General features: G+C 74.1%; 113 protein-coding genes, 3 tRNA genes and 2 pseudogenes (2 of these 118 running past the window's edge). 66 read left to right on the top strand and 52 right to left on the bottom strand.

All coding sequences use genetic code 11. The features are described from left to right. Together CRP39_RS13665 and CRP39_RS13670 are read right to left on the bottom strand one after the other, a co-directional pair. On the bottom strand, window positions 1-460 hold the 5' portion of the coding sequence (locus CRP39_RS13665) for a DUF2771 family protein (RefSeq protein ID WP_097206909.1). It extends 17 nt beyond the left edge of the window; 460 of the gene's 477 nt are visible here — the first part of the coding sequence; it begins with the start codon at window positions 458-460; the stop codon falls past the left edge of the window. Next, a complete protein-coding gene (locus CRP39_RS13670) occupies window positions 457-2,025 on the bottom strand; it encodes an MFS transporter (RefSeq protein ID WP_245853845.1) in 1,569 nt (522 codons plus the stop codon). The genes CRP39_RS13665 and CRP39_RS13670 overlap by 4 nt, the downstream gene beginning before the upstream one ends. Window positions 2,026-2,115: 90 nt before the next feature. Between CRP39_RS13670 and CRP39_RS13675 the strand changes: the two genes are divergently transcribed. Then, window positions 2,116-2,928 (top strand): DUF3027 domain-containing protein, encoded by an 813-nt coding sequence (locus tag CRP39_RS13675; RefSeq protein ID WP_097206911.1) that lies wholly within the window; start codon window positions 2,116-2,118, stop codon window positions 2,926-2,928. Window positions 2,929-3,339: 411 nt separating this feature from the next. On the opposite strand, the gene CRP39_RS13680 is transcribed toward CRP39_RS13675, so the two are convergent. Beyond that, window positions 3,340-3,561: a DUF2530 domain-containing protein gene (locus CRP39_RS13680; RefSeq protein ID WP_097206912.1), complete on the bottom strand. Its 222-nt coding sequence runs from the start codon at window positions 3,559-3,561 to the stop codon at window positions 3,340-3,342. Window positions 3,562-3,709: 148 nt separating this feature from the next. On the opposite strand from CRP39_RS13680, the gene CRP39_RS13685 reads away from it, so the two are divergent. The 5 genes from CRP39_RS13685 (at window position 3,710) to thpR (ending at window position 8,096) form a co-directional block, all read left to right on the top strand. Then, on the top strand, window positions 3,710-5,218 hold the full coding sequence (locus CRP39_RS13685) for an NCS2 family permease (RefSeq protein ID WP_097206913.1): 1,509 nt from the start codon (window positions 3,710-3,712) through the stop codon (window positions 5,216-5,218). Between the two features lie 43 nt (window positions 5,219-5,261). Continuing rightward, a complete protein-coding gene (locus CRP39_RS13690; protein WP_097206914.1) occupies window positions 5,262-5,696 on the top strand; it encodes a MarR family winged helix-turn-helix transcriptional regulator in 435 nt (144 codons plus the stop codon). Continuing rightward, the gene (locus CRP39_RS13695; protein ID WP_245853846.1) at window positions 5,693-7,057 is read left to right on the top strand and encodes an MFS transporter; all 1,365 of its coding nucleotides are present in this window, start codon (window positions 5,693-5,695) and stop codon (window positions 7,055-7,057) included. The genes CRP39_RS13690 and CRP39_RS13695 overlap by 4 nt, the downstream gene beginning before the upstream one ends. A 74-nt stretch (window positions 7,058-7,131) precedes the next feature. Continuing rightward, window positions 7,132-7,530, top strand: coding sequence for a hypothetical protein (locus CRP39_RS13700; RefSeq protein WP_097206915.1), 399 nt, complete (start codon window positions 7,132-7,134; stop codon window positions 7,528-7,530). Between the two features lie 20 nt (window positions 7,531-7,550). Beyond that, window positions 7,551-8,096, top strand: coding sequence for an RNA 2',3'-cyclic phosphodiesterase (gene thpR, locus CRP39_RS13705; RefSeq protein ID WP_097206916.1), 546 nt, complete (start codon window positions 7,551-7,553; stop codon window positions 8,094-8,096). A gap of 6 nt (window positions 8,097-8,102) precedes the next feature. Here the strand turns inward: thpR and CRP39_RS13710 are convergent, their stop codons facing one another. Beyond that, window positions 8,103-9,899 (bottom strand): peroxidase family protein, encoded by a 1,797-nt coding sequence (locus CRP39_RS13710; protein ID WP_097206917.1) that lies wholly within the window; start codon window positions 9,897-9,899, stop codon window positions 8,103-8,105. Window positions 9,900-10,094: 195 nt separating this feature from the next. Further along, window positions 10,095-11,057 (bottom strand): aldo/keto reductase, encoded by a 963-nt coding sequence (locus tag CRP39_RS13715; RefSeq protein WP_097206918.1) that lies wholly within the window; start codon window positions 11,055-11,057, stop codon window positions 10,095-10,097. Window positions 11,058-11,085: 28 nt separating this feature from the next. Between CRP39_RS13715 and CRP39_RS13720 the strand changes: the two genes are divergently transcribed. Both CRP39_RS13720 and CRP39_RS13725 read left to right on the top strand, forming a co-directional pair. Next, window positions 11,086-11,910, top strand: coding sequence for a thioesterase family protein (locus CRP39_RS13720; RefSeq protein WP_097206919.1), 825 nt, complete (start codon window positions 11,086-11,088; stop codon window positions 11,908-11,910). 33 nt (window positions 11,911-11,943) lie between these two features. Beyond that, entirely contained in the window at window positions 11,944-12,753 is an 810-nt protein-coding gene (locus CRP39_RS13725) for a TrmH family RNA methyltransferase (RefSeq protein ID WP_097206920.1), read from the top strand. Window positions 12,754-12,778: 25 nt separating this feature from the next. Here the strand turns inward: CRP39_RS13725 and CRP39_RS13730 are convergent, their stop codons facing one another. The 4 genes from CRP39_RS13730 to CRP39_RS13745 all read right to left on the bottom strand — a co-directional run bounded on the left by CRP39_RS13730 (window position 12,779) and on the right by CRP39_RS13745 (window position 16,818). Beyond that, window positions 12,779-13,252, bottom strand: coding sequence for a YflT domain-containing protein (locus CRP39_RS13730; RefSeq protein ID WP_097206921.1), 474 nt, complete (start codon window positions 13,250-13,252; stop codon window positions 12,779-12,781). Between the two features lie 68 nt (window positions 13,253-13,320). Further along, window positions 13,321-14,265, bottom strand: coding sequence for a septation protein SepH (gene sepH, locus CRP39_RS13735; protein ID WP_097206922.1), 945 nt, complete (start codon window positions 14,263-14,265; stop codon window positions 13,321-13,323). A gap of 213 nt (window positions 14,266-14,478) precedes the next feature. Next, a complete protein-coding gene (serC, locus tag CRP39_RS13740; protein ID WP_097206923.1) occupies window positions 14,479-15,591 on the bottom strand; it encodes a phosphoserine transaminase in 1,113 nt (370 codons plus the stop codon). Between the two features lie 96 nt (window positions 15,592-15,687). Then, window positions 15,688-16,818, bottom strand: a complete 1,131-nt coding sequence (locus CRP39_RS13745) for a citrate synthase 2 (protein WP_097206924.1) — start codon at window positions 16,816-16,818, stop codon at window positions 15,688-15,690. A 146-nt stretch (window positions 16,819-16,964) separates the two neighbouring features. On the opposite strand from CRP39_RS13745, the gene pdxH reads away from it, so the two are divergent. Both pdxH and CRP39_RS13755 read left to right on the top strand, forming a co-directional pair. Continuing rightward, window positions 16,965-17,621, top strand: coding sequence for a pyridoxamine 5'-phosphate oxidase (pdxH, locus tag CRP39_RS13750; RefSeq protein WP_097206925.1), 657 nt, complete (start codon window positions 16,965-16,967; stop codon window positions 17,619-17,621). A 230-nt stretch (window positions 17,622-17,851) separates the two neighbouring features. Continuing rightward, the gene (locus CRP39_RS13755; protein ID WP_245853848.1) at window positions 17,852-19,255 is read left to right on the top strand and encodes an MFS transporter; all 1,404 of its coding nucleotides are present in this window, start codon (window positions 17,852-17,854) and stop codon (window positions 19,253-19,255) included. A gap of 51 nt (window positions 19,256-19,306) precedes the next feature. Here the strand turns inward: CRP39_RS13755 and CRP39_RS13760 are convergent, their stop codons facing one another. Next, a complete protein-coding gene (locus CRP39_RS13760) occupies window positions 19,307-19,978 on the bottom strand; it encodes a UdgX family uracil-DNA binding protein (protein WP_097206926.1) in 672 nt (223 codons plus the stop codon). 77 nt (window positions 19,979-20,055) lie between these two features. Here CRP39_RS13760 and CRP39_RS13765 point away from each other — a divergent pair, with 77 nt between their 5' ends. The 5 genes from CRP39_RS13765 to CRP39_RS13785 all read left to right on the top strand — a co-directional run bounded on the left by CRP39_RS13765 (window position 20,056) and on the right by CRP39_RS13785 (window position 24,975). After that, window positions 20,056-20,772, top strand: coding sequence for a type 1 glutamine amidotransferase family protein (locus CRP39_RS13765; RefSeq protein WP_097206927.1), 717 nt, complete (start codon window positions 20,056-20,058; stop codon window positions 20,770-20,772). A gap of 70 nt (window positions 20,773-20,842) precedes the next feature. Then, a complete protein-coding gene (locus CRP39_RS13770; protein ID WP_097206928.1) occupies window positions 20,843-21,757 on the top strand; it encodes an ABC transporter ATP-binding protein in 915 nt (304 codons plus the stop codon). Continuing rightward, the gene (locus CRP39_RS13775; RefSeq protein WP_245853849.1) at window positions 21,754-22,944 is read left to right on the top strand and encodes an ABC transporter permease; all 1,191 of its coding nucleotides are present in this window, start codon (window positions 21,754-21,756) and stop codon (window positions 22,942-22,944) included. Before CRP39_RS13770 ends, CRP39_RS13775 begins: the two co-directional genes overlap by 4 nt. Window positions 22,945-23,061: 117 nt before the next feature. Further along, window positions 23,062-24,039 carry a TIGR03557 family F420-dependent LLM class oxidoreductase gene (locus CRP39_RS13780; protein ID WP_097206929.1) on the top strand — a complete coding sequence of 326 codons (978 nt, stop codon included), beginning with the start codon at window positions 23,062-23,064 and terminating at the stop codon, window positions 24,037-24,039. Between the two features lie 78 nt (window positions 24,040-24,117). Then, a complete protein-coding gene (locus tag CRP39_RS13785) occupies window positions 24,118-24,975 on the top strand; it encodes a tetratricopeptide repeat protein (RefSeq protein ID WP_097206930.1) in 858 nt (285 codons plus the stop codon). Window positions 24,976-25,068: 93 nt separating this feature from the next. Here CRP39_RS13785 and CRP39_RS13790 read toward each other — a convergent pair whose 3' ends face one another. Then, window positions 25,069-25,995, bottom strand: coding sequence for an SMP-30/gluconolactonase/LRE family protein (locus CRP39_RS13790; protein WP_097206931.1), 927 nt, complete (start codon window positions 25,993-25,995; stop codon window positions 25,069-25,071). 128 nt (window positions 25,996-26,123) lie between these two features. Between CRP39_RS13790 and ppc the strand changes: the two genes are divergently transcribed. Together ppc and CRP39_RS13800 are read left to right on the top strand one after the other, a co-directional pair. Beyond that, a complete protein-coding gene (ppc, locus tag CRP39_RS13795; protein ID WP_097206932.1) occupies window positions 26,124-28,928 on the top strand; it encodes a phosphoenolpyruvate carboxylase in 2,805 nt (934 codons plus the stop codon). Then, on the top strand, window positions 28,921-30,024 hold the full coding sequence (locus CRP39_RS13800; protein ID WP_245853850.1) for an inositol monophosphatase family protein: 1,104 nt from the start codon (window positions 28,921-28,923) through the stop codon (window positions 30,022-30,024). The genes ppc and CRP39_RS13800 overlap by 8 nt, the downstream gene beginning before the upstream one ends. Before the next feature lie 23 nt (window positions 30,025-30,047). On the opposite strand, the gene CRP39_RS13805 is transcribed toward CRP39_RS13800, so the two are convergent. Further along, window positions 30,048-31,457 (bottom strand): FAD-dependent oxidoreductase, encoded by a 1,410-nt coding sequence (locus CRP39_RS13805; RefSeq protein ID WP_245853851.1) that lies wholly within the window; start codon window positions 31,455-31,457, stop codon window positions 30,048-30,050. A 70-nt stretch (window positions 31,458-31,527) separates the two neighbouring features. Here CRP39_RS13805 and CRP39_RS13810 point away from each other — a divergent pair, with 70 nt between their 5' ends. After that, the gene (locus CRP39_RS13810) at window positions 31,528-31,839 is read left to right on the top strand and encodes a putative quinol monooxygenase (RefSeq protein ID WP_216359731.1); all 312 of its coding nucleotides are present in this window, start codon (window positions 31,528-31,530) and stop codon (window positions 31,837-31,839) included. Here CRP39_RS13810 and CRP39_RS13815 read toward each other — a convergent pair. The 3 genes from CRP39_RS13815 to CRP39_RS27595 form a co-directional block, all read right to left on the bottom strand. Next, window positions 31,836-32,660 (bottom strand): glycoside hydrolase family 25 domain-containing protein, encoded by an 825-nt coding sequence (locus CRP39_RS13815; protein WP_097206935.1) that lies wholly within the window; start codon window positions 32,658-32,660, stop codon window positions 31,836-31,838. The two genes, CRP39_RS13810 and CRP39_RS13815, sit on opposite strands and share 4 nt — an antisense overlap. A gap of 62 nt (window positions 32,661-32,722) precedes the next feature. Beyond that, on the bottom strand, window positions 32,723-33,196 hold the full coding sequence (locus CRP39_RS27590) for a zinc finger domain-containing protein (RefSeq protein WP_245853852.1): 474 nt from the start codon (window positions 33,194-33,196) through the stop codon (window positions 32,723-32,725). Beyond that, window positions 33,190-33,531: a DNA-formamidopyrimidine glycosylase family protein gene (locus tag CRP39_RS27595; RefSeq protein WP_245853853.1), complete on the bottom strand. Its 342-nt coding sequence runs from the start codon at window positions 33,529-33,531 to the stop codon at window positions 33,190-33,192. Before CRP39_RS27595 ends, CRP39_RS27590 begins: the two co-directional genes overlap by 7 nt. Window positions 33,532-33,832: 301 nt before the next feature. Here CRP39_RS27595 and arr point away from each other — a divergent pair, with 301 nt between their 5' ends. Continuing rightward, a complete protein-coding gene (arr, locus tag CRP39_RS13825) occupies window positions 33,833-34,294 on the top strand; it encodes an NAD(+)--rifampin ADP-ribosyltransferase (protein ID WP_097206936.1) in 462 nt (153 codons plus the stop codon). Here arr and CRP39_RS13830 read toward each other — a convergent pair. From CRP39_RS13830 to CRP39_RS13840, 3 genes are read right to left on the bottom strand one after another with little or no spacing between them, the layout of a single operon-like run. After that, window positions 34,291-35,658 (bottom strand): cryptochrome/photolyase family protein, encoded by a 1,368-nt coding sequence (locus CRP39_RS13830; RefSeq protein WP_097206937.1) that lies wholly within the window; start codon window positions 35,656-35,658, stop codon window positions 34,291-34,293. The genes arr and CRP39_RS13830 overlap by 4 nt on opposite strands. Before the next feature lie 37 nt (window positions 35,659-35,695). After that, complete coding sequence (locus CRP39_RS13835; RefSeq protein WP_342744235.1) at window positions 35,696-36,151, bottom strand: GNAT family N-acetyltransferase; 456 nt, start codon at window positions 36,149-36,151, stop codon at window positions 35,696-35,698. A 13-nt stretch (window positions 36,152-36,164) separates the two neighbouring features. Beyond that, entirely contained in the window at window positions 36,165-36,461 is a 297-nt protein-coding gene (locus tag CRP39_RS13840; RefSeq protein WP_097206939.1) for a hypothetical protein, read from the bottom strand. A 315-nt stretch (window positions 36,462-36,776) separates the two neighbouring features. Here CRP39_RS13840 and CRP39_RS13845 point away from each other — a divergent pair, with 315 nt between their 5' ends. Both CRP39_RS13845 and CRP39_RS13850 read left to right on the top strand, forming a co-directional pair. Further along, window positions 36,777-37,103: a TraR/DksA family transcriptional regulator gene (locus CRP39_RS13845; RefSeq protein WP_097206940.1), complete on the top strand. Its 327-nt coding sequence runs from the start codon at window positions 36,777-36,779 to the stop codon at window positions 37,101-37,103. A 72-nt stretch (window positions 37,104-37,175) separates the two neighbouring features. Beyond that, window positions 37,176-38,522 carry a DUF2254 domain-containing protein gene (locus CRP39_RS13850; RefSeq protein ID WP_216359732.1) on the top strand — a complete coding sequence of 449 codons (1,347 nt, stop codon included), beginning with the start codon at window positions 37,176-37,178 and terminating at the stop codon, window positions 38,520-38,522. A gap of 42 nt (window positions 38,523-38,564) precedes the next feature. Here CRP39_RS13850 and CRP39_RS13855 read toward each other — a convergent pair whose 3' ends face one another. Beyond that, the gene (locus CRP39_RS13855) at window positions 38,565-38,876 is read right to left on the bottom strand and encodes a hypothetical protein (protein WP_097206941.1); all 312 of its coding nucleotides are present in this window, start codon (window positions 38,874-38,876) and stop codon (window positions 38,565-38,567) included. Window positions 38,877-39,105: 229 nt separating this feature from the next. Here CRP39_RS13855 and CRP39_RS13860 point away from each other — a divergent pair, with 229 nt between their 5' ends. Continuing rightward, the gene (locus CRP39_RS13860) at window positions 39,106-40,329 is read left to right on the top strand and encodes a PucR family transcriptional regulator (RefSeq protein ID WP_097206942.1); all 1,224 of its coding nucleotides are present in this window, start codon (window positions 39,106-39,108) and stop codon (window positions 40,327-40,329) included. Window positions 40,330-40,536: 207 nt separating this feature from the next. Here CRP39_RS13860 and CRP39_RS13865 read toward each other — a convergent pair whose 3' ends face one another. Both CRP39_RS13865 and CRP39_RS13870 read right to left on the bottom strand, forming a co-directional pair. After that, window positions 40,537-40,977, bottom strand: coding sequence for a heavy metal-responsive transcriptional regulator (locus tag CRP39_RS13865; protein WP_097206943.1), 441 nt, complete (start codon window positions 40,975-40,977; stop codon window positions 40,537-40,539). Window positions 40,978-41,374: 397 nt separating this feature from the next. Then, window positions 41,375-41,950, bottom strand: coding sequence for a TetR/AcrR family transcriptional regulator (locus CRP39_RS13870; protein WP_097206944.1), 576 nt, complete (start codon window positions 41,948-41,950; stop codon window positions 41,375-41,377). A gap of 106 nt (window positions 41,951-42,056) precedes the next feature. On the opposite strand from CRP39_RS13870, the gene CRP39_RS13875 reads away from it, so the two are divergent. After that, window positions 42,057-42,566, top strand: a complete 510-nt coding sequence (locus CRP39_RS13875; RefSeq protein WP_097206945.1) for a DoxX family protein — start codon at window positions 42,057-42,059, stop codon at window positions 42,564-42,566. 12 nt (window positions 42,567-42,578) lie between these two features. Then, window positions 42,579-43,325 (top strand): DUF1707 SHOCT-like domain-containing protein, encoded by a 747-nt coding sequence (locus tag CRP39_RS27600; RefSeq protein WP_245853854.1) that lies wholly within the window; start codon window positions 42,579-42,581, stop codon window positions 43,323-43,325. Window positions 43,326-43,717: 392 nt separating this feature from the next. Here CRP39_RS27600 and CRP39_RS28350 read toward each other — a convergent pair whose 3' ends face one another. Both CRP39_RS28350 and CRP39_RS13895 read right to left on the bottom strand, forming a co-directional pair. Next, entirely contained in the window at window positions 43,718-44,128 is a 411-nt protein-coding gene (locus tag CRP39_RS28350) for a DDE-type integrase/transposase/recombinase (protein ID WP_425432562.1), read from the bottom strand. 679 nt (window positions 44,129-44,807) lie between these two features. Continuing rightward, entirely contained in the window at window positions 44,808-45,965 is a 1,158-nt protein-coding gene (locus tag CRP39_RS13895; protein ID WP_097206947.1) for a helix-turn-helix transcriptional regulator, read from the bottom strand. A 219-nt stretch (window positions 45,966-46,184) separates the two neighbouring features. Between CRP39_RS13895 and CRP39_RS13900 the strand changes: the two genes are divergently transcribed. The 3 genes from CRP39_RS13900 to CRP39_RS26840 all read left to right on the top strand — a co-directional run bounded on the left by CRP39_RS13900 (window position 46,185) and on the right by CRP39_RS26840 (window position 47,616). Next, complete coding sequence (locus tag CRP39_RS13900) at window positions 46,185-47,090, top strand: GNAT family N-acetyltransferase (RefSeq protein WP_216359733.1); 906 nt, start codon at window positions 46,185-46,187, stop codon at window positions 47,088-47,090. Between the two features lie 34 nt (window positions 47,091-47,124). Next, window positions 47,125-47,262 carry a VOC family protein gene (locus tag CRP39_RS28355; RefSeq protein WP_143426637.1) on the top strand — a complete coding sequence of 46 codons (138 nt, stop codon included), beginning with the start codon at window positions 47,125-47,127 and terminating at the stop codon, window positions 47,260-47,262. Window positions 47,263-47,469: 207 nt separating this feature from the next. Further along, a complete protein-coding gene (locus CRP39_RS26840) occupies window positions 47,470-47,616 on the top strand; it encodes a hypothetical protein (RefSeq protein WP_172442432.1) in 147 nt (48 codons plus the stop codon). Between the two features lie 12 nt (window positions 47,617-47,628). Here the strand turns inward: CRP39_RS26840 and CRP39_RS27605 are convergent. The 3 genes and pseudogenes from CRP39_RS27605 to CRP39_RS13920 all read right to left on the bottom strand — a co-directional run. Next, window positions 47,629-47,934, bottom strand: a pseudogene (locus CRP39_RS27605) (integrase core domain-containing protein); the annotation flags it as partial. Between the two features lie 768 nt (window positions 47,935-48,702). After that, window positions 48,703-49,455, bottom strand: a complete 753-nt coding sequence (locus CRP39_RS13915; RefSeq protein WP_097206949.1) for a GAF and ANTAR domain-containing protein — start codon at window positions 49,453-49,455, stop codon at window positions 48,703-48,705. 311 nt (window positions 49,456-49,766) lie between these two features. Next, window positions 49,767-50,495, bottom strand: a complete 729-nt coding sequence (locus CRP39_RS13920) for a GAF and ANTAR domain-containing protein (RefSeq protein ID WP_097206950.1) — start codon at window positions 50,493-50,495, stop codon at window positions 49,767-49,769. Window positions 50,496-50,883: 388 nt separating this feature from the next. Between CRP39_RS13920 and CRP39_RS13925 the strand changes: the two genes are divergently transcribed. Then, the gene (locus CRP39_RS13925; protein WP_097206951.1) at window positions 50,884-51,390 is read left to right on the top strand and encodes a hypothetical protein; all 507 of its coding nucleotides are present in this window, start codon (window positions 50,884-50,886) and stop codon (window positions 51,388-51,390) included. 222 nt (window positions 51,391-51,612) lie between these two features. Here the strand turns inward: CRP39_RS13925 and CRP39_RS26400 are convergent, their stop codons facing one another. Next, on the bottom strand, window positions 51,613-52,161 hold the full coding sequence (locus tag CRP39_RS26400; RefSeq protein WP_143426638.1) for an HMG-box domain-containing protein: 549 nt from the start codon (window positions 52,159-52,161) through the stop codon (window positions 51,613-51,615). A gap of 262 nt (window positions 52,162-52,423) precedes the next feature. Here CRP39_RS26400 and CRP39_RS13930 point away from each other — a divergent pair, with 262 nt between their 5' ends. Together CRP39_RS13930 and CRP39_RS13935 are read left to right on the top strand one after the other, a co-directional pair. Further along, window positions 52,424-52,639 (top strand): hypothetical protein, encoded by a 216-nt coding sequence (locus tag CRP39_RS13930; RefSeq protein WP_143426639.1) that lies wholly within the window; start codon window positions 52,424-52,426, stop codon window positions 52,637-52,639. Between the two features lie 116 nt (window positions 52,640-52,755). Next, window positions 52,756-53,064 (top strand): annotated as a pseudogene (locus tag CRP39_RS13935) (tyrosine-type recombinase/integrase); the annotation flags it as partial. A 31-nt stretch (window positions 53,065-53,095) separates the two neighbouring features. Here CRP39_RS13935 and CRP39_RS13940 read toward each other — a convergent pair. After that, window positions 53,096-53,168: transfer RNA gene (locus tag CRP39_RS13940), tRNA-Arg, on the bottom strand. A 92-nt stretch (window positions 53,169-53,260) separates the two neighbouring features. On the opposite strand from CRP39_RS13940, the gene CRP39_RS13945 reads away from it, so the two are divergent. After that, window positions 53,261-53,644: an RING finger protein gene (locus tag CRP39_RS13945; protein ID WP_097206953.1), complete on the top strand. Its 384-nt coding sequence runs from the start codon at window positions 53,261-53,263 to the stop codon at window positions 53,642-53,644. Window positions 53,645-53,663: 19 nt separating this feature from the next. Here the strand turns inward: CRP39_RS13945 and CRP39_RS13950 are convergent, their stop codons facing one another. From CRP39_RS13950 to CRP39_RS13960, 3 genes are read right to left on the bottom strand one after another with little or no spacing between them, the layout of a single operon-like run. After that, entirely contained in the window at window positions 53,664-54,476 is an 813-nt protein-coding gene (locus CRP39_RS13950; protein WP_216359734.1) for an alpha/beta fold hydrolase, read from the bottom strand. Between the two features lie 59 nt (window positions 54,477-54,535). Next, on the bottom strand, window positions 54,536-55,849 hold the full coding sequence (codB, locus tag CRP39_RS13955; protein ID WP_097206954.1) for a cytosine permease: 1,314 nt from the start codon (window positions 55,847-55,849) through the stop codon (window positions 54,536-54,538). Then, entirely contained in the window at window positions 55,846-56,343 is a 498-nt protein-coding gene (locus tag CRP39_RS13960; protein WP_097206955.1) for a nucleoside deaminase, read from the bottom strand. Before CRP39_RS13960 ends, codB begins: the two co-directional genes overlap by 4 nt. A gap of 228 nt (window positions 56,344-56,571) precedes the next feature. Between CRP39_RS13960 and CRP39_RS13965 the strand changes: the two genes are divergently transcribed. The 4 genes from CRP39_RS13965 (at window position 56,572) to proS (ending at window position 60,468) form a co-directional block, all read left to right on the top strand. Beyond that, window positions 56,572-57,018, top strand: coding sequence for an SRPBCC family protein (locus tag CRP39_RS13965; protein ID WP_097206956.1), 447 nt, complete (start codon window positions 56,572-56,574; stop codon window positions 57,016-57,018). A gap of 56 nt (window positions 57,019-57,074) precedes the next feature. After that, window positions 57,075-57,926: an NAD-dependent protein deacetylase gene (locus tag CRP39_RS13970; RefSeq protein WP_097206957.1), complete on the top strand. Its 852-nt coding sequence runs from the start codon at window positions 57,075-57,077 to the stop codon at window positions 57,924-57,926. Between the two features lie 171 nt (window positions 57,927-58,097). Continuing rightward, complete coding sequence (locus CRP39_RS13975; protein ID WP_097206958.1) at window positions 58,098-59,018, top strand: MSMEG_6728 family protein; 921 nt, start codon at window positions 58,098-58,100, stop codon at window positions 59,016-59,018. A 37-nt stretch (window positions 59,019-59,055) separates the two neighbouring features. Beyond that, the gene (gene proS / locus CRP39_RS13980) at window positions 59,056-60,468 is read left to right on the top strand and encodes a proline--tRNA ligase (protein ID WP_097206959.1); all 1,413 of its coding nucleotides are present in this window, start codon (window positions 59,056-59,058) and stop codon (window positions 60,466-60,468) included. On the opposite strand, the gene CRP39_RS13985 is transcribed toward proS, so the two are convergent. Both CRP39_RS13985 and CRP39_RS13990 read right to left on the bottom strand, forming a co-directional pair. After that, window positions 60,462-60,899, bottom strand: a complete 438-nt coding sequence (locus CRP39_RS13985; protein WP_245853855.1) for a PaaI family thioesterase — start codon at window positions 60,897-60,899, stop codon at window positions 60,462-60,464. The two genes, proS and CRP39_RS13985, sit on opposite strands and share 7 nt — an antisense overlap. Then, entirely contained in the window at window positions 60,896-61,255 is a 360-nt protein-coding gene (locus tag CRP39_RS13990) for a VOC family protein (RefSeq protein ID WP_097207048.1), read from the bottom strand. Before CRP39_RS13990 ends, CRP39_RS13985 begins: the two co-directional genes overlap by 4 nt. Before the next feature lie 89 nt (window positions 61,256-61,344). On the opposite strand from CRP39_RS13990, the gene CRP39_RS13995 reads away from it, so the two are divergent. Beyond that, window positions 61,345-62,046 carry a YbaK/EbsC family protein gene (locus CRP39_RS13995; protein ID WP_172442433.1) on the top strand — a complete coding sequence of 234 codons (702 nt, stop codon included), beginning with the start codon at window positions 61,345-61,347 and terminating at the stop codon, window positions 62,044-62,046. A gap of 25 nt (window positions 62,047-62,071) precedes the next feature. Here the strand turns inward: CRP39_RS13995 and mscL are convergent, their stop codons facing one another. The 3 genes from mscL to CRP39_RS14010 all read right to left on the bottom strand — a co-directional run bounded on the left by mscL (window position 62,072) and on the right by CRP39_RS14010 (window position 63,586). Next, complete coding sequence (gene mscL, locus CRP39_RS14000; RefSeq protein WP_097206960.1) at window positions 62,072-62,488, bottom strand: large conductance mechanosensitive channel protein MscL; 417 nt, start codon at window positions 62,486-62,488, stop codon at window positions 62,072-62,074. A gap of 52 nt (window positions 62,489-62,540) precedes the next feature. Continuing rightward, window positions 62,541-63,158, bottom strand: a complete 618-nt coding sequence (cpaB, locus tag CRP39_RS14005; RefSeq protein WP_097206961.1) for a Flp pilus assembly protein CpaB — start codon at window positions 63,156-63,158, stop codon at window positions 62,541-62,543. Window positions 63,159-63,247: 89 nt separating this feature from the next. Continuing rightward, window positions 63,248-63,586 carry an FmdB family zinc ribbon protein gene (locus CRP39_RS14010; RefSeq protein WP_097206962.1) on the bottom strand — a complete coding sequence of 113 codons (339 nt, stop codon included), beginning with the start codon at window positions 63,584-63,586 and terminating at the stop codon, window positions 63,248-63,250. Window positions 63,587-63,908: 322 nt separating this feature from the next. Here CRP39_RS14010 and CRP39_RS14015 point away from each other — a divergent pair, with 322 nt between their 5' ends. Then, window positions 63,909-64,550, top strand: a complete 642-nt coding sequence (locus tag CRP39_RS14015) for a LuxR C-terminal-related transcriptional regulator (protein WP_097206963.1) — start codon at window positions 63,909-63,911, stop codon at window positions 64,548-64,550. A gap of 296 nt (window positions 64,551-64,846) precedes the next feature. Beyond that, window positions 64,847-64,939: an LPXTG cell wall anchor domain-containing protein gene (locus CRP39_RS26405; RefSeq protein ID WP_143426640.1), complete on the top strand. Its 93-nt coding sequence runs from the start codon at window positions 64,847-64,849 to the stop codon at window positions 64,937-64,939. 225 nt (window positions 64,940-65,164) lie between these two features. Here the strand turns inward: CRP39_RS26405 and CRP39_RS14020 are convergent, their stop codons facing one another. After that, entirely contained in the window at window positions 65,165-65,722 is a 558-nt protein-coding gene (locus CRP39_RS14020) for a dihydrofolate reductase family protein (protein WP_097206964.1), read from the bottom strand. A 205-nt stretch (window positions 65,723-65,927) separates the two neighbouring features. Between CRP39_RS14020 and CRP39_RS14025 the strand changes: the two genes are divergently transcribed. The 5 genes from CRP39_RS14025 to CRP39_RS14045 all read left to right on the top strand — a co-directional run bounded on the left by CRP39_RS14025 (window position 65,928) and on the right by CRP39_RS14045 (window position 69,888). Further along, the gene (locus CRP39_RS14025; RefSeq protein ID WP_097206965.1) at window positions 65,928-66,194 is read left to right on the top strand and encodes a metal-sensitive transcriptional regulator; all 267 of its coding nucleotides are present in this window, start codon (window positions 65,928-65,930) and stop codon (window positions 66,192-66,194) included. Window positions 66,195-66,330: 136 nt separating this feature from the next. Continuing rightward, complete coding sequence (locus CRP39_RS14030) at window positions 66,331-67,710, top strand: MBL fold metallo-hydrolase (RefSeq protein WP_097206966.1); 1,380 nt, start codon at window positions 66,331-66,333, stop codon at window positions 67,708-67,710. Window positions 67,711-67,817: 107 nt separating this feature from the next. Further along, window positions 67,818-68,420, top strand: a complete 603-nt coding sequence (locus tag CRP39_RS14035) for a rhodanese-like domain-containing protein (RefSeq protein ID WP_143426641.1) — start codon at window positions 67,818-67,820, stop codon at window positions 68,418-68,420. Beyond that, window positions 68,417-69,190, top strand: coding sequence for a sulfite exporter TauE/SafE family protein (locus CRP39_RS14040; protein WP_097206967.1), 774 nt, complete (start codon window positions 68,417-68,419; stop codon window positions 69,188-69,190). Before CRP39_RS14035 ends, CRP39_RS14040 begins: the two co-directional genes overlap by 4 nt. 152 nt (window positions 69,191-69,342) lie before the next feature. After that, complete coding sequence (locus tag CRP39_RS14045) at window positions 69,343-69,888, top strand: DinB family protein (protein WP_216359736.1); 546 nt, start codon at window positions 69,343-69,345, stop codon at window positions 69,886-69,888. A gap of 22 nt (window positions 69,889-69,910) precedes the next feature. Here the strand turns inward: CRP39_RS14045 and CRP39_RS14050 are convergent, their stop codons facing one another. The 3 genes from CRP39_RS14050 to CRP39_RS14060 form a co-directional block, all read right to left on the bottom strand. After that, window positions 69,911-72,322: an ATP-binding cassette domain-containing protein gene (locus tag CRP39_RS14050; RefSeq protein WP_097206968.1), complete on the bottom strand. Its 2,412-nt coding sequence runs from the start codon at window positions 72,320-72,322 to the stop codon at window positions 69,911-69,913. A gap of 194 nt (window positions 72,323-72,516) precedes the next feature. Next, the gene (locus CRP39_RS14055) at window positions 72,517-72,927 is read right to left on the bottom strand and encodes a VOC family protein (protein WP_097207052.1); all 411 of its coding nucleotides are present in this window, start codon (window positions 72,925-72,927) and stop codon (window positions 72,517-72,519) included. Between the two features lie 5 nt (window positions 72,928-72,932). Next, window positions 72,933-73,382, bottom strand: coding sequence for a helix-turn-helix transcriptional regulator (locus CRP39_RS14060; protein ID WP_097206969.1), 450 nt, complete (start codon window positions 73,380-73,382; stop codon window positions 72,933-72,935). A 191-nt stretch (window positions 73,383-73,573) separates the two neighbouring features. Between CRP39_RS14060 and CRP39_RS14065 the strand changes: the two genes are divergently transcribed. Together CRP39_RS14065 and CRP39_RS14070 are read left to right on the top strand one after the other, a co-directional pair. Continuing rightward, window positions 73,574-74,065 (top strand): MarR family winged helix-turn-helix transcriptional regulator, encoded by a 492-nt coding sequence (locus tag CRP39_RS14065; protein ID WP_216359737.1) that lies wholly within the window; start codon window positions 73,574-73,576, stop codon window positions 74,063-74,065. A 129-nt stretch (window positions 74,066-74,194) separates the two neighbouring features. Next, a complete protein-coding gene (locus CRP39_RS14070; protein WP_097206970.1) occupies window positions 74,195-75,211 on the top strand; it encodes an LLM class flavin-dependent oxidoreductase in 1,017 nt (338 codons plus the stop codon). Between the two features lie 3 nt (window positions 75,212-75,214). Here the strand turns inward: CRP39_RS14070 and CRP39_RS26845 are convergent, their stop codons facing one another. From CRP39_RS26845 to CRP39_RS14090, 5 genes are all read right to left on the bottom strand, one after another. After that, complete coding sequence (locus CRP39_RS26845) at window positions 75,215-75,379, bottom strand: hypothetical protein (protein ID WP_172442434.1); 165 nt, start codon at window positions 75,377-75,379, stop codon at window positions 75,215-75,217. A gap of 113 nt (window positions 75,380-75,492) precedes the next feature. Next, window positions 75,493-77,013, bottom strand: coding sequence for a carboxyl transferase domain-containing protein (locus CRP39_RS14075; protein ID WP_097206971.1), 1,521 nt, complete (start codon window positions 77,011-77,013; stop codon window positions 75,493-75,495). A 73-nt stretch (window positions 77,014-77,086) separates the two neighbouring features. Further along, entirely contained in the window at window positions 77,087-78,265 is a 1,179-nt protein-coding gene (locus CRP39_RS14080; RefSeq protein WP_097206972.1) for a CaiB/BaiF CoA transferase family protein, read from the bottom strand. A gap of 20 nt (window positions 78,266-78,285) precedes the next feature. Further along, window positions 78,286-79,626, bottom strand: coding sequence for an SLC13 family permease (locus tag CRP39_RS14085; protein ID WP_097206973.1), 1,341 nt, complete (start codon window positions 79,624-79,626; stop codon window positions 78,286-78,288). 42 nt (window positions 79,627-79,668) lie between these two features. After that, window positions 79,669-80,262 (bottom strand): 5-formyltetrahydrofolate cyclo-ligase, encoded by a 594-nt coding sequence (locus tag CRP39_RS14090; protein ID WP_097206974.1) that lies wholly within the window; start codon window positions 80,260-80,262, stop codon window positions 79,669-79,671. An 80-nt stretch (window positions 80,263-80,342) separates the two neighbouring features. Between CRP39_RS14090 and CRP39_RS14095 the strand changes: the two genes are divergently transcribed. From CRP39_RS14095 to CRP39_RS14120, 6 genes are all read left to right on the top strand, one after another. Beyond that, entirely contained in the window at window positions 80,343-81,260 is a 918-nt protein-coding gene (locus tag CRP39_RS14095; RefSeq protein WP_097206975.1) for a UTP--glucose-1-phosphate uridylyltransferase, read from the top strand. Between the two features lie 65 nt (window positions 81,261-81,325). Continuing rightward, window positions 81,326-82,693 (top strand): molybdotransferase-like divisome protein Glp, encoded by a 1,368-nt coding sequence (gene glp / locus CRP39_RS14100; protein ID WP_245853856.1) that lies wholly within the window; start codon window positions 81,326-81,328, stop codon window positions 82,691-82,693. Window positions 82,694-82,701: 8 nt separating this feature from the next. Beyond that, the gene (locus tag CRP39_RS14105; protein ID WP_097206977.1) at window positions 82,702-83,322 is read left to right on the top strand and encodes a GNAT family N-acetyltransferase; all 621 of its coding nucleotides are present in this window, start codon (window positions 82,702-82,704) and stop codon (window positions 83,320-83,322) included. A 198-nt stretch (window positions 83,323-83,520) separates the two neighbouring features. Next, window positions 83,521-84,219 (top strand): divisome protein SepX/GlpR, encoded by a 699-nt coding sequence (gene sepX, locus CRP39_RS14110; protein WP_245853857.1) that lies wholly within the window; start codon window positions 83,521-83,523, stop codon window positions 84,217-84,219. 99 nt (window positions 84,220-84,318) lie between these two features. Then, window positions 84,319-84,392: transfer RNA gene (locus CRP39_RS14115), tRNA-Ala, on the top strand. Window positions 84,393-84,561: 169 nt separating this feature from the next. Further along, window positions 84,562-86,358, top strand: coding sequence for a PQQ-dependent sugar dehydrogenase (locus CRP39_RS14120; RefSeq protein WP_097206979.1), 1,797 nt, complete (start codon window positions 84,562-84,564; stop codon window positions 86,356-86,358). An 18-nt stretch (window positions 86,359-86,376) separates the two neighbouring features. Here the strand turns inward: CRP39_RS14120 and CRP39_RS14125 are convergent, their stop codons facing one another. The 3 genes from CRP39_RS14125 to CRP39_RS14135 form a co-directional block, all read right to left on the bottom strand. After that, window positions 86,377-87,024, bottom strand: a complete 648-nt coding sequence (locus CRP39_RS14125) for a hypothetical protein (RefSeq protein WP_097206980.1) — start codon at window positions 87,022-87,024, stop codon at window positions 86,377-86,379. Window positions 87,025-87,189: 165 nt separating this feature from the next. After that, window positions 87,190-87,984 (bottom strand): enoyl-CoA hydratase/isomerase family protein, encoded by a 795-nt coding sequence (locus tag CRP39_RS14130; protein ID WP_097206981.1) that lies wholly within the window; start codon window positions 87,982-87,984, stop codon window positions 87,190-87,192. A gap of 259 nt (window positions 87,985-88,243) precedes the next feature. Continuing rightward, window positions 88,244-89,767 carry a dolichyl-phosphate-mannose--protein mannosyltransferase gene (locus tag CRP39_RS14135; protein WP_097206982.1) on the bottom strand — a complete coding sequence of 508 codons (1,524 nt, stop codon included), beginning with the start codon at window positions 89,765-89,767 and terminating at the stop codon, window positions 88,244-88,246. A 105-nt stretch (window positions 89,768-89,872) separates the two neighbouring features. Between CRP39_RS14135 and rsmI the strand changes: the two genes are divergently transcribed. Beyond that, complete coding sequence (gene rsmI, locus CRP39_RS14140; RefSeq protein ID WP_097206983.1) at window positions 89,873-90,712, top strand: 16S rRNA (cytidine(1402)-2'-O)-methyltransferase; 840 nt, start codon at window positions 89,873-89,875, stop codon at window positions 90,710-90,712. A gap of 132 nt (window positions 90,713-90,844) precedes the next feature. Here the strand turns inward: rsmI and corA are convergent, their stop codons facing one another. Continuing rightward, window positions 90,845-91,951 (bottom strand): magnesium/cobalt transporter CorA, encoded by a 1,107-nt coding sequence (gene corA / locus CRP39_RS14145; protein WP_097206984.1) that lies wholly within the window; start codon window positions 91,949-91,951, stop codon window positions 90,845-90,847. 122 nt (window positions 91,952-92,073) lie between these two features. Here corA and CRP39_RS14150 point away from each other — a divergent pair, with 122 nt between their 5' ends. The 8 genes from CRP39_RS14150 to CRP39_RS14185 all read left to right on the top strand — a co-directional run bounded on the left by CRP39_RS14150 (window position 92,074) and on the right by CRP39_RS14185 (window position 101,277). After that, window positions 92,074-93,576: an amino acid permease gene (locus CRP39_RS14150; RefSeq protein ID WP_097206985.1), complete on the top strand. Its 1,503-nt coding sequence runs from the start codon at window positions 92,074-92,076 to the stop codon at window positions 93,574-93,576. 102 nt (window positions 93,577-93,678) lie between these two features. After that, window positions 93,679-94,323, top strand: coding sequence for a hypothetical protein (locus CRP39_RS14155; RefSeq protein ID WP_097206986.1), 645 nt, complete (start codon window positions 93,679-93,681; stop codon window positions 94,321-94,323). A 32-nt stretch (window positions 94,324-94,355) separates the two neighbouring features. Next, window positions 94,356-96,149 (top strand): methionine--tRNA ligase, encoded by a 1,794-nt coding sequence (gene metG, locus CRP39_RS14160; protein WP_097206987.1) that lies wholly within the window; start codon window positions 94,356-94,358, stop codon window positions 96,147-96,149. A gap of 37 nt (window positions 96,150-96,186) precedes the next feature. Beyond that, on the top strand, window positions 96,187-97,074 hold the full coding sequence (locus CRP39_RS14165) for a TatD family hydrolase (RefSeq protein ID WP_097206988.1): 888 nt from the start codon (window positions 96,187-96,189) through the stop codon (window positions 97,072-97,074). Between the two features lie 51 nt (window positions 97,075-97,125). Further along, complete coding sequence (locus CRP39_RS14170; RefSeq protein WP_097206989.1) at window positions 97,126-97,965, top strand: hypothetical protein; 840 nt, start codon at window positions 97,126-97,128, stop codon at window positions 97,963-97,965. 357 nt (window positions 97,966-98,322) lie between these two features. Next, window positions 98,323-99,432, top strand: a complete 1,110-nt coding sequence (locus CRP39_RS28060) for a resuscitation-promoting factor (protein ID WP_097206990.1) — start codon at window positions 98,323-98,325, stop codon at window positions 99,430-99,432. Continuing rightward, window positions 99,389-100,315, top strand: a complete 927-nt coding sequence (rsmA, locus tag CRP39_RS14180) for a 16S rRNA (adenine(1518)-N(6)/adenine(1519)-N(6))-dimethyltransferase RsmA (protein ID WP_245853858.1) — start codon at window positions 99,389-99,391, stop codon at window positions 100,313-100,315. Before CRP39_RS28060 ends, rsmA begins: the two co-directional genes overlap by 44 nt. Then, window positions 100,312-101,277, top strand: coding sequence for a 4-(cytidine 5'-diphospho)-2-C-methyl-D-erythritol kinase (locus tag CRP39_RS14185; protein ID WP_097206991.1), 966 nt, complete (start codon window positions 100,312-100,314; stop codon window positions 101,275-101,277). The genes rsmA and CRP39_RS14185 overlap by 4 nt, the downstream gene beginning before the upstream one ends. Window positions 101,278-101,281: 4 nt before the next feature. Here CRP39_RS14185 and CRP39_RS14190 read toward each other — a convergent pair whose 3' ends face one another. Together CRP39_RS14190 and CRP39_RS14195 are read right to left on the bottom strand one after the other, a co-directional pair. Next, a complete protein-coding gene (locus tag CRP39_RS14190) occupies window positions 101,282-101,932 on the bottom strand; it encodes a TetR/AcrR family transcriptional regulator (RefSeq protein WP_245853859.1) in 651 nt (216 codons plus the stop codon). A gap of 76 nt (window positions 101,933-102,008) precedes the next feature. Further along, window positions 102,009-102,995, bottom strand: a complete 987-nt coding sequence (locus tag CRP39_RS14195) for an acyl-CoA desaturase (protein ID WP_216359738.1) — start codon at window positions 102,993-102,995, stop codon at window positions 102,009-102,011. Between the two features lie 205 nt (window positions 102,996-103,200). Here CRP39_RS14195 and CRP39_RS14200 point away from each other — a divergent pair. From CRP39_RS14200 to CRP39_RS14225, 6 genes are all read left to right on the top strand, one after another. Beyond that, window positions 103,201-103,273 (top strand) — tRNA-Gln (locus tag CRP39_RS14200). A 34-nt stretch (window positions 103,274-103,307) separates the two neighbouring features. After that, on the top strand, window positions 103,308-104,786 hold the full coding sequence (glmU, locus tag CRP39_RS14205; RefSeq protein ID WP_245853860.1) for a bifunctional UDP-N-acetylglucosamine diphosphorylase/glucosamine-1-phosphate N-acetyltransferase GlmU: 1,479 nt from the start codon (window positions 103,308-103,310) through the stop codon (window positions 104,784-104,786). A gap of 52 nt (window positions 104,787-104,838) precedes the next feature. After that, on the top strand, window positions 104,839-105,819 hold the full coding sequence (locus tag CRP39_RS14210; protein WP_097206992.1) for a ribose-phosphate diphosphokinase: 981 nt from the start codon (window positions 104,839-104,841) through the stop codon (window positions 105,817-105,819). 253 nt (window positions 105,820-106,072) lie between these two features. Beyond that, window positions 106,073-106,777: a 50S ribosomal protein L25/general stress protein Ctc gene (locus CRP39_RS14215; RefSeq protein WP_097206993.1), complete on the top strand. Its 705-nt coding sequence runs from the start codon at window positions 106,073-106,075 to the stop codon at window positions 106,775-106,777. Window positions 106,778-106,785: 8 nt separating this feature from the next. Further along, window positions 106,786-107,427: an aminoacyl-tRNA hydrolase gene (gene pth / locus CRP39_RS14220; RefSeq protein ID WP_097206994.1), complete on the top strand. Its 642-nt coding sequence runs from the start codon at window positions 106,786-106,788 to the stop codon at window positions 107,425-107,427. A gap of 210 nt (window positions 107,428-107,637) precedes the next feature. Beyond that, on the top strand, window positions 107,638-109,122 hold the full coding sequence (locus tag CRP39_RS14225; RefSeq protein WP_245853861.1) for a sugar transferase: 1,485 nt from the start codon (window positions 107,638-107,640) through the stop codon (window positions 109,120-109,122). 740 nt (window positions 109,123-109,862) lie between these two features. Here CRP39_RS14225 and CRP39_RS28065 read toward each other — a convergent pair. After that, on the bottom strand, window positions 109,863-112,092 hold the 3' portion of the coding sequence (locus CRP39_RS28065) for a PKD domain-containing protein (RefSeq protein WP_216359739.1). It continues 1,817 nt past the right edge of the window; only the last 2,230 of its 4,047 coding nucleotides appear in the window; its start codon lies off the right edge, out of view — the gene reads right to left on this strand; it ends in the stop codon at window positions 109,863-109,865.

Below are 112,092 nucleotides of genomic sequence, written 5' to 3' on the forward strand. Positions count from 1 at the left end.
CCGTCGCCGTCCCGCCGGTGGAGCCCCCGGCGCGCAGGAAGCCGACCGGCCACGCCCCGCTGAAGCCGTCGCACCGGTCCCCGGCGTCCTCGACGACGACGAGATAGAACGCCGGGGGGACGACGTCGGAGCTGGTGATCTCGTCGAAGACCGTCTGCCCGCGGTCGACGTCGACCTCGCCGAGCTGTTCCTCCAGCTCCTCGTCGAAGACCTGCACGCTCCAGCCGTTGTCGGCCACCGACGCGGGGACGGTGAGCCGGATCGTCGTGCCGGGGGAGACCTCGAGGATCGGCGGGGTGGTCGAGTAGCGCTGCCCCTCGCCGTCCAGGCAGGACTGGGTCGGCGAGACGCTCACCTCCTGCGGCCCCGCCGTCACGACGACCTCCTCGGGGCCGCTGGGCTCCGAGCCGCAGCCGGCGAGCACCAGGAGCCCGGCGGCCAGCCCCGCCGTCCGCCTCACTGCTGCCACCCCGGTGCCGCGTCGGGTGGACCCTGGCGCCACGCCGGGGTTGCCGTGGCGGCCGCGGTGCGGCGGCGTGGGCCCCACAGGACGAGCCCCACGGCGAGCACGAGCAGCGCGGCGGCCACGGTGAAGCCGAGCCAACCGACGGGCGGCAGGGCGATCCCGATCGCCCCGCCGACCACCCAGGACAGCTGCAGCATCGTCTCGGAGCGGGCGAAGGCCGACGCGCGCAGGTTCTCCGGCACCTCCCGCTGGATGATCGCGTCGAGGGCCACCTTGCCCAGCGCGTTCGCGATGGCCGCCACCCCGGCGACGACGGCCGCCATCGGCAGGCTGTAGAAGACCGCGGCCAGAACGGTGATCGCCGCGGCGGTGCCGGCCGACCAGAGCACGATCGGGTCCGGGTCGGCCCGGTGCAGCCGGGAGCCGGCCGCCGTGCCCAGGACGCTGCCCACCCCGGCGGCCCCCGCGACGGCGCCGAGGGTGAGGGTGGCCTGCCACCCGCCGTCGACCGTGGCCTGCACGAGGAACGCCGAGAAGATGGTCAGGAAGCCACCGAGCCCGCGCAGCGCCGCGTTGGCCCGCAGCGCCACGACCACGTGCGGGTTGACCGCGCGCCGCCGCCGGCCGGTGGTGACCGGCTCGTGCGGTGCCGTGCTGAGGACGTCCGCAGGCAACTCCCCCGTCGGGACGTCGACGTGGCGGGGCAGCCGCACCGCGGCCACCGCGCCGGCGACGAAGACCGCCGCGGTGGCGCCCAGCAGCCAGGGGAACCCCAGTGCCCACGCCAGCCCGGCCCCGAGGCCGCCGAACGCCCCGGCGGTGAGCAGCCCGAACACCGACGTCCGGGCGTTGGCGGAGGTCAGCGACATGGCGCCGGGCAGCACCCGCGGGATGACGGCCGCACGCAGCACGTTGTGCGCCTTGGACAGCACCAGCACCCCGAGCGCGGCCGGGTACAGGACGAAGTCGTCGAAGTGGGCGGCCATGACCACCGCCAGCACGGCCCGGCCGAACAGACTCGCCCCCATCGCCCAGCGGCGGCCACGCTGCAGCCTGTCCAGCAGCGGGCCGATCACCGGGGCGACGACCGCGAACGGCGCCATCGTCACCAGCAGGTAGAGCGCCACGTTGCTGCGCTGGGCGTCGGTGGTGGCGGCGAAGAACAGGGTGCCGGCCAGCGAGACGGCGATCATCGCGTCGCCGGCCATGTGCAGCGCGTTCACCCACAGCAGGTGGGTCAGCCCGCTGTCGCCTGCGCCGTCTGCCCGGCTGGCCGCGCGGACCCGGCGCACCGCCGCGCCGGTCAGCTCGCGCGACCGCGCGGCGGCCACGCGGGTGACCGTCAGCTTCCGCGGCGGCAGCGGCGCGGTCGGAGGAGGACCCGGCGGACCGGGCGGCGGCGGGGGCTCCCCGGCTCCGCCGGCCTGCGGCGCCGGCAGCGGGAGGGTGGGTGGCCGGGGGACGTCGATGGGAGCGGTGTCCATCCGCTCCGCGGCCGGCGGCAACGGCCGCCCGCGCGGGTTGCCGCGCCGGGGCGCGGGTGGGCGGGAGCTGGACACCGGTCCATCGTGCCGCACCCACCTGGACACCCGGCCGGCGAACCGCCCCCGCGCCGACGGGGGGCTGGCCACGTCAGGGACAATGGCGACGTGGCCGACTTCTCCGACCCCGCCGCGGCGGGGAGCGACGTGCTGTCCGCGGCGGTCGAGCAGGCCCGGACGGCAGCGGTCGAGACCGCCGGCTCCCCGGACCTGGTCGGCGAGCACCTGGGCGCCGCCCCCGAGGTGCCGGCCCCCGGCGCCGAGGGCGAACTGCCCGATCCCACCGTGCTCGGCGAGGTGGTCACGCACTCCTTCGCCAGCCGGCAGCCCGGATACGTCGGCTGGCACTGGGCCGTGACCCTGGCCCGGGTGCCCGGTGAGGACGCCGCCACCGTCGACGAGGTGGTGCTGCTCCCGGGGGAGCAGGCGCTGCTGGCCCCGGCCTGGGTGCCGTGGCACGAGCGGTTGCGCCCCGGCGACCTGTCCGTCGGCGACGTCCTGCCCGCCACGGAGGACGACCCCCGGCTGGTCCCCGCCTACACGTCCGACGACGACTCCGCCGACGACCCGGAGGGCGCCGTCCTCGCCGCCGAGATCGGTCTCGGCCGCGAGCGCGTGATGTCCCGGGAGGGGCGCGGTGAGGCGGCGGCCCGCTGGAGCGCGGGGGAGTACGGCCCCGGGTCGGCGATGGCCCGGCACGCGCCCGGCCCGTGCGGCACGTGTGGCTTCTTCCTGCCGCTGGCCGGCTCGCTGCGGCACGGCTACGGCGCCTGCGGCAACGTCTACGCCCCGGCCGACGGGCACGTGGTCACCGTCGACTACGGCTGCGGCGCGCACAGCCAGGCCACGCTGGTCGCCGACGACGCGACCGAGGTCGTCACATCGGCCCGCTACGACACCGGCGCCTTCGACGTGCTGTGACATCGCGGTCCTCCGGACCGCACCGCGGCCAGGTGCCGTTCCCCCGCCGAGCTGAGCCGCTGCCCGTGTCCCGGTCGGGAGGTCCTGCGGACCCCCGCGACCGGTCCACCCCCCGGCCAGGTGCCGTTCCCCCGCCGAGCTGAGCCGCTGCCCGTGTCCCGGTCGGGAGGTCCTGCGGACCCCCGCGACCGGTCCACCCCCCGGCCAGGTGCCGTTCCCCCGCCGAGCTGAGCCGCTGCCCGTGTCCCGGTCGGGAGGTCCTGCGGACCCCCGCGACCGGTCCACCCCCCGGCCAGGTGCCGTTCCCCCGCCGAGCTGAGCCCGGATCGCCGGGGTCCCTCGTGTGTTGCGGGCGCTGCAGGACCGGCGACGCGCGAGATCGACCCGCGATGCGGCGGTTGTGGGCGGTGGTCAGTCCCTGCGGCGGAGCTGTCCCTGCCAGCGCATGATGCCGAGGCCGACCGCGGCCAGGGCGATCCCGGCGACACACGTCCAGGTCCACACCCGGTCGACGCGGTCGCCGAGCAGCAGCAGCACGACCAGCGCGACCGCCCACACCGCCGTGCCGGCGAGCACCACGCGGACGGTGTCCACCCGTAGCGGAGGTGGGGCCTGCTTCGTCGGACCGGGCACCCCACGACCCTAGGCGCTGCACCGACCCTGCCTGCACAGGGCCGACATCCCCGTGTGGCACTCTGTCGCCGCTCAGTGCACACCGCACCGGTCGGCCGGCGCGCTTCCCCCGCCGCCCGCCCGCCCGGCCCCCCGACGTGGAGTCGTCATGGCAGAGAAGTCCGGCCCGCCTACGCGCACCGCCCCCGGTGACACGCCGGCCGACGTCGCCGCCGGCGTGCGCACGCCCCGCCGCAGTGACGGCCCGCGAGTGAGGCCGAAGAACGGCCTGGACCGCTACTTCGAGATCAGCGCCCGCCGCTCCACGGTGACCCGCGAGCTGCGCGGTGGCCTGACGACGTTCTTCACGATGGCCTACATCGTGATCCTCAACCCGATCATCCTGTCGGGCACGGACATCACCGGCGGCTCGCTGCCGTTCGCCTCCATCGCCGCGGTGACCGCGCTCATCGCCGGCGTCATGACGATCCTCATGGGCGTCGTCGGCCGGTACCCGTTCGCCGTGGCCGCCGGGCTGGGCATCAACGCGATCGTGGCGGTGTTCGCGGCCACCCAGCTGACCTGGCCGGAGATCATGGGCCTGGTCGTCCTCGAGGGCCTGCTCATCACCGTGCTGGTGCTGACCGGCTTCCGCCGGGCGGTGTTCGAGGCCATCCCGCCGCAGCTGAAGACGGCGATCGCGGTGGGCATCGGCTTCTTCCTCACCATCATCGGCCTCGCCGACGCCGGCGTCATCCGCCCCGGCTCGCCGCTGATCAGCTTCGGCGTCAACGGTCAGCTCGCCGGATGGCCGCTGCTGGTCTTCGTCGTCGGCCTGCTGCTGACCTCGGTCCTCGTCGTCCGCCGAGTCAAGGGCGCGCTGCTCATCGGGATCGTGGCGTCGACCCTGCTGGCGATCGTCGTCGAGGAGATCGCCGACATCGGCGTCCGCGTCGGTGCGGACAACCCGCGCGGCTGGGCGCTGCAGCTGCCACGGTGGCCGGACGAGGTCATCAGCGCGCCGGACCTCTCGCTGGTCGGCAACTTCTCGCTCTTCGGCGGTTTCGAGCGGATCGGTGTCGTCGCCGCCCTGCTCATCGTCTTCTCGATCATGATCGCCGACTTCTTCGACACCGTCGGCACGGTGACCGCCGTCGGCGCCGAGGGGGACCTGCTCGACGAGAAGGGCAACCTGCCCAAGTCGCAGCCGGTGCTGCTGGTCGACTCGCTGGCCGCGGCCGCCGGTGGCGCGGGCAGCGTCTCGTCCAACACCACCTACGTCGAGAGCACCGCGGGCGTGGCCGACGGCGCGCGCACCGGTCTGGCCAGCGTCGCGACCGGTGTGCTGTTCCTCCTCGCGATGTTCTTCACGCCGCTGGTGCAGATCGTGCCGTCGGAGGCCGCCGCGCCGGCGCTGGTCATCGTGGGCGCCCTGATGATCAGCCAGATCCGGAACCTCGAGTGGGACGACATGTCCCTGGTCATCCCGGCGTTCCTCACCATCGCGCTGATGCCGTTCACCTACTCGATCACCAACGGCATCGGCGCCGGCGTCATCAGCTACGTGCTGCTGCGCTCGGTGGTGGGACGGCGGCGCGAGGTGCACCCGCTCATGTGGGTCATCGCGGTGCTCTTCCTCGTCTACTTCGCCCTCGAGCCGCTGCAGCAGCTGTTCTGAGCCAGAGCCACGGTCGGCGAGACCGTTAGCTAGGCTGACGACCGTGAGCCGGACGACGCTGGACACCGCGGCGCTGGCTCACGACCTGCGGCTGGCGGTGATGCGGTTCTCCCGGCGGCTGCGCAACCAGCGGGTCGACCGGTCGGTCACGCTGACCCACCTGGCCGCGCTGTCCACGCTGCAGCAGCACGGCGCGATGAGCCCGGGGGAGCTGGCGGCGCACGAGCGCGTCCAGCCGCCGTCGATGACCCGCGTCGTCGTCGCGCTGGAGGGCATGGGCCTGGTCACCCGCAGCCCGCACCCGACCGACGGCCGGCAGGTGGTCATCGACCTGACCCCGGCTGCCGAGGAGCTGCTCACCGCTGAGGCGCGCGCCCGGGAGGCGTGGCTGTCCGGGCAGCTGCAGCAGCTCACCGTCGAGGAGCGGGCGGTGCTGCGCGAGGCGGCGGCCATCATGGGCAAGCTGGCGAGTGGGTGAGCGGTCGCACCGACGGCACGGGCATGTTCCGGTCACTGCGCGTCCGCAACTACCGGATCTACGCCTCGGCCAACCTGCTCAGCCTGACCGGCACCTGGATGCAGCGGATCGGTCAGGACTGGCTGGTCCTGCAGCTGTCCGGTGACAGCGGCATCGCGCTGGGACTGATCACCGCCCTGCAGTTCGGGCCCACGCTGCTGCTGAGCATGTACGGCGGCGTGCTGGCCGACCGCTACGCCAAGCGCCGCATGCTGGTGGTCACCCAGGCGTTGATGGGGCTGCTCGCCCTCGTGCTGGGGCTGCTGGTCGCCGCCGACGGCATCGCGCTGTGGCACGTGTTCGTCCTCGCCGGTGCCCTTGGGGCGGTCTCGGCCATCGACGCGCCGGTGCGGCAGGCGTTCGTGTCCGAGCTCGTGGGCCCCGAGCTGCTGACGAACGCGGTCAGCCTCAACTCGACGATCTTCAACGGGGCGCGGCTGGTGGGCCCGTCGGTCGCCGGGCTGCTCATCGGCGCCGCCTCGGGGGACACCGCGCCGGCCTTCTTCGTCAACGCCGCCAGCTTCGCCTTCACCATCGCCGCCCTGCTGAGCATGCGGAACAGCGAGCTGCACCCCAGCCCGCCGGTCGCGCGGGCCAAGGGCCAGTTGCGAGAAGGCTTGGCCTACACCTGGGCCCATCCCGACCTGGTGCTGGCCATGGGGCTGGCGTTCGTGCTGGGCACGTTCGCCTTCAACTACCAGGTCACCATCGCGCTCATGGCCCGTGAGGCGTTCGGCCTGGGAGCGCAGGCGTTCGGGTTCCTGTCGACCTGCTTCGCCGTGGGCTCGCTGTCGGGGGCGCTGCTGTCCACCAGGCGCAGCGCCCGCCCTCGGCAGCGGTTCCTCGTCGGAGCCGCCGTCGTCTTCGGGCTGTTCACCATCGCCTGCGGTCTGATGCCCGGGTACTGGTCGTTCGCCGCGATGCTCGTGCCGGCCGGCGCGGCTGGGCTGGTGTTCAGCGTGGCCAACAACAGCTTCGTCCAGCTCGGCGCCGATCCGCAGATGCGTGGCCGGGTCATGGCGTTGTACTTCATGTGCTTCATGGGCGGGACGCCGCTGGGGGCGCCGCTGATCGGCTGGGTCTCCGAGCACCTCGGGGCGCCGTGGGGGCTGATCCTCGGCGGGGCGGTCGCCGTGCTGGCGGGGTGTGGGGCGGCCGCGTGGCTGGCGCGGGGTCGCCGGGTCCGGCTGGAGGCCTCCGTCGCCCCGCCGCGGCTGCAGCTGCACGTGGGCCCGCGGACGGTGCCGTCGGCCCAGGTCCGCACCGCCGCGGAGGCCGCCGCCCGGCAGGCGCCCGGCCAGCAGGCGGCGAGCGGCAGCTGACCGTCCCGGTGCGGATCCACTGCTCCACGACGTACCGTGACGGAGGTCCCCCACGAGTCGTCCGCGGAGGCGACATGGCCACCTCGCTGCTGTACTTCGGGTCGATCGTCGTGGGCGTCGTCGGGTCCGTGGCAGGTCTCGGCTGGCTGGCCCGCTGCGTCTTCGGGACGGCGCGGCTGCCGGTGCCGCACCGGCGGACGTCCGAGCCGCCCCAGCCGGTGCACCGCCCGCTGGAGCTCGTCGCCGCCGACCTCCGTCGCCTGGCCCGACAGCTGGCACGGGTGCCGGCCGGTGCTCCGATGGCGCGCCGTCGCGGGCTGCAGGCGGCCTACGACGACGTCCTCCTCGAGGCGGCGGAGCTGCTCGAGGTGCCGCACACACTGACCGGCACCCCGCCCGGGCTGGCCCGCGACGCGGAGCGGCTGCGGGTGCAGGCGGCGCTGGCCGCCGCCGGCCTGGTGGTGCAGGACTGACCACGCAGCCGGCGCGCCGGATCTTCTTCGCGGTGACGCCGCCGGCTCCGGCGCGCGACGACCTCGCCCGGGCGCTGGCACCGCTGCGCGAGGCGCCCGGTGCACCCCGCTGGACCGCTCCGGACCGCTGGCACCTCACCCTGCTCTTCCTGGGCGCCGTGGCGGAGGGGGCGGTGGCCCCGCTCGTGGCGGCGGCCGGCCCGGCGGTGGCGGCCACCCCGGCGCTCACCCTGCGGCTGGCCGGCGCCGGCCGGTTCGGCTCCCGGCGTCGTCCCCAGGTGTGCTGGGCCGGGCTCGGCGGGGACGTCGGCGAGCTGGGCGCGCTGGCGGCGCGGCTGGCGCGTGCGGCCCGCGGGCTGTGCCTGCCGGTGGAGGACCGGCCGTTCCGCGCCCACCTCACCCTCGGCCGCTGGCGGCCGGGCCGGCCGGGGGACGGCGACCTGCCCGACCGGCTGGCCGGCTACCGCGGGCCGAGCTGGCCGGTGACCGAGGTGGAGCTGCTGGAGAGCCACCTCGGGTCGACGGTGCGCTACGACCGGCTCGCCGCCTGGCCCCTCGAGGGCTGAGCGGCCTCAGACGACCGGGCCCTCCACGGGGGTCGCGGCGTCGGGGTCGATCCGCTCGTCCGGCTCGAGCGGCTCGGGGACGAGCGGCTCCACCTCGTCCTCGTGCTCGCCCTCCTCGCCTTCCCCTTCCTCCTCGCCCTCGACCTCGGGCGGCACGAACGCCCGCGGGTCGATCACGTCGGCCCGCAGGAGGAAGTGGCCCATCGAGGGCCCCGCACTCGGGGTGTAGGTCGGGTTGGCGTTGAAGTACGAGGTCGGGTCGCAGGCCAGCAGGCCGAGGATCACCTCGGCGACGATCGTCGCGCCGACGGGACCGAGGCGGTTGCCCCCCAGCAGCTCGGACTCCTTGAGGATGTAGAACCACAGCGGCGCCTTGCCGCCCCATCCGGGGTCGGTCAGGCCCAGTTCCGCATTGGTGTAGACCTTCTCGGCGCCGATGGCCGTGGCGACGTCCTGGCCGGCCGGCAGGCCCAGCCGCTTCCCGCGCAGCAGGTTCCGCTCGATCAGCGAGACGATCGCACCGGCCGTGGGGGCGACGACGGTGGGCGGCAGCGTGGTGAGCGGCAGCGACAGGTGGGTGTCGATCTTCCGGGACATGTTGCGGTCGTCCGGCGCCTCCATGCCGGGGATGTCGAAGAAGTAGTTCCAGTCGATCCACAGGTCGGCGGGGACCGGGCGGTTCCCGCGCAGGTCCTGGTAGCCCTCCCGGGCGAAGATCGGGACGGTGCGCAGGTCCTGCACCTCGTACTCCGCGCGGATCATGCTGTGCCCGAAGCGGTAGGCCGCCCCGGAGTACTCGATCGGCATGTAGGGCCGCTGCCTGTCGCGGGGCTTGTAGAACGTGCCGAGGAACTCGATGGGGCCGCCGCGGCGCTGGGTGATCTTGCTGCGCACGACCTCGCTCCCGACGATGCGGGTCAGGAAGTCGTTGACGATCAGCCACTGGTAGTTCCACCGGAGCTGCTGCTGGGCCTGCTCGAAGGTCCTGCCCTCGTCCCGCAGCCGGTTGTGCATGCGCAGGAAGGCCGCGTGCAGCTGGGCGATGATGAGGTTCTCGTCGTTGCGCGGGTCGCCCAGGAACGCCGCGCCCGTGTCGTCGCGGGGCAGGTCGTGCAGCCCGTCGTGGTCGTTGACCCGGAGGTACCCCGGCTTGGCGGGGTCGTAGAGCTCGGGGCTCTGGGTGGGGCCCTTGCCGTAGACGCTGGCCAGGTCGAAGCGGGGCGTGTCGTAGTTGGTGATGCCCCGCGGGTCGTACTGCTGGTCGGACAGCGGCGTGGTGTCCAGCGTCATGTCGTGGTCGATGAACTGGCCGAGGTAGATGTACCCGGCGGGGATCGTCGAGATGTCGAACTCCACGTCGGAGAGCCTGACGTCGCTCAGTGGCAGCTTGCCGTCGTTCATGCTCGTCGCGAGCGCGGTCAGCAGCGCGTCCGGCGGGGTGAACGCCGGCAGCTGCTTGAACATGACGCCGAACCGGGCCTCCCGGTCCCGGCTGACGCGCACCGCGATGTCCGCGCCCCGGGGGTTGCCCACCGCGTGCGCGGCGCGGGCGGCCCGCGCCCGGCGCGTGACCTGGGGTACCGCTGTCGTCGCCGGTGCCGGGGTGGGCGCCGCCCGGCGCTCCGGCGCGGCGAGCGCCGTCCCGCTCATCACCGGGACCGCGGCCAGGCCGGCGAGCCCGGCGGCCAGCACCGACCGCCGGGACAGCCGCGTCCGCTCCCGTTCCGCGGCCGTCGCGTCGTCCCTCGCCCCGGCGCCACTGAAGGGGCAGCCGCCCCCGGATCCGTCCCCGAACTCACGCATGCGCGACGCCCCCCGGCGCAGAGGAGAGCCCGCCTCCACCGGCCGCTCTCGTGGCCGCTGACCCTCCCGGGGGGCGGACGCGCAGGCCACACGCGCGAGCGGGGGCGCGGAGCCCCCAGAGTTGGGGAGCCGGGGGACGGCGTGTCGCGCTGGGTGCTCAGTCGGTGACGGTGCGCGAGAGGCGCCGCGGTGGTGTCACCACGCGTACTCCATGGGCGCCGCGCGGTAGCCGGGGAAGATCTCGTCGAGCCGGGCCAGCTGGACGCCGTCCAGGTGGACGTCGAGGGCTCCCAGCGCACCCTCGAACTGCGCCATCGTCCGGGGGCCGACGATGGGCGCGGTGACCGCCGGCTGGTGCAGCAGCCAGGCGACGCCGACGTCCGCGGGCGCGAGGCCCCACTCCCGGCAAGCGTCCTCGTAGGCCTGCAGCGCCGGGCGGTGCTCCTCGACCCGCTGCTCGGCTGCGCGCCGCCGGTCGCCGCCCTCCTCGGCCAGGACGCCGGCCAGCAGGCCGCCGGCCAGGGGGCTCCACGGGATGATGCCGACGCCGTAGTGCTGCGCCGCCGGAAGCACCTCGAGCTCCACGTGCCGGGTGAGCAGGTTGTAGTGCGACTGCTCGCTGACCAGCCCCACGAAGTGCCGGCGGGCGGCCGCCTCGTTGGCCGCCGCGATCTGCCAGGCGGCGTGGTTGGAGGAGCCGACGTAGAGGACCTTGCCCTGGGCGACCAGGGTCTCGCAGGCCTGCCAGATCTCCTCCCAGGGCGTGGCGAGGTCCACGTGGTGGAACTGGTAGAGGTCGATCCAGTCGGTCTGCATCCGGCGCAGCGAGGCCTCGCAGGACCGGACCAGGTTGCGGGCGGAGAGGAACGTGTCGTTCGGCCACTCGGTCATGGAGCCGTACACCTTGGTGGCCAGCACCGTCTTGTCGCGCCGCTGCCCGCCCAGGGCGAACCAGGTGCCGAGGACCTCCTCGGTGCGCCCCTTGCCGGCGTCGAAGCCATAGGTGTTGGCGGTGTCGAAGAAGTTGACCCCGTCGGCGTGCGCGCGGTCCATGATCGCGTGCGCGTCGGCCTCCTCGGTCTTCCACCCGAAGTTCATGGTGCCGAGGCAGAGACGGGAGACCGACAGGCCGCTGCGCCCCAGGTGCGTGTACTCCATGGGATCCCACCCTGGCAGGCTCGGGGACGTGCCGCAGACCGATGCCCCGCGCTCCGCGTTCGACGCCGCCACCGCCGTGACCAGCACCGACGGCGGCGGGCTGACCGCGCGACTCGACCCGGGGTGGGACGTCGGGCCGGGCATCCTCAACGGCGGTTACCTGCTCGCGGTGGTGGCCCGGGCCGCCCTGACCGCCAGCCCGCACGCGCACCCGGTGGCCCTGGCCGCCAGCTTCCTGCGGGCCACGCCGCCCGGCCCGGCCACGCTGACGCTCACCCCGGGCCCGGCCGGCCGCACCCTGGCGCACTCCTCGGTGCTCCTCGCCGGGGCGGAGGGCCCCTCGCTCGCCGTCCAGGTCACCACGGCGACGCTGACCGACGAGCCGCCGGTGTACTCCGCGGCGATCCCGCCCGACGCCACCCCGGTGGCGGACTGCCTCCCGCCGGTCGACGACGGCGCGCTGCCCCATCCGCTGCCGGAGGTGGGGCTGCGGACCCGCGTGCACACCCGGCTGGACCCGGTGACCGCCGGCTGGGCGCGAGGCCGGCCCGGCGGTGAGCCGTACCTGCGGGGCTGGGTGCGGCTGGCTGACGGGCGCGAGCCGGACCCGCTCGCGCTGCTGCTGTTCGCCGACGTCCTGCCGCCGACCAGCTGGGCGACCGGGCGGTTCGGCTGGGCGCCGACGGTGCAGCTGCAGGTCCTGGTCCGGGCGTTGCCCGCGCCGGGCTGGTGTCTGGTGGAGGCCCGCGCGAACGAGGTCGCCGGCGGGTGGCTGGACGAGGACTACCGGATCTGGGACTCCACCGGCCGCCTGGTGGCGCAGAGCCGTCAGCTGGCCCGCCTGCCGCGCTGACCCCGCGGGGAGGCGCGTTGAGAGGATCGGGCCGTGCCCGTCGCCCCCGACCTGATCACCGACCCGCACGACGAGCGCGTCGCCGACTTCCGGGACCTGAAGGCGGGAGACCGCCCGCTGGGGACGGAGCGGGGGACCGGGCCGGTGATCGTGGAGGGCGTGCCCGCGGTCGAGCGGCTGCTGGCCTCCCCCTACCGCGTGCGCGCGGTGTTCGGCGTCCCCGGCCGGGTGGCCGCGCTCGACCTGCCCGCCGGCGTGGCCGCGTACGAGGCGGACAAGTGGGTGCTCTCGGAGGTCATCGGCTTCCGGCTGACCCGGGGCGTGCTCGCCTCGGCCGACCGCCGCCCGCCGGCCGACGTCGACGCGCTCCTGGCCGGGCCGGACCGGGCGGCGCCGCGGCGGCTGGCGGTCCTCGAGGCGCTCAACGACGCGGAGAACCTCGGCTCCATCGCCCGCTCCGCGGTGGCGCTCGGCGTGGACGCGCTGCTGCTGGACCCGCGCTGCGCCGATCCGCTCTACCGGCGTTCGGTGCGGGTGTCGATGGGCCACGTGCTCGCGCTGCCGTTCGCCGTCCTCCCGGACTGGCCGGGTGGGCTGGCGCGGCTGCACGACGCCGGCTACCTGACGGTGGCGCTCACCCCGGCACCGGACGCCGTCGACCTGACCGCGGTCGACCCGCGGGCCCACCCGCGGACGGCGGTGCTGCTCGGCGCGGAGGGGCCGGGGCTCACCCCCGAGGCCCAGCAGGCCGCGCGGGTGCGGGCGCGGATACCGATGCGGGCGGGCGTGGACTCCCTGGGGGTCGCGGCCGCGGCAGCGGTCGCCTTCGCCACCCTCCGCTGACCGGTCCCGGCCCGGGAGGGGTCGTTCAGCCGCGCAGGGAGAAGCGGGCGAGCAGCGCCCGGGCGTCCTCGGCGCGGGCCGGGTTGCACATCACGTCGTAGCGGCCGGCGATGATCGAGCTGGTGCTGGTGAAGTCCCGCCGTCCCCGCGTCGCGGCGTACCCCATCGCGCCGAACAGCGCGCCGAAGACCAGGCCGATGAGCAGGCCGGAGAGCACCGAGCCGACCCAGCTCGTGCCGTCGGGCGCGAAGATGCCGAGCAGCAGGCCCACGAACAGGCCCCACCACGCGCCGCCGGCCGCACCGGCGGCGACCGCCCGGCCCATGGTGAGCCGCCCGGTCACCTGCTCGACCTGCTTGAGGTCCGAGCCGATGATCGTGACGTTCTCGACGGCGAACTTCTCGTCCGACAGGTAGTCGACCGCGGCCTGCGCCTGCTCGTAACTGTCGTAGGACCCGACCTGCACACCGCCGAGCGGCATGGACACCGACGCTGCCATGGGCACCTCCCACCCCCTGGACGGACGGCGGACACCCGGGGAGGTCCCGCCGCCAGCAGCCTAGGGGGTCAGCGGTGGCGGCGGACCCCGAAGACGATGTCCTCCCACGCGGGGATGCGGGCACGCGGGTCCTCGTTCTCGCCGTCCGGGCGGCCCAGGACGACGGTGTCGTGCTCGGCGATGTCGTCGTCGAACGCCGGGTCCGTGCGCCGTTCACCGCCCGGGGAGCCGTCGGCGGGCAGGACCGAGCGGACGTGCTCGTCCCCGGCGTCGGGATCGGCGTGCTCCGGGTGGTCGTCGTCGGCCAGCCGCGCGGAGGACGCGGGGGCGGCCACCCCGTCGTCGTCGGGGACGACGGCGACCGGCCGGCCGCGGTACACGGGGGCCGGGCGTTCGGTGGGCACGTCCGGGACCACCCGGACCAGGCGGGTGCCCTCGGCGAAGTCGGTCGTGGCGGCGTCGACCGGGGTGACGGTGCGCCCCGGGATGTCGTAGGCCCAGCGGGTGACGCCGGACTTCGCGCCGGCCTGCCAGGCGGCGGTCACCTGCCAGGCGCCGTCGGAGGAGCGGAAGGCGTCCCAGCGGACGGCGTCGAGGTCGGCGCCCAGCAGCCGCAGCCGTTCGGACATGAACTGCTGCAGCGGGACCGCCGGGGTGCCGTCGGAGAGGCGGACGCGGGCCTCGCGGGCCTGTTCGGCCACCCGCTCCCGCTCCTGCAGGACGGGGTGGGCGAAGCGCAGGATGCGCTCTACACGGATGCCTGAGGCCTGCGCCACCTGCTCCGGGGTCTCGCCGGCGCGGATGCGGGCCTGGATCACCCGGGGCGGGAGCGTGACCCCGATCTCGACGTCGATCTGGCCGAGTCGACGGGCGTCGCCGCGCGCGGCGGCACGGACCCGCTCGTCGATGGGGAGCTCGAAGCGCTCGCCCTCTTCGCCCGGTTCGGCGCCGTCCAGTGCGAGCACCAGGCTCGTGCCGTCGTCGGAGAGCGCCACGAGGCGCAGCGTGCGCATGGCGACCTCCTGGGGACTGCGTGGCACGGGCGGGGCCGGCCCGGACAGGACAGCCCGGCTCCCGAGGCTATCCGCGTGCGGCGGACGGACGTCGCAGGCTCGCCCGGCGTGGCGCAGGTACTGCCGGGCGAGCGGCGGAGGTCCTCGGCCCCGGCCAGGGGCCACCCCGATCCTGCGAGGGGCCCGGCAGGGGGGTCACCTCGGGGTTCTTCGTCAGAGCTGCTCGACGACGAAGTCGATGCAGGCGGTCAGCGCGCTGACGTCGTCCGGGTCGACGGCCGGGAACATGCCCACCCGCAGCTGGTTGCGGCCCAGCTTCCGGTACGGCTCGACGTCGACCACGCCGTTGGCCCGCAGCACCGTGGCCACTGCGGCGGCGTCCACGGACTCGTCGAAGTCGATCGTGCCGACGACGTAGGAACGCTGGTCGGGGTCGGCGACGAACGGCGTCGCGAACGACGACTGCTCGGCCCACCCGTAGAGGCGGCGGGCGGAGTCCTGGGTCCGGCTGACCGCACCGGAGAGCCCACCCAGCGACAGCAGCCAGCGGATCTGCTCGGCCAGCAGGAACAGCGTGGCCACCGCGGGGGTGTTGTACGTCTGGTCCTTGCCCGAGTTGTCGACCGCGATCGACAGGTCGAGGAACCCGGGGATCCAGCGGCCGGACGCCTTGATCTCGCCGATCCGCTGCAGGGCGTCGCCGGACATCAGCGCCACCCACAGCCCGCCGTCGCCACCGAAGTTCTTCTGCGGTGCGAAGTAGTAGACGTCGGTCTGCGACACGTCGACCGGCAGGCCGCCGGCGCCGCTGGTCGCGTCGATGAGCACCAGCGCGTCGTCGGTGCCCGCGGGCCGCTGCACCGGGGCCATGACGCCCGTGGACGTCTCGTTGTGGGCCCACGCGTAGGCGTCGACGCCCTCGGTCGCCGTCGGCAGGGCCAGCGAGCCCGGCTCGCCCTTGGCGATGACCGGATCGGCCAGGAACGGCGCCTCGGCCACCCCGGAGGCGAACTTCGCGGAGAACTCCCCGTAGGTGCCGTGCGCGCTGCGCTCCCGGATCAGCCCGATGATCGCGGCATCCCAGAACGCCGTCGTCCCGCCGTTGCCCAGCACCACCTCGTAGCCGTCCGGCAGGTCGAACAGCTCGGTCAGGCCCTCGCGCACCTGGCGCACCAGGCCCTTGACCGGGGCCTGGCGGTGGGAGGTCCCCATCAGAGAGGCGCCGCTGGTGGCCAGCGCCTCGAGCGCCTCGGGGCGCACCTTCGACGGGCCGCAGCCGAAGCGGCCGTCGGCGGGCAGGAGGTCGGCGGGGATGGTGATGCTCATCCGGGGGACTGCCTCTCGATGGTGAGGTGCTGGAACGGCCACCCCTCAGGGACCCGCGCCGAGCGGAGCGAGGCGTGGGGGAAGGGTGGTCCTTGTTCAGGCCGGCGTGGCCTCGTTGACGGCCTTGGTCCGGATGGTGTCCCAGCCCTCGACCTCCTCGGGCTTGCGCGGCTCCGGGCCGATGTAGCGGGCCGACGGGCGGACCAGCCGGCCGGTGTTCTTCTGCTCGAGGATGTGCGCGCACCAGCCGGCGGTGCGGGCGCAGGTGAACATCGAGGTGAACATGTGGCTGGGCACCTCGGCGAAGTCGAGGACGATCGCCGCCCAGAACTCCACGTTGGTCTCGACCGGCCGGTCGGGACGCCGCTCGCGCAGCTCCTTGAGCGCGGCCTGCTCCAGCGCCCGCGCGGCCTCGAAGCGGGGGGCGCCCAGTTCCTCGGCGGCCCGGCGCAGCACGCGGGCACGGGGGTCCTCGGCGCGGTAGACCCGGTGGCCGAAGCCCATCAACCGCTCCTTGCGGTCGAGCAGGTCCTTGACGTACTTGTCGGCGTCGCCGGTCTGCTCCACCTCGTCGAGCATGTGCAGCACCCGGGACGGCGCGCCGCCGTGCAGCGGGCCGGACATGGCGCCGATCGCGCCGGACAGGGCGGCGGCCACGTCGGCGCCGGTGGAGGCGATGACGCGGGCGGTGAAGGTGGAGGCGTTCATGCCGTGCTCGGCCGCCGACGTCCAGTACGCGTCGACCGCGGCGACGTGACGGGGGTCGGGCTCGCCCCGCCAGCGGACCATGAACCGCTCGACGATCGTGGCGGCCTCGTCGATCCGCTGCTGCGGCACGGCCGGGACGCCGATGCCGCGGGCGGACTGCGCGACGTAGGAGAGCGCCATGACCGCGGCCCGGGCCAGCTGGTCACGCGCCTCCTCCCCGCTGATGTCGAGCAGCGGCCGGTAGCCCCAGACCGGGGCCAGCATCGCCAGGGCAGCCTGCACGTCGACCCGCACGTCACCGCTGTGCACCGGGATCGGGAACGGCTCGGCCGGGGGGAGCCCGGGGCCGAACTTGCCGTCCACCAGCAGCGCCCAGACGTTGCCGAAGGTGACCTTGCCGACGAGGTCCTCGATGTCGACCCCGCGGTACCGGAGCGCGCCGCCGTCCTTGTCCGGTTCGGCGATCTCCGTCTCGAAGGCGATGACGCCCTCGAGGCCGGGTACGAAGTCGTCGGCCATCTCGCATGCTCCTCTGCGCGCGGGACACGTGCGCATCGGTGATGGCGCACGACTGCGCCTGCGACCCTAGGCCGTGCCGACACGCCCGGCACAGCGGGGGCGGCAGGCCGGCGCTGTGCGCGCCGGTCCGGCAGGCCGGTGACAGCATGGGCCGCGTGCCCGACCTCTCCCGCATGCGCAGGGACTACGAGACCCGGGGTCTCCGGGAGTCCGACCTCGCCCCGACCTGGGTGGAGCAGTTCGACCGCTGGTTCGCCGACGCGGTGGCCGCCGAGCTGCCCGAACCCAACGCCGTCGTGGTGGCGACGGCGGACGCCGACGGCGCCCCGGACGCGCGCATCGTCCTGGTGAAGGGCTACGACGAGTACGGCTTCGTCTTCGGCACCAGCTACGCCTCCACCAAGGGCGCTCAGCTCGCGGTCAACCCGCGCGCGGCGCTGGTCTTCCCGTGGCACGCGCTGCAGCGCCAGGTGCGGGTGGCCGGCCGGGTGGAGCGCATCGGCGCCGGCGCCTCCGACGACCTGTGGGACCCCCGTCCCCGTGGTGCCCAGCTGGCCGCCGCCGCGTCGGTGCAGTCGACCGTCGTCGACTCCCGGGAGGAACTCGTCGAGCGGCTGCGGCGGCTGGACGCCGAGACCCCCGACGGCGGGCTGCCCCGGCCGGAGGCCTGGGGCGGGTACCGGGTGGTCCCGGACCGGGTGGAGTTCTGGCAGGGCGGTGCCGACCGGCTGCACGACCGGATCCGGTTCGTCCGCGACGACCAGGAGGGCGGCGGCTGGATCGTGCAGCGGCTCGCCCCGTGAGCGGACAGGGGCGTGAGCATCGCAGCGAGGGACGAGCGAGGAGCGGAGCGCCCCGCGGGAGCGAACCAGTGGGCCCCGTGAGCGGACAGGGGCGTGAGCATCGCAGCGAGGGACGAGCGAGGAGCGGAGCGCCCCGCGGGAGCGAACCAGTGGGCCCCGTGAGCGGACAGGGGCGTGAGCATCGCAGCGAGGGACGAGCGAGGAGCGGAGCGCCCCGCGGGAGCGAACCAGTGGGCCCCGTGACCGGCCCGGTCGACCCGGTCGAGGGCGCCGGACCCGTCGAGGAGCCGGTCCCGGCACCGGCACCGCGCCGCGCGTGGGCCATCGACACCACCCCCCTGCGCAACCCCGACTACCGGCGGCTGTTCTGGGGCGTGGCGGCGACGATGCTCGGCCAGCAGATGACGCTGGTCGCCGTCCCGTACCAGGTCTTCGCCCTCACCGGCTCCTCACTGCTGGTCGGCGTCACCTCGATGGTCGCGCTGGTCCCGCTGATCGTCTTCGGCCTGCTCGGCGGTGCGATCGCCGACTCCATGGACCGCCGCCGGCTGATGCTCGTCACGGGCGTCGGCTCGGCCGTGACCAGCGCGCTGCTGGCCGTCCAGGCGCTGCTGCCGGGCGGCGGCAACCTGTGGCTGCTGTGGGTGCTCACCGCCTGCGTCTCCGGCTTCAGCGCGGTCAACCAGCCCACCCGCAGCGCGGTCATCCCCGCGATCGTCGGGGCGGAGGGGGTGCCGGCGGCCAACGCGCTGGCGATGACCGTCCGCCAGGTCGGGGTCATCGTCGGCCCCCTGCTGGCCGGCGTCCTCATCGCCGTCGGGGACCTGTTCATCACCTACGCCGTCGACGCGCTCGGCTTCGTCGTCGCCGTCCTGCTGCTGCGCGGGCTGCCCCCGCTGCCGCCCGGGCGCGTGGCCGGGACGCTGCGGCTGGGCGCGGCCGTGCGCGGAGTGGGGGAGGGCTTCGCCTTCCTGCGCACCCAGCCGGTGCTGCTCATGACCTTCGTCGTCGACGTCATCGCGATGTGCTTCGCCTGGCCCCAGGCGGTGTTCCCCGAGCTGTCGGAGGGCCGCTACGCCGACTCGCCCAACAGCCTGGGCTGGCTGTTCGCCGGTGTCTCGATCGGTGCGCTGCTCATGGGACTGACGTCGGGCTGGGTGTCGCGGGTCGACCGGCAGGGCGCCGTGGTGCTCGGCGCGATCGTGGTCTGGGGTGTGGCGATCATCGGCTTCGGCCTCGCCCCGTCGCTGTGGCTGGCCGTGCTGTGCCTGGCGGTCGCGGGCGCCGGCGACATGGTCAGTGCCGTGCTGCGCTCCTCGATGCTGCAGCTGGCCGCTCCGGAGGAGATGCGGGGGCGCATGCAGGGCGTCTTCCTCGTCGTCGTCGCCGGCGGCCCGCGCCTGGGTGACCTGCGCGCCGGCGCGATCGCCAGCGCGGCCGGGGTCAGCGCGGCGATGGTGTCCGGCGGCGTCGTGGTCGTGGTCGCGATGGTGGTCATCGCGCTCGTCGTGCCCTCGTTCTGGGCGTTCCGCGCCTCCCGCTCCACGTACGCGACGGTGCCCGCCGGGGAACCCCGGCCGTCCTCGCCCGCCCCCGAGAGTGGCGAGGGCCGGCCGGGGCCCACCGCTCCATGACCGGACCCGCCCGGTTCCGCCGGGCAGGGGCGGGGAGGGCGGGGTCGTCGCTCACGCCAGCGCGGAGGCGACCACCCGGAGGTCGGCGACGAGTGCGTCGTAGGCGGCGTCGCGGGCCTCGTCCGGGGTCCGCAGGACCGCCGAGGGGTGCGTGGTCGCCAGCATCCAGGTCTGGTGCGGGGCGTCCTCGTCGTCGTCGGCCGGGTCGGCGGGTGCCGCGCCCGGCGGCGCCCAGGGGACCAGCTGACCGCGGTCCTTGGTGATCCGGAAGGACGGCGAGATCAGCGCCTTCGCCGCGGTCGCACCCAGGCACACCACGACCTCCGGCTGCAGGACGGCGAACTCCGCCTCCAGCCACGGTCGGCACGCCCGCAGGTGCTCCGGCCGCGGTGTCTGGTGGATCCGCCGCTTGCCCTTCACGGTGTGCGAGAAGTGCTTGACGGCGTTGGTGACGTAGGCGTCGCGGCGGTCGATGCCGGCCTCGGCCAGCGCCTTGTCCAGCAGCCGCCCGGCCGGGCCCACGAACGGCTCGCCCCGGCGGTCCTCCTGGTCGCCGGGCTGCTCGCCGACGAAGACGATCCGCGCGGTCTCCGGCCCCTCGCCGAACACCGTCTGGGTGGTGTCCTGCCACAGCTCGCACGCCCGGCACCCCGCCGCGGCGGTGCGCAGGCCCTCCAGCCCGACCCCGGTCGGCGGCTGCGCCGGGACGTTCTCATCGGTCATGGACCGATGAGACCGCAGGTCAAGCCGGTCCGCAGGGCAGACTGGCGCGGCCCGCGTCCCACCCCGAGGAGCCGCCCGTGCGCACCGTCCACCTGCTCGGCGGCGGCTGGGACCCGTCGGCGACCGCGGCCCTGTACGGCCCGTTCCTGGAGTCGGGGGGCGGCACCCCCGCCGTGGCGACCGTCGTCCTCGACGAGGGGGACGGGCTCGCGCAGTTCCAGCGCTGGGCCGCCGTCCTGCGACGGACGGCGAGCTGCGAGCCGGTGCCCGTGCTGGTGCCCCTGGGCGGTCGCCTCGACGTGGCGGCGCTCGGCGACGCCGACGCGCTCCTGGTCTGCGGCGGCCTCACCCCCGCCTACGCCGCCGCCCTGGCCCCGGTCGCCGCGGAGCTGCGCGGCTGGCTGGCCGCGGGGGACCGCCCCTTCGCCGGCTTCTCCGCGGGCGCGGCGGTCAGCGCCGGCTCCGCCGTCGTCGGCGGGTGGCGCGCCGGCGGCGTCCCGGTCTGCCCGGAGGACGCCGCGGAGGACCTCGACGAGGTGGGCGTCGTCCCGGGGCTGGGCCTGGTGCCCTGGGCCGTCGACGTGCACTGCGCGCAGTGGGGAACCCTGCCGCGGCTGCTCAGCGCCCTCCCCGGCGTGCCCGGTGGCCAGGGGCTGGCCCTGGACGAGGACACCGCCGTGCACCTGGCCGACGGCGCCGGCCGGGTCGCCGGGCTGGGCACGGCCTGGCGGCTGGACCTGGCCGGGACGGCGACCGCCGTGACCGCCCTGCGCGCCGGCGAACCCGTGGGCTGACCTCGCGTCGGCGGCGGAACGGGCCCGACCGCACCGATACGGTCAGGCCCGACGAGGGGAGATCGCCGCAGTGCTGGAGTTCGACGAGTTGTACAAGGCCTACGGGCCCAACCGGGTGCTCGAGGGGGTGTCGTTCCGCGTCCGCCCCGGGTCGATGTTCGGGTTCTGCGGGTCCAACGGGGCCGGCAAGACCACCACGATGCGCATCGCGATGGGCCTGGCCCGCGCCGATGCCGGCGAGGTCCGCTGGCAGGGGCGTCCGCTGGACCAGGCGGTCCGCCGCCGGATCGGGTACATGCCGGAGGAGCGCGGGCTCTACCCCAAGATGAAGGTCGGCGAGCAGGTCGCCTACTTCGCCCGGCTGCACGGCCTCGACCGCGCCGCGGCCCGGCGGGCCGCCGACGAGTGGGTGGAGGTGCTCGGGCTCGGCCCGCGCCGGGGTGACGCGGTGGAGAAGCTGTCGCTGGGGAACCAGCAGCGGGTCCAGCTGGCCGCCGCGCTGGTGAGCCGGCCGGAGGTGCTCATCCTCGACGAGCCGTTCTCCGGCCTGGACCCCATCGGCGTCGACTCGCTGGCCGAGGCGCTGCTCGGCCAGGTCCGCCAGGGCGTGCCGGTGGTCTTCTCCAGTCACCAGCTCGACCTGGTCGAGCGGCTGTGCGACTCCGTCGGCATCCTCGCCCGCGGCCGGATGGTCGCCACCGGCACCGTCGACGAGCTCCGCCAGAGAGAGGCCGGCCAGCTGCTGCGCGTGGTCGTCCCGGACGCGGCGCCCGGCTGGGCGTCCGGTCTGCCGGGTGTCCGGGTCGTCTCCGAGCAGGCCGGTGACACCGTGCTGGAGCTGAAGGCCGACACCGACGACCAGGCCGTGCTGGCCGCGGCCCTGACCACCGGCCGGGTCGCCCACTTCGCCTGGCAGCAGCCGACCCTCGTGGAGTTGTTCCGGGAGGCCGTGGCGGCCACGACCCCGCAGGAGGTGGCGGCGTGAGCGCGCCGCAGGACGTCGGCAGTGCGGCGATGGTCCGGCTGGTCGCCGGCAGGGAGCTGTCCGCCCGCCTCCGGGACAAGAACTTCATCATCAGCTCGGTGTTCATCCTGGTGCTGCTGCTCGGCACGCTGGGCCTGCAGGTGGTGCTGAACTCCGGTTCCGAGGAGACGCGGGTGGGCCTCGTGGGTGAGGCCCCCGGGCTGGAGGAGGCCCTGGCGGCGCAGGGGCAGGCACTCGGCGTCGACGTCGTGGTGTCCCGGCTGGACGACGAGGCCGCGGCCCGCACCGCGATCGAGGACGGCGAGGTCGACGGCGTGCTCGTGGCCGACGGCGGACAGGGCCCGGAGCTGCTGGTCGAGCAGTCGGCGGACGGCTCGCTCCAGGCCGTCGTCCAGGGCGCGGTGGGGCAGGTCGCCGTGGCCGAGCAGCTGGCCGCGGCCGGCGTGACGGGCCTCGACGTCCCCGAGGTGACGGTCACCGCGCTCGACCCGGACGCGGACCGCGACGGCCAGCGCGTGGTCGTCGCGATCATCGGGACCGGCCTGCTCTACGGCCTGCTGATCCTGTTCGGCCAGTTCGTGGCCCAGGGCGTGGTGGAGGAGAAGTCCAGCCGGGTGGTGGAGCTGCTCCTGTCGAGCATGAAGCCCTGGCAGCTGCTCGCCGGGAAGATCCTCGGCCTCGGCCTGCTCGGACTCGCCCAGATCGTGGTCATCGCGGTGGTGGGCGTCGCCGGTGCGCTGGCGTTCGACCTCGTCGACATCCCCGGCGAGCTGATCGGGACCGCGGTCTCGGTGGTGCTGTGGTTCGTGCTCGCCTACGCCCTGTACGCCTCGATCTTCGCCGTGGCCGCCTCGCTGGTCAGCCGGCAGGAGGACCTCGGCACCGTCATCATGCCGACCACGCTGGTCCTCGTGGCCGGGTTCATCGTCGGGATCCAGGCCGCGGCCAACCCCGACGGCACCCTCGCCGTCGTCACCTCGTTCATCCCGGGGCTCTCGCCGCTGGTGATGCCCGTCCGCCAGGCGGCCGGGGAGGTCGCCGCCTGGGAGGTCGGCCTGGCCGTCGTCCTCGCGGCCGTCGCGGTGGCGCTGGTGGTCCGCGTCGGCGGCCGGGTCTACGCCGCCTCGCTGCTGCGCACCGGCGGGAAGACCAAGCTGCGGGAGGCGCTGCGCGCCGAGCGCGTCTGAGGGAGGACCCCCCCGCCGGTCCCGCCACGCGCAGGCTCGCGGCGCGACCGGCGCGACCGGCGGGGGCCGCGGCGGCCGGCGGGTTCACCCGTCCGACCGCCGGGTAGCCCGCGCCGCATGGCGATGCAGCTGGGCTACACGATGATGACCGAGCAGGCCGGGCCGAAGGACCTCGTCAGCCACGTGGTCGGCGCCGAGCAGTCCGGCTTCGACTTCGCGGTCAGCAGCGACCACTACTTCCCGTGGCTGGACGAGATGGGGCACGCGCCGCACGCGTGGACGGTGCTCGGCGCCGCCGCCCAGGCCACCAGCCGCATCCCGCTGATGACGTACGTGACCTGCCCGAGCTTCCGCTACCACCCGGCCGTCGTCGCGCAGAAGGCCGCGACGCTGCAGCTGCTCGCCGACGGCCGCTTCACCCTCGGCCTCGGCGCGGGGGAGAACCTCAACGAGCACGTCGTGGGCGCGGGCTGGCCGCCGGCCGACGTCCGGCAGGAGATGCTGGTCGAGGCGATCCAGATCATCAGCGACCTGTTCGACGGTGGGTACACCAACTCCCGCGGCGAGCACTTCGACGTCGAGTCGGCCAAGCTCTTCGACCTCCCCGAGAAGCGGGTGCCGATCGCGGTCGCCGCCGGCGGGCAGCAGGCCTCCACCATCGCCGGGGAGCTGGCCGACGCCCTGATCGCCACCGAGCCGAAGCCGGAGCTGGGAGAGTGGTTCGACGCCGCCGGCGGGGCCGGCAAGCCGCGCATCGGGCAGATGCCGATCTGCTACGACACCGACCGCGCCGCCGCCGTCACCCGCGCGCACACGCTGTTCCGCTGGTTCGGTCTCGGCTGGAAGGTCAACGCCGAGCTCCCGGGCACCCAGGCGTTCGACGCGGCCAGCCAGTTCGTGCGGGAGGAGGACGTCGCCGGGAGCATCCCCTGCGGGGACGACGTCGACGCGGTGATCGCGTCGGCGAAGGCCTACGCCGACGCCGGGTTCACGCACCTGGCGCTGGTGCAGATCGGCGGCGACCACCAGGCGCCGTTCCTCGAGTGGAGCCGGCGGGAGCTGCTGCCCGCCTGGCGGGAGGCGTTCGGCGGGTGAGTGGGGGCACCGCCTCCGAGGGGTGAGACGCCACCGTCGGGGGACGACGCCGCGACGGGCCCCGGTGATGATCACCGCATGGGGAAGGACCTCGACGGGCGCCTCCGTCGGCTGCGCGCCTGCCGGGACGCCGACGCGATCATCGAGCTGGGCTGCGACCTGGCCGACGCCGGGCGCGACCAGGACGCCGAACTGTGCTTCCGCCGCGCCGCCGAGCTGGGGGCGGCGCTCGGCTGGTTCAACCTGGGCAACTCCCTGGCCGCCCGCGGCCGCGTGGAGGAGGCAGTCGACGCCTACGAGCAGGCGCTGGAGGGCGGGGAGGCCGAGGCGTGGGTCAACCTCGGGCTGGTCCTCGAGGAGCTCGGTGACCTGGCCGGTGCCATGCGCGCCTACGAGGGCGCCGGCGCGGCCGGGGACGCCCTGGGCGGCCTGCAGCTGGCCTTCCTCCTGTACGACCAGGGGCAGCGGGACGAGGCGCTGGTCGTCGCCGGCGAGCTCGCCGCGAGCGGGGACGCGATGGCCGCGGCCGTCGTCGCCGCCTGGCGGTGGGGCGCCACGCACGACCCGGCCCTGGAGGCCGACCTGCGCGACGGTCAGGACGCCTTCCCCGGTGCCCGCGTCGGCCTGGCCCACCTGCTGCGCGAGACCGGCCGACCGGTCGAGGCGCGGTTCACCCTCGAGCGGGGGGCCAAGCGCGGCGAGCTGCAGGCCTGGCTGCCCCTGGGCAACTTCTACGCCGAGCAGCTCGGGGACGAGGAGGCCGCCGAGGAGGCCTACCGGGCCGGGATCACCGCCGGGGACACCTACTGCCACCACAACCTCGCGGTGCTGCTCGCCGACCGCGGCGACCTCGAGGGTGCGGTCGAGCACTTCAGGCTGGGCGCGGCCGACGGCGACCACCTCGCCGCTCAGGCGCTGCGCGAGCTGGGGGCCTGAAGGAGGACCCCGCGGTCTTGCGGCTCCGTCCCGCGACCGGCTCCCTGCAGGGCCCCGCCGCGAGCCTGCGAGCGGTGGGGGCAGGGGGTCCTTCTACTGGCGGAGGGCCCCGAGCGGCCCGCGGTAGGGCGACGCCGGCGGGCCGGTTCCCCCGGGGCGGACGGTGAACAACCGGCCGGCGTCGGGCTGCGCCGCGCGGGCGGCGTCGTCCATCCCCTCGGCCGACGTGCTCACCACCAGCAGGTCCCGCCCGGGCCCGGCGAAGGCGCAGCTCGACGTCTGCGCCACGGACACCTCGACGACGGCCAGCAGTTCTCCGTCGGGTGACCAGCGGCGCACCTGCCCCCCGCCCCACAGCGCCGTCCAGAGGCAGCCCTCGTCGTCGACGGTCAGCCCGTCGGCGACGCCGTCGTCCCCGGCGAGGTCGAGGAGGACGCGGCCGCGGCTGAAGCTGCCGTCGGCCGGGTCGTAGTCGAAGGCGTGCACCAGGCCGGGGCCGGAGTCGGCGAGGTAGACGGTGCGCTCGTCGGGGGACCAGCCCAGGCCGTTGGAGACGGTCAGGCCGTCGAGCACGGTGGTGACGGTGCCGTCGAGGTCGAGGCGGTAGAGCGTGCCGGCGCCGGGTCGCTGGTCGAAGGCCATGGTGCCGGCGAAGAACCGGCCCGCCCGGTCGCACTTCGCGTCGTTCATCCGCGTCCCGCCGCCGGTCTCGGTGCCACCCTCTCCGGCCAGGTCGATCACCACCCGCGCGGTCCCGTCGGCCGCCAGGTGGGTGAACCCGCCGCCCGCGGCGAGCAGCCACCCGCCGGCCGCGGCCGGGACGACGGCGCCGACGGTGTCCCCGCCGCGGAGGGCCGGCCCGCTCTCGGTGAGGGTGCCGTCGGCCCCCACCGCGGCCCGCCGGACGAGCCCGGCGGGGATGTCCACCCAGAGCAGCTCACCGCGCTCGGCGTCCCACGTCGGTCCCTCGCCGTGGTCGGCGGGGGAGAGGGCGGCCGGGACGCCGGTCAGCGTGCGCACGGACCCATCGTGCGGGCCGCCGGTGCGGGTGCGCGCGGTGACCCGCGTGGCCGCACACCGGAGCCGTCGGCGTCCCGAGGTCTGGGACGGGACACGCACGCGTCACACGGACCGCAGATACTCGGGCCGTGTCAGAAGCCACCGTCGACGTCGCCGACCTGCGCCACCACGGGGCGGACGAGGGGGACGCCGCCGACGCCCCGCTGCGGGACGACATCCGGCTGCTGGGCCGCGTCCTCGGCGACGTGATCGGTGAGCAGTCCGGCGACGACGTCCTCGAGCTGGTGGAGTCCACCCGCGTCGAGGCGTTCCGGGTGCGCCGTTCCGAGGTCGACCGCGCCGAGCTCGCCGGCCGGCTCGCGGACCTCGACATCCGGTCGGCCAACCACGTGATCCGCGCCTTCAGCCACTTCTCGCTGCTGGCCAACCTCGCCGAGGACATGCACCACGAGCGCCGCCGTCGCTTCCACCGGCGTGAGGGCTCACCGCCGCAGAAGGGCAGCCTGGCGGCCACCTTCGCCCTGCTCGACGCCGAGCGGCTGGATCCCGACGTCGTCGCCCGCGAGCTCGCCGGCGCGCTGGTGAGCCCGGTGGTCACCGCCCACCCCACCGAGGTCCGCCGCAAGACCGTCTCCCGCGTGCAGCGGCAGGTCACCGAGCTCATCCGCCGTCGCGACCTGTCCGCCCCCGGCGCGGCCGAGGACGCGGAGTGGGCGGCGCAGCTGCAGCGGGCGGTGCTGACGCTGTGGCAGACCGCCCTGCTGCGGCTGTCGCGGCTGCGGCTGGCCGACGAGATCGACGAGGCGCTGCGCTACTACGAGCTGTCGCTGTTCGAGGTGGTCCCGGCGATCAACGCCGAGCTGCGCCGCGCGCTGCAGGAGCGCTGGCCGCACGCCGGCCTGCTGTCCCGGCCCGTGCTGCTGCCCGGCTCGTGGATCGGTGGCGACCGCGACGGCAACCCGTTCGTCACCGCCGACGCGGTCCGCCGCGCCAGCACGCGGCAGGCCGAGACGGCGCTGGGGCACCACCTCGCCGAGCTGCTGGTGCTGCACGACGAGCTGTCGATGTCCGACCGGCTGGTCACCCCCACCGCGGCGCTGTACCACCTCGCCGAGGCATCCCGCGACGACTCCCCGTTCCGCGCCGACGAGCCCTACCGCCGGGCCCTCTACGGCCTCCACGCCCGGCTGGCGGCCACCGCGCAGCGGGTGCTCGGCTCGGTCCCGGGGCCGCCGCCGCACCACGAGCTGGAGCCCTACGACACCCCTGACGAGCTGCTCGCGGACCTCGCGACCGTCGACGCGTCGCTGCGCAGCCACGGTGCCGGCGCACTGGCCGACGACCGGCTGGCCCGGCTACGGGAGAGCGTCGAGGTGTTCGGCTTCCACCTGTGCGGGCTGGACATGCGGCAGAACTCCGCCGTCCACGAGGAGGTACTCGCCGAGCTGCTCGCCTGGGCCGGCGTGTGTCCCGACTACACCGCCCTCGACGAGCAGGACCGGGTGGCGCTGCTGGTCGGGGAGCTGCGGCTGCGTCGCCCGCTGGTCCGGCTCGACGCGGAGCTCTCCGAGACCGCTCGCGGCGAGCTGGACGTGCTGGTCGCCGCCGCCGAGCAGGTCCGGACGCTGGGCCCGCAGGCGATCCCGAACTACGTCATCAGCATGTGCGAGTCGGTGAGCGACGTCCTGGAGGTCGCCGTCCTGCTCAAGGAGGTCGGCCTGCTGGACCCCGATGGGGAGGACGGCCCCACCTGCCCGGTCGGCATCTCGCCGCTGTTCGAGACCATCGAGGACCTCCAGCGCGCCGGGGAGACGATGTCCGCCGTCCTCGAAGAGCCGCTCTACCGGGCGTTGCTGGCCAACCGGGGTGACGTGCAGGAGGTCATGCTCGGCTACTCCGACAGCAACAAGGACGGCGGCTACCTCGCCGCCAACTGGGCGCTGTACCGGGCCGAGCAGGCGCTGGTGGACGTCGCCCGGCAGGAGGGCATCCGCCTGCGGCTGTTCCACGGCCGCGGTGGCACCGTCGGCCGTGGTGGCGGACCCAGCTACGACGCGATCCGGGCCCAGCCGCCGGGTGCGGTCGCCGGTGCGCTGCGGATCACCGAGCAGGGAGAGGTGATCGCCGCCAAGTACGCCGACCCCGACCTCGCCCGACGCAACCTGGAGGCGATGGTCGCGGCCACCCTGGAGGCGAGCCTGCTGGACGTCGAGGGCCTGGGCGACGTGGCGGAGGACGCGTACACGCTGCTCGACGACCTCGCCGACCGCGCGCAGGCCGCCTACCGCGCGCTGGTGCACGAGACGCCCGGCTTCGTCGAGTGGTTCCGCGCCGCGACGCCGATCGGCGAGCTCGCGGAGCTGAACATCGGCAGCCGCCCGCCGTCCCGCAAGGCCGGGGACTCCATCGCGGACCTGCGCGCGATCCCGTGGGTGTTCAGCTGGTCGCAGGCCCGGATCATGCTGCCCGGCTGGTACGGCACCGGCACCGCACTGGACGGCTGGATCGAGGACGGCGACCCCGCCGAACGGCTGGCCCGCCTCCAGGAGCTGCACCGCCGCTGGCCGTTCTTCCGCACGGTGCTGTCCAACATGGGCATGGTGCTGGCCAAGACCGACCTCGGCCTGGCCGCCCGCTACGCCGAGCTGGTGCCCGACGCCGACCTGCGCTCGCGCGTGTTCGACCAGGTCACCGCCGAGCACGAGCGCACCTGCCGGGTGCTGCTGGCGGTCACCGGCGACGACCACCTGCTGGCCGACAACCCCTCGCTGGCGCGCTCGATCCGCAACCGCTTCCCCTACCTGGAGCCGCTGCACCACCTGCAGGTCGAGATGCTGCGGCGGCGCCGGAGCGGGGACGACGACGAGCTGGTCCGCCGCAACATCCAGCTGACCATCAACGGCATCGCCACGGCCCTGCGCAACAGTGGCTGAGCGGATCGCGACGCCCGTGGCGGCGGGGCAGCCGGATCTGCGGGCGGCGACGACCGGTGCGCAGGTGCGTGCGGCGGCGGCCCGGATGGGCGTCTCGCCGAACGCACTGGCCCCGGCGCTGCTGGACCCCAACGCCCGGGTGCTGGTGGGGGACGCCGGTTGCGCGCACCTGCGGCGGCAGTGGAACCCGGACGGCACGCCGGAGGTCGTCGTGCTCCCGTCGCCCGGCATCGACCTGACCCGCCCGGAGATCCTGGCCGCCGCGGCGGGGTGGGGGTGCGAGCGGGTCCGCCACAAGTTCGACGACCGCTCCGTGTCCGTGCCCGCCCCCGCGGAGGACGCGCCGCTGACCGTCCGGTTCCGGCACCTGGCGGCGCTGGCGGCCAGCCGCGTGGAGATCGCCGTCGCGCTGGCCCGCGACGACGCCGGCGACACCGTCAAGGCCGACGGCAGCCTCTCGCTGGCCGCCGACGACGCCGCCGACCGGGCCGCGGTGGCGGTGCTCGGCCTACTCGGGGTGCCGATCCTGAGCGAGGAACGCCCCGACCGCACGGTGCGCGACAGCGAGCCGTGGGTGGTGCTGGACCCGCTCGACGGCACCGGCAACTTCCGGGCCGGCGTCCCGCCGTGGGCGTTCTCCGCCGCGCTCGTCCAGCACGGCCGCCCGCTGGCCGGGGTCGTCGTCGACATCTCCTCCGGCCGCCGCTGGGAGGGCGCGGCGGGCGCGGGCGCCTGGCGCGACGGCACACCGGTACGGGCGCGGGAGGGGACGACGGTCATCGTCCCCTCGGCGCCGGCGGGTGACGCGGTGCGCGTCCCGCCGTCGGCCCGCCGGATCCGCGTCACCGGCTGCACCGCCGTCGAGCTGTGCCTGGTCGCCGACGGCTCGGCCGCCGCCTGGCACGACGTCGACCGCGGCGGCACGCACGTGCACGACGTCGCGGGCGGGCTGGCCGTGCTCGCCGCCGCCGGCGGCGTCGCACTGACCCCCGACGGCGAGCCGCTGCTGCTGCGCCCCGACACCGAGACGCTCATCCGGCTGGTCGCGGCCGGCTCCGCCGGCACCGCCCGGGAGCTGCTCCGCGGCGTGGGCTGACCCCTCCGCGGTGGCGGCGGCCCTCAGCCGGCGCGCGCGGCGGCCTCCCGCACCGCGGCGAGCAGGGCGTCCCACTCGTGCAGGGTGGTGCGGGCCCGGCCGCGGGTGGCGCCGAGCGCCACCTCGGCGGCGTCGATGGCCCGCCAGTCCGACAGCAGAACCGGATCCGCCCCCCGGGCGCGCAGCTCCGACACCAGGTCGTCGACACCACCGCGGCCGGGGCGGACCACGCCGGCGGCGACGTCCTCGAGCAGCACGGCGATCGTCTCCCGGGCGTCGTGTTTGTTGGTGCCGACGACGCCGGTCGGCCCGCGCTTGATCCAGCCGGCCACGTACTCGCCGGGCGCCGGCCGCCCGTCGCGCAGCACCCGGCCGCCCTCGTTGGGCACCACGCCGCGGCGCTCGTCGAGCGGCAGCTCCGGCAGGCCGCTGCCGCGGTAGCCGACCGAGCGCACCACGAGGTCGGCCGGCAGCACCTCCACCTCGCCGGTGCCCGAGGCGCGGCCGTCCTCGTCGACGACGGTGCGCTCCACCTCGATGCCGGTCACCCGGTCGGTGCCGAGCACCCGCACGGGCCGGGAGTAGAAGCGCAGCCGCACCGGGGTCCGGCCCGCCTCCAGCGCGTGCCCGGCCCACTCGTGCAGCACCGCGAGGTTGCGGTGCACGACCCGGTCGGCGTCGGCCCGTTCCTGCGCGGCGGGGTCCAGCTCGAGGTCGGCCGGGTCGACCAGCACCGTGGCCCCCGCCAGCTCGTCGAGCTCGCGCAGCTCCTGGGTGGTGAAGGTGGCGTGCGCCGGGCCACGGCGGCCCAGGACGGTGACCGATCGCACCGGCGCTGCCGCGAGGGCGTCGAGCACGTGCTGGGGCATGTCGGTGGGCTCGAGCTCCTCGGGCGTCCGGGCCAGGACCCGGGCGACGTCGAGGGCCACGTTGCCCACGCCGATCACCACGACCGACCGCGCCCCGGCCAGCGCCGCCTCCACCTTGGGGCGGTCGGCGTCGGGGTGCCCGGTGTACCAGGCGACCAGTTCGGTCGCGGCGAGGCTGCCGGGCAGCTCCTCGCCGGGGATGGCCAGCTGCCGGTCCAGCGCCGCCCCGTAGGTGTAGACGACGGCGTCGACCGCGCCGTGCAGCTCCGCGCAGGAGAGGTCCCGGCCGATCTCCACGTTGCCGACGAACCGCACCCGCGGGTGGTCCAGGGCACGGTGCAGGGTGTCGCGGATGGCCCGCATCTTCGGGTGGTCCGGGGCGATGCCGTGCCGGACCAGGCCGAAGGGGGTGGGCAGCCGGTCGATCAGGTCGACGGCGACCGGGACCTCCTGCTGCCGGGTCAGCGCCTCGGCGGCGTAGATGCCGGCCGGACCCGCGCCGACGACGGCCACCCGCAGGGGCGGCACCGTGGACGGGGGACCGGGGTCTTCGTCGACCGACACGACAGGCATCCTGTCCCGCACGGAGGGTGGTGCACCAGGCATCCGTCCCCGTTCCCCCGAGGAGCAGCCCGTGGCCGTCATCGTCGTCGCGACCATCACGCCCCAGCCCGAGCACGCCGACGCCGTCCGGGAGGCCGTGCTGACCGCGATCCCGCAGGTGCACGACGAGCCCGGGTGCCAGCGTTACGCGCTGCACGCGGGTCAGGACGGCCGGCTGGTGATGATCGAGCAGTGGGAGAGCCCCGAGGCGCTCGCCGCCCACGGCAAGGGTGAGCCGTTCAGCGCGCTGAGCCGCGCCCTGGAGGGCAAGCTCGCCGGTGCCCCGGAGCTGCAGGTGCTGACCGCCGTCCCGGCGGGGGACCAGGCGAAGGGTGCCATCTAGGCGCAGGCGTGGTCGTGGTCCAGCCCGTCGGTGACGTACTGGGTGAGGACCACCTCGCCCCCCTCGGTGAGCGGGGCGCGCCGGCAGGCGGCCTCCGCCCCGGCGCGGGTGGTCGAGCCGGCCAGCCAGCTGTCGAGGTCGTGCAGCGCGCTCCTCGCCGGGACGTCGCCGACGATCAGGCCCCACTGGCGGCCGGTCGAGTACAGCCCGACCTCGGCGCCCCGGTCGGTGAGGTAGGCGGTCATGCCCTCCAGCGCCGCGCGGTTGCGGTCGCGAGCAGCGTCGGAGCCGTACTGCCAGGTGTTCATCGTCTCGACGTCGAGCCACCAGCGGTGCCGCGCCGGGTCGGCGTCGACCCCCGCCTCCTGGGCCGCCGGGACGAAGAACGCCTCGACCGACACGTAGACGCGCAGCCACCCGTACTGCCAGGAGCAGGCGGTGCTGTTGCCGCCCTCGCAGCGGCCGTACGGCGTGGTGCCGCGCAGCGGCCAGGTGTGCAGGACGTCGATGAACTGGCCGGGGTTGGCCGTGTTGACGTACAGCTGCAGCCGCGGCTGGCCGGCCACCGTCCCGGACGCCTCCGAAGCCCAGGCCAGCTGCTCGGCCAGGCACGGGTTGGGCCGGGTGGCCAGCCCGCCGTTGACGCCGACGATGCCGAAGGCGTGGTCGGTCGGGAGCTCTTCGTCGCACTGCGGGTGCGAGACGTCGTAGCCCACCTCGGACGCGTCGTCGCCGGTGGACGCCGCGGCCGCCGGCAGCCCGAGGGCCAGCGCCGCGCAGGCCAGCACGGCGGCGACCAGAGCGCGCGCCGTACGGGACATCCTGCCACCATAGGCGCGCCCGTGACGGCGGTCACTCACCCCGGGGGGGCACCCGCGGAGGGTCACGCGGCCTGGCAGGCGGGGCACCAGTGCAGGTTGCGGCCGACCATCGGCTCGGTGCGGACCCCGGTCCCGCAGATGCGACAGGGCAGGCCGGTCCGGCGGTACACGTAGTGCGCGTCCTCCCGCACGACCGCGCCGCGCCGGCGGGTGCGGTCCTCCGGCCGGGTGGTCACGATGCGGCCCATCCGGACCCCGGCCCGCATGAGCACCACCAGGTCGGCCCACATCCGCGCCCACAGCTCGGCGTCGACGGCCCGGCCGGGGCGGAACGGCGAGACCCGGTGCCGGAACAGCAGCTCGGCCCGGTACACGTTGCCGACGCCGGCCAGCACCGACTGGTCCATCAGCAGCGCACCGATCGCGGTGCGGCTGCCGGAGATCCGCCGGTGGGCGAGCATGCCGTCGGTGCGCGGCCGCAGCGGGTCGGGGCCGAGGCGGTCCAGGATCCGGTCCACCTCGGGCGCGGTCAGCACCTCGCAGGCGGTCGCGCCGCGCAGGTCGGTCCAGACGCCGAGGCCGTCGGGTCCTCGCCCTCCCAGCGCATCCGGAGGGCGCCCCGCGGCGCCGGCGGGACGCCGGTGCCCGACGTGTAGCTGCCGTACAGCCCCAGGTGCACGTGCAGCGTGTCGGGGCCGAAGCAGGCGAACAGGTGCTTGCCGTAGGAGGTCACCTCGTCGAGCACCCGCCCGTCCAGCAGCGCCGCGCCCGCGGCGAAGCGGCCCTGGGGGCTGGTCACGTGCACCGGGCGGCCGGCGAAGACGAGCGACTGGTCGCGGGCCAGCCGGAACAGGGTGTGCCCCTCAGGCACGGGCGCCTCGACCGCTCATGTCCCCAGCTTCGCCGCTGAGCAGCGCCTCCGCCACGACGGCCGCGTGACACCGGTGACACCGGGGTGGCGCCGTCCCGCCCATCCGGCCCGCGCCGCGCCGCTCAGCGCGTCCTGACGGGGTGGTGCGGGCCGTCGCCCGACGCGCGTCCCCTGCCCCGTGGCGCTGCCCGCTGCGCCGCTCGTGTGGTGACGATGGACGGGCCCTGGTCGTTCTGCGGCGGTGGTTCGCGCTGCAGCCGGAGCAGGGCGGCCGACCGTGGTGTCCGAGGAGAGGACGGCGATGGGCGAGAAGAGCAGCACGCACGTCCCCGTGACCTACGACCGCTGCGAGCACATCAGGGGGCCCTTCTACCACGGGACGAGGTCCGCGCTCCAGGCCGGCGACGAGCTGGTCCCCGGCTACGGCTCGAACTTCCAGGAGGGCCGGGTGTCGAACCACATCTACTTCACCGCGCTCGTGGACACAGCCGCCTGGGGTGCGGAGCTGGCGACCGCGCTGGCCGGGAGCGGGGAGCGGGGACGCATCTACGTCGTGGAGCCACTGGGGCCCTTCGAGGACGACCCCAACGTGACCGACAAGAGGTTCCCCGGCAACCCCACGCAGTCCTACCGCACCCGCCATCCGCTGCGCGTCGTCGGCGAGGTGGACGGCTGGGAGGGCCACGACCCGGAGGTCCTGAAGGGGATGCTGGACCACCTGGCACTGCTCCGGGAGCAGGGACTGGACGTCATCGAGGACTAGGGACTGGCGCGCAGTCGCGCGTAGCGGTCCAGGGCCACGCGACGTTCCTCGGCGTGGTCGACGATCGGCAGCGGGTACCCGTCGGGGACGCCGTCCGGCGCCAGCCAGGGCTCGTGCACGTACCGGGCGGGGACGTCACGCAGCTCGGGCACCCAGCGGCGCACGTAGGCGCCGTCCGGGTCGAACTGCTTGCCCTGGCGGGTGGGGTTGAAGACGCGGTGGTACGGGGAGGCGTCGGTGCCCGTGCCGGCCACCCACTGCCAGCCGTGGTTGTTGCTGGCGAGGTCGCCGTCGACCAGGCGGGCGAGGAAGTGGCGGGCCCCGCGCCACCAGTCGACGTGGAGGTCCTTGACGAGGAACGACGCCACGACCATGCGCACCCGGTTGTGCACCCAGGCCTCGCCGACCAGCTGCCGCATCCCGGCGTCCACGATCGGGTAGCCGGTACGGCCCGCCGCCCAGGCGGCGAACCGCTCGTCGGCGTCCGGACCGGTGTCGTAGGCGATGGCGCGCATCCGCTGGTCGAACGCCTCCCTGTGCGTCTCCGGCCGGTGCCACAGGACGTCGGCGTAGAACTCCCGCCAGGCCAGCTCCGTCCGGTAGCTCTCGGCCGACGCGTCCTCGATGCCGGCCAGGTCGGCCAGCAGCGTGCGCGGGTGCAGGCACCCGTACTTCAGGTACGCCGACACCCGGCTGGTGCCCTCGGTGCCCGGGGTGTTGCGGGTGTCCCGGTAGCCGGCCAGCCGCTCGTCGAGGAACCGCCGCCACGCGGCCCGGGCGGCGGCCTCCCCGGCTGGGGGCAGCCGGACGCCGTCCAGCGGCGCCTGCTGCGGCGGGACGTCGGAGCGGACACCGGTGCACCAGGCGACCGAGCGGGGGCGCGGGGCCGGGGCGCGCCAGCCGTGCGCCCGCCAGGCCCGCGCGAAGGGGGAGAACACCCGGAACGGGGTCCCGTCGCCCTTGGTGACGCGGCCCGGGGTGACGGCGTACGGGGAGCCGGTGCGCACCAGCGGCACCTCGCCGAGGGCGCGTTCCACCGCGGCGTCCCGCTGCCGGCCGTAGGGGCCGGCGTCGGCCGAGACGTGCACGGTCTCGGCGCCGGCCTCGCGCGCCAGCGCCGGGATCACCCGAGCCGGGTGGCCGGAGCGCAGCACGAGGGCGCCGTCGACCGCTGCGTCCAGGTCGCGGAGGCAGTCGAGCAGGAAGCAGCGGCGCGCCGCGCCCGCGGGGTCCCACAGCCGCGGGTCGACCACGAAGACCGGGAGGACGGCGCCGTCGGGGCCGGCCGCGTCCCGCGCGGCCAGCAACGCCGGGTGGTCGGCGAGTCGCAGGTCGCGACGGAACCACAGCAGCGCGATCGGCACCCGCGCCAGGGTAGGGAGCCGGGAACGGCCCCGCAGGTCAGCGGTCGGCCGTCTCCAAGCCGAAGTGCGGGCGCTCCTCCTCGGCCACCAGGTCGAGCTCCTCGGGGTGCTGCTGGATGTAGTGGCGGACGAAGGAGCAGTAGGGGAGCACGTACAGGCCGCGCTCACGCGCAGCGGCGAGGACCCCGGCCACCAGCACCTTGCCGATGCCCCGGCCGCCGACGGAGGGGTCCACCTCGGTGTGCGGCAGCGCCATGGTGCCGCCCTCGACGTGGTAGCTCGCCAGCCCGACGACCCGGTCGCCGAGCAGCACCTCGAAACGCCCCCGATCGGGGACGTCGACCACGCTCGTCTCCATGCTCGTGTTCCACCTCCGCTCGCCCCGGCGCCGTTGCCGGAGTTCGACATGCGTACTGGAACGGTAACGCCTCGGAGCCCCCGGTGGTCCCGCCGCGCCGGGCGGACCCCCTCCTCCGCGGGCCCGGTTCGCCACCGACCGTGGCCGGTCAGGGACGCGGGTTGGTCCGCGTCCACCCCCGCTCGTCCCGCCGGGCGCCCTGGGCCGCCCGGCAGCGGCGACACACCGCCTGCACGCCCTCGGCGTGCCGACCGGACTCCGGCTGGACGTCCGCCCAGCCGACGTGCGGGAAGCGGGTCAGCCGCGACCTGCTCAGCGACAGGCCGCACGCCGTCTCGTTCCGCCCGCGCTCCCAGGCGTGGACCTCACCGGCCGGGTAGCGGATGCCGTCGTCGGGGTCGGTCCACTGGTCGCCGGCCGCGACCGTCGCGTTGCGCACTCCCATGGCTGTCCCGTACCCACCGGCGCGCCGTCCACCGGTCGAGCCCGGGTTGCCGGTCATCGGCAGGGTCGGGCGGTGCGAGTTGGCCGACGTCCGCCCTGGTCCCACGGGGAGGGCGGCGGCATGGTGGGGACACGGCCTCCGGCGGGGCGCGTGGCAGGGCACCGCCGCAGGCCGCGGCCGTCGTCCGGACGGCCGCGGGGACCACCGGGCCGGGGCGTCAGCGTCGCCGTCCCGCCCCGGTGGTCCCCGCCTCCGGTTCCTCGGCGCGTCCCGCCTCGCGGGGCGCGCCTCTCTCGTTCCGTCCAGGAGGACACCATGTCCACGCTCGCCACCGTCCCGACCACCGCCGCACCGGAGGCGCCGTTCGCGTCGTTCCGGGCCCTGCTCGAGACCCAGCGGGCGGACTGTGTCGGCCAGCGTGACCTCGCCCTGGCCGAGACGGCGACCTCGCTGCCGGACCCGGTCGCGATGAGCCGGGCCGCCAGCCTGCTGCGCACGATCGAGGAGATCGACGCGGCGCTGGCCCGGATCGACGCGGGTTCCTACGGGACCTGCGTGCACTGCGGGAACGCCATCCCCACCGAGCGGCTGGAGTTCCGCCCGTTCGCCGCCGCCTGTGTGACCTGCCAGCAGATGCGCTGAACTGTCCCGGTGCACCTCACGTCCGCTCCCGACACCCGACACCGGACGCCGGCCGTCGGGCACCCCGGGCCGGTGAGCGGCGGACCCCGGCCGCCGCTGCCGATGCGGCTGGCAGCGGCGGCCTACCGGTTCCGGGAGAGCCTGTTCCTCCTCCCCGCGCTGATCGTGCTCGGCGGGATCGGCCTGGCCGAGGCCGCAGGTGCGGTCGACCGGGCCATGGGGCGGGAGGCCGGCATCCCGCTGACCCTGACGATGCACAGCAGCACCGCCACGTGGCTGCTCAGCACGGTGGCCGGGGCGATGATCACCACGGCCGGCGTCGTCTTCTCCCTGACGGTGGTGAGCCTGCAGCTGGCCAGCAGCCAGTTCTCCCCGCGGGTGATGCGGTCGTTCATCCGCGACCGGCTCAGCCAGGTCGTGATCGGCCTGCTGATCGCCACGTTCGTCTACTGCGTGCTCATCCTGCGCCAGGTCGACGCCGAGACCGCCGGGCCGGCGCCACGGGTGTCGGTGACCCTGGCCGTGCTGCTCACCGTGGTCACGGTCCTGCTGATCGTCGCGCACCTGGACCACCTCGCCCACGGCCTGCAGGTCGGCGAGGTGGTCCGGAGCATCACGGGTGAGGGCGAGGAGGTCCTGGCCGCGGCGCTGCGCGCATCGAGGACCGAGCGGCCGGCCGGGGCGCGCACCCCGCACGAGGGTGGACCGGTGCTGACCGTGCCGGCGCCCCGCGACGGCTGGGTCACCCAGGCGCCCGGCGACCGGATGCTGGCCGCGCTCCCGGCCGGGACGACGGTGCGGCTGGAGACGCGGCCGGGCGCCTACATCCACGAGGGGGAGCCGCTGGTCACCCTGTGGCCGGTGCCGACCGAGCCGGACGCCGTCGTGCGCCGGCTGTCGGCCACGGTGCTCATCGCCGACACGCGGACCATGCAGTACGACGTCGACTTCGCCCTCCGGCAGCTGGTGGACATCGGTCTGCGCGCGCTGAGCTCGGCGATCAACGACCCCACCACCGCGGTGGAGGTGACCCTGCGGGTGGGCAGCCTGCTGCGGCGGCTGCTGGTCGCCGACGCGCCGGTGGAGGCGGTCGCCGGGCCGGCCGGCCGGCTGCTGCTGCGGCCCTGGCAGCTGTCGCCGGAGGAGTACGTCGGGCACGGGTTCGACCAGCTGCGCCAGGCGGCCCCGGCCCAGCCGCAGGTCGCCGCGGCGCTGCTGCGGGTGCTGCGCATGCTCATCGCCCACGTGGAGGCGGCCGGGCGGCCGGAGCACGTGCCGGCGCTGCGCCGCCAGATCGAGCTCCTGCTCGACGCCCTCCGCGCCGCCCCCGGCCTGCACCTGGCCGACCTCGCCCGGCTCGAGGCGATCGGCACCGACGCCGACCCGGCCGACCACAGCGGCCGCTGGCCGGGCACCTGACCGGCCGGCGCGCGTCGTCGCGCCGACGCCGGACCGTGCGGGTCAGTCCGCCGCGGGGCGGTCCCGGTCGTGCTGCGTGCCCGACCTCGCCCGTCGCGGCCAGTGGTGCCACAGCAGCCAGCCGAGTGCCGTGACGACGCCGAGCGCGACGCCGGCGAGCACCGCGCCGAAGAGCACCAGCATGATCGCGCTCCAGAGGCCCGCGACCGCGGCGGCGGGCATGTCGTCGATGCCGGAGAGGTCCCCGGTGCGCTGCCAGGCCGGCGGCCCGCCGCGCCGGACCGGCTCCTCGACCTCCTCGGCGTAGTACCGCGCGATGTCGTCCCAGATCTGCTGCTCGTGGTCCTTGAGCACGCCACACCTCCTGCTCGACCCCGACCATGCCCGTGCCGGCGGGCGGAACCCAGGGCCGGAGCCGGTCAGCTCGGGTGCGCCCGTCTTGCCGGTCGTCGGCAACCGGGGTTCAGTTCAGCCAGCGGCCGGCGAGATCGTCACGGTCGAGAGCGGTCGAGAGCGGTCGAGAGCGGCCGGGAGCGGCCGTTGGCACCGGAGCGGCCGTCGCGGCCGGGGCCGAGGAGGACGGATGGCGCGCAGCGGACTCCCCGGCCGGCCGGGGGTCCCGTCGGTGTCCGACGACTGGCTGGACACGGTCGCCGGCGCGGCGGCGGCGGCCTGCCAGGCCCCGGTCGACCTGCTCGGCGAGTACCTGGCGCTGCTGGCCGGCGCCGCCATCAACGGGCGCCGTCCCGACCCGTGGGAGCTGGACGCGGTCCGCGAGCTGGGCCGCCGCGCGGCCGCCCAGGGGGTGAGCGCACGTCGCGCGGTCGACCTCTACCTGTCCGCGGCCTGGCGGTTGTGGCGGCAGCTGCCCGTGGTCTCGCGGTCGGCTGACCCGGAGAAGGTCCGCGCCGCCGCCGAGGCGGTCCTGCGCGTGCTCGACGACGCGATCGGCGTGCTGGTCGACGGCCACCAGTCCGAGCGGCGGGACATGATCCGCTCCGAGGAGGCGCTCCGGCGGGAGTTCGTCGACGACCTGCTGCGCGGCGACGCCGACGTGTCTGGGATGGTCGAGCGCGCCGAGCCGTTCGGCATCGACCTGGGCAAGTCCCACCACGTGGCGCTCGCCGCGCGCCGAGACGGCCGGGGCGCGATCGACCGGGCGGCCACCGTGCTGGAGCGGGTGGTCGTCGACCGGTTCGGTGACCGGGACGTGCTGGTCGCGACCAAGGACGGCCGCGTGGTCGTCGTCGTCCCGGCGCGGCCTCCCGCCGCGGCGGGCTCCTCGGCGGCGTCGGCCGACATCGGTGCCCTCATCCACGGGGAGCTCAGCCGGCTGCGGGGCGGTCAGCGCTGGCAGGTCGCCGCCGGGCGGGCGTTCCCGGGCGTCTACGGCGTGGCGAAGTCCTACGAGGAGTGCCGGGAGAGTCTGGCGTTCGCCGAGCGGCTGGGCCTGGCCTCCGACGTCGTCCACGCCCGTGACCTGCTCGTCTACCGGGTGCTGGCGCGCGACCAGGCGGCGATCGTCGACCTCGTCCGCGACGTCCTGGGGCCGCTGGACCAGGTCCGCGGCGGCGCCGGGGTGCTGCTGGACACGCTGCAGGGGTACTTCGACGCCGGTGACGTCGCGACCGAGGCCGCGCGCCGGCTGCACGTCTCGGTCCGCACGGTCACCTACCGGCTGGCCCGGGTCGCCCAGCTCACCGGGCACAGCGTCGCCCGGCCGGACCAGCGGTTCGCCCTCCAGGCCGCTGTCCTCGGCGCCCGCCTGCTGGAGTGGCCCGGGAAGCCGCTGCCGGTCGAGCCGTGAACCGGCGCTCCACCGAACGGCAGCAGGCCCAGTCACCACATCGATAGATCCCCCGTGCGGGAGATCTCCAGTGCGGGCCTCCAGCGGCGAACCGGCGTCCCGACGGCTGCCCGGTCCCGGGCCCGGGTAGCCGTCTGTCAGTCCGGCGCGGCGGTCAGCATCCGCAGTCGCAGGTCTCGTCGCAACAGTCGGAACCGCAAGCACACGTCAGCTCGAGCATGGGAAGTCACCTCCCTCCGCGGGCAGGCACCAGGTGCCGGGGCTCGGTGGGGGGCAGGAGGCGTTGGGCAGGGCGTCGGCCATGGCCGCCATCTCGGCACGCAGGGCCGTCAGTCGGGCGATCTCGGCATCGACCTCGGCGAGGCGCCGGCGGAGCAGGTCCTCGGCGGGCTCGCAAGGACAGGTGCCGGTGTCGCGGACGGTCAGCAGCGTGCGGATGTCGGCCAGGCGCAGGCCGAGGCGCTGCGCGCCCTGGATGAACCTCAGCCGGTCGAGCGCGCCGGTGTCGTAGCTGCGGTAGCCCGCGGCCGTGCGCTCGGGCGCCGGCAGCAGACCGGCCCGCTCGTAGTAGCGGATGGTGTCCGGCCGCACTCCGGCGGCAGTCGCCAGCTCCGCGACCCGCAGTCCCCGTGCCGCCGTGGTGGTCATGTGGCGGACGCTAGACCTTGGACCGTGGTCCAAGGTCAACCCGCGAGTCGACCATCCCGAGCAGAAGGCGTCGGCGCCCTCGGGGGTGTTGTTGAGGGCCAGTAGGGCGAAGGCGTCGAGAACGATCTCTTGCCGGTCGAGCCGTCCTCGCGTGGGCGGGATGGACCTCTACCTCGCCGACCCCGACGGGCCGACCGCCGTCGATGTTCCAACGTGCGCTCCATCGCCTGACCAGCGCGGCACCTTGAAGGGCGCCTCGGACTGCTTCGGAGGAACCGGGCGCCCTTCGCCATCCGGGCTGTGTCCGCTCCGGCGTGGCAGTCACAAACAGGACGGCCAGGCGCTGACTTCCGTGGCGTGCCTGCGAGCCACAGCGCCCGTGACCACCCGTGACCAGTTACGGGGTGCGGAACATGATGGCGGCGACGGCCCGGGCGGCGGCTTGTGGGTCGTCGCCGAGGCCGGGGGGGAGGGCGTGGTTGAGCCACAGGGTGGCGAAGCCGTGGACGAGGGACCAAGCTGCGATGCCGGCGAGGGGGATGTCGGGTCCGCGGCGGGTGGCGGTGACGGAGCGGACTCCGCCGTAGAGGGCATCGGCGGCACGTTGCCGCGCGGCCGCCACGGCGGGGTCGTCGGGGTGGTAGAGGTCCGGGCGGAACATGACCTCGAAGTGGGCGCGGTGGTCGACTGCGAAGCGCACGTAGGCCACCCCGACGTCGAGGAAGTCCGCGGTGCGCTGCTGGGCGGCGGTGAGGGTGTCCGCCAGCAGGTTGTAGCCCTCGGCGGCCACGGCGGTTAGGAGGCCGGCCTTGTCCCCGAAGTGGTGCGCCGGCGCGGCGTGGGACACCCCGGCGCGGCGGGCCAGGTCGCGCAGGCTCAGGCGGGCCGGGCCTGACTCGGTGAGGGCGTCGACTGCGGCCGCCAGGACGGCCTGGCGCAGGTCGCCGTGGTGGTAGGGGCGGTCGGGCGGCATGAGTTCCACCGTACCGGGAATCTAGGCATTGACAAGTTGGGCCCACAGGAGCATCTTGTCGATGACAAGACCGGCTGGTCTGTCTGGCTCCTCCAGGAGGTTCGCGATGACTCCACTGATCGTCCTCGTCGTCGTCACGGGAGCGCTGCGTGCGGCGGGAGCCGCGGGGGTGCGTCGGCTGCAGAGCTGGCCGAGTGCACTGCGCGGCGGCCTGGCGGCCATGTTCGTCGTGACCGGCGTATCGCACTTCGTCGGGATGCGCGAGGACCTGATCAGCATGGTCCCGCCCGCGCTCCCGAAACCGGGCCTGCTCGTCAGCATCACCGGCGTGCTGGAACTGGCCGGCGCCGCCGGGCTGCTGTGGCGGCGGACCGCGCCGTGGGCCGCCGGCGGACTGAGCGTCCTGCTGGTGGCGATGTTCCCGGCGAACGTCTACGCCGCGCTCGAGGGGCTCACGCTCAGCGGCGCTCCCGCGATGGCCCTGCTCCCGCGGACCCTGCTGCAGGTGGTGTTCCTGGCCGCGACCCTCACGGTCCTGGCCTCGCACCTGCGGGAACGCAGGACGGCCCGCTTCGCCGGCGCACTCGCCGGGGGATGCACGGTGACCAGGACGTAGGAGGTGCCCGTCATGAACACCACGATCGGTACACCCACCGGCCGACACACCCGTAACGAAGGAATCAGCGCCATGTCCGTCGATCCGAGCGTCCGCGTCGGTGATGCCGAACGCGAGCACGTGGTCGCCGCCCTCGGCCAGCACCTTTCGGTCGGCCGCCTCGCGATGAACGAGTTCGAGAGCCGGCTCGACACCGTCTACGCAGCCAGGACCCGCGGCGAGCTCGACGCCGTGCTGGCCGACCTACCGACGACCGCACCGCCACCACCACATCCGCCACCACCTCGGCTGGTTCCCTCAGCGGGGAGGCTGTGGACGCCGTGGGCACTGGCCGGCGGGATCAGCCTGCTGATCTGGGTCACGACGTCGTTCGCCCAGGGTCATCCCGGCTACTTCTGGCCGATCTGGGTGATCGGTCCCTGGGGTGTGGTTCTCCTGGCACAGGCAGCAACGGCCCGCCCCCGGCTATCGATCCGGTCGACCCTCGACCACGCCGAACTCGGCCGGCAGGTGCCACCAGGCGCAGCCGGTGGTCAGCACGTCGACGATCGCGGTGAACACCGCCCGGTCCTCGACGTGCCGGGTGCCGCCGCCCTGCGGGCGCTCCGGCTGCGGCGGGATCAACGGCTCGACGATTCGCCACAGCCCGTCGGGTACCAGCTCCCGGCCCAGTCGTTCCGCCACGACCGGACAACACCGCGCTGCTCAGCGTCCATGCACGTGAGACGAGCTCTCAGCACGTCGGCGACCCGGACATGACTTGCACCGGGGCGGCTGACCTGGCCGAACGGTCGGACTAGCGGTCCGACCTGCGGCAACACCTGTTGGTAGCTGTCGGCTGGTGATGGCCGGATACGGACATCGTGCGGACTGTCTGCGGACTGCGGCTCCGAGGGGCGGCGCTTGCTGCCGAGTGCAAGGTGCCCGCCCGCCCGTGCCCCTCCCGCGCTGACTCAACGTGGCCGCGGTCCCGTGGCCGAGTGAGGACTCCTCGACCGTCCTCGGAACCGCGCTGTGATGGAGCGCGATTCACTGGCGGGCGAACCGGTCTCGTTCCAGAACCTGCCCCTCCGCGAGAGTCGCGTCGCCGATCGCAAGAGGGAACCGTGAAGAGGACACGAGCACTGCTGGGCATCGCCGCCGGCATGGGTCTAATCGCCGTCGGGGTGCCGGCACAGGGTCGAACAGCTCGCACTCGAGCGTAGCGAACAGGCTTTCGGCCAGGGCGTTGTCGCAGCAGTCCGCGACGCTGCCCATGCTGGCCAGCGCGCCGTGGCGGCGCAGCTCCCGCTCGAGGACGTGGGAGCTGTACTCCCGCCGCGGTCGCCGTGGCGGATCACCCCCGGGACGTGGCCGCCGCGGCGGTGCACGGCCATGGTGACCGCGTCGACGACCAGGTCGGTCTTGCGGTGGGAGGCCATCGACCAGCCGATGACCATGCGGCTGAAGACGTCGGTGACACAGGCGAGGCACAGCCAGCCCTGAGCCGGCGCCGCGGCCGATGCGCCTGCCCGTACTGCAGCCGATCGTGGACCGCCTGGTGAACCCGCTGCTATCCGGATCGTCCGTCTTGATCGGCACCGGTCCGGTCATCTCCTGGCCGACCAACGGAGGGACGCCGAGGACGGGCAGCCGCGCGGGCAGGCGATAGCTGTTCTCCGGGGGCCCGGGGCCCGGGGTTGGGCGGTCTGCGCTACGACGGCGAATCCGGCTTCAGCCGCCTTCCCGGGCGAGCCAGTCGCAGCGGCGGCATACACGCTGTCATCGCATGCGGCAGCCAGGTGTGTCATCTTTGGGATCAGCTCGACCGTCACCCGGACCGGACCGTTCGACTCATCGACGGCATCACGGAATCGCTGTGCCGCTTCTCGCGGCGCATGCGTGTCCGCACCGCCACAGGAGGAGCCGAATGTGAAGGTTGCGTCGGTAGGCGTCCAGGTGAGTGGCGTCCGCCAAGGTGTGTACGACGGCCCCAGCCGGGGTGAGGCCCGGACGTAATGGCGGCCACCGCGTGATCTTCTGGAAGACCTCTCACAGCACTCCAGGAGAAGAACGCGATGACCGCTCCGAGGAGTATCGACCCCACTGCCTTCTTGCACGAGCAGCTGGCCCAAGCCAGCCCGGATCTACTGCCGCCTTTGTGCTGACGTCCGCGTACGCCAGCGGACCCTGGATTCGCACGCTTGTCGTGTGGGGCCACATGGGGGGGGGGGGGCCGACCGCCGTTGTGGTTGGTGGCGCTCAGGCGGGTTCAGTGGGTTGCTGGTACCAGCCGTCCGCCGTGAGCGCGGCTTCCCCGTCTCCGTACTGGGGCCAGTGCTGCTCGGTGAAGACGTGCGCGACCAGTTCACGGCGGCTGGACACGCCGACCTTGTGGAAGACGGATTTCAGGTAGTCCTGAACGGTGTACGGGGACAGATGCAGCGAGTGCGCGATCTCCTCCGTGGACAACCCATGCAGGACGGCCTTCACCACGTCCGTTTCGCGTTGGCTCAGACCGTAGGCGCGCACGAGCACGGGGGCGATCTGCGTCGGGCGGGCCTGCTCGATCATCACGGCGACTTCGTCAGTGGCGTCGCCGTCACGTTCGAGTCGCGCGGCGTGGACGAGCAGCCATTCTCCGGTTTCCACTCTGACGCGTGCTCGCGGCAACCGTGCTGGTCCCGGGCCCTCGTTGAGCCCTCGAGCGACGCTGGCGACCGCATAGATGGCGTCGGAGAGGCGATGCTCGGGCAATCGACCGCCGACGGCGTCGCGCAGATGCCGTAGCCACCGGGCGGCGCCGGCGGTGACGGCGGCGACCCGACCTTCGGGGCCGAGGATGATCAGCCCGGAGGTGTCCGGCCCGGCGGCGCCCTCGATGGCATCGGCGAGCAGGGCTGTGCGCAAGCCATGCGCCAGATGCGGAGCGAGGTCGGCGAGCAGCCGCACGTCGTGCTCGTCGAAGCCGGGGCGATCGGCGGCACGGTAGAGGGCGAGCGCTCCCCAGCAGGCGCCGTCCACCGTTTGGGCGCTGCGCAGCTCCGCCGTCATCCGGTCCGGCCACATCAGTTGCTGGTAGCGGTTGCTCCGCTCCGGGTGTCCCTCCGTTGCGCGGGCCAGGAGCGCGGCCGGCTCCTTGGCCCGGGCGAGGTCACGGAACTTGTTGAAGTCCTGCTCGAGGTACTCGTTGCGATGGATCTGCAGGCACGAGGCGGAGGGAAACTTCTCCCATTCGGCCACCGAGGTGGTCAGGAACATCGTGGCCGGATCGGTCGTCCACCAGCAGTACGCGTCGAAGTCCACCCAGCGGCGCATTCGTTCTGCCACCGCCTGTCGCAGCGTGAAGGAATCCGCGCGGGTGTGAGCCAGCCGGACGATGTCCTGGCGGGCGCGGGCTGCGGCACGGGCGTCGTGCACGGGGACGATTATGACTGGCTCGCCGGTGCACGGGGTGCTGCACAGACCCCAGGTTTCTGGGGAAGACGGCCGACGCCCCGGTCCCTACGTTTGCCTGATCGGAGCAGCCAGCGCAGTGATGCGCCGTTCGGAGGAGCGAGGATGACCGCCCTGACAACGCAGTCGTCGCCCGGCGCCCCAGCCGAGGACGTCCGAGTCGGACCGCTCCAGGAAGCGGACGTGGACGGGGCCGACCGGGTGATGCGGGTGGCGTTCGGGACCTTCCTCGGCGCCCCGGATCCGCTGAAGGTCTTCGGTGATGCGCAGTACGTCCGGCCGCGGTTCCGGGCCGAGCCGGCCTGGGCCTTCGCGGCCACAGGTCCGGGCGGTGAGCTGCTCGGGTCCAACTTCGCCACGCGATGGGGCAGCTACGGATTCTTCGGTCCGCTCACGGTCCGCGTCGATGCGTGGGGTCGCGGGATCGCCAGCGCGCTCATGCGGCCGGTCATGGAGCGGTTCGAGCAGTGGTCGGTGCGCCAAGCGGGACTGTTCACCTTCCCGCAGAGCCCGCGCCACATCGGGCTGTACCAGAAGTTCGGCTTCTGGCCACAGCACCTCACCGCGCTGCTGGAGAAGGATGTCCGGCCGGACCCCGGCATCGACGACCTGCCGCGCCACGCCCGCCTCCTCGACCCCGGCCACGACGGCGAGCTGGCCGACTGCCGCACGCTGACCGACCGGATCTTCGACGGGCTGGATCTCACTCACGAGATCCGGACCACGCATGCCCAGCGCCTCGGCGCAACCGTGCTCACCCAGGACGGGGCCGAGCTGGACGGCTTCGCGGTCTGCCACCTGGGGGCCGGTGAGGCCGGCAGCGGCAGCGGCTTCATCAAGTTCGCCGCGGTCCGCCCCGGTCCCGGCACCGGGGAGCGGTTCGAACAGCTTCTCAATGCGTGTGAATCGCTGGCCGCTACCCGGGGTCTGTCGAGGCTGGTGGCAGGTGTGAACACCGCCCGGCACGACGCGTACCGCAGACTGCTCGCCCGCAACTACCGGCCCTGGCTCGAAGGCGTCCTGATGCAAAGGCCCAACGAACCGGGATACGCCCGACCAGACGCCTACGTCATCGACGACCTGCGCTGAGCCGAACACCGTGCAGTCTCACGAGGAAAACCGGATGGACGCCCGCTATGCCGGAGTCTCGCACATCTCCTTCAGCGTGACCGATCTCGACCGGTCGAAGCGCTGGTACGCCGAGTTGTTGGGATGGCAGGAGTCATGGCCGGCGAGGACGCCGGGAGCCGCTTCGCGGTAGGGGCGATGAGCGGCGACTTCCTCATTGGCCTTCGACAGCACTCCGTCTACGCCGGCGACCGCTTCGATCCCCGGCGCTACCTGAACGGAGGGACGTACCCAGCCAGGTCCAGCAAAGCCTCAGCGGTTCCCGCAGGCATGCCTGGCGTTGGAGCAGAAGTACGCTCAGGTTCCGGACAGTAGATCCCCAAGGATCTTGATCCCACGGATGATGATCGGCCTGTACGACATCCGGAACAACCGGGGCGTAGGGCATGCGGGCGCCGATGTCGATCCCAACCACATGGACGCGACTGTCGTGCTCTACCAGAGCAAGTGGCTGGTGGCCGAACTCGTCCGGTTGCTGCACACCTGAACCGCCCCGGGTTCAGTGGAGGCTCGGTTCTGCCGGGAGGTCCTCGGTGAGGCCGGCGATCGAACGGTAGTAGGCGTCTTCGAACTCGACCGGTGGGATGTCGCCGCAGGCTCCGTGCAGGCGTCGGTGGTTGAACCAGTCGACGTGCTCCAGGGTGGCCAGCTCGACGTCGTCAAAGGCCCTTCACGGGCCGCGGCGGCGGATCAGCTCGGTCTTGTAGAGACCGATCAGGGACTCGGCGGCGGCGTTGTCGTAGCTGTCGCCCTTGCTGCCCACGGATCGGACGGCGCCGGCGGCATCCAGTCGATTTGACCTGCGGTTTTCTCGTGCCCCCGGCAGGATTCGAACCTGCGACACACGGTTTAGGAATCAGTAGCAGGCGCTGCGGCGGCCAGGACGTATCTGTGCCGCCGCAGCGCTGACCAGCGAGTTCTAGGTGATCACTTGTCGATCTTGCCTGAGGTTGCTCGACCTTCTGTGCCCCCACTGTGCCCCCGAGGTGCCCCAGGCCCCGTGACGCGACCCGGGGTTGTTGATCACGCGGTCGGGCTATCCAGGTACTACCCCGCCACAAATTCCTGAGGGATGTGGGGTATGGAGGGGTCCGTCCGGCTCCGCGAGGGCGCTGAGCATGTGTCCCGGCTGGTCACCACGACGGCGGGGCTTAGAACTGGCCCCTCGTTCAGTGGGATGGCAAACGGGCCGTCCGACGTCGCGGAGGCCAGCCGTCACAGGCAGCTCGCGGCTCTCAGCCTTGAAGTCGAAGGCGACCAGGTGCAGACGGTCAGGGCATGTGTTGCTTCGTGCTGGCAGTGATCGTCCATGGACCGCAGCTGCAGCCGTGAGCCAATCGTCCCGTCGCGCTCCATGAAGTATCGGGCTCTGCGCGACCTAGGGCCAGTCCTGCGGATCATGTAGCCACCGCCCTCGTCCCTGAAGGCGGCATATGGGACACACCGGGCTTGATCCGCTCGCCTGACCGTCGGCCGGGGGTTCCTCGGCGGCTGTGGTTCCCTGCTGGGGCCTCGGGTCAGGTCCGTCCTGGACCGGCTGCAGCGTGTCCTGGCGATCTCGACCGACGAGAAGTCAGCGGTCGAGCATCCCTGTGCGGGTGAGGTCCTCGGCGACCGCGTGCAGTTTCCGGTTGGTGTCCTGGCTGACCTTGGCCAGCACATCGAACGCCTGGTCCGCGGTGATCTTGAACCGCTCCATCAGAATGCCCTTGGCCTGCCCGATGAGATCCCGATGCACCAAGGCGACGGCCGCGTGTTCCAACTTCTGGGCACCCGCGACGGCGATGGCGGCGTGGCTGGCCAGCAGCAACCCGATGTGCTCGGACTCGTCGGTGAAGGCCGACTTCTGATGTGCCAGCAGGTCCAGCGCGCCCAACGTGTCCTCGTGCACGAACAGTTGCAGGCACAGCATGCTGCCCACTCCCCGCTCTCCGGCCCGGGGGCCGAGGACGGGCCAGCGGGGGTCGGCGGGCAGGTCGTCCACCCGGACCGTCTGCTGATGCCACATGGCGTCCAGGCACGGCCCCTCGCCCGTCTCGTCCTGCAGGACGTCGAACCAAGCTGCCACATCTCCCGTGGCCGCCGCTGAATAGACGTGGCGACGTGCGCGGACCATGGTGATCGTGGCCTCGTCGGCACCGGGCACCATCGCCACCGCCAGGCTCACGACGCGGTCCAACACCTGCTGAGGATCGAGCTGCTGCTGCAAGCCACGCGCGGCCTCGGCCAGTCGCCGGGCCAGCTCGTCCAGATCGGCCGTCGTGCCGGTGTCCTGCGCCGAGGGCTGCCCCCGCTGAGTCGAGTCTTCACCGCCCGGAGTGCTCACAACGCACCCTGGCACGGGACGAGGCCGCCCGGACAGACCACTCGGAGTCGAACAACAGGATGGCCAGGGCAGGCCCCAGGCCAGGGCAGGCCCGTACCTGGCCTGCTGTCTCATATGGGCCGCTCGGGGACACAAGGCGGCTTCGGGGACAGGAGGGGCGGCCCCGCCGCCCACAGTGTTGGAGCGGCGGGGCCTGACCGCAACGGCGCCCGCGGAGGCCGCTGCGGCTGCTCATCAGTGCCCGCGGCCCCCGGATCCGGGGCGACCCGGCAGGTACTGGGGCCGGGGCAGCTTCCGGTGCCGGGCCGGGCTCATCGGAGGGGTAGTTCGCCGGTGTGGACCAGGTCGTCCGCGACCGCGCGCAGCTTGCGGTTGGTCTTCATCGACATCCGGGCCAGCACCTGGAACGCCTGGTCCGCGGTGAGCCTGTGGCGCACCATCAAGATTCCCTTGGCCTGGTCAATGACCCCCCGCGTCTCCAGGGCGGTCTGCAGGGTGTCGGCCCTGTCCACAGCACTCCGGTAGGCGTACAGGTTGCCAGCGGCGACCGCGGCATAGGGGGCGAACCTCGTGGCCACCGTCCGGCTGTCCTCGTCGAAGGCGTGCGGCTCGCGGGCGTAGATGTTCAGCCCGCCGGCGAGCTGCTCGTCGTCGTCGATGACCAGCGGGACGGACAGGGAGCTGAGGGCGCCGTGCTCGGCCGCCCGCGGCATGTAGTCCGGCCACCGGCTGTCGGTGCGGGTGTCGCCGATCTCGGTCAGCTCGCCAGTGCGGGCGGCGTGCAGGCACGGGCCGTGCCCGCGCTCGTACTGCGACTCGTCCAGGTCGGTGGCCAACTGCCCGGTGGAGGCCACCGTGCTCGGGCTGTCCTTCACCAGCAGCGACACCGACACCTCGGTGTGACCCGGCATCACCGTCTTGGTCAGATCAGCCACGGTCTGCAGCAATTCCTCCATCGACAGGTCGCGCAGGGACAACCGGCCCAGGCGCTCCAGCGCCTCGATGGCATTCGCCGGTTGCGAGTTCTCGCTGCTGACCACGTCTCAGCCTCCGGTCTACTGATACCGGGGGTGGGTGACCTCGGCCGCGGACCTCGATCTGAGGTCCGTGCGCGGTACGCCGACTGTGTGACGCGCCCTCGACGCCGGGCGCATCCCGACGTCTCACCCTGACGCTACTCGCCTCGGCGGCCCCCCGAGCCCTGGCGATGTCCCTAAGTGGGCCGCTCAGGGCGACGTGCCGCCAGGTCGCTCGGAGGGCGGCTTTGGGACACCTGAGGTGCGGACCTGACGACCCGCGTACGCGCGTGCATAGCGGACTAACAGCGGATCGGACAGCATGACCGGTGCGCCGAGGCAGTCGCCTGCCTATCAGCGCCGGGACGACACTCCGCGATAAATAGTGCGCCTGAAACCGATAGGACTACAGATGGTCACGGCCACGTTCGGCAGTCTCCTTGCACAAGTGATTCCAGCGCTCCTGATTGCCTTGGTCATAGAGATCCGGGGCATCCACAACACGTACCAAGAGGTGCTCCGCGAGAGGAATAACCGAGACTCCGGAAACAAGGGCAAGGCCGCGAGGTCGAACCGCGTTGAGGCCAACGACAGGTTCGGTCGGATGGTCCCGGTCTTTCTAGCTATTCAGTATCTCTACCTAGCGCTGCTGATTATCCTGGAAGTTGCAGCCTTGATCGTTGCCCAGTTTAAGGATCCGGGGATTTCGCGGCATCTCATTGACCCGCGGGTGTGCCTACCGGTAATCGCGGGTGGATTTATGTTCATCATGGCTTATAGCGCCCTTAGTGTGAATCAGCTGTATCAACAGTTGGGCATAATCCGCGATAGCCAGCGACGAGGCTTCCACTGGGTTCTCCGAGCGGTTGCCGTCCTGATCCTCGCGGGCACTTGGGTACTCATCGACAGTGCCGCATGAGCCAACCGGGGCGGGAGGCCACAAGCAGATCCTGGTCTTCTGGGCGCGGCTGTGGGAGCCGTGTGTGCTGCCGGTTCCGCCGCACCAGCCGCCGACGAGTGTTGGAGCTGGCACTCAGGGCGAGGGGGCCGTGCTGGCGCAGGTCGTCACAAGGGCGACCTCAACTCCGGCCTCTTCCGGTAGCGCTGCACCTGTCCCTGAACTTGCCGCTCAGGGCCGCCATCATTTTGATGCGCGCAGGACGGGTCGGTGAAGTAAACGCCAGGCCAAGGCGATATCTACAGCCAGAACTGTCGGCACAACCACAATCCGCCACTCCTCCTCAGATGCAACAATTGAGGACACTGCCTGGCCGACCAGTATTCCATACACTGGTCCCGATAATGCGATCTTAAGTGCCAGATCCTTGTCAACATATCGCCTCTTATGGAGGCCTTGGACCACTCGCTCTTCTAGTGACAGGTTAACCCAGTCCTCACCTAGTCGCCTGGATAGGAGTGAGTGTAGAACTACCCAGCGATCCGCAATCTGCGTCAGCTTTTCGCGACGGATCCACATGAAGCACGTCACGAGTGCCAGGCCTGGAATGGCCACAAGGATTATCAGCTCACTCGCAAGGATGGTCCTGAGGTTGGCGGCAACAATGAAAGTGCCCCCACCTACGACTGCGACGGCGATATTGACGAGAACATCGCGCTCACGCTTATCATTCTCAACTTCGGTCCGCGTCTGGGTGAAATACACACGCTCAAACTCGGACATGTCGTCCATGGATGCGCATCCTACGCCCAGACCTTGTCGCGCGGTGGCCTTTCGTCAACTGGCCCGTGTGCGTTCTGCCTGAGCCTTTGAGTAGACCCGACTCCGCCAGGCACGTGGCGTCATTCCGCAGATGGGTCGACAGCCGAATCACGAAGTAGCGCGCCGTGCGACGCGTCCCATAGTGGGCCGCTAAGGGATACCGGCCGGGCGAGCCGTGGGGGCGGCCTCAAGGACAGTTGCCCGGCCGGGCCTGGCGGGGCAGTCTCGGGCCGTGACGATCCGGTGGTTCACCGACGGCGACCGAGCCGAGCGGGCTCGGATCGCGCGCGAGCGGGTCGAGCGGGATGAGCTGCTGCTGACGTTCGCCCGGTGGCTGAGTGATCGCGCGGGGCATGACGGGCCAGTCACCGTGCCGGACTTGACTCCGGAGGCGGAGGCCCACTTGGTTCGGCTGCTGCGGGACGGAACGGCTCCGCCAGCCGCTTGAGCGCCATTCCGGCAGCAACCGGCCCGGGGCGCACCGAATATCCCTCAGTGGGCCGCTTTGAGACCCAGACGGCAGGGCTGGCGCACATGATCCGCAGGACAAGCCCTAGGTGCGTGGCTGTCCTGCGGGTCGGGAACTTCCGTCGCGCCCGGTTCGACAGTGCGGCCGCCTCCGTGGGGATGGCCGGCCTGGTCCCGCACGAGCTGCGCCACACGGCCGCGAGTCTGGCCATCGCCTCCGGCGCGAACGTGAAGGCCGTCCAGTCGATGCTCGGGCACGCCAGCGCCGCCATGACCCTGGACCGCTACTCGCACCTGTTCGACGACCAGTTGGAGTCGGTGGCTGACCGGCTCAACGAGGCCCGTCAGCGGAGCGCTGTGCCCCCGTTGTGCCCCCAGGACGTTGTCGTGCCCCTGAGTCGCTGACGGGCAAGCCGCTGTCCTGCGGCTTCATAGGTGCCCCCGGCAGGATTCGAACCTGCGACACACGGTTTAGGAAACCGATGCTCTATCCCCTGAGCTACGGGGGCTCGTCGGCGGACCGACCGGGGCGTACTGGAGCAGGTTAGCGGGCGGGCGCCGACGTCCTCCCGGGACGCTCCCGGCGAACTACCGTCGTCCCATGGTGGTCGCGCTGGCCGAGCTCACCCTCCTGGTGCTGCTGACCGGGCTGCTGCTGTACGTGCTCGGCACCTGGTCCACCCGCCCGGTGCTGCGGACGGGCGGCGGGCAGACCCGGCTGCCCGCCCGCGCCCGCACGGATCTCGCCGCGGCCGTCGCGCAGGCCCGCTGGGCGCCGGCCCACGACGAGGTCGACGGCGTCACGCGGGTGTTGCTGCGGCGTGCCTACACCGGCCTCGACGGCCTGCCGGTGGTCCTCGAGGACAGGGTGTTCGACACGTTCCCCGCAGCGGACCCGGCGTGGGAGGCGCGCTTCACCGAGGCGATGTCCGGTGCCCGGTTCCGCTGCGCCTACCTCAACGCCGAGGAGACGCCGGGCGCTTAGGCGACGGCGCGCCGAGCGGTCAGGCGACGGCGCGCAGGGGCTCGGGCTGCCGGCGCCCCGCAGTCCGCTCCACGATGCGGGCGATCGTCGCCGGCCGGTCCGACTGCGGCGCGTGGCCGGCCATCAGCAGGGGGGTGAAGCGCGAGCCGGGGACCAGCGGCAGGTACCGCACGGTCTGGCCGGAGGCGACCCAGTCCGCGACGCCCTGCACCAGCGTGACCGGGCACTCGATCCGGTCGAGGCCGCGCGGGACGTCGAGCATGAGCCCCCACAGCACGGTGCGCCAGAAGTCGCGGGACTCGGCGAAGCCCTCCCGCGCGCCGACGGCCTCCTCCGGGGAGGTGCTCCACGGGCGCGCCTTGAGCGGCGCCAGCAGCGCAGCCCGCCCGACCGCCGAGCGTGAGACGGTCTCGATCACCGGCTCCGCCACCCGCATGAGGACCCGGGCCGCCCCCATGCCGGCGCCCTGGAGGACCCGCTCCTGCGGCACGTTCAGTCCGGACGGCGCGATCGCGACCACTGACAGGGCCCGGCCGCGGACGGCGAGTTCGAGGGCGATCCGGGCACCGAGGGAGTTGCCCAGCACGTGCACGCGGCCGAGCCCCAGCGTGTCGAGGGTGTGCTCGACGGCGTCGGTGATCGCCGGGACGGTGGGGCGTTCCTGCAGGTGCGGCGACCGCCCGACACCCGGGAGGTCGACGTTGACGACGCCGTAGCGCTCGGTCAGCGCCGGGAGGACGGCGGTGAAGTCGCGGCGGGAACTGCCCATGCCGTGCAGGAGCAGCAGCGGCTCGCCGGAGCCGGAACGGGTGGAGGACAGCAGTGCAGTCACCGGTCTGCGGTACCCGGGCGTGGCCGACAGCAGGCCGTGACGTCGGCCACGCCCGGTTGTCAGCGGCCGGCGCCGACCGGCTCGGGGGTCACCGACCCCACCCGGGACAGCCCCATCGACAGCGCGATCGCCACGACGATGCCGATGACCGGTGGGATGCCGATGCCGAGCTCGCCGCTGAGCCAGGCCAGGACCGCGGCCACCGCGTAGGCCACCAGGTTCGGCCACCGGACCGCGGACGGGACGGTCCCGGCGGGGATGCCGCGCCGGCGCCAGCGGGCGAGGAAGTCCCCGATGATGACGCCGCCCAGGGGTGGGATGAACGTGCCGAGCAGCCCCAGGTACTCCACCAGGTGGTTCTGCACCCCGGTCAGCGCCAGCACGGTGCCGATGACGGCGCCGCCGATCACGAACGGGCCCTTGCGCGGCCGGTCGAACAGCTCGGCGCCGGCCACCCCGAAGGCGTACGCGGTGTCGGCGTTGCTCTTCCAGAGGTTGCCGAACAGCAGGACCAGCCCCCAGCCGACCAGTCCCAGCTGGTACAGCACGAGGACGAAGTCGCCCTCGCCGAAGGTCAGCGCCCCGATCGCGCCGAAGAACACCATCAGCCCGTTGCCGACGAGGAACCCGATGATGCAGGCCCACACCGCGTGCGACCCGCGGCGGGCGAACCGCGTCCAGTTGGGCGCCTGGGTGCCGGCGGAGACGAACGTGCCGACGACGGTGGTGATGGCCACGGCGATGGCCATGGTCGCCGTCGGCCGGACGCCGGTGAGCCCGTCCACGCCGCCGACCTCCTGCACCGACCGGATGACCACCCAGAACGCCAGGACGAGGATCAGCGGGGTGGAGACCAGCGACACCCAGTACATGCCGCGGTAGCCCCAGTAGGCGGTGGCGCACATCAGCGCGCTGGTCACCACCATGACCGTGGCGCGGGCGCCGTAGGAGCGCCAGTCCAGCGCTTCGGCGGTCAGGTCACCGATGGTCCCGACGACGACGCCGTACCAGCCGATCTGGGTGCCCCCGAGCAGGATCGAGGACAGTTTCGCGCCGCGGGTGCCCAGCGTGTACCGGGCCATCACCACGGTCGTCAGCCCGGTGCGTGCGCCGATCCAGCCCATCACCGCCACGTACGCGCCGAGGATGACCGAGCCGGCGAGGATGACCAGGACGAGGTCGCCGAAGGCGAACGCCGGGCCCAGGGCCGCGCCGGCCAGCATCGTCGGGGTGAAGACGGTGAAGCCGAGGAGCACCACCGCGACGGAGAAGAACGACTTGCGGGCGTGCGCCGGGACGGGCGTCACCGGGTAGTCCGGGTCGACGACGGCGGCCTCGCTCACCGCGGGAGCGGACTGCTCCGGGGCACTCACGACTCCTCCCCGATGTCCTCGAGCCACAGCTCCGGCCGCTCGGCCAGCATGCGCTCCATGAGCGCGATGCAGTCCGCGTCGTCCAGGACGTCGACCTGCACGCCCTTGGACCGCAGCAGCTCCTCCGACGCCTGGAAGCTGCGGTTCTCGCCGACGACGATCCGCGGGATGTCGTAGAGCAGCGCCGTCCCCGCGCACATGAAGCAGGGGGAGAGGGTCGTGTAGAGCGTGCTGCGGCGGTAGACCGACGCCGGGAGCCGGCCGGCCTGCTCGATGCAGTCGGTCTCGCCGTGCCGGATGGCGCTGCCCATCTGGACGCGGCGGTTGCGGCCCACGGCGAGCACGCGGTCGCCGTCGACCAGCGCGGCGCCGATCGGGACCCCGCCCTCCTCCCAGCCGATCCGCGCCTGCTCGACGGCGAGGCCGAGGAGGAACCGGTCGCGTTCCGCGGGGGCGAGGTCCGGCGGGACGGTGGGGAGTGCGGGTGTGGACACGGGTGCTCCTCGAGGTGGGGCGGCGCGTTGACCCCGGCAGCGAACCCCTGCCCGGGGGTGCCCGGCAAGGGACACGGTGTCCGGGCCGCGAGGTCGTGCCCTCGACGCGGCGCCCCGTCGCCTCGGCGCCCGTCCCGCCGGGCTGTCGACCCTGTCTGCGCACCGGACCGGACCCGCAGGCGGTGCCCGGCCCCACCCGCGGGTGGGGCGACTGGGCAGGATGGGGCCATGGGACAGGTCGTGGCCACCGCCGAACGCGTCGTCCGAGCCCCGGCGGAGCGCGTGCTCGCCGCCCTCGCCGACTACACCGAGACCCGCCGTCGCGTGCTGCCCGAGCAGTTCAGCGACTACCGGGTCGAAGCCGGCGGGCAGGGAGCCGGCACCCGGGTGGCGTGGCGGTTCGCCGCCACCGCCAAGCGGGTCCGTGACCAGCTGCTCGAGGTCACCCAGCCCGACGCCGCCACGCTCGTGGAGTCCGACACCCGCTCCTCGATGGTGACCACCTGGACGGTGCACCCGGCCGAAGCCGGACTCAGCACCGTGCGGGTGCGCACCACCTGGAACGGCGCTGGCGGCATCGGCGGGTTCTTCGAGCGCACCTTCGCGCCCAAGGGGCTGCGCCGGGTGTACGAGGACGTGCTGGGCCGGCTGGACCGGGAGCTGGCGGCGGGCTGACCCGCCGGCGTCCCCGGCCGGCGGCGCGGGGAGCCACCGGAGGGGACGATGGCCGGGTGACCGCAGCACCCGCCGTCGTCGAGCCCACCGCCCTGGACGCCCTCGCGGCGCTGGTGGACGACGGCGACGTCGTCGTCCTCTCCGGTGCCGGGCTGTCCACCGACTCCGGCATCCCCGACTACCGCGGCGCCACCGGGTCGCTGCGCCGGCACACGCCGATGACGTACCAGACCTTCCTCCGCGACCCCGCCGGGCGGCACCGGTACTGGGCGCGCAGCTTCGTCGGCTGGCGCCGGATCGCCGCCGCCCGGCCCAACGCCGGGCACCGCGCCGTCGCCGACCTGCAGGACGCCGGCCTGGTCACCGGCGTCATCACCCAGAACGTCGACGGACTGCACCAGGCGGCCGGGGCGCGGGACGTCCTCGAGCTGCACGGCGGCCTGGACCGCACCCTCTGCCTGGCCTGCGGGGACGTCGCCAGCCGCGCCGCGCTCGACGAGCGGCTGCGGGCGGCCAACCCGCACTTCGGCCCCCACGTGGACGAGGTCAACCCCGACGGCGACGCCGAGCTGCCCGACGAGGTCCTCGACGGGTTCGTGATGGTCGACTGCCTGGCTTGCGGGCGCGGGCCGCTCAAGCCCGACGTCGTCTTCTTCGGCGAGACCGTGCCCCGCGACCGGGTCGCCACCTGCTTCGCCATGGTCGAGGAGGCCGGGGCGCTGGTCGTCCTCGGCTCGTCGTTGACGGTGATGAGCGGCTACCGGTTCGTCCTGCGCGCGGAGAAGCTCGGCGTCCCCGTGGCGCTGGTCAACCTCGGCCCCACCCGCGGCGACGCCAAGGCCGACGTCCGGGTCGACGCCCCGCTCGGCGCCGTCCTGCCCGAGCTGGCCCGCCGCCTCGCGGCGTGAGCCGCGAGGTCGACCGCCCCCGGGTCCAGCTCGCCGAGACCGGGCTGGGGGAGCGCGGCCCGGTTTGAGGGAGGACCTCCCCTGCCCCCCACCGCTCGCGAGCTCGCGCCGGGACCCTGCAGGGAGGCCGTGACCGCGCGGCGGGCAGCGACCTCGGCGAGGATCGAGCCGATGCAGACCTTCCTGCCCGTCGCCGACTTCGAGGAGAGCGCCCGGCTCCTGGACTCACCCCGCCTCGGCAAGCAGCGGGTCGAGACCCTGCAGGTGCTGCGGGCGCTGGAGCTGCCCGACTACGGCTGGGTGTCGCACCCGGTCGTGCGGATGTGGCGGGGACGCACGCCGGCGCTGGTCGCCTACGGGCTGGCGATGGTCCGGGTCTGGCGCGAACGCGGGTTCGCCGACAGCACGCACTCCCTGATCGCCGAGTTCGCCCCCGACGTGGTCGGCGTGCCCCAGGAGGAGCTGGCGCGCGCGGGGCTGCTGCCGTCCTGGGTGGGGGACGAGGCGCTGCACCTGTCCCACCGGTCGAACCTGCTGGCCAAGGAACCGGACTTCTACCGCCCACGGTTCACCGAGCGCTTCGGCCCCGAGCCCGACGACCTGCCCTACGTCTGGCCCGAGCCGGACGACGTCCCGCCGGCACCGGCTCCGGAGGGCGTGCGCGTGTGGGTGGTGCGGCCCCGGGCGCACAACGAGCTCGGCGCCTGCCTGGCGGCCGGCGTCGTGGGACTGGGCACCCAGTCCGGCATCGACGTCGACGCCACCGGCCTCGGCCCGGCCGAGCTGCGGGCCCTGTCGAAGGAGATCTCCGGCCGGCGCCCCGCCAAGGACCTCCGCCAGCTGTCGACCTTCCTCGACGAGGTGCGCCCCGGTGACCGGGTCGGCCTGCCCGTCGAGCACGGCGCCGGCCTGCTGCTGGGCGAGGTGGTGGGGGAGTACCTGTTCCAGGGGCGCGAGCTGCTGCCGCACCGACGTCCGGCCCGGTGGGAGCGTGTGGTGCCGCGCTCGGCGGCCCGCCCCCCGGCGACCCTGCAGGACCCCCGCGCGCTGTTCGAGGTCGTCCTCGACCCCGCACACCTGTCCGGCAACTGAGCGGCGCGCGACCCCGCGGGTGTGCCAGGGTGCCGGGATGGCGCGCCCGTCTGTGCTCCCGAGCCAGTCCGTCGACTTCCCGCGGTGGTACCAGGACGTCGTGGCCAAGGCCGAGCTGGCCGACAACGGCCCGGTCCGCGGGACGATGGTCATCCGGCCCTACGGGTACGCGATCTGGGAGCGGCTGCAGGCGGAGGTCGACGACCGCATCAAGGCCGCCGGCGCCCGCAACGCCTACTTCCCGTTGCTCATCCCGGAGTCGTACCTGCGGCGCGAGGCCGAGCACGTGGCGGGCTTCAGCCCCGAGCTGGCGGTGGTCACGCACGCCGGGGGCAAGGAGCTGGAGGTCCCCGCGGTCGTCCGGCCCACCAGCGAGACGGTCATCGGCGAGTACATGGCCAAGTGGGTGCAGAGCCACCGCGACCTGCCGCTGCTGCTCAACCAGTGGGCCAACGTCGTGCGGTGGGAGCTGCGGCCCCGGCTCTTCCTCCGCACGACGGAGTTCCTCTGGCAGGAGGGCCACACCGCGCACGCCACGGAGGAGGAGGCGACCGCCTACGCACGGCGGATCCTGCGCGAGGTCTACGCCGACGTGATGACCGAGGTGCTGGCCATCCCGGTCGTGCCCGGGCGCAAGACCCGCAGGGAGCGCTTCGCCGGCGCGGTCGCCACCCTGACCTGCGAGGCGATGATGCGCGACGGCAAGGCGCTGCAGATGGGCACCAGCCATGAGCTGGGGCAGAACTTCTCCCGGGCCTTCGGCATCGACTTCCTCGGTGCCGACGGCGAGCGGCGGCTGGCCTGGACGACGTCCTGGGGTTCCTCCACCCGCATGGTCGGTGGCCTGGTCATGAGTCACGGCGACGACGCGGGGCTGCGGCTGCCGCCCCGGCTGGCACCGGTGCAGGCAGTCGTGCTGGTCGCCCGTGCCGGGGAGGGTGTCGACCGGGCCGCCCGGACGGTGGCCGACGACCTGCGGGCGCACGGGGTGCGGGTCGAGCTCGACGACCGGACCGACGTCCCGTTCGGTCGCCGCGCCGTCGACTGGGAGCTCAAGGGCGTCCCGGTGCGCGTCGACCTCGGGCCGCGGGACGTGGCGGCGGGGCGGGTCGCCGTCGTCCGCCGGGTCCCCGGTTCGGCGACGCTGGTCCCGCCGGCCGCCGTGGCCGAGGAGACCCGGCGCGCGCTCGAGGAGGACCAGGCACGGTTGCTCACGGAGGCCCGCGCCCGGCTCGCCGAGCGGACGGCCGACGTGGCGACGCCCGACGAGGCCCTCGCCGCCGCGCGGGACGGGTGGGCCCGGGTCGAGTGGGCGAGGCTGGGCCCCGAGGGGGAGGCCCGGCTCGCCGAGGAGGGCGTCACCGTCCGCTGCCTGGTCCGGCCGGACGGCGGCCTGCCCGGCAGCGACGACGAGCCGGGCGCCCTGGCCGTGGTCGGTCGGGCCTACTGAGGGGCGCCGCCAGGCAGTGGCACGTTCTGCAGCCGGACCTGGCCGCGGGCCACGGGCTTGCCGTCCTCGCTGCGGGTCAGCGTGACCAGCCACAGCTGCAGGGTGCGGCCCTGCTGGATCGGCTCGGCCAGGACGTCCACCCGCCCCGTGGTGACGGGCCGGAGGAAGTCGGTGCTGTTGTTGACGCCGACCGCGAACTGGCCGCGGTCGACCACCGCCGCGCTGGCGCCGATGCTCGCGGCCGACTCGACGACGGTGCAGTACACGCCGCCGTGGACCACGCCCCACGGCGTGTGCTGGTCCGGCCCCAGGTCGACGTGCCCGGCCACCCGGGTGCCGCTGACCTCGCTGACCTCGAACCCGGAGGCGGCGACGAACCGGCTGGCCGCGGTGAGGTCGACCGACGGCAGGCCGCTCGGCGGGGTGCTCACGCGTCCCACACCAGGCAGAAGGGGTGGCCGACCGGGTCGGCGTAGACGCGGAAGTCGCCGCCGCCCCCGGGCAGCCGCCGGGCACCGAGGGCCAGCACCGCCGGCTCGGCCGCGTCGACGTCGGCGACCCGGACGTCGAGGTGGAACTGCTGGGGCCGCCCCGGGTCCGGCCAGTCCGGCGGCTGCAGGTCGGGCGCCTGCTGGAACGCCAGGCGGTGGCCCTGCCCGGTGACGACGACCCACTCGTCGCCCGGCTCGCCCTTGGTGACCTCCAGCCCGAGCAGTTGCGCGTAGAACGTGGCGAGCGCGTGTGCGTCAGGGGCGTCGATGACGACGGAGTGCAACTGGCCGATCATGGCCCCATCCTGACCGGCCGGGTGGGGGTCGACCAGCGCGGGACCGGCCGGTTGCCGATCGGATCCGGCCATCGGGGCAGGATCGGGGGGTGGCACCGTCTCCCTCCCCCGCTCCGCAGCTCGGTTCGCTGGCCTGGACCCCCGCCGCCGACCGGCCCGACCTGCTGGCCGCTCCGGTCGCCGCGGCACTGGGCGCTCTCACCGCGCCGGCCTGGGTGGCCGAGACCGACGACGCGCTGGCCGACACCGCGGCGTTCACCGAGGCCTACGCGGTGCCGCTGGAGGCGTCGGCCAACTGTGTGGTGGTCGCCGCGCGCCGGGCCGGTCAGACGCTGCTGGCCGCCTGCCTGGTGCCGGCGACCACCCGCGCCGACGTCAACGGCTCGGTCCGGCGGCACCTCGGGGCGCGCAAGGCGTCCTTCGCCCCCCAGGACGTCGCCGTCGCCGAGAGCGGCATGGCCTACGGCGGGATCACGCCGATCGGGCTGCCGCCGTCCTGGCCGGTGCTGGTCGACCCCGGAGTCGCCGCCGCGCCGATGGTGGTCGTCGGGTCGGGCACGCGCGGCAGCAAGCTGGCGCTGCCGGGAGCCGCCCTGGCGGCGCTGCCGACCGCGGTGGTCCTGGAGGGGCTGGGCCGCCCGCCCGTCGAGCCGCCTCCGCCGGCCGCCGAACCCCCGGCCGAGCGGGCGCCGGACGACCGGGACGTCGGCTGGGGGGAGCGCCTCGACGACCGCGCCGCCGACGACCGTCGCTACCTGGAGGACCGTCCTCCGCACTGGGGCAGCGACTGAAAGAGGACCCCCTGCCCCCCGCCACTCACAGGTTCGCGGCGGGACCCTGCAGGGGGCCGCCGGCGCCCTGCTGCGAGCGCAGCAGGTCACGGATCTCCGCCAGCAGCTCCACCTGGGTCGGCTCGGCCGGGCCCGCCTCCTCGCCGCGCTTGCGCCGCTCGACGATCGCCTTCATGGGCAGCACCACGAAGAAGTAGACGACCGCCGCGGTCAGCACGAACGTGATCGCCTGGCTGAGGAACGCGCCCCAGGAGAAGGTCTGGCCGTTGACGGTGAAGGTCCCGCCGAGCTCACCCCCGCCTCCGATCAAGCCGATCAGCGGCGTCAGGAACGACTCTGCGAACGAGTTCACCAGCGCGGTGAACGCGGTGCCGATGACCACCGCCACGGCCAGGTCGACGACGTTGCCGCGCAGCAGGAAGTCCTTGAAGCCCTTGAGCATGGGGTGCAGTCAGCCACAGGCAAGGGGGTGGGGGTCAAGCTCCGGCGGCGTGTCACGGCGGCGGCAGGCTGAGCGTGAGGGTCGCGCTGGTCGCCGCGGCGGCCAGGAGGGCGGCGGTGGCGTCGTCCACGGCGAGCAGCAGCAGGCCGTCACCGGTGTCGTCGGCTCCCGGCGCGGCGAGCACGAGCGCCCCGGCGGCCACGACCTCGGCCCGCTCGGCTCCTGACGTCGTCGCCAGGACGTCGATCCGGTCACCCGGACGGACCAGGGCGCTGACCGCGAGGTCGGCCGGCCGCACCGGTGCGGCCACCTGACCCTCGGTCAGCAACGCCGTCAGCCCCGCGCCGACGACGCGGGCGTCGGTCACCGGCTCGCCGGCCCGCACGCCGGCGGCGAGGGTGGCACCGACCAGCGCCGCGGGGTCGGCCGCCGCGCCACCCGGCTGCAGGGCGGGCGGGTAGGCGGCCACGGTCAGGTCGCCGGTGGTGAGCACGGCGCCGGGGGAGAGGTCGTCGGCGGCCACGACGACCGGGACGGTGGCCGGCACGGACGACGACGCGGGGGCCGGAGCGGGCCGCAGCGCCAGCACCAGGGCGGTGCCGGCGAGCAGGGCGGCCAGCACCTGCCGGGCGGTGTGCAGGAGCGAGCGGGGACGGCGGAGGCGCACCATGCGCCCACGCTGGCGCCCGCGGTCGCCCGGTGGGCGGCGCACCGCCCGGTTGTGGAGGGTGAGCCGGCCTGTGGACGGGGCGGCCGGGATCAGCCGGCGGCGGCCTTGCTGCCGGAGGTGCCGGCGGACGACGAACCGCTCGACGACGAGCTGCCGGACGAGGAGCTCCCCGACGACGAGCCGGTGGACGCGGCCGGCGTCTCCTTCTTCGCCGAGCTGCCCCCCGACTCGCTGGACGAGGAGCTGGACCGGCTGTCGGTGCGGTAGAAGCCCGAGCCCTTGAAGACGACGCCGACCGAGCCGTAGACCTTGCGCACCGGGCTGGCGCACTCGGGGCACTCGCTGACGGCGGGGTCGGTGAAGGACTGCACGACCTCGAACTGGTGCCGGGCGTCGGCGTTGGTGCAGGCGTACTGGTAGGTGGGCACGGCGGGGGCGCTCCTCGGAGGACGGGGCCGGGCTGGCACTCTTCCCCGGCGACTGCTAATTGTGCGCGCTCGCGGGCCCCCCGTCCACGTGCTGTCGGCGAGCGTCACGTCTGCAGGCATGGTGTGCGCCACCGCGATCTGGGCGTGCGGCGGATGGCGGTGGCGAGCGGGAGCTTGCGGCGGCGTGCGTCAGCTGGCGGCCGCGAGCGCGAGATCACGGCCCGAGCTCGACGGGCGGTTCGTCCGCTGCGGGTAGCGGGACGTGCTGATCCGTGGTGACAGCGGCCGCATCCTCCCCGGCGCCATGGGAGGAAGACCGAGCATGCAACCGGACATGCTGGAGATCCGCGTCTTCCTGGTCGACGCCCACGAGATCACCCGCCGCGGAGTGGCCACGATGCTGGCGGCGGATCCGCAGATCCGCACGGTCGGTGAGGCCGAATCGGAGGACCAGGCGCGGCGACGCGCCCTGGCGCTGCGGCCGGAGGTGGCCGTCGTCGCCGACGCGCAGCTGTGCGCGCACCTGCGCGCGGCGCTGCCCGGGCTGCGCTGCCTGGTGCTGGGGCAGGACGGCAGCCCCGGCGAGGTGCACGCCGCCGTACGGGCCGGCGCGGCCGGATACCTCGTCAAGGACGTGCGCGGCGAGCAGCTCGTGGCCGCGGTGCGCCGCGTGGCCGCCGGCCAGACCCTGTTCGATGCGGCGACGATCACTCTGTCCGGGCCGGTCTCCAACGGTCACCGCGAGGACCGGCTGACGCTGCTCACCGGCCGGGAGCGCCAGGTGCTGCAGCTGCTCGGCGAGGGCCTCAGCAACCGCGAGATCGCCGAGCGCCTCCGCTTGGAGGTCAAGTCGGTGAAGAACTACGTCAGCGCCCTGCTGGCGAAGCTGCACCTGGCCAACCGCACCCAGGCGGCGGTTCTCACCACCCAGCTGCGCAACGGTGGTGGGGCCGCGGGCCCGTGACACCGGCTTCAGGAGTCCCCACGTCCGCGCTCGGCGCACCCGTCGTCCCGGCCGCCGGCCGCGAGCTCGCGGATGGCCGCACGACCATCCCGGTCCCCAGCTGCTCGGCCACGGCGATGCGCAGGCGGAGGTCCGCAGCTTCGAAGGCTGTGCGGCCAGGACGGCGTGGCTCTGCTCGCGGTGGGCGCTCCTCATCCTCGAGGGGTGACGCCGCTCACGGAGTTCCGGAGCACGCTGACGGCCACGAGCAGGCGCATCAGGAGCGGCGTCCTGGTCACGACCGAGAGGGATGACCGATGTCCGGCTGGCTCATGTGGGGCGTGATCCTCCCGTTGCTGTTGGTCGTCGCCGGGATCATCACCATCCGACGCCGCAACCACCGGCGCTGACCCGGACCTGCCGCCGCTCCTCACCGCGCGTGGCCGCCGCGATCCCACGCTCGCCGTCGCGATCACGCACACGCCGCGAGAGCCGCCTGGCGGTGGCGAGGGCCCGGTTAGCGCTTGCGTGAGCGGCTCTGCGGAGTGGCCGACCGCGGGTGGTGGGCGGCGCGATGGTCCGGTCGCCGCTGGTCGTCGAGGGTGAGGTCGTGCGCGGCCCCGACGGGCGTCCGCTCAGCTGAGCGGGCCGACCACCCGGAAGCTCAGGCTGGTGCGGCCCCCTGCCTCCTCGACGCCGAGCTTCTCCAGCCGCATCCCGGCGACGTCGTCGAAGAGGCGCCGGCCGCCGCCCAGCAGCACTGGCATGACGTCGACGCGCAGTTCGTCCACGAGCCCGGCCGCGAGGAGCTGCCGGTTGAGCTCCGCGCCGCCGACGACGGTCACCGCCCGGTCACCGGCGGCCGCGGTGGCCTGGGCGACCGCCGACTCGAGGCCGTCGGTCACGAACGTGAAGTACAGCCGGTCGTTGCGCTTCGGCACGCGGTCCGGGGCCCGGTGGGTCAGCACGAACAGCGGCACCTGGAACTCGTAGCCGTCAGCGTAGAAGTCGGGATCCCCGCCCATGTCGAACGTCCGGCGGCCCATCAGGACCGCGCCGGTCTCGGCCTGCATCGCCTTCATGTAGGCGGAGTCCCGGAGGTCGTCCAGGTCCGTGTAGAGCGCAGCGGCGCTGCCGTTCGCGTCCTCGAAGTACCCGTCCAGCGACAGGGTGAGCCCGGCGATCAGTGTCATGCCAGGAGAGACCGCCGGGTGCCCGCGCACTCATCGCAGACGTGGAACGGCCCCGGTGGACCTCTCCACGGACAGGGCCTCACGGCCCGTCCTCACGACGTACTCGCGTCCTCGAGAACCGGCTGTGCAGTGGGTTCGGCAGGTGTGCGAGCGGTCACCGACCGTCGGGGTTGCACATACCCCGGGGGGTATTCATACTCGAGTCGTGGACATCCCCCAGGGCGAGCTCGCCGATGTCGTCAAGCGCCTCAAGCGCATCGAGGGCCAGATCGGCGGCATCGTGAAGATGATCGAGGACGGCCGGGACTGCTCGGCCGTGGTCACCCAGCTGGCCGCCGCGTCGAAGGCGCTGAGCAAGGCGGGGTTCGCCGTCGTCTCCACCGGGATGCGCTACTGCTCGATCAACGAGGACGGCGAGGCCCGCGAGGTCGACCTGCGCGAGCTCGAGCGCCTCTTCCTCTCCCTGGCCTGACGGGCGTCGACGCCTGGAGCATGCCCTGATCCCGCAGATCCGCCAGCCGACCCCCGCCGAAGGTCGCCCGACCACCTGACCGTCTGCCATTTCACGTGCAGATACCCCTGCCCCGTACCGTACCAAGGAGACTTCCGTGCAGATCGACGTCATCGAGACCACCGGCCTCGGGGATCGCAGCTACCTGGTCAGCGCGGGCGGTGTCGGCGTGGTCATCGACCCCCAGCGCGACATCGACCGGGTGCTCGCACTCGCCGAGAAGCGGAACGTCCGCATCGCGCTCGTGGCCGAGAGTCACCTCCACAACGACTACCTGACCGGCGGGTTGGAGCTGGCCCGCACGGTCGGCGCCGACTACGCCGTCCCCGCCGGCGACACCGTCGCCTACGAGCGGGTGCCGACTGGCGACGGCGACGTGCTCGCTGCCGGCCCGGTGCGGCTGCGGGTCATGCACACCCCCGGGCACACCCACCACCACGTCAGCTACGTGCTCACCGACGCCGACGGCGCGGTGCAGGCGGTGTTCACCGGCGGCTCCATGCTCTACGGCGCGACCGGCCGCACCGACCTGGTCGGCCCCGAGCACACCGACGAGCTCACCCACGCCCAGTACCACTCGGTGCGCCGGCTGGCCGACGAGCTGCCCGCCGGCACCCCGGTGTTCCCCACCCACGGATTCGGCAGCTTCTGCTCGGCCACCCCCACCAGCGGCGACTCCTCCACCGTCGGCGAACAGGTCGTGGTGAACCCGGCGCTGACCCAGGACGAGCAGACGTTCGTCGACCAGCTGATCGCCGGCCTCACCGCGATCCCCGCCTGGTACACCCACATGGGTCCGGGCAACGCCGCCGGCCCGGCGCCGGTGGACCTGTCGATGCCGCGGCCGGTCGACCCCGAGGAGCTGGCCGCCCGGCTGGCCGCCGGTGAGTGGGTGATCGACCTGCGCAGCCGCACCGCGTTCGCGCACCGCCACCTGCCCGGCGCGCTGAACTTCGAGCTGGCCATCGCCAACTTCGTCACCTACGTCGGCTGGCTGGTCCCCTGGGGTGCACCGCTGACCCTGATCGGGGAGACCGAGCAGCAGGTCGCCGACGCCCGCCGCGAGCTGGTCCGCATCGGCATCGACCGGCTCGCCGGCGCCGCGATCGGCAGCCCCGAGGCGCTCGCCGCCGACCGCGAACAGGCCTCCTACAAGGTCAGCGACTTCGCCGGCCTCGCCGCGGCGATGGCCGCCGACCCAGAGCTCGTGGTGCTCGATGCCCGCCGCGACGACGAGCGCGCCGCTGGCGGGGTCCGCGGCTCGCTGCACATCCCGATCCACGACCTGCCCGGCCGCCTCGACGAGGTCCCTGACGGGAACGTCTGGGTGTACTGCGGCTCGGGCTACCGCGCCTCCATCGCCGCTTCCATGCTCGCCCGCGCCGGCCGCCGACCGGTGCTGGTCGACGGCGGCTACGGCGACCCCGACACCGGCGCGTCCGCCGCAGGCCTGCACACCCAGCCCGCCACCGTCTGACCGGTCCCGACCCAGACCCCGGCGGCCACTGGGAGCCCCCGTCCCGGTGGCCGCCGGCTCCCTCCTGCCCGAAGCACCCCACGACCGATGCAGAGGACGACTCCCCGGTGAACCCCCGTACCACCGCCCTGATCGCCCCCACCGAGCTCACCGACCGGCTCACCGGCGACCCCACGCCGACCCTGGTCGACGTGCGCACCCCGGCCGAGTACGAGACCGCGCACATCCCCGGCTCGATCAACATCCCGCTGCCGCTGATGACCGAGCACGCCACCGCGCTGGCCGCCGAGCTCGACGGCCCGGTCGTGCTGGTCTGCCAGGCCGGCACCCGCGCCCGCACCGCCCACACTCCGCTGGCCGCTGCCGGCGCCGAGCAGCTGTCCGTCCTCGACGGCGGCGTCACCGCGTACACCGCCACCGGACAGCCGATCCGCCGCGGCCGGGCCCGCTGGGCGCTGGAACGCCAGGTCCGCCTGGTCGCCGGCGGCCTGGTCGCGACCAGCATCCTGGCCAGCCTCCGCTTCCCGCGCGCCCGCTTCCTCGCCGGCGGCATCGGCGCCGGGCTGGCCACCGCAGCGGTCACCGACACCTGCGCGATGGGCGCGGCACTGTCTCGGCTGCCGTACAACCGCGGCGGCCGCGCCGTGACCCTGCGCGACGCGGTGCAGGCGCTGCGGTCGCGGCGGGCGGCCGGGAGCACCCCGTCGTGACCGTCGCGATCGCCCTCGGCCTGGTCATCGGCGCGCTGGTCGGCCTGCTCGGTGGCGGCGGGTCGATCCTCGCTGTCCCGGCGCTGGTCTACGCCGCCGGGCAGGACCTGCCGCAGGCGGTCGCGACGTCGTTGCTGGTCGTCGGCATCACCGCGGTGGTGGCGCTGCTACCGCGGTTGGGCCAGGGGCAGATCGCCTGGCGGATCGCGGTGCTGTTCGGCGCGGCCGGGGTCGCGACCGCGTTCGCCGGCGCCGCGGTCAACCGGCTGTTGCCCGCCGACGTCGTCCTCGGGCTGTTCGCCGCCCTGATGATCGGCGCCGGGGTCCGGATGCTGTCGGAGAAGCCCGCCACCGGCGCCGCGTGCGCCGCCGACGGCGGCCGCGTCAACTGGCGCCGCTGCCTGCCCCGCACGCTGGCCGGCGGGCTGGTGGTCGGGTTCCTCACCGGCCTGCTCGGCGTCGGCGGTGGCTTCCTCATCATCCCGGTGCTGGTTCTCGTGCTGGGCCTGACGATGGAGACCGCGATCGGCACCTCGCTGCTGGTCGTCGCGGTCAACTCGGCTGCCGGTTTCGCGGCGCACGCCGGCAGGGTCCCCCTGGACGTGCCGGTCACCATCGCGTTCACCGCAGCCGCCGTCGCCGCCGCGCTGGCGGCCGGCCGGCTCGCCACCCGGCTGGACACCGCACGGCTGCGCCGCTGGTTCGCCTACCTGGTGTTCGTCGTCGCCGCCGGCATCCTCGTGCAGATCACCGCCGGCCTGCTCGAATAGCTGCCCGGGCTGGTGCGTTGCGATGCTGCCGGTCCGGGCAGCAGCCGGGCCGGCGCAGCGACCTCGACCGGCACCCGACCGCCGAGCGCGCCGACCCGCACCCGGTGCGTGGGGTCTTGCGGCCGCGCCCGGAGAGCTCCACGGTGAACGCTGTGAGCGACCCGCCGACCCCGGTGGACCGGCCGGCGATCGCCGGTGAGATGGACGACGCCCGCGCCCGGCTGCACGCGCTGCTCACCGGTGCCGACACCGCCGATCTGCACCGGGCCAGCAATGGCACCCGGTGGACCAACGAGCAGCTGCTGTTCCACATGGTCTTCGGCTATCTGGTCGTGCGGACGCTGCTGCCGCTGGTCCGCCTGATGGGCCGGCTGCCGTCGCCGGTCGGGCGCGGCTGGGCCGCGCTGCTGGGCGCCGCCACCGGGCCGTTCCACATCGTCAACTACTGGGGATCGGTCGGCGCGGCCCGGGTGTTCAACCGCGACCGGATGGGGCCGCTGGCCGACCGGACCATCGCCGCGCTGCAGCACTCCCTGGCGCGGGAACCGGAGGCGGCGCTGCACCGGGGCATGCCGTTCCCGAGCGGCTGGGATCCGTACTTCGGCTACCTGACGCTGGCCGAGGTCTACCGGTACCCGACCCGACACTTCGAGCACCACCGCGCCCAGCTCACCCTCCCCGACCGGAGCGACCGGTGAGCACACGGGCCGCCGGCCCGGGTCAGGCGCCCACGTAGGCCGCGAGGTGCTGCCCGGTGAGGGTGGAACGGGTGGCGACGAGGTCCGCCGGCCTGCCCTCGAAGACGACCCGGCCGCCGTCGTGACCGGCGCCGGGGCCGAGGTCGATGAGCCAGTCGGCGTGCGCCATGACGGCCTGGTGGTGCTCGATGACGACCACCGACTTCCCGGCGTCCACGAGCCGGTCGAGCAGACCGAGCAGCTGCTCGACGTCGGCCAGGTGCAGGCCGGTGGTCGGCTCGTCGAGGACGTACACGTCACCGCTCTCGGCCATCTGGGTGGCCAGCTTCAGGCGCTGCCGCTCGCCGCCGGACAGCGTGGTGAGCGGCTGGCCGAGGGTGAGGTAGCCCAGTCCGACGTCGGCCAACCGGGACAGGATCTTGTGCGCCGCGGGCAGGCGCGCCTCGCCGGCGCCGAAGAACGCCTCGGCCTCCATCACCGACATCGTGAGCACCTCGCTGATGTCCTTGCCGCCGAGCAGGTACTCCAGCACCGACGCCTGGAACCGCTTGCCCTCGCACTCCTCGCAGGGTGACTCGACGGTCGCCATGACACCCAGGTCGGTGAAGATGACACCGGCGCCGTTGCAGGTGGGACAGGCACCCTCGGAGTTGGAGCTGAACAGCGCCGGCTTCACGCCGTTGGCCTTCGCGAACGCCTTCCGGATCGGCTCGAGCAGGCCGGTGTACGTCGCCGGGTTGCTGCGCCGCGACCCGCGGATCGCGCCCTGGTCGATCACCACCACGCCGTCCCGGCCGGCGACCGAGCCGTGGATCAGCGAGCTCTTGCCGGAGCCGGCGACACCGGTGACCACGCAGAGGACGCCGAGCGGGATGTCGACGTCGACGTCGCGCAGATTGTGGGTGCCGGCGCCGCGCACCTCCAGCGCCCCGGACGGCGTCCGCACCGTCTCCTTGAGTGCCGCGCGGTCGTCCAGGTGCCGGCCGGTGAGCGTGTCGCTGGCCCGCAGCCCCTCGACGGTGCCCTCGAACACCACCTCGCCCCCGCCCGTCCCGGCGAGCGGACCGAGGTCGACGACGTGGTCGGCGATCGCGATCGTCTCCGGCTTGTGCTCCACGACGAGCACGGTGTTGCCCTTGTCCCGCAACTGCCGGAGGAGGGCGTTCATCCGCTCGATGTCGTGGGGGTGCAGGCCGATCGTCGGCTCGTCGAAGACGTAAGTGACGTCGGTGAGCGAGGAGCCCAGGTGGCGGATCATCTTGGTGCGCTGTGCCTCGCCGCCGGACAGCGTCCCCGACGGCCGGTCGAGCGACAGGTAGCCCAGCCCGATCCCCTCGAACGAGTCGAGGAGGTGTTGCAGCCCGGCGAGCAGCGGCGCCACCGACGGCTCGTCGAGTTCCCGGACCCAGCCGGCCAGGTCGCTGATCTGCATGGCGCACAGATCGGCGATGTTCCTGCCCCTGATCTTCGACGACAGGGCCTCCCGGGTCAGCCGGGTGCCGCCGCAGTCGGGGCAGGTCTGGAAGGTCACCGCCCGCTCCACGAAGGCGCGGATGTGCGGCTGCATCGCCTCGACGTCCTTGGACAGGAACGACTTCTGGATCGACGGGATCAGCCCCGTGTACGTGAGGTTGATGCCCTCGACCTTGATCTTGGTCGGCTCCTTGTACAGGAGGTCGTGGAGCTCCTTCTCCCCGTACTCGCGGATCGGCTTGTCCGGGTCGAAGAACCCGCTCTGGCGGAAGATGCGGCCGTACCAGCCCTCCATGCTGTAGCCCGGGATGGTGATCGCGCCCTCGTTGAGCGACTTGCCGTCGTCGTAGAGCGCCGACCGGTCGAAGTCGCTGACCGCCCCCATGCCCTCGCAGCGCGGGCACATGCCGCCGAGCCGGGTGAAGGTCGCCTTCTCGGTCTTCGTCTTGCTGCCGCGCTCGACGGTGATGGCCCCGCTCGCCCGCACCGAGGGCATGTTGAACGAGTACGCGTTGGGTGAGCCGATGTGCGGCTGACCGAGCCGGCTGAACAGGATGCGCAGCATCGCGTTGGCGTCGGTCGCGGTGCCGACGGTGGAGCGCGGGTTGGCGCCCATGCGCTCCTGGTCGACGATGATCGCCGTCGTCAGGCCCTCCAGCAGGTCGACCTCGGGCCGGGCCAGCGTCGGCATGAAGCCCTGCACGAAGGCGCTGTAGGTCTCGTTGATCAGCCGCTGCGACTCCGCGGCGATGGTGCCGAACACCAGCGAGCTCTTGCCGGAGCCGGAGACGCCGGTGAACACCGTCAGCCGGCGCTTCGGGATCTCGACGCTGACGTCCTTGAGGTTGTTCACCCGCGCGCCCAGCACGCGGATCAGGTCGTGGTTGTCGGCCGGGTGCGGGAAGGGCGACCGCGGGTCCGTGCCCGCGGTCTCCGTGTCCGTGTCCGTGACCGTGCTCATCGTGTCTCCATCCGTCGGCGAGGCCGCTCGTGCGGCCTCCGTCGGCGTCGCCTGGCTCGATCCACCGGCTGCGAGCCGGGCGTGCGGTTCTGTCGTGGGGTCGCTGTCTACCCGATCCGGGCCGCCGGCGGCGTGCTGCGACGCCCGCCCGGGGCGTCGGCCGGCCGACGCCCCGGGCGCGAGCGCCGTGGGGCTCAGCGCAGCTCCTGGATGCGGACCATGTTCCCGGCGGGGTCGCGGAAGGCGCAGTCACGAACGCCGTACGGCTGCTCGGTCGGCTCCTGGACGACCTCGGTGTCGCCGGCCTGGACCTTCTCGAAGGTGCCGTCGAGGTCCCGGGTGGCCAGCAGGATCCAGCCGTAGGTGCCCTTCGCCATCATCTCGGTGATGGTGCGGCGCTCGTCGTCGGTGATGCCGGGGTCCGCGGCCGGCGGTGCCAGGAGGATCGAGGTGCCCGGCTGGTCGGCAGGGCCCACGGTGATCCAGCGCATGGTGCCCCGGCCCACGTCGCTGCGGACCTCGAAGCCGAGGACGTCGCGGTAGAAGGCCAGGGAGGCCTCGGGGTCGGTGTGCGGGAGCGCGGTCGTGTGGATGGTGAGGTCCATGCCGATCACGCTAGGGACGGCGTGCCGACCTGCGCTTCTCGATTCCTGACCGGTCTGCTCACCTGCTTGGCCACGCACGACGGCAGTCCCGCCGTCGCGCTCGCCGCCTCGCGCCGGTAGACGCTGGGCGGGACGCCGACCAGTTCGGTGAAGCGGGTGCTGAAGGTGCCCAGCGACGAGCAGCCGACGGCGAAGCACACCTCGGTGACGCTGAGGTCGCCGCGGCGGAGCAGCGCCATCGCGCGCTCGACCCGCCGCGTCATCAGGTAGGCGTACGGGGACTCGCCGTACGCGGCCCGGAACTCGCGGCTGAGGTGCCCGGCGGACATGTGCGCGCCGCGGGCGAGGGCCTCGACGTCCAGCGGCTGCGCGTACTCCCGGTCGATCCGGTCGCGGACGCGGCGCAGCCGCGCGAGGTCCCGCAGGTGCTGCGCGGTGGCCGATGAACTGGTCACCTGCGGGATCGTGCCACGTCGCGGCGCTCCGGCCGGACGCCCGCAACGGGCACGTGCCGATGGGGCCGGCCACGGGCACGGTGTCGATGGACGCCCGCAACGGGCACGGTGTCGATGGCTGCCGGCCACGGGCACGGTGCCGGGAGCGGGTACGGCGCCGCCCGTCCCGGCCGCAAGTACGGTTTCGTTCCGTGGCTCAGGAGTGGCTCGACGAGCAGCAGCAGCGGACGTGGCGTGCCTGGCTGACCGCGTCCGAGCTCGTGCCGCGCGTCCTCGACGCACAGTTGCAGCGGGACGCCGGCATCAGCCACGCCGCCTACGTCGTCCTGGCGATGTTGTCGGAGGCGCCGGGCCGCAGCCGGCGGATGAGCGACCTCGCCCGCCGGGCCAACCAGTCGCAGAGCCGGCTGTCGCACACCGTCGCCCGGCTGGAGGAGCGCGGCTGGGTGCGGCGGGAGCGCTCGCCCGAGGACGGCCGCGGCAACGTCGCCGTCCTCACCGACGTCGGCTGGGACGTCGTCCGCGCGGTCGCGCCCGGTCACGTCGCGGCCGTCCGGGCCGCCGTGTTCGACCCGTTGACCGAGGAGCAGGCCCGGGCCCTCGGGGATGCGCTGGAGCTGGTGCTCCACGGGCTGGACCCCGACCACAGCCTGCGGGTCGAGCACGGCGCCGACGCCAGCTGACAGCCGCGGGAGCACCGCAGCCAGGAGCGGACCGGCGCGCGCAGGGCGGTCCGTGTCACCGCGAGCTGAGCGGGCACTCGGCCGGCTGACCGGGGAAGTCCTGACCGGGCGCGGGCGTTGCCGCCGGTGATGTCCGAGCCGCTGCCGCTGTCCGTCCTCGAGCTGGCCACCGTCGGCTCGGGGCAGTCCACCGCCCACGCCCTCGCGGCCACGACCCGGGTCGCGCGGACCGCCGACCGGCTGGGGTTCTCCCGCCTGTGGGTCGCCGAGCACCACAACATGCCGGCGGTCGCCAGCACGAACCCGCCGGTCCTCATCGCGCACCTGGCCGCGGTGACCGAGCGGATCCGGATCGGCTCGGGCGGGGTCATGCTGCCCAACCACGCGCCGTTGGTCGTCGCCGAGCAGTTCGCCATCCTCGAGGCACTGCACCCGGGCCGGATCGACCTGGGCATCGGCCGGGCGCCGGGCACCGACCAGCAGACCGCCGCAGCGCTGCGCCGCGACCCGGCGGCGTTGTCGGCCGACGACTTCCCCCAGCACCTCATCGACCTGCTCGGCCTCTTCGGCGACCCGCGGGTCGAGGGCGGCCTCGCCGAGCGGTTCCGGGCCACCCCCGTGGCGGAGACCGTGCCGCAGGTCGTGCTGCTGGGCTCCAGCGACTTCTCCGCGCAGCTGGCCGGCCACCTCGGGCTGCCGTTCGCCTTCGCCCACCACTTCGGCGGCCCGAACGTGCTGACCGCCGTCGGCCTCTACCGCGAGACCTTCCGTCCCTCCTCGGTGCTGGAGGAGCCGTTCACCATCGTCGCGGCGAACGTGCTGGCGGCCTCGACCGAGGCGGAGGCGCGTCGGCTGGCGCTGCCCGGGCAGCTCATGCGGCTGTCGCTGCGCCTCAACCGCCCGCGACCGCTGCCCAGCGTCGAGGAGGCGCTGGTCGACCCGGAGCGGGCCGCGGCCGAGGCGATGCCCAGCAACGCGATCGTCGGGGACGCCGCCGGCACGGTGGAGCAGCTGCGCCGACTGGCTGCCGACACCGGTGCCGACGAGCTGATGCTGTCGGCGTCCACGCACGGCGTCGAGGAGCGGGTCCGCAGCCTGGAGCTCGTGGCCGGGGCGTGGGGGCTGCCCGCGCGGGCCGCGGCCTGATCCTCAGGTGAGGTGCCTCGGGTAGGACGCCGGGTCGCCCAGGACCTGCCGCCAGCCGGCCGTGAGCTCCAGGTCGTCCCAGGCGGCCTCCCGCAGCTCCCGCGGGCCGACCCCCAGCAGCCGGGCGCCGGGCAGCGCGGCCAGGACGGGGGAGTGGGTGGCGACCACCACCTGCGCCCCGCCGGCGACCAGCTCGGCCAGGCGCAGGACCAGTGACAGTCACCGCCTGCCGTGAGGGAGGACGCGCCTGGACCAGGTGACCTGATGGTGGCTGGGGACCCTCAGCGGCCGAGGTGGCGGTAGCGGTGCAGTCGGCTGCGCAGCCGCTCGCCGTCGTCCCGCCCGAGCAGGTTGGCCAGCTCCTCACCCAGCACCCGGCCCAGTCGCTGGCAGAACTCCACCGGCTCGTCGGCGGCGTCCGGCCGCTCGGGCACCACGCGGTCGACGATCCCGGCCCGCCACAGGTCGGTCGCCCGGACCCCCTGCGACGCCGCCATCTCGTCGGCGCGGTCGACGGTCCGGTGCACGATCGCCGAGGCGCCCTCCGGCGGCAGCGGACCGAGCCAGCCGTTGGCCGCGGCGAGCACGCGGTCGGCCGGGACCAGCGCCAGCGCCCCGCCGCCGGTGCCCTGGCCGAGCAGCACCGCCAGGGTCGGGGCCTTGAGCACCACGAGGTCCTGCAGGCAGCGGGCGATCTCGGCGGCCAGCCCGCCCTCCTCGGCCTCCTTTGACAGCGCCGCGCCCGGGGTGTCGATCAGCGTGACCAGCGGCAGCCGGAGCTCGGCGGCCAGCCGCATCCCGCGCCGGGCCTCGCGCAGCGCGGCCGGACCGAGCGGCGCCGACAGGGACTGCCCGCGCCGGTCCTGGCCGAGCACCACGCAGGGCGCACCGCCGAAGCGGGCCAGCGCCAGCAGCAGGCCGGGGTCCTTCTCCCCGGCGCCGGTGCCGGACAGGCCCACGATGTCGGTCGCCGCCGTCCGCAGCAGCCGCCGGACGCCGGGCCGCTCCTCCCGCCGGGACGCGGTGACGACGTCCCACGCGCTGCGGTGGTCCTCCGGGTCGTCGGCGTCGGTGCCGTCCTCCCGCCGGGGCGGCTCGGCGTCGGCGACGTCCCGGTGCCAGGTCTGCCGGGCGGCCAGCACCCGCAGCGCCCGGTCGGCGACGTCGGCGATCTCCTCGTGCGGGACGACGGCGTCGATGAGCCCGTGTGCGGCCAGGTTCTCCGCGGTCTGCACGCCCTCGGGGAACGGCTCGCCGTACAGCGCCTCGTAGACGCGCGCGCCGAGGAAGCCGATCGAGGCGCCGGGCTCGGCGATCGTGACGTGCCCGGTGGAGCCCCAGGACGCCAGCACCCCGCCGAACGTGGGGTGCCGCAGGTACACCAGGTAGGGCAGGCCGGCCTCCTTGTGCCGGGCGATCGCCGCGGTGATCCCGATCATCTGCAGGAAGGCGACCGTGCCCTCCTGCATGCGGGTGCCACCGGACACCGGTGCGGCCAGCAGCGGCAGCCCCTCGTCGGTCGCCCGCTCCACCGCGGTGATCAGCCGCTCGGCGGCCGCCACCCCGATGGAGCCGGCGAGGAAGCCGAACTCCCCGGCGATGACCGCCACCCGCCGGCCGCGCAGCAGGCCCTCGCCGGTGATGATCGCCTCGTCCTGGTGGCTCTTCTCCGCGGCGCGGGCCAGCTCGGCGGCGTACTCGGGGGAGACGTCGCCGACGGTGACGGGGGAGTCCCACGTCTTCCAGGAGCCCGGGTCGAGGACGAGGTCGCGCAGCGCGCGGGCGTCCAGCGGACGGGTCACGCCGGCTCCCCGCCGGCGCTCGTCGACGTCGTGCCCTGAGGTGCCGCGCCCGTGCGCGAGCTCGCGGGCTCGCTCACGACTGCAGCCAGGCGCGGATCGCCTCGTTCGACGAACCCAGCACCGGCGGGGCGGCGTGGTCGCGTCGGGTCGTCTCGGTCTCCCCGTCCGGTCCGGGCGCGAAGAAGCGCAGCGGCGGGCCGGGCAGCTGCAGCGGGCCGAGCGTGGCGTGCTCGACGTCGACGAGCAGCCCCTGGCTGAGCGTCTGATCCCAGGTGTAGACCTCGTCGATCGTGCGCACCTTCCCGGCCGGGATGCCGGCGGCGGCCAGGCGTGCCAGCAGCTCCTCGGGGGAGATCCCGGCGAAGGCGCGCTCGAGCAGCTCGATCACCTGCTGCCGGTTGCCCACCCGCTCGCCGTTGGTCGCCATCCCGGGCGCCTCGGGGTCCAGGCCGAACTCGGCGCACAGCTTGCGCCACAGGCCCTCCGAGCCGCAGGACAGCTGCACGCTGCCGCCCTCGCAGTGGAACAGGCCGTAGGGGGCGATCGACGGGTGGTGGTTGCCCTGCGCCTGGCCGACCTTGCCGGCCACGGTCCACGCCGTCCCCTGGAAGGCGTGCACGCCGACGATCGCGGCCAGCAGCGACGTGCGCACCACCTGCCCGCGGCCGGTGCGCTCACGCTCGAGCAGCGCGGCCAGCACGCCGTAGGCGCCGTACATGCCGGCCAGCAGGTCGCCGATCGGGACGCCGACCCGCTGTGGGTCCTCCGGGCCGGACCCGGTCAGCGACATCAGCCCGCCCTCGCCCTGGGCGATCTGGTCGTAGCCGGCGCGGCCGCCCTCGGGGCCGTCGTGTCCGAACCCGCTGATCGCCAGGGTGACCAGCCGCGGGTTGAGGGTCTCCAGGACGTCGGTGCCGAAGCCCAGGCGGGCCAGGGTGCCGGGGCGGAAGTTCTCCAGCAGCACGTCGGCGCGGCGGATCAGCTCGGCGAGCAGCGCCTTGTCGCCGTCGTCCTTGAGGTCGAGGGTGATCGACTCCTTGTTCTTGTTGGTCGACAGGAAGTAGGTCGACTCCCGGTCGCCCTGTGCCGGCTCCATGAACGGCGGACCCCACCCGCGGGTGTCGTCCCCGCTGCCGGGGTTCTCCACCTTGATGACACGGGCGCCGAGGTCGCCCAGCATCATCCCGGCGTGCGGCCCGGCAAGGGCTCTGGTCAGGTCGACGACGAGCACGCCGTCCAGGGGTCCGGACATGGTTCGGGTCTCAGCTCCGATCAGAAGAAGGAGGGGACGACGACGTACGCCAGCCAGGCCAGCAGCGGACCTACGACCACGACGATCGTGGCGTACGCCAGGATCTGCTTGTAGAAGCGGTCCTTGTCCACGTCCTGCGCATTGGCCAAGACCAGCGCACCGTTCGTGGAGAACGGGCTCACGTCGACGATGGTCGAGGACACGGACAGGGCGACCACCACGCCCACGGCCGCGATGTCCCCGCCCTGCAGGAAGGGCACGGCGAGCGCGATGGCCACGGCGATGATCGCGACGGACGACGCGAACGCCGACACCACCGCGCCGATGTAGCAGAGCAGCAGGGCCACGAGCAGTGGCGCGCCGATCCCGGTGACCGCCTCGCCGACGTAGTCGATGGTGCCCGCCTCCTGCAGCACGAAGACGAAGGTGAGCACCCCGGCGATCAGCAGGATGGTGCTCCAGCTGATCTGGGTGACCGCGCCCTTGTGCTGCTGCGCGGAGAACAGCGCCAGGACGACGGCGACGGAGATCGAGACGAACCCGATGTCGAGCTTGAAGACCAGCGCCAGGACGGCGACGACCGCCAGGCCGATCAGCGTGAGGATCTGCTCCAGGCGAACCGGCTGGGCGACCTCGGGGTGGATGTGCTCGTCGTCGTCGCCGCCCACAGCCGGGCCCGGGGCGGCGCCGTGGCCCCGGACCACGGTGCCGTGGGCGTGCTCGATGTGCTCGAGGGGTCTGGCCGCCACCTTCCGGCCCACCAGTTTCCGGCCGCCCAGCACGAAGAAGAGCACCAGCGCGATCGCGAGGTTGAAGAACAGGCTGCCGAGGAAGACCTGCAGCGAGGCATCCGGCAGGCCGGCCTCCTCGACGATGTCGTTCACCGTGACGCCGTAGACGCTGATGGGGGAGAAGCCGCCGCCCTGCGCGCCGTGGATGACCATCATGCCCATGAGCAGCGGGTTGATCCCGTGCCGGGCGGCGAAGGTGAGCGCGATCGGGGCGATGATCGCGACGGCGGCGGGGGAGAGAGCGCCGATCGCCGTGAGCACCGCGGTGATGAAGAACATGATCCACGGGATGGCCGCCACGTGGCCGCCGACCAGTTTCACCGCGCCGCGGACCAGCAGGTCGACGGTGCCGTTGTTCTGCGCGATCGCGAACAGGTAGGTGACCCCGATCAGGGTCAGGACCAGCTCGGAGGGGAAGCCCGCGAGGATCTCGTCGGTGGTCAGCCCCACGGAGAGGGTGCCCACCACGAAGGCGGCGACGAAGGCCAGCGCGCCCATGTTGATCGGGAGGAACGTCGCGATCGCGAAGATCACGACCAGTGCGAGGATGGTGACGATCTCGGGCGACATCTGCGCTCCCACGGCAGCGATGACGAAGGCGTGATCACTGTGTCAGTGACCGGCCGGTAGCGCCTCCCAGCCGCCCGACGGCGTGACCACCGCGGTGACCCGGTGGTCGTGCGGTTCGGCGGGCAGGTCGTCGACGAGCTCGTCGTCGAACACCAGCGCCACCACAAGGGCGCCCGGGCGGGCGTGCCGCAGCGCCCGGTCGTAGTAGCCGCCGCCCCGCCCCAGCCGGACCCCGCTCCGGGACACCGCCACCGCCGGGACGACGACGACCTCCGCGGTGCCGATCGCGGTCGGGCCGAGCCGGGGACCCACCGGCTCCTGCAGCCCGAAGCGGCCGGGTGCCAGCCGACCGGTGTCGACGGCCCAGGACAGCTCCCGGCCGGCCGCGGGCACGACCGGCAGCAGCACCCGGGCGCCGAGTTGGGTGTACGCAGCCGGGAGCCGGCCGGCGCCGGGCTCGGTGGCGTCGGGCACGAACGCGGCCAGCCGGTGGACGCCGGCGAGTCCGCGCAGCAGTGCGGTGGTGACCGCGGCCGCGGCGGCGGCGCGCTCCGGGGCCGGCCGGGCGGAGCGACGGGCGAGCAGCCGCGTGCGGAACGCGGCCTTGCGGGCAGCCGCGTCGTCCGCCGGGGTCACCGCCGCAGGCTAGCCACGTGCGGGGTGCCCCGCTCGGCGTCGCCGGGACCGGCGTCCCGGCCGCTGGCTAGGCTCCGGCCATGCCGACTTCGAGCTCCCGCCCGGCGCGGAAGGCCGTCATCCCGGTCGCGGGGATGGGCACCCGGTTCCTGCCGGCCACCAAGGCGGTGCCCAAGGAGTTGCTCCCGGTCGTGGACCGCCCGGCGCTGCAGTACATCGTCGAGGAGGCCGCCCGGGCCGGGCTCGGCGAGGTGCTCATGGTCACCGGCCGGAACAAGGCCGCCATCGAGGACTACTTCGACCGCCACCCCGAGCTCGAGACGGTGCTGGAGAAGAAGGGCGATGCCGGCCGACTCGCCGCGGTGCAGGAGTCCACGGACGTGGCGCAGGTGCACTTCGTCCGGCAGGGCGAGGCCCGCGGGCTCGGGCACGCGGTGCTGCAGGCGGCCGCCTTCGTCGGCGACGAGCCGTTCGCCGTGCTGCTCGGCGACGACCTGATCGACGCCCGCGACCACCTGCTGGAGCAGATGCTGCAGGTGCAGGCCGAGCACGGGGGTTCCGTGGTGGCGCTGCTCGACGTCGGCCGGGAGAACATCGACAAGTACGGCGCGGTGGCCGTGGAGCCCGGCGGCACCGACGGCGTGGTGAGCATCACCGGTCTGGTCGAGAAGCCGCCCGTGGACGAGGCGCCGAGCAGCCTGGCCATCATCGGTCGATACGTCCTGGGGCCGGAGGTCTTCGGCGTGCTGCGGGAGACCGCACCCGGCCGGGGTGGCGAGATCCAGCTGACCGACGCGCTGGCCACGCTGGTCGAGCGCGGGGAGCCGGTGCACGGCGTCGTCTTCGGCGGGCGCCGCTACGACACCGGTGACCGGCTGGACTACCTCAAGGCGGTCATCCAGCTGGCCACCGAGCGCGACGACCTCGGCCCTCCCCTGCGTGCCTGGCTGACCGAGTTCGTCGCCGACCTGCCCGCCGAGGGCGCGTCGCAGGGCTGAACGGAGCCGTTCAGGGGGGAGCATCGTCCTCCGTGGTGGGGATGACCGGGGACGGGACGACGGGCGTGGCACCCGCGGGACAGCGGGACACCACGGCGATGGACCTCAACCAGGGCACCCTGGTCCAGGGGGCGCCGGCGGTGGTCCACGAGACCGCGGCGATCGACCGCGGCCAGGTGCCGCCGCCCCCGGCCGCCGCGGAGCCGCTCGCGCCGCGCACGGTCGAGCAGCACCTCGACGAGATCCTCTCGGCGGTGCCGCAGCCGGACCCGATCGAGCTCGCCGTCCTCGACGCGCAGGGGCTGCTGTGCGCGGAGGAGGTCGTCAGCCAGCGCGCGCTGCCCGCTTTCGACCAGGCCGCCCTCGACGGCTACGCCGCCCGCGCCCTGGACGTGGAGGGCGCCTCCTTCGAGGAGCCGGCCCGCCTGGCGGTGGTGGGGGAGACCGTCGCCGGACCCAGCGGTCCGTCCTCCATCGGCCCGGGGATGGCGCAGAAGGTCAGCGCCGGCGCGATGCTGCCGGCCGGCGCCGACGTCGTCGTCCCCGCGGTGTGGACCGACCAGGGCGTGGTCACCGTCGCGGTGCACGCGCCGGTGGAGTCCGGCGGGTACGTCCGCCGCGCCGGGGACGACGTCGCGCCGGGCACCACCGCGGTGCAGGTCGGGACGCCGATCGGGCCGGCCCAGATCAGCCTGCTGGCCGCCGTGGGGCGCGACCGCGTGCAGGTGCGCCCGCGGCCACGGGTCGCCGTCCTGTCCGCCGGGAGCGAGCTGGTCGACATCAGCACGCCGCCGGGCCCCGGCCAGGTCGTCGACGTCAACAGCTACGCGCTGGCCGCGGCCGCCCGGGATGCCGGGGCCGAGGCGTACCGCTCGGGGATCGTCCCCTCCGATCGCCGCCGCATGTCCGAGGTGCTGGAGAGCCAGCTGCTGCGGAGCGACCTGGTGCTCGTGTCGGGCACCTTCGCCACCGAGGGCGACACGGTGCAGGAGGTCCTCGCCGAGCTGGGCCAGATGCACTTCTCGCCCGTGACGATGCTCCCGGGGCCGGTGCAGGCCTTCGGTCGGCTGGGCCGCGACGCGGTCCCGGTCATCTGCGTTCCGGGGGAGCCGGTGGCCGCGCTGGTGGCCTTCGAGGTGTTCGTGCGCCCGGCGATCCGGCTCATGCTCGGCAAGCGTCAGCTGTTCCGCCGCACCGTGCAGGCGATCGCCGCCGAGCAGCTCCTCTCGCCGCTGGGGTACCGCCAGTACCTGCACGGGCAGGTCATGCGCCACCCCGACGGTGGCTACGTGGTCGAGCCGCTCGGGGGCGGGGACGAGGCGATGCTCGCCCGCATGGCGCGGGCCAACTGCCTGATCGTGGTCGACGAGGACGTGACGGAGGTGGCCGCCGGTGGGCTGGTCACCGTCATCCCCCTCCTGCTCGGCGGCTGACGGAACCCGTGGTCGACCCCGCCCTGCACCCGGGCTGGCCCGCCCGGTTGGCGTGGGGGCCGGTGGAGCTGCTGCCGCCGAGCCGGCGGGACGCCGAGGAGTGGAGCCGCGTCCGGCTGGCGAACGAGGCGTGGCTGGCGCCGTGGGAGCCCAGTGCCCCCTCGTCGTGGGCGGCCCGGCACACACCGCAGTCCTTCCGGGCGATGCGCCGCGCCGTGCTGCGCCGCGCCGCCGTGGGGATGACACTGCCGTTCGTCGTCCACGTCGAGGGTCGGGTGGCCGGGCAGGTGACGATCGACAACGTCGTCCGCGGGGCGCTGCGCTCGGGCAACCTGGGGTACTGGATCGACCGCTCGGTGGCCGGCCGGGGCGTCGCGTCGCTGGCGGTGGCGCTGGTGTGCGACCACGCGTTCGGTCCGGCGCGGCTGCACCGGCTGCAGGCCGACATCCGCCCGGAGAACGGCCCCAGCCAGCGGCTGGTGGAGCGTCTCGGGTTCCGTCCCGAGGGCCTGCTGCGCCGCTACCTCGACATCGACGGCGACTGGCGGGACCACCGCTGTTACGCGTTGCTGGCCGAGGACGCCCCCGAGGGGGTGCTCACCCGTTGGCGGGCCCGCGCTCCCCACTGACCGCCCGGATACCACGCTGACCGACGCGGAGAGGGTGGCTCCGAGTCGACACGCCGACACGGAACCGCGCTCAGGCCACTCCAGTCACACAACACATCAGTGACACGCCCGCGCGCCTCCCTCGTCGGGGTGGGTGCAGGCCTTAACTTCGCCGGGCGAGTGACTCATGTGACGGGTGGTGTTCTGATGGGATCCGGCGTGCTCTTGGCCGCTCTGGTCGTGTTGTGGTTCGTCGTGCTGGTGCCCATGGTGGTGACCCGTGGTGACTCGCAGACCGTCCGTGCCGACTCCGGCCGGACCCTGCAGCGGCGGCGGGTGGTCGACCCCGTGGTCCACGCCGAGACCGAGCGTGTCTCCGTCGACCGGGCGGCGCTGCTGACCTCTGGCGAGCTGCGGGTCGACGTGCACGCCGTCCGGCGGCGCACCCTCGCCGGGCTGGTGGCGCTCACGCTGCTCGCGCTGGCCGGTGCGGTGCTGTACAGCCCGTGGCTGTGGATCGCCCAGGGCGTGCTCGACCTGGCCGTCGTCGCCTACCTCATGGTGCTGCGTGCCGCCGCGCGCCGGGAGCGGCTGGCCGCCCGCCGGGCCGCCCGTGCCGCGGCCCGCGCCGCCCGTCAGCCGGCGCCCCGCCCCGCGGCGCGCCCGGTGCCCGCACCGCGCCCGGCCCCCGTGGTGGAGGACGCCCCCGTCGAGGAGGTGCAGCACCACACCGTCGACCTGCCGCACCCCAGCCTGCCGCTGGCCCCGGTCCACCCGCTGCGCCCGGGCCGGGTCGTGGCGGCCCGCGCCGCGGCACCGGCAGGCTGGCAGGACAGCGCGGTCGTGGGCCTCGACGACGACGACATCGGCTTCGCCGACATCGACGTCTACCAGCCCCGGAGGGTCGTCAACGGCTGAGGGAGGACCCTCCTGCCTCCGCCGCGGCGGGTCCCTGCACGAGGGCCAACCCCCCGTGGCGGCGCCGGAGCACGCGGACGGTAAGCTCTCCGTTCGTCAGGGGCTGTGGCGCAGACCGGTAGCGCACCTCGTTCGCATCGAGGGGGTCAGGGGTTCAAATCCCCTCAGCTCCACCCGACACCGCACAGCCCCGCCCGGGTCCCCCGGAGCGGGGCTGCTGCGTCTCTGCAGACGACAGGCCACGACCGCTGTGCGCCCGGGTGGCCACGCAAGGTGTCGCAGCACGCGGGACCGACGGTCTGCGTTTGTGGCTCGCCCGAGTGTCGGGCAGCGTCCCTCCGCATGACCCGCCCCCTTCCCCGTGCCGCCCGGTGGCCCACCGCCCTGCGGATCTGCGCCGTCGTGGCGCTCGCCCCGGCCCTCGCCGTGGCGACCGCGCCCCCGGCCGGCGCCGAACCCCCCGCCGCGGCCGGGCCGGCGCTGGTGCCGGGCTTCGTCGTCCAGGAGCTGCCCAGCGGGCAGGACGAACTGCTCACCGACTTCGCCTTCCTGCCCGACGGCAGCTACGTGACAACAGGCAAGAACGGCCGGGTGGCGTGGGTGTCGGCCGCGGGGGAGGCCCGCACGCTCGCCGAGTTGCCCGTCCTCACCCGCAACGACCTGGGGCTGGTCGCCGTCGCCGTGGCCCCCGACGCCGGGACCCTCTACACCGGCCGCGCGCTCGACGTCGACGGGCAGTGGACGCTGCGGTTGAGCGCCTGGACGCTCGTCGGCGGGCCGCAGCCGACCGCCCTCGCCGACGAGCGGGTCGTGCTCGAGCTGCCGGCGAGCTCCGAGGCGCACGGCCTCACCGGGGTCGTCGCCGCCCCGGACGGCACGCTGTGGGTCACGATCGGGGACAGCTCAGGCTACGTGGGCGCCGACCCCCTCGCCCTGCGGGCGCTGGACCTCAGCACCGGCTACGGCAAGCTCCTGCACGTCCTGCCCGACGGCGGCGGCGTGCCGGACAACCCGTTCTACGACCCGGCCGACCCTGGGGCGTGGCAGAGCCGGGTCTACGCCAGCGGTTTCCGCAGCCCGTTCCGGCTGGACCTCGACCCGGTCACCGGTGCGCCGGTCGTGGGCGACGTCGGGTGGACCGCGTGGGAGGAGGTCGACGTCGTCCGGCCCGGTGCCGTCTACGGCTGGCCCTGCTGGGAGGGGGACGGCCCCACCCCCGGCTACGCGGAGCTGCCGGGGTGCCAGGGCGTGCCCAACACGCCGCCGCTGTGGGCCTACCCGCACGGACCGCAGGGCTCCTCCATCACGGGCGGTTTCGTCTACACCGGCACCGCCTACCCGCCGGAGTACCAGGGCGCGTACTTCTTCGGCGACTACTCGGCCCAGCGCGTCTACACCCTGCGCCACGACGCGGCCGGCCAGCTCGTGCGGCTGCCCGAGGCCGACGGGTTCGCCGCCGAGCTCGGGGCGCCGGTCGCGTTCGCCCCGCACCCGGTCGACGGCGACGTCGTCTGGGCCGACATCCGGGGCAGCAGCCTGGCCCGGCTGGTGTACGCACCGGGCAACCGTCCGCCGATGGCGCGGGCCACGGCCACGGTGGACGCCACAACCCGCACCGTCGCCTTCGACGGAGGCGCCTCCGCCGACCTCGACGGCGATCCGCTGACCCACCGCTGGGACCTCGGCGACGGCGCCGTGGCCGAGGGGGCGCAGGTGGTGCACGCCTACGAGGGGACGGGGACCGAGCCGGTGACCGCCACCCTCACGGTCACCGACCCCGGCGGAGGGCAGGACACCGCCACGGTGACCGTCGTCCCCGGCAACAGCCCGCCGCAGCTGACGCTCACCGCACCGCTCACCGACCGCCGCTGGACGCCCGGTGAGCTGGTGCAGGCCTCGGCGACGGCGGTCGACGCCGAGGACGGCCCGCTGACCGTGCGGTGGAGCGAGCTGCTCGTGCACTGCAGCGGCGGGCTGTGCCACGAGCACCCCGGGGAGACCTTCGAGGGGCCCGAGTACGCCCGGCCCTTCGTCGACCACGGCGAGGGCACCCGCATGGAGGTCGCGGTGACCGCGACCGACAGCGTCGGGGTGACGGCGCGGGAGGTCTTCGTCCTCCAGCAGCAGGCGGCGGTCTGAGCCCGGCCGCCGGAGGGCTCAGCCCGCCGTCCGGGCCCCGACCCGCGCCGCGGCCGTGGCGGCCGCCGCCCGGAGCCGCTGGGCGACCCGCTCGGCCGGCGTCGGTGGCCGCGGGGCCCAGGGCCGCCGGGCCCACAGCCGCTCGGTCCAGGGCAGGCGGACCCGCTGCCTCGCCCGGGCGTGCCGGGCTCGTCGCACCGTGACGGCGACCGCCACCACGCCGGCGAGGACGCCGATCGCGGCCGCGGGCCGCCGACCGCGTGCGCCGGACGCCGCTCCGCTCGTGCCGGAGGAGGCTCCCGTTGCCGGGGTGCCCGCCTCCCCGGCCGGGAGCAGGCTCTCGGAGGTGTCCCGCGAGAAGTCGATCCCGTAGTGCCGGTACAGCTGTTCCTCCTGCGCCTCGGACAGCCGGCCGGTGTCGCCGACCGAGGGTGCGCCGGTGACCTCGGCCCGGCTGACGGTCACCCGCACCTGCTCGGCGGTCTCGGTCGCGTCGACGACCGGGACGACCGCGCCGGACCCGTCGACCTCCACGTACATCCACTCCGGCAGCCCGGTGGCCTCGTCGGCCAGGACGGCCGTACACGGGCCGAGAGCGGTGCCCTCGCGGTCGACGACCGTCCTCCCGACCCAGTTCCGCGCCGCGTCTCGTCCAGGTAGGCCCATCGCTGCTCCCAGTGCCGGTGCGCTCCCGGGCCGCGGCCGGACGCCGGACCTGCGGGGCGCCGCGCTCGGTGACGCCGCGTCCCGTTCCGGGACGCCGTGGTGGTGCTACCCGCCCTGCTCCACCGGAACCCGTCCTCCCGCAGGTCCGAGGTCCGACCGGGGAGGTCAGACGGCCCCGCGGAAGTCCGGCTGGCGCTTCTCGACGAACGCCCGCACGCCCTCGCGGCCCTCCGGGTCACCGGCGGACTCGGCGATCAGCCGCGCCTCGTCGTCCAGCTGCTGCTCGAGGGTGCGGACGGCGGCCTGCCGGACCAGCGCCCGGGCGCGCACCATCGCCCGCACGGGGCCGGCCGCCACCGACTGCGCCAGGGCGATCGCCGACGCGTGCACCTCCTCGTCCTCGACGAGGCGGGCCACGAGGCCGAACATGTGCGCCTCCGCCGCGGTGAGCGCGCCGTTGGTGAGCATCAGCTCCAGGGCCCGCGGGGCACCCAGCGCACGGGTGAGCGCCCACGAGCTGCCGCCGTCGGGGGAGTAGCCGATCGCCCCGTACGCCGGGCGGATCCGCGTCGAGCGGGCGCAGACGACGATGTCGCAGGCGCCGATCAGCCCGATGCCGGCGCCGGCGACCGCGCCCTGGACCCCGGCCACGACCGGGACCGGGCAGTACAGCAGCGCCCGGACGACCTGGTGCCAGTCGTGCGCGAGCTGCCCGACGTAGCTGCCGGGGTCGTCGACCGCGGCGAACGCGCGGACGTCCCCGCCCACGCAGAACCGCTCGCCGTTGCCGAGGAGCAGCACCGTCCGGGCGTCGTCGGGCCGGGCCCGCAGCGCCGCCGCCAGCTCCGCGGCCATCGCCGGGTCGATGGCGTTGCCGGTCTCCGGGCGGTCGAGGGTGATGCGCCAGACGTCGCCGTCGGCCGCGGTGAGCACCCGGGGTCGCTCTCCTGCGCTGGTCATCGCCGTTCTCCTCCGTGCCGGTCCGTCGTGCTGGCCGTCGTGCTGGTCGTCGTGCCGGTCCGTCGTGCTGGCCGTTGTCCTGGCCCGTCACCGTACGGAGGATCCGGTGGTCAGGCGCGGGGACGGGCGGCCTGCAGCTCGCTGTCGATCGCCGCGAACAGGGCGAGCGCGGCGCAGAGGGCCGGTGCGGCGCCGGCCGGGTGGGCACTCACGGCATCCAGTTGTGATACCCAACCGACGGGGTTTCTGCCACCCGGCGTCAGAACCACGAGGGGAACCACATCCGATCCAGCCACTCCGCGTGCGTCAGCGGCTGCCCGGACAGCACGGGGAGGAAGAAGACGAACGTCGCCGCCACGAGCCCCACGTACGTCGCCACCACGCCCAGCCCGAGCCGGCGGCGCCAGGGCTCGGCGGCAGGCCCCCCGAGGGCGTCCTGCAGCACGAGGACGACGGCCAGGACGAAGAACGGCACCACCGGCGCCATGTAGAAGATGAACATCGTGCGCTCGGGGTTGAGGAACCAGGTGCCCCACCCGGCGGCGATCGCGGTCGCCGCCAGGAGGGCGGCCGGGTCGCGGCGGGCGACCAGCCGCCAGGCCAGCCAGACCAGCGCCGGCGCGAAGGCCAGCCACAGCGTCGGCGTCCCGAGCATGAGGATGTAGCGCACGACCTGCTCACCGGCGGAGTCGGTGAGCCCTTGCGGGTTCCACAGCAGGATCGGCCGGCCGTCGACCAGCCACGACCACGGCCCGGACTCCCACGGGTGCGGCGTCGACAGGCCGCTGTGGAACCGCAGCCACTCCGCGTGCTGGTGCCACAGCGAGCGCAGTGCGTCGGGGATCCAGGGGAACGCCGTCTCCGGGTGCTGCTGTGCCCAGTGCCGGCCCTGCGACGTCTCGCCGATGAACCAGCCGGTGAAGCTGGCCAGGTAGGTGAGCACCGGGACCGCCGCCAGCGCCCACAGCGCCCCGGGCAGCCCGCGGCGGGCGGTCACCAGCGTGGGGCGACGCACCCCTGCCTCCCGCCAGGCCGCGCGGTCCCAGAACACCGACAGGACGGCGAACAGGGCGAGGAAGTACACCCCGCTCCACTTCACCGCGCACGCGCAGCCGAAGAGGAACCCCGCCGCCAGCCGCCAGCCGCGCGGGCCGAGCGCGAAGCCGGCCGCCGTCCGCCCGGCGTCGCGGACGCGAGCCCGCACCCGGTCGCGGTCGACGACCAGGCAGGCGACGGCGGAGAGGACGAAGACCTGCAGGAAGACGTCGAGCAGGCCGATGCGGGACAGGGTGAACGCGAAGCCGTCCAGGGCCAGCAGCAGCCCGGCGACCAGGCCGAGCAGCGTGGACCCGGTGAGCCGCCGGCCGAGCCGGGCGAGCACGACGACCGAGACCGTGCCCGCGATCGCCGAGGGCAGCCGCCAGCCGAAGGAGTCGTAGCCGAACAGGTGGATGCCGCCGGCGATCAGCCACTTGCCCAGCGGTGGGTGCACGATGAACGTGTAGCCGCGGTTGTACTCGTGGCCCCACTCGAGCAGCTCCCGGGCCTCGGGCGGGTAGTACGCCTCGTCGAACAGCAGGTCCGACGGGTAGCTGATGTCCCACAGCCGGCTGGCCAGCGTGGCGATCCCGAGCACCGCCGCCAGCGCCCAGGACAGCCACCGGTCGGCCGGCAGCGGCGGCGTCCGGTCGCGCCTGGGGCGGGGCAGCGGCCAGCGGCGCACGGCCGTCGGCCGGGGGACGTCGGGCCCCCGGTCCGTGCGCTCGGGAGCCAGCACCGCCATGGGGGCCAGGGTAGAGAAAGGACCCACCTGCCCCCCGGCACTCGCGAGCTCACGCCGGGCCCCTGCAGGCGGGCCCACGGCAACCGGCGTGACAGGCTCGTCGCCGTGAGTGGACGTCTGGTGCTCGGCGGAGCCCCCCTCGGGCAGCCCGGCGACGTCGGCCCGCGCCTCCGGGAGGTCATGGCGTCCGCCGACGTGCTCGCCGTCGAGGACACCCGCCGGCTGCACCGGCTGGCCGCCGACCTCGGGGTGACGCTCACCGGGCGGGTGGTGACCTTCCACGAGTCGGTGGAGCGCGCGCGGCTGCCCGGCCTGCTGGCCACGCTGGCCGAGGGGCGCACCGTGCTGCTGCTCACCGACGCCGGCATGCCGTCGGTCTCCGACCCCGGCTACACGCTGGTGCGGGCGGCGATCGACGCCGGCGTGGCGGTCACCTCGGTGCCCGGGCCCTCGGCGGTGACGACGGCGCTGGCGGTGTCGGGCCTGCCGGTCGACCGGTTCTGCTTCGAGGGGTTCCTGCCGCGCAAGGGCGGGGAGCGCCGGTCCCGGTTGGCCGGGCTGGCCGACGAGCGCCGCACGATGGTCTTCTTCGAGTCCCCGCACCGGCTGGCCGACGCGCTCACCGACGCCGCGGGCGCGTTCGGGGCCGACCGGGCCGCCGCCGTCTGCCGGGAGCTGACCAAGACCCACGAGGAGGTCCGCCGGGGGACGCTCGCGGAGCTGGCCGCCTGGGCCGCCGACGGCGTCCGCGGGGAGATCACGCTGGTGGTGGGCGGGGCGCCGGCCGCGCCGGTGTCGCTCACGCCGGCCGAGCTGGCGGCGGAGGTCGCGGCGGAGGAGGCGGCGGGCGCCACCCGCAAGGACGCCATCCGCGCCGTCGTCGTCCGGACCGGGCTGCCCCGCCGCAGCGTCTACGACGCCGTGGTCGCCGCGAAGTCCCCCTGACCGCCGCCGGTCGAGCCCCGGGTCGCGAGGGACACCGCCACAGGTGGACCGCAGGACCACCCAGCCCCGTGCGGCCAGCGCTGTGTCGCGGGCCAGGTCCTCGCGACGCTGGGGCGGCGGGTCCGCGGGAGGTCAGAGCCAGCCGTTGCGCTTGAAACCGCGGTAGAGCAGGACGCAGGCGGTCACGATGACGAGCAGCACCAGCGGGTAGCCGTAGCGCCAGCGCAGCTCGGGCATGAACTCGAAGTTCATCCCGTAGATCCCGGCGATCGCCGTGGGGACGGCGATGATGCCCGCCCACGCCGAGATCTTCCGCATGTCCTCGTTGTCGGCCTGGGACGTCCGCGCCAGCGAGGCCTGCAGGATCGACGTCAGCAGCTCGTCGAGGCCGGCGACCTGGTCGCGCACGCGGATGGCGTGGTCCTGGACGTCCCGGAAGTAGGAGCGCATGGCCTCCGGGACGGCGGGGGTGCGGCGCTCGGCCAGCCGCTGCAGCGGCACCTCGAGCGGGGAGACCGCCCGGCGCAGCGACATCAGCTCCCGCTTGAGCTGGTAGAGCCGGCCGATGTCGTCGGTGCGCCGGTCGCTGAACACCGACGCCTCCAGCTCGTCGACGTCGTCCTCCACGGCGCTGGCGACGTCGACGAAGGCGTCGACGACGTGGTCGGCCACCGCGTAGAGCACCGCCGAGGGGCCGAGACACAGCAGGTCCGGCTGCTCCTCCAGGCTCTGCCGCAGGTCGGCCAGGCCACCGTGCTCGCCGTGCCGCACGGTGATCACGTAGTGGGCGCCGAGGAACACCATGACCTCGCCGGTCTCGACGACCTCGCTCGTGGCGGTCAGCCGGTCGTGCTCCACGTAGGTCGCGGTCTTGAGCACCATGAACAGGTCGTCGTCGTAGCCCTCGAGCTTGGGTCGCTGGTGGGCGTAGACGGCGTCCTCGACGGCCAGCGGGTGCAGCCCGTAGTGCTCCGCGATCGCCCCCAGCTCCTCCTCGGTGGGGGCGTAGATGCCCAGCCAGACGAAGCCGCCCTGCTCGACGGCCTGCGTCAGCGCGTCGTGCGGGTCGACCGGCTCCTGACGGCGTCCGGCGACGTACACGCCGCAGTCCACGACCGGACCGGCCCCGTCGGGTCGGGACGGCGTGGTGCGCGGCCGCCCCGCCGGCCGTGGTCGCAGCGCCGGCGATTCGCCCGGTGGACCCGCGGGCGTGTCGCGCGGGGTCTCGGTGCCGGTCATGCGTGCTCCTCAGCCGGTCCGTCGGGGGCTGCCAGCGTAGGCATGCGGGTTCCTCCCGCCCGTGCGACGCTGCCCGGGTCGAGCAGTGCCGGCGGAGGCGCCGGCCGCCGAGAGGGGACGCCGTGGCCGTGAACACGCGCCGGGTGAAGTCGGTCGAGGACTCCATCCGCGACACCGACGAACCGGAACACCGGCTCAAGAAGAACCTCTCGGGCCTGGACCTCACCGTCTTCGGCGTCGGCGTCATCATCGGCACCGGCATCTTCGTGCTCACCGGCCTGGTGGCGCGCGACCAGGCCGGCCCCGCCGTGTCGGTCAGCTTCGTCATCGCCGGCGTGGTCTGCGGGCTGGCCGCGATCTGCTACGCCGAGTTCGCCTCGACCGTCCCGGTCGCCGGTTCGGCCTACACGTTCTCGTACGCCACCTTCGGTGAGTTCGTCGCCTGGATCATCGGTTGGGACCTCGTCCTCGAACTGGCGCTCGGCGCGGCGACGGTGGCGGTCGGCTGGTCGGGGTACCTCAACCAGCTGCTCGCCGACATCGGCGCACCGCTGCCGTCGTCGATCGCGGGCGAGACGGCCACCATCAACATCCCGGCGATCGTGATCACGCTGGTGATGACCGGTGTGCTGATCCTCGGGATCAAGCTCTCCTCACGCGTCACCACCATCATCGTGGCGATCAAGCTGGCCGTCGTCCTGCTGGTCATCGGGGTCGGGCTCTTCTACGTGACGGCCGACAACTACTCGCCGTTCGTCCCGCCGGCCGAGCCCGCGGCCGCAGGGGAGGAGGGTTGGCTGCACACGCCGCTCATCTCGCTGCTCACCGGGTTCAGCCCCGGCACGTTCGGGTGGGGCGGCGTGCTCGCCGGTGCAGCGATCGTGTTCTTCGCGTTCATCGGTTTCGACATCGTGGCGACCGCGGCAGAGGAGACCCGCGATCCCAAGCGGGACATGCCGCGCGGGATCCTCGGCTCGCTGGCGATCTGCACCCTGCTCTACGTCGCCGTCTCGCTGGTGGTCGTGGGGATGCAGAACTACACGGAGCTGAGTGCCACCGCACCGCTCGCGGGCGCGTTCTCCGCGAACGGGATGCCGGTCTTCTCCAGCATCATCTCGCTGGGCGCGCTGGCCGGACTCACCTCGGTGGTGATGATCTTGATGCTTGGTCAGTCGCGGGTGCTGTTCGCGATGAGCCGGGACCACCTGCTCCCGCCCGGCCTGGCGAGGGTCCACCCCCGGTACGGCACTCCTTACCGCATCACCATCGCCACCGGGATCGTGGTGGCAGTGCTCGCCGGCTTCGTCCCGCTCACCGCACTCGCCGAGCTGGTGAACATCGGCACGCTGTTCGCCTTCTTCCTCGTGTCGATCGGCGTCTGGGTGCTGCGGCGAACCCGCCCGGACCTGCACCGTTCCTTCCGGGTGCCATGGGTGCCCGTCCTGCCGATCGTCTCGGCGCTCGCCTCCCTGTGGCTCATGACCAACCTGCCCACCGACACCTGGCTGCGTTTCCTGGTGTGGATGCTGCTCGGCATCGGCATGTACTTCGCGTACGGCCGCAGGCGCAGCCGGATGGCCACCGGAGAGCGGATGACGGCGGCCGAGAACATCGCCCGCCGCTGATCCCCTCGGAGGGGTGAGGCAGCCCCCCGCGGCCGTACAGCTCCCGCCCGCGCCCGCCGACCCGACCGGTGACCGTCGTCCCCGGCCAGGGAGAGCAGCCCCGTGGCGAGCACCGTCTCCGACCCGAGCACCAGCCCCGCGTCGTCCGTCCCCGGACGCCCGCGGCCCCCGGCCGCGGTGCTGGCCGCCGCCGCGCTGGCGGGCCTCGAGGCGGTGGCGCTCGTGGCCGGCGCGCTCACCGGCCTCGACGGGCTCCTGCTCGCCGGCTCGCGGCCGTCCGGGGCCGTGGTCGTCGCCGTGCTGCTCGGCCTGGCGACGTGGGTGGTGCTGTGCGCCGGTGGTGGCGCGCTGCTCACCGACGGGTCCGGGCGGCGCATGTACACCGGGGTCGCCACCGCCGAGATCGCGCTGGTCATGGCCGTGCTGGGACTGTCGCTGGGCACGCCGCTGCTCGACCCGCTGACCGCGTCGCTGCCCCTGCCTGCCCTTGCGCTGCTGGCCCTCGGGCTGCCCGTCGGGAAGCTGCTGCTCGCCGGCGCGCCCACCGCGCTGGCCTGGTCTGCGGCCGGTCCGCGCGCCCGCGTCACCCGGCCGGACCCGGGCCCCGTCCGCCCCCTGCTCCGGGCGGCCACGCTGGGCGCCATCGGCCTGGCGCTGCTCACGGTGACCCTCACGACGCCCGTGCCGGGCGACCCGGCCGACGCCCCGGCCGACGCCCCGGCGACCGCGGGCACCAGCCAGCCCTGAACGGGTGGACGACCCTCCGTACTCTCGTCGGCGTGAGTGATCGGCACATCCTGACCGCCGTGGCCTGGCCCTACGCCAACGGCCCGCGGCACATCGGCCACGTCTCCGGCTTCGGCGTCCCCTCCGACGTCTTCAGCCGCTACCACCGCATGGTGGGTGACAGGGTGCTGATGGTCAGCGGGACCGACGAGCACGGGACGCCGATCACCGTCGCCGCCGACGCGGAGGGGATCACGCCGCGGGAGATCGCCGACCGCAACAACCGCATCATCGTCGGCGACCTGCAGTCCCTCGGGCTGAGCTACGACCTGTTCACCCGGACAACGACGGTCAACCACGCGCAGATCAGCCAAGAGATCTTCCTGGGGCTGCTGAAGAACGGCTACGTCTTCCCGAAGACGACGCTCGGCGCGATCAGCCCCTCCACCGGCCGCACCCTGCCGGACCGCTACATCGAGGGCACCTGCCCGATCTGCGGCTACGACGGCGCCCGCGGCGACCAGTGCGACAACTGCGGCAACCAGCTCGACCCGGTGGACCTCATCAACCCGGTCAGCCGGATCAACGGCGAGACGCCGAAGTTCGTCGACGAGGAGCACTACTTCCTCGACCTGCCGGCGTTCACCCGGGCGCTGGGCGACTGGCTGGCCACGCGCAAGAACTGGCGCTCCAACGTCCTCAACTTCAGCGTCAACCTGCTCGAGGACCTCAAGCCGCGCAGCTACACCCGTGACATCGACTGGGGTGTGCCGGTGCCGCTCGACGGCTGGCGCGACCGGCCCGACAAGCGCATCTACGTGTGGTTCGACGCCGTCGTCGGCTACCTGTCGGCGTCGATCGAGTGGGCCCGTCGCGCCGGCGACCCCGAGGCGTGGCGGCAGTGGTGGCAGACGCCGGACTCCGACGCCTACTACTTCATGGGCAAGGACAACATCGTCTTCCACTCCGAGATCTGGCCCGCCCAGCTCCTCGGCTACAACGGTGAGGGCGACAAGGGCGGCACCGCGGGGTCGCTGGGCCGGCTCAACCTGCCCACCGAGGTCGTCTCCAGCGAGTTCCTGACGATGGAGGGCCGCAAGTTCTCCTCCTCCCGCCAGGTCGTCATCTACGTGCGCGACTTCCTCGCCCGCTATGACGCCGACGCGCTGCGCTACTTCATCGCCGCGGCCGGTCCGGAGACCCAGGACACCGACTTCACCTGGGCGGAGTTCCGCCGCCGCAACAACGACGAGCTGGTCGCGGGCTGGGGCAACCTGGTCAACCGCTCGGTGTCGATGGCGGCGAAGAACGTCGGCGCCGTGCCCACGCCGGGGGAGCTGACCGACGCCGACCAGGCCCTCCTCGAGACGACGAGGGCGGCGTTCGGGCCGATCGGGGACCTCCTGGCCCGCAACCGGCAGAAGGCCGCCGCAGCCGAGGCGATGCGGGTGGTCAGTGAGGCCAACAAGTACCTGTCCGACCAGGCGCCGTGGAAGCTCAAGGAGGACCCGGCCCGCCGGGACACCGTCCTGCACACCGCGCTGCAGGCGGTCAGCGACTGCAACGCGCTGCTCACCCCGTTCCTCCCGCACTCCGCGCAGAAGGTCCACGAGCTGCTCGGGGGCGCCGGTGTGTGGTCGCCGGCGCCGCGCGTCGACGAGGTGACCGACCTCGACGACGGTTCGCCCTACCCGGTCATCACCGGGGACTACGACGCCGCGCAGGCCGTGTGGGCATCCCGGCCGCTGCAGGCGGGGACGCCGCTGGCGCCGCCCACCCCGGTGTTCAAGAAGCTCGACGAGTCGATCGTCGCCGACGAGCTGCGGCGGCTCGAGGAGGGCGAGTGAGGGCAGAAATGGCCATTTCTGCCGCAAGGATCGGCGCGTGAGTCGGTCGGCCGCGTCCCGCGCCAACCGGCGGGGCGAGCCGCCGCCGTCCCCGGAGCCGCTCCCGGCGCCGGCGATCGACAGCCACACCCACCTCGACATCGCCCTCGACAGCGACCGGCTGCCCGACGAGGCCGCGGTGGACGCCGAGATCGCCGCCGCCGCGGCCGTGGGGGTCCCGCGGCTGGTGCAGGTGGGGGTCGACGTCGGCTCCTCGCGGTGGTCGGCCGCGCTCGCCGCCCGGCACCCGAACGTGCTGGCCACCGTCGCCGTCCACCCGAACGAGGCCGGCGCCGGCGCGGTCGACGAGGCCGCGCTGGCCGAGATCGACCGGCTCGCGGCCCTGCCGCGGGTGCGCGCGGTGGGGGAGACCGGCCTGGACCGCTTCCGCACCGGCCCCGAGGGCTGGGCGGCGCAGGAGGCCTCGTTCCGGGCGCACATCCGCATCGCCAAGGAGCGGGACGTCGCGCTGGTCATCCACGACCGCGACGCCCACCAGGAGATCCTGCGCGTGCTGGAGGACGAGGGTGCCCCCGAGCACACCGTCTTCCACTGTTTCTCCGGCGACGCCGCGTTCGCGACGGCCTGCGTCGAGCGCGGCTACGTGCTCTCCTTCGCCGGCACCCTGACGTTCGGCAACGCCGGCTACCTGCGGGAGGCGGCGGCGCTGACGCCGCTGGACCAGCTGCTGGTGGAGACCGACTCGCCGTTCCTCACGCCGATGCCCCACCGCGGCCGCCCCAACGGCTCCCGGCTGGTGCCCCTGACCGTGCGGGCGCTGGCCGAGGTCACCGGGGTGGAGCTCGACCAGCTCTGCGCGGCCCTGACGACGAACGCCGAGCGGGTGTTCGGATCCTGGGAGGAGCCGGCCGCCGGGAAGCGGTGACGCCGGGAGGACGGCCCTCCCCCTCCCGGCGGAAGAGTGGACACTAGGGGCGTGGGCCGCCTCATCGCCGTCGTTCTCTTCATCGCCGTGCTGGTCCCCGGCGTGCTGCTCGCCCGCGCGTGGGCCCTGGCCGCCGGACGCCGGGCGGTGGCGGCCGCCGCCGTCGAGTTCGCCACCCTCACGCCGGAGGGCACCGCGACGCTGCAACGCCAGGCGCAGCACGGTCGCCGGGTCCGCGCGCTGGGCTGGCTCCTCGGGCTGGTCGGCATCGTGGTCAGCATCGTGCTGTTCGCGGAGGCCTCGGTCTTCCTGTGGGCGCCGGCCCTCGCCGTGGGCCTGCTCGTCGGCGTCGTGCTCGCCGAGGCGACCCGCCCGCGGCCCCGCTGGAAGCTGAGCAGCCCGCCCCGCCGGCCGAGGTTCGCCGAGCAGGTGTCACTGGTGCTGGTGTGGGCGATGCGGGCGATGGTCGCGGCCGAGGTGCTCGTCGCCGTCCTCATGTGGCGCGAGGACAACCTGCCGACGTCGGTGGGGTGGGTGGCCCTCGTCGTCCCGCTGCTGACCTGGCTGCTCGCCGAGGTGGCGCTGGTGCGCACGGTGACGCGCCCGCTGCCGGCCGAGGGGGCCGACGTGCCCGTCGACGAGGCGCTGCGCACGTGGACGGCGCACCTGGTCACCGCCGCCACGAGCGTGCTGGCGCTGCTGCCGCTCGGCGCCCTGCTGCTGGCCGCCGGCATCGACCTGGGCGACCGGGTCACCGAAGGCGTGGACCTCGTACCCGTGGCGCTGGTCGCCGGTGGCTTCGCCGGCCTGGCCGCCGGCCTCGCGGTCGGCGTCTTCCTGCTCACCTGGCTGCGGCCGGTGCGTTCGACCGACCGCGCGCTGGCGGGTTGACGGCGGGCGCTGCCCACTGGGACGGCGCCCACACTGTGGGGTTGGTCACCCCATCGGCCTCACGCTGCGCAGGCGCCGCAGGCGTGACGAACCGCCCGACAACCACTCATCGTGTCGGCGCGCCCACATGTCGCTACGTCGACCTCCTGGTTCACTGCTGACGCACCGTTGCCAGAGGTGCTCTGTTCGTTATCGTGTCGTGACCAGCCGGGGTGGGGACCGACCCGGGCGGCATCGCGACCGGGAGCGTCGAGCTCCCGGTCGACTGCCGTCCGAGCCGGAACGCGCTCGGTGCCCACCAGCCGGTGGGTTCCGCGCGGCCTCCTCTGCCCGGGTTCAGTGACCCCTGGAAGAGTCGTGCCCCGATCGCTGAAGCTCGCCCTCCACGCCCTCGTCCTGCTCGGACTCGTGGGCGGCACCCTGGCCTACTTCGCCGCTCAGAAGTCCCTGACGCTGACCGTCGACGGGCAGGCGCGTGAGGTGCGTACCTACGCCGACACCGTCGGCGAGGTGCTCGAGGAGGAGGGTCTGCGGACCCGGTCGCACGACGTGGTCCTGCCCGGCGCCGAGGCCGGCGTCGAGGACGGCGACGCCGTCGTCGTCAACCGGGCCCGCCCGCTGCAGCTGACCGTCGACGGCGTGCCGAGCGAGGTCTACGTGACCGCGCTGTCGGTCGAGGAGGCGCTCGCGCAGCTCGGCTACCGCGCCGACGACCTCGTGCTCTCCGCCAGCCGCAGCGAGCGCCTGCCGCTCGACGGCATGGCGCTGTCGATCAGCACGCCGAAGGACATCACCCTGCTCGTCGACGGCACCCAGCGCGTGGTCACCACGACGGCCGCCACCGCCGGCGACCTGCTGGCCGAGCAGGGCATCACGCTGAGCCCGACCGACCGCCTCAGCGTCTACGCCGAGCAGGCCCTGCTGGACCGGATGCGCGTGCAGGTCACCCGCGTGCAGGTCACCGAGGTCGTCGAGACCACGCCGATCCCGCACGACAGCGTCGAGACCCCGGACGCCGACGCGTTCACCGGTGAGAAGACCGTGACCCAGGAAGGCGTGGACGGCGAGCAGGCCACCACCTTCCGGATCACCGTGTCCGACGGCGTCGAGACCGCCCGGGAGCAGCTGGGCACCACGGTCACCCGCCAGCCGGTCGACGAGCACGTCTCCGTCGGCACCAAGCAGCGCCCGGTGCCGGCCGCCTCCAGCGGCAACTCGCCCTCGGCCGACGGCCTCAACTGGGCGGCGCTGGCGCAGTGCGAGTCCGGTGGGCGCCCCAACGCGGTGAGCGGCACGGGCAAGTACCACGGCCTCTACCAGTTCTCGCAGGCCACGTGGAACGCCGTGGGCGGCACCGGCCTCCCGTCGGCGGCCTCGGCCGACGAGCAGACCTACCGCGCCCAGCTGCTCTACCAGCGCTCCGGTGCCGGCCAGTGGCCGCACTGCGGGTCGCGGCTGTTCAGCTGATCGGGTCTCCCTGAGCACCCCTCCGGAGCAGACCGACGGGCTGCTGGGCCCGGCCGCCATCCGCGACCTGGCCCAGCAGCTCGAGCTGCGTCCGACCAAGTCCCTCGGGCAGAACTTCCTGCACGACGCCAACACCATCCGGCGGATCGTGCGCACCGCCGAGCTGACCCCCGAGGACGTCGTCCTCGAGGTCGGCCCCGGTCTGGGCTCGCTGACCCTCGGCCTGCTGCCGGCAGCGGCCCGGGTCACCGCGGTCGAGATCGACCCCCGGCTGGCCGCGCTGCTGCCGCGCACCGTGGCCGAGCGGGCCCCCGCGCTGGCCGACCGGCTGACCGTCGTCGAGGCCGACGCCCTGCGGGTGCGTGAGCTGCCGGGGCCGCCTCCCACGGCGCTGGTCGCCAATCTGCCGTACAACGTGGCGGTGCCCGTCCTGCTGCACCTGCTGGAGCTGCTCCCGACGCTGCGCCGCGGGCTCGTGCTCGTGCAGGCCGAGGTCGCCGAGCGGCTCGCGGCCGCGCCGGGCGCCCCGGCCTACGGCGTGCCGTCGGTCAAGGCCGCCTGGTACGGCGAGGTCCGCCGCGCCGGCAACGTCGGCCGCCGGGTGTTCTGGCCCGAGCCCAACGTCGACTCCGGCCTGGTCGCCCTCGTGCGCCGGCCGCCCCCGCCGGGCGACCGCGCCGCGACCTTCGCCGTCGTCGACGCGGCCTTCGCCACGCGGCGCAAGGGGCTGCGCGCCGCGCTGGCCCGGTGGGCGGGCAGCCCGGCCGCCGCTGAGACCCGGCTGCGGGCCGCCGGCATCGACCCGACCACCCGCGGCGAGCAGCTCTCGGTCACCGACTTCGCCCGGCTGGCCGCCACCGCTCCGGTGGAGCCCGGCCCATGAGCTGGTCGTCCTCCGGCGGACCCGGACGGATCGCCGGCGACGGCGCGGTCGTCGCCCGCGCCCCGGCGAAGATCAACGTGCACCTGGCGGTGGGGCCGCTGCGTCCCGACGGCTTCCACGAGCTGCGCACGGTCTACCTCGCCGTGTCGCTGTTCGACACGGTCACCGTCCGTCCCGGGAACGGGCTCGCGCTCAGCGTGACGGGGGAGGGGACCACGGGCACCGGCCCGGACGCCGTCCCCACGGATCACCGCAATCTCGTCTGGCGGGCCGCCGAGCTGCTCGCCCAGCGCGCCGGCGTGGCCCTCGACGCCACGATCACGATCGACAAGTCGATCCCGGCCGCGGCCGGGCTGGCCGGCGGCAGCGCCGATGCCGCCGCCGCCCTGGTCGCCCTGGACGCCCTGTGGGGCACCCACGCCACCCGGGGCGAGCTCGCCGCCCTCGCCGCGCAGCTGGGCAGCGACGTCCCGTTCAGCCTCCACGGCGGGATCGCGCTCGGCTCCGGTCGTGGGGAGCAGCTCTCCCCGGTCCTGGCCCGACGCCGCTGGGACTGGGTGCTCGGCATCGCCGGCGAGGGGTTGTCCACGCCGTCCGTGTACGCCGAGCTCGACCGGCTGCGCGACGACGGCCGGGTGCCCGACGGCGGCGTCCTCGCCTCCCCGGAGCCGGTGATCGCGGCGCTGCGCAGCGGGCCGGTGTCGGCGCTCGCAGCGGCGCTCGCCAACGACCTGCAGCCCCCGGCGGTGTCGTTGCGCCCGGCCCTGCGCCGGGCGCTGCGGGCGGCCACGGACGCCGGCGCCCCGGCCGCGATCGTCAGCGGCTCGGGGCCGACGGTGGCTGCGCTCGCCGACGACGAGGACGGCGCCGTCCGGCTCGCCGCCGAGCTGGCGGGGATGGGCGTCTACCGCACCGTCCGGGCGGTGCACGGGCCGGTGCCCGGGGCGCGCCTCGTCGGCTGAGCAGCTACGGCCCCGGGTCTCCCGCCGGCCGGCTGACGAGTCCGGGAGCCGCCTCCAGGTGGGCCAGGCCGTTGTAGGAGAGGTTGACCAGGTGGGCGGCGACCTCCTGCTTGCCCGGAGAGCGGGTGCCCAGCCACCACTGGCCGACCAGCGCCACCATGCCGACCAGCGCCTGGCTGTACAGCTCGGCCAGCTGCCGGTCGTACCCGCGAGCGTCGAACTGCGCGCCGAGGATGTGCTCCACCTTGCGGGCGACCTCGCCGATCAGCGAGGAGTAGGTGCCACCGGAGACGCCGGTCGCCGGCGAGTCCCGGGAGAGCACCCGGAACCCGTCGGTGTCCTCCTCGATGTAGTCCAGCAGGACCAGCGCCGCCCGCTCCAGCAGCTCCCGCGGGGAGCCGCCCTCGGCCAGCGCCGAGGTGAAGCGGTCGAGCAGCCGCTGCATCTCCCGGTCGACGACGACGGCGTAGAGGCCGTCCTTGCCGCCGAAGTGCTCGTAGACGACCGGCTTGCTGACGTCGGCCCGCGCGGCCAGCTCCTCGATGGAGGTGGCCTCGTAGCCCCGCTGCGCGAACAGCTCCCGGCCGACGTCCAGCAGCTGCTGGCGCCGCTGGACACCCGTCATGCGGACCCGGGGCCGCGCCGTGTCGCTCACGGCTCCCATCGTGCTCCCGCCGCGTCCGGAGCCTCGCCCCCCGAGCCTGCGAAGGGTGAGGGGGACGGGGTGTTCTTCAGGACGCGGCCGGAGCGGGGACCCGCCGCTTGGCGGCCAGTCGGACGGGGTCGGGCCACTTCACGCTGTGTGCCCAGCCCAGCTTCTCGAAGACCCAGATGACGCGGGCGCTGATGTCGACCTGCCCGCGCAGCACGCCGTGGCGGGCGCAGGTGGGGTCGGCGTGGTGCAGGTTGTGCCACGACTCGCCGCCGCTGAGCAGCGCCAGCGGCCAGAAGTTGGTCGCCCGGTCCCGCGAGGTGAACGGGCGGCTGCCGACGACGTGGCAGACGGAGTTGATCGACCAGGTCACGTGGTGCAGCAGCGCCACCCGCACCAGGCCGGCCCAGAAGAACGCCGACCAGGCGCCGGCCCAGCTCTGGGTGACCAGGCCGCCGATGACCGCCGGCAGGGCGAGGCTCAGGAAGGCCCAGACGATGAACAGCCGGCTGGTGCGGCGCAGCGCGACGTCCTTGAGCAGGTCGGGTGCGTAGCGCTCCGGGTTGGTCTGCCGGCGGTCGAACAGCCAGCCGAGGTGGGCGTGCCACATGCCCTTGAGCAGCGCCCGCGCGTCGGTCCCGTAGCGCCAGGGGGAGTGCGGGTCGCCCGCGCGGTCGGAGAAGGCGTGGTGCCGCCGGTGGTCGGCCACCCACTGGACCACCGGCCCCTGGATGGCCATGCACCCGGCCACCGCCAGCGCGATGCGCAGCGGCCGGGTGGCCTTGAACGACCCGTGGGTGAAGTGCCGGTGGTAGCCGACGGTCACGCCCAGGAGGGTCAGGTGGTAGAAGCCGACGGCGAGGCCGACGTCCAGCCAGGACAGGCCCCACCCCCAGACGGCGGGCACCACCGCGGCCAGCGCCAGGAACGGCACGATCACGAACACGTAGAGCGTGATCTGCTCCAGCGCACCCTTCTCGTCGCCGAGCGCGTTCGCCGGCAGACCGGCGTCGGGGTCGGCGGTGCGCGGCGGTGCCGTGGGCCGGGTGAGAGCGGGCGCGGACAAGCGGCCTCCTGGGCGTCGTCGGCCCGCGAGCGCCCAGGTCGGGGCGGCGCGGAACCGGGTTGGGAGGCCGTAACCTACGACACCGTAGGGAACTGCGCCTGTTAGACCACCCGGCCGGGCGGTGCCTCCGTTCCCGGAGCGCCCTAGTCTTCCGGGGGACGCCGAACCGGTGTCCGCGTCGCCGGTGCACCGGTGACGCCCGCAGTGGGGGATGGGGTAATCGGCAGCCCGCCGGCCTTTGGAGCCGGGAAGTCTCGGTTCGAGTCCGAGTCCCCCAGCAACGCTGTCCTGCCCCGAGGCACGAGGAGATCCGTGACCGTTCCGCCCCCGCCGTCCGTCGCCGCCGTCGTCGTCCTCGCCGCCGGGCAGGGCACGCGCATGAAGTCGGCACTGCCCAAGGTGCTGCACCCCCTCGGCGGGCGCAGCATGCTCGGTCACGTGCTCGCCGCCGCGGCGCCGCTCGCGGCCGAGCACACGGTCGTGGTCGTCGGCGCCGGCCGCGAGACCGTCGAGCAGCACCTCGCCGAGGTCGCCCCCGCCGCCCGTCCGGTGTTCCAGGAGAAGCAGCGCGGCTCCGGGCACGCGGCCGCCGTCGCGCTGGCCGCCGTCCCGGCGATCGAGGGGGCGGTGCTGCTGGTCAACGGGGACGCGCCGCTGCTGCGGCCGGAGACCGTCACCGCCCTGGTCCAGGCCCACCAGGCCGCCGGCAACGTGCTGACCGTCCTGACCGCCGAGGTCGAGGACCCCACCGGCCTCGGCCGGATCGTGCGGGACGCCGACGGCGCGGTGCGGGCCATCGTCGAGGAGCGCGACGCCACCTCGGAGCAGCGCGCCCTGCGGGAGATCAACGCCGGCCTCTACGTCGGCGACTCCGCGGCCCTGCGCCGGTCGCTCGCGTCGCTCGGCGAGGACAACGACCAGGGCGAGCAGTACCTCACCGACGTCCTCGGCCTGCTGGTCGCCGAGGGCGGACGGGTCGGCGGCGTGCGCGCCGAGGACCCCGACGACGTGCTCGGCTGCAACGACCGCCGGGAGCTGGCCGCGCGCCGGCGCACCCTCAACGACCGGGTGCTGGACGAGCTCATGCGCTCCGGCGTCACCGTCGTCGACCCCGCCACCACCTGGGTCGACGTCACCGTCAGCGTCGCCCCCGACGCGGTGCTCGAGCCCGGCGTCCAGTTGCAGGGGGCGACGTCGGTGGCGACCGGCGCCGTCGTCGGGCCCGACAGCACGCTGCGCGACACCGAGGTGGGAGAGGGGGCGTCCGTCGTCCGGTCGCACGTCCTGGGTGCGGTGATCGGCGCGGAGTCCACCGTCGGCCCGTTCAGCTACCTGCGCCCGGGCACCCGGCTGGGACGCGGCGCCAAGGTGGGGGCCTTCGTCGAGACGAAGAACGCCGACGTCGGTGAGGGGTCCAAGGTGCCGCACCTGTCCTACGTCGGCGACGCCACGATCGGCGAGGGCGCGAACATCGGCGCGGCCACGGTGTTCGTGAACTACGACGGCGTGGCCAAACACCGCACGACCATCGGCGACCACGTGCGGATCGGCTCCGACACCATGCTCGTGGCCCCGGTCACCGTCGGCGACGGCGCGTACACCGCGGCCGGGTCGGTCATCGTGACCGACGTCCCCCCGGGCGCCATGGCCGTGGCGCGGTCACCCCAGCGGAATGTGGCAGGCTGGGTGCGCCGGCGGCGTCCTGGGACGGCCGCGGCGAAGGCTGCGGAGGCGGCCGGGGATGCGGAGGCCGCCGGAGCGGCCGACACTCGAACGAAGGCGTCCGAGTAGGCCGGTCGACGGCCTTTTCCCAGCGACGACGACCATAGGGGCAGTTGAGCCGATGAGCGCCATCCGGCAGACCACCAGCAAGAGCCTGATGCTGTTCTCCGGCCGGGCCTACCCGGAGCTGACCGACGAGATCGCCGGCCACCTCGGCGTGACCCCCACCCCGACGGCGGCCTACGAGTTCGCCAACGGCGAGCTGTTCGTCCGCTTCGAAGAGTCCGTACGTGGCTGCGACGCCTTCGTCGTGCAGAGCCACACCGCGCCGATCAACACCTGGCTCATGGAGCAGCTGATCATGGTCGACGCCCTCAAGCGGGCCTCGGCCAAGCGCATCACCGTCGTCGCGCCGTTCTTCCCCTACGCCCGCCAGGACAAGAAGCACCGCGGCCGCGAGCCGATCTCCGCCCGCCTCGTCGCGGACCTGTTCAAGACCGCCGGTGCGGACCGGCTGATGACCGTGGACCTGCACACCGCGCAGGTCCAGGGCTTCTTCGACGGGCCGGTCGACCACCTGTTCGCCCTCGACCTGCTCGTCAAGCACGTGTGCGAGCGGTGGGGCGACCGCGACATCACCGTCGTCTCCCCGGACTCCGGCCGGGTGCGCGTCGCCGAGCGCTGGACCGACAAGCTGGGTGGCACCCCGCTGGCCTTCATCCACAAGACCCGCGACCCGATGCGCCCCAACGAGGTCGTGGCCAACCGCGTCGTCGGCGAGGTCGAGGGCCGGGTCTGCATCCTGGTCGACGACATGATCGACACCGGCGGCACGATCGTGAAGGCCGCCGAGACGCTCTTCGAGGCCGGCGCCGCCGACGTCATCGTCACCGCCACCCACGGCGTCCTGTCCGGGCCGGCGGTGGACCGGCTGAAGAACAGCCGGGTCAGCGAGGTCATCGTGACCAACACGCTGCCCATCGACCCCGCCCGTCACTTCGACAAGCTCACCGTGCTCTCCATCGCCCCGCTGCTGGCGCGGGCGATCAAGGAGGTCTTCGAGGACGGCTCCGTCACGAGCCTCTTCGACGGCGCCTCGTGACTGCGGTCCTCCGGACCGCACCGCGGCCAGGTGCCGTGCCCACCCCTGGGGTCGTCGGTCCTCGCGGAGACCGACGGCTCGCGGGGCACTGCGCGCCGGTCGGGTACTCTGATGGGGTTGCCCGGCGAGGGAGACGGTCCATCCGTACTCCGTGATCGACGTGCCACGCTCTCCGGGGGTGCAGCCCCCGGTCGGGTGTGCCGCGCCGCGCGCCGGCCACAGACACCGACCACCTCCCGAGGAGCACACCACCGTGGCTGACTTCCGCCTCGTCGCCGAGGCCCGCACCGAGTTCGGCAAGGGCAGCGCCCGCCGCACCCGCCGGGCCGGTCGCATCCCCGCCGTCCTCTACGGGCACGGCCAGGACGTCGTGCACCTGTCCCTGCCGTCGCGCGAGTTCGCCGCGGCGCTGCGCAACGGCGGCGCCAACGCCCTGCTGACCATCGCCCTGGACGGCAAGGACGAGCTCGCGCTCACCAAGGCCGTGCAGCGTGACCCGCTGACCCGCCAGTACGAGCACGTCGACCTGCTGCTGGTGCGCCGCGGTGAGCGGACGACCGTCGAGGTCCCGATCGTCATCGTCGGCGAGCCGGGCATCGACTCGATCCCGAACCACCAGCTGAACACCGTCTCGATCGAGGCCGACGCCACCAACCTGCCCGAGTCGATCGAGGTCGACATCACCGGCCACACCGCCGGGCAGAACATCGCCGCGGGCGACCTCGTGCTGCCCTCGGGCGCATCGCTGATCACCGACCCCGAGGCGCTCGTCATCGGCTTCCTGGGCGCCCCGACCGCCGAGGCCCTCGAGGCCGAGCTGGCCGAGGCCGAGTCCGAGGCCGGCATCGAGCGCGAGGAGTCCGCGCCGGCCGAGGAGGGCACCGGCGAGGGCGACGTCGTCGCCGAGCCGCAGGACCAGGGCAGCGGCGAGTCGATGGACTCCGCCGAGAAGGGCTGAGGTCCCCGCTGACCGAGAACACGACCCGCAGGGGCGCCGGCGACGCCGGCGCCCCTGCGGCCGTCTCCGAGGGCCCCTTCCTCGTCGTCGGCCTCGGCAACCCCGGTCCCTCCTACGCCGGCAACCGCCACAACGTCGGCGCGATGGTGCTCGACGAGCTCGCTGACCGCGGCGGCATCCGGCTGTCGCCCGGCAAGGGCAAGCGGGCCCGCACGCTGATCGGTGAGGGCCGGCTGGCGGGCCGGCGGGTCGTGCTGGCCCGCCCCACCACGTACATGAACGAGTCCGGCGGCCCCGTCCGTGGCCTGCTGGACTACCACTCCATCCCGGCCACCGACCTGGTGGTGCTGCACGACGAGCTCGACATCCCCTTCGCCAGCGTGCGGCTCAAGCGCGGCGGCGGCGAGGGGGGCCACAACGGTCTCCGCTCGATCTCCCGCTCCACCGGGACGAAGGACTACCTCCGGGTGCGCGTCGGCATCGGCCGCCCGCCCGGTCGCCAGGACCCCGCCGACTTCGTGCTCAAGGACTTCTCGGCCACCGAGCGCAAGGAGCTCGACCTCCTGGTCGCCGAGGCGGCCGACGCGACCGAGGAACTCCTGACCCGCGGTCTCGAGGGCGCGCAGAACGTCGTCCACCCCCGGACCTGAGGCGTCCCCTCGACCGGTGACGGAAGGTGGTGCACGCCCCTCCCGATCGGGTGAATCAGCGGGCACGACATTGAACCTGCGGTGACTCTTTGTGATTGTTGCCCTGGACGCCGAGCGTCCTCGACGGGGGAACTCCATGGTGACGCAGTTGTCACTGCCCCTGCCTGCGCGACCTCGGCTACGCATTGTCACGCGCGTTCGGGGGAAACCGTGCTGCTCGATCACTCCAGCGTCCGGCTCGGGACGGCATCCCGGCCGTCGGTCGCCGATGCCGTCGTCGAGGTCCGGCCTCGCCTGGGCCGGCCGACGTGGGCCCGTCGGTACTCCTTCGCCCTCCGGTGCTCGGAGATCGTCGCCGCCGCCGTCGCTGCGGCCGCGGTCCTGGCCGTGCGGCCGGATGGCCTCTCGCCGTCCACGCCGCTGTTCTGGGCAGCGCTCCTGCTGGTCATCGCCTGGCCGGTGCTCCTCCAGGCGACCGGCGCCCACTCGGAACGGGTCTTCGGCACCGGCAGCGACGAGTACCGCGCCGTCGGCAAGGCCGGCTTCCTGCTCCTCGCCGTCGCCGGTTTCGTGTCCTACGCCGCCGCGCTCGACCTGAGTCGCGCGCTGGTCGTCGTCGCCGTCCCGGCGCTGACCCTCGCCACCCTCCTCGGCCGCTGGGGGGCCCGCGCGGTCCTCAGAGGCCTGCGGGCCCGGGGGCGGTGCACCAAGCGCGTGGTCGTCGTCGGCCGCGGCGCCCCCGTCCTCGAGCTGGTGAGCCGGTTCGACCGGGAGCGGCTCGCAGGCCTGGAGGTCGTGGCCGCCTGCGTGACCCCCGACGACCGGGGCCGCGTGGCCGCGCACGTCGGCGTGCCCGTCGGCGGGCTGGACGAGGTCGTCGCCCTGGCCGGTCGGCTGGGTGCCGACACCATCGCGGTGACCTCCGCCAGCGAGACCGCCGCGCAGTACCTGCGCCAGCTGTCGTGGCAGCTGGAGGGCACCGGCATCGAGCTGCTCGTCGCCCCGGGCCTGGTCGAGGTCGCCGGCCCCCGGCTGCACATCCGGCCGCTCGAGGGGCTGCCGTTGCTGTCGGTCGAGCAGCCACGGTTCGAGGGCTGGCACCGGCTGGTCAAGGGCGGCTTGGACCGCGCCGTCGCGGGATTCGCCCTGGTCCTGATCGCCCCCGTCCTGCTGGCCATCGCCGCGGCGATCAAGCTCAGCAGCCCCGGCCCCGTCCTCTACCGCCAGGAACGGGTCGGTGTGAACGGCCGGTCCTTCACCATGCTGAAGTTCCGCAGCATGGTCGTCGATGCCGACCGCCAGGTCGAGGCGCTCCGGGGACACAACATCTCCGACGGCCTCCTCTTCAAGATGCGGATCGACCCGCGCGTCACACCGGTGGGCCGGCTGCTCCGTCGGCTGTCGCTGGACGAGCTCCCGCAGCTGTTCAACGTCCTCGGTGGCTCGATGTCCCTGGTCGGGCCGCGGCCGCCGCTGCCCGGCGAGGTCGCCCGCTACGACACCTCGGTGCACCGCCGGCTGCTCGTGAAGCCGGGTCTGACCGGCCTCTGGCAGGTGTCCGGGCGCAGCGACCTGCCGTGGGAGGAGGCCGTGCGCCTCGACCTGCGGTACGTCGAGAACTGGTCGCTGGCCATGGACCTGCTCATCCTCGCCAAGACCGCGCGCGCCGTCCTGAGCCGGTCCGGGGCCTACTGACCGACCGCTGACGAGCCGGGTGCCCGTACCGACGCCGGTCGGTACGGGCACCCGGCTCGTCGGCGTCTGCGGTTCGACGTCCGGACGGAGGATGAGCGCGTCGCGCCCCGGTCCGCGCCCCGGTCCGTGACCGGTCGGTGGCCCTGGCGACGCGTCGGCGAGGGGCCGCCTCGACCGGAAGGGCGTCGTGCTGGTCGGCGGCGAGCGCCGCGTCCGACCGTCGACGGCGGAGGGGACGAGGAGCGGGAGCCCCCGGTTCCCGGAGCTCCAGGTCACCCGGTGGCGGCCGAGTCCGTGGGCCCGCAGTCCGCGCGCTTCGTCGGTCCGCGGTGGGGGCGGGCCGCGAGTCAGCGCGCTGCCGATGGTCGTCCGACGCGAGCACGGATGCCCGCAGAGGGGGGAGGGGAGCGGAGAAGGGCGGCGACCCGGCTGTGTCCCCGAGCCGGTGGTGCACGCGATGGCCCTGGCCGGCTCCGCGGCCCTGGCCGGCACGCGATGGCCCTGGCCGGCTCCGCGGACGGGCGCCAGGTCGCTGGGACGACCGGCGACGAGGTGGGTGCCCGCGGCTCCCGGTGGGGGCAGCCGGCCGGTGGTGATCCGGGTCGACGGCGGCCGCGTCGGGCACCCACGTCAGTCGCCGACCGCGTCCCGCTGGGATGGCGCCGGGGAGCTCCCGATGGAGGTCGGTCGAGCGGCCGGCTCGGCGGGTGGCGTACGGAGGGGCCCGCCGAGCCGGGCGGTCAGGCGGGCGGGCGCAGGGCCACCAGCCAGCCGGCCACGGCCGTGGCCTTCGGCAGGCGCCAGGTCGCACTCCCGCTGGCACCCACGGTGGCCGGCGTGCGGTGGGCCAGCTCGGCGGTCTGGGCGCCGCTGCTCTCCCCGACCTCGGCCCAGCCGGTCGGCGGTTCGATGCCGGCCGCGGAGCTGTCCAGCCCGATGCCTCCGATCAGCATCGCCCCCTCGGTCACCGTGGTGACGCCGGGGAGGGTCAGGCTGCTCGCGGTGTACGTGCGGTCGACCGCGGTCACCGGCGCGGTGTCGAAGACGGTGGTGCGGTCGACCCCGCGGAAGCTGCCCACGACGGCACCCCACTTCTGGGCGGCCGACAACCGCCAGGTGTAGGAGGCCGGCTCGGTTGCCGGGCTGGTCACCATGCGGGAGTAGACGAAGACCCGTGCTCCGCTGCCGATGGACACCGGGGCAGCGAGTACCGGCGTCCACCCGGCCGGGACACTGCTCATCGAGGGGGCGTTGTCCGCGGTGATCTGGGCGATCAGGACGTCGCCGTCGGCCAGCCCGGTGGGCCGGGGCATCGTCACGTCGGCCGCGGCGGTCGTCGACACCGCCGTCGCCGAGGCGCCGGCGGTCACCGTCCCGCGGGCGGGTGGCGGCGTGGTGGCCGTGACCGTGATGCTCGCATCGGCGGTGGCGCTGCTCCCAGCGGCGTTGGCCGCGGTCAGCCTGACCGTGTAGGTGCCGGGCGCCGTGTAGGTGTGCGTCGGGTGCTGGGCGGTGGAGGTGGTCCCGTCGCCGAGGTCCCACGACCAGGAGGTGGGGCCGCCGGCCGAGGTGTCGGTGAACCGGACCTCCAGCGGCGCCTGGCCCCCGGTCACCGAGCTCGTGAAGGACGCCCTGGGCGCCGCCGGACCCGGCGGCGGCGTCGTGGGCCCGGGCGCCGGCCGCAGCGCGCGGAGCCAGCCGCCGGAGGCAGTGCTCTTGCCGAGGGTCCAGGTCGCCGGCCCGGTGGCGCCGGCCTGTGGCAGGGCGAGGTGGGCCAGCTCCGCGACCTGGGCGCCGGAGCTCTCCCAGGCCTCGGCCCAGCCGGTCGGCGGGGTCACCGGGGTGGCCGAGCTGTCCAGCCCGATCCCGCCGACGACCATCGCGCCGGCCGTGCTGGTGGTGACACCGGGCACGCTCAGGCCGGGCGTGGTGTACCCGGACTGGACGGCGGTGCTCGCCGGGGATTCGAACGGGGTGGCGTTGTCCACCCCGGCGAACGCGGTCATCCCTGCGTTCCACTTCTGGGCCGTGGACAACTGCCACGTCCACGACGTCGGCTCGGCGGCCGGGCCGGCCACCACGTGGTGGTAGACGAACACGCGGGCGCCGCTGTGCACCGCGACGGGTGCCGTCAGCACCGACGTCCACCCCGCCGGGACGGCGGCCATGGACGGAGCCCCGTTCGCGGTGATCTGGGCGACGAGCACGTCCCCGGCGGCCACGCCGGCGGGCCGGGGGACCGTCACCCCGGTTCCGGCCACCATGCCGGCCGCGGTCGTCGAGCCGCCCACCGAGATGCCCGCGGATCCCGACGGCGGAGGTGCCGTGACGGTCACCGTGGCGGTGGCGGGGGCGCTGGCACCGTGGGGGTTGGTCGCGGTCAGCCTGACCGTGTAGGTGCCGGGCGCCGTGTAGGTGTGCGTCGGGTGCTGGGCGGTGGAGGTGGTCCCGTCGCCGAGGTCCCACGACCAGGAGGTGGGGCCGCCGGCCGAGGTGTCGGTGAACCGGACCTCCAGCGGCGCCTGTCCCTCGGTCACCGAGGAGGTGAAGGACGCCGCCGGTGGCGCGGGCACCGGGCGCAGCGCGCGCACCCAGCCACCTGCGGCCGTCGCCCGGCTCAGGGTCCAGGTGAGAGCGCCGGTGGAGCCGGCCGCGGAGGTCTGACGGTGCGCCAGCTCCGACACCTGCGCCCCGGTGCTCTCCCAGGCCTCGGTCCACGCGCTGGGCGCGCCGACCCCGGCCGTGACGTTGTCCAGGCCGAGGCCGCCGACGAGCAGGGCACCGTCGGTGACGGTCGTGACGCCGGGCACGGTGAGTGCGGTGGCCGCATACGTGCTGTCCACCGCGGTGCTGATCGGGGTGTCGAAGGGAGCGGCGGGATCCACGCCGGTGAAGGCCGTCATGCCGCCGCCCCACCTCTGGGCCGCGGAGAGGGTCCAGGTGGCGGCGGCCGGTTCGGTGGCGGGGTCC

Origin of the sequence: Geodermatophilus sabuli (genome assembly GCF_900215145.1) — a bacterium.
GTDB lineage: Bacteria > Actinomycetota > Actinomycetes > Mycobacteriales > Geodermatophilaceae > Geodermatophilus > Geodermatophilus sabuli.

Bases quoted from the DNA above. Each gene is read 5' to 3' on its own strand.
- CRP39_RS13685 (WP_097206913.1), top strand. From the start codon at position 3,710: ATGGCAGAGAAGTCCGGCCCGCCTACGCGCACCGCCCCCGGTGACACG.
- CRP39_RS13700 (WP_097206915.1), top strand. From the start codon at position 7,132: ATGGCCACCTCGCTGCTGTACTTCGGGTCGATCGTCGTGGGCGTCGTC.
- CRP39_RS13710 (WP_097206917.1), bottom strand. From the start codon at position 9,899: ATGCGTGAGTTCGGGGACGGATCCGGGGGCGGCTGCCCCTTCAGTGGC.
- CRP39_RS13715 (WP_097206918.1), bottom strand. From the start codon at position 11,057: ATGGAGTACACGCACCTGGGGCGCAGCGGCCTGTCGGTCTCCCGTCTC.
- CRP39_RS13730 (WP_097206921.1), bottom strand. From the start codon at position 13,252: ATGGCAGCGTCGGTGTCCATGCCGCTCGGCGGTGTGCAGGTCGGGTCC.
- sepH (WP_097206922.1), bottom strand. From the start codon at position 14,265: ATGCGCACGCTGCGCCTCGTGGCGCTCTCCGACGACGGCACGAGCCTG.
- serC (WP_097206923.1), bottom strand. From the start codon at position 15,591: ATGAGCATCACCATCCCCGCCGACCTCCTGCCCGCCGACGGCCGCTTC.
- CRP39_RS13745 (WP_097206924.1), bottom strand. From the start codon at position 16,818: ATGGCCGACGACTTCGTACCCGGCCTCGAGGGCGTCATCGCCTTCGAG.
- pdxH (WP_097206925.1), top strand. From the start codon at position 16,965: ATGGGCCGCGTGCCCGACCTCTCCCGCATGCGCAGGGACTACGAGACC.
- CRP39_RS13760 (WP_097206926.1), bottom strand. From the start codon at position 19,978: ATGACCGATGAGAACGTCCCGGCGCAGCCGCCGACCGGGGTCGGGCTG.
- CRP39_RS13780 (WP_097206929.1), top strand. From the start codon at position 23,062: ATGGCGATGCAGCTGGGCTACACGATGATGACCGAGCAGGCCGGGCCG.
- CRP39_RS13785 (WP_097206930.1), top strand. From the start codon at position 24,118: ATGGGGAAGGACCTCGACGGGCGCCTCCGTCGGCTGCGCGCCTGCCGG.
- CRP39_RS13815 (WP_097206935.1), bottom strand. From the start codon at position 32,660: ATGTCCCGTACGGCGCGCGCTCTGGTCGCCGCCGTGCTGGCCTGCGCG.
- arr (WP_097206936.1), top strand. From the start codon at position 33,833: ATGGGCGAGAAGAGCAGCACGCACGTCCCCGTGACCTACGACCGCTGC.
- CRP39_RS13840 (WP_097206939.1), bottom strand. From the start codon at position 36,461: ATGGGAGTGCGCAACGCGACGGTCGCGGCCGGCGACCAGTGGACCGAC.
- CRP39_RS13845 (WP_097206940.1), top strand. From the start codon at position 36,777: ATGTCCACGCTCGCCACCGTCCCGACCACCGCCGCACCGGAGGCGCCG.
- CRP39_RS13860 (WP_097206942.1), top strand. From the start codon at position 39,106: ATGGCGCGCAGCGGACTCCCCGGCCGGCCGGGGGTCCCGTCGGTGTCC.
- CRP39_RS13865 (WP_097206943.1), bottom strand. From the start codon at position 40,977: ATGACCACCACGGCGGCACGGGGACTGCGGGTCGCGGAGCTGGCGACT.
- CRP39_RS13870 (WP_097206944.1), bottom strand. From the start codon at position 41,950: ATGCCGCCCGACCGCCCCTACCACCACGGCGACCTGCGCCAGGCCGTC.
- CRP39_RS13875 (WP_097206945.1), top strand. From the start codon at position 42,057: ATGACTCCACTGATCGTCCTCGTCGTCGTCACGGGAGCGCTGCGTGCG.
- CRP39_RS27600 (WP_245853854.1), top strand. From the start codon at position 42,579: ATGAACACCACGATCGGTACACCCACCGGCCGACACACCCGTAACGAA.
- CRP39_RS28355 (WP_143426637.1), top strand. From the start codon at position 47,125: ATGGACGCCCGCTATGCCGGAGTCTCGCACATCTCCTTCAGCGTGACC.
- CRP39_RS26840 (WP_172442432.1), top strand. From the start codon at position 47,470: ATGATGATCGGCCTGTACGACATCCGGAACAACCGGGGCGTAGGGCAT.
- CRP39_RS13925 (WP_097206951.1), top strand. From the start codon at position 50,884: ATGGTCACGGCCACGTTCGGCAGTCTCCTTGCACAAGTGATTCCAGCG.
- CRP39_RS26400 (WP_143426638.1), bottom strand. From the start codon at position 52,161: ATGGACGACATGTCCGAGTTTGAGCGTGTGTATTTCACCCAGACGCGG.
- CRP39_RS13945 (WP_097206953.1), top strand. From the start codon at position 53,261: ATGGTGGTCGCGCTGGCCGAGCTCACCCTCCTGGTGCTGCTGACCGGG.
- CRP39_RS13965 (WP_097206956.1), top strand. From the start codon at position 56,572: ATGGGACAGGTCGTGGCCACCGCCGAACGCGTCGTCCGAGCCCCGGCG.
- CRP39_RS13975 (WP_097206958.1), top strand. From the start codon at position 58,098: ATGCAGACCTTCCTGCCCGTCGCCGACTTCGAGGAGAGCGCCCGGCTC.
- proS (WP_097206959.1), top strand. From the start codon at position 59,056: ATGGCGCGCCCGTCTGTGCTCCCGAGCCAGTCCGTCGACTTCCCGCGG.
- CRP39_RS13990 (WP_097207048.1), bottom strand. From the start codon at position 61,255: ATGATCGGCCAGTTGCACTCCGTCGTCATCGACGCCCCTGACGCACAC.
- mscL (WP_097206960.1), bottom strand. From the start codon at position 62,488: ATGCTCAAGGGCTTCAAGGACTTCCTGCTGCGCGGCAACGTCGTCGAC.
- cpaB (WP_097206961.1), bottom strand. From the start codon at position 63,158: ATGGTGCGCCTCCGCCGTCCCCGCTCGCTCCTGCACACCGCCCGGCAG.
- CRP39_RS14015 (WP_097206963.1), top strand. From the start codon at position 63,909: ATGCAACCGGACATGCTGGAGATCCGCGTCTTCCTGGTCGACGCCCAC.
- CRP39_RS26405 (WP_143426640.1), top strand. From the start codon at position 64,847: ATGTCCGGCTGGCTCATGTGGGGCGTGATCCTCCCGTTGCTGTTGGTC.
- CRP39_RS14020 (WP_097206964.1), bottom strand. From the start codon at position 65,722: ATGACACTGATCGCCGGGCTCACCCTGTCGCTGGACGGGTACTTCGAG.
- CRP39_RS14050 (WP_097206968.1), bottom strand. From the start codon at position 72,322: ATGAGCACGGTCACGGACACGGACACGGAGACCGCGGGCACGGACCCG.
- CRP39_RS14055 (WP_097207052.1), bottom strand. From the start codon at position 72,927: ATGGACCTCACCATCCACACGACCGCGCTCCCGCACACCGACCCCGAG.
- CRP39_RS14070 (WP_097206970.1), top strand. From the start codon at position 74,195: ATGTCCGAGCCGCTGCCGCTGTCCGTCCTCGAGCTGGCCACCGTCGGC.
- CRP39_RS14080 (WP_097206972.1), bottom strand. From the start codon at position 78,265: ATGTCCGGACCCCTGGACGGCGTGCTCGTCGTCGACCTGACCAGAGCC.
- CRP39_RS14085 (WP_097206973.1), bottom strand. From the start codon at position 79,626: ATGTCGCCCGAGATCGTCACCATCCTCGCACTGGTCGTGATCTTCGCG.
- CRP39_RS14095 (WP_097206975.1), top strand. From the start codon at position 80,343: ATGCCGACTTCGAGCTCCCGCCCGGCGCGGAAGGCCGTCATCCCGGTC.
- CRP39_RS14120 (WP_097206979.1), top strand. From the start codon at position 84,562: ATGACCCGCCCCCTTCCCCGTGCCGCCCGGTGGCCCACCGCCCTGCGG.
- CRP39_RS14125 (WP_097206980.1), bottom strand. From the start codon at position 87,024: ATGGGCCTACCTGGACGAGACGCGGCGCGGAACTGGGTCGGGAGGACG.
- CRP39_RS14130 (WP_097206981.1), bottom strand. From the start codon at position 87,984: ATGACCAGCGCAGGAGAGCGACCCCGGGTGCTCACCGCGGCCGACGGC.
- CRP39_RS14135 (WP_097206982.1), bottom strand. From the start codon at position 89,767: ATGGCGGTGCTGGCTCCCGAGCGCACGGACCGGGGGCCCGACGTCCCC.
- corA (WP_097206984.1), bottom strand. From the start codon at position 91,951: ATGACCGGCACCGAGACCCCGCGCGACACGCCCGCGGGTCCACCGGGC.
- CRP39_RS14185 (WP_097206991.1), top strand. From the start codon at position 100,312: ATGAGCTGGTCGTCCTCCGGCGGACCCGGACGGATCGCCGGCGACGGC.
- CRP39_RS14210 (WP_097206992.1), top strand. From the start codon at position 104,839: ATGAGCGCCATCCGGCAGACCACCAGCAAGAGCCTGATGCTGTTCTCC.